The organism is Epilithonimonas sp., from assembly GCF_036780765.1.
Lineage (GTDB): Bacteria > Bacteroidota > Bacteroidia > Flavobacteriales > Weeksellaceae > Epilithonimonas.
In genome coordinates this window covers 387955-503297 of sequence record NZ_DAIQCG010000001.1, presented here as the reverse complement: position 1 = coordinate 503297, position 115343 = coordinate 387955, and the positions used below count along the sequence as shown (strand labels likewise).

110 protein-coding genes and 1 tRNA gene (2 of these 111 only partly in view) are annotated in these 115343 nt (G+C 34.7%); 48 read left to right on the top strand and 63 right to left on the bottom strand.

The features are described from left to right. Positions 1-362, top strand: partial view of a hypothetical protein gene (locus tag V7P73_RS02405; protein WP_333851168.1) — the 3' portion only. Its footprint begins 145 nt before the window's first position; only the last 362 of its 507 coding nucleotides appear in the window; its start codon lies beyond the left edge, outside the window; the stop codon is at positions 360-362. A gap of 180 nt (positions 363-542) precedes the next feature. Here the strand turns inward: V7P73_RS02405 and V7P73_RS02400 are convergent, their stop codons facing one another. Both V7P73_RS02400 and surE read right to left on the bottom strand, forming a co-directional pair. Further along, the gene (locus V7P73_RS02400) at positions 543-1112 is read right to left on the bottom strand and encodes a Crp/Fnr family transcriptional regulator (RefSeq protein WP_333851166.1); all 570 of its coding nucleotides are present in this window, start codon (positions 1110-1112) and stop codon (positions 543-545) included. Positions 1113-1119: 7 nt separating this feature from the next. Continuing rightward, the gene (gene surE, locus V7P73_RS02395; protein WP_333851164.1) at positions 1120-1884 is read right to left on the bottom strand and encodes a 5'/3'-nucleotidase SurE; all 765 of its coding nucleotides are present in this window, start codon (positions 1882-1884) and stop codon (positions 1120-1122) included. 172 nt (positions 1885-2056) lie between these two features. Here surE and V7P73_RS02390 point away from each other — a divergent pair, with 172 nt between their 5' ends. Continuing rightward, positions 2057-4177, top strand: a complete 2121-nt coding sequence (locus tag V7P73_RS02390) for a carboxy terminal-processing peptidase (protein WP_333851162.1) — start codon at positions 2057-2059, stop codon at positions 4175-4177. A gap of 53 nt (positions 4178-4230) precedes the next feature. Here the strand turns inward: V7P73_RS02390 and htpG are convergent, their stop codons facing one another. Beyond that, the gene (gene htpG, locus V7P73_RS02385) at positions 4231-6120 is read right to left on the bottom strand and encodes a molecular chaperone HtpG (protein WP_333851160.1); all 1890 of its coding nucleotides are present in this window, start codon (positions 6118-6120) and stop codon (positions 4231-4233) included. A gap of 378 nt (positions 6121-6498) precedes the next feature. Here htpG and scpA point away from each other — a divergent pair, with 378 nt between their 5' ends. Continuing rightward, the gene (gene scpA / locus V7P73_RS02380; RefSeq protein ID WP_333851158.1) at positions 6499-8622 is read left to right on the top strand and encodes a methylmalonyl-CoA mutase; all 2124 of its coding nucleotides are present in this window, start codon (positions 6499-6501) and stop codon (positions 8620-8622) included. 68 nt (positions 8623-8690) lie between these two features. Here scpA and V7P73_RS02375 read toward each other — a convergent pair whose 3' ends face one another. After that, a complete protein-coding gene (locus tag V7P73_RS02375; protein ID WP_333851156.1) occupies positions 8691-8981 on the bottom strand; it encodes a c-type cytochrome in 291 nt (96 codons plus the stop codon). 88 nt (positions 8982-9069) lie between these two features. Here V7P73_RS02375 and meaB point away from each other — a divergent pair, with 88 nt between their 5' ends. Beyond that, on the top strand, positions 9070-10056 hold the full coding sequence (gene meaB, locus V7P73_RS02370; protein WP_333851155.1) for a methylmalonyl Co-A mutase-associated GTPase MeaB: 987 nt from the start codon (positions 9070-9072) through the stop codon (positions 10054-10056). On the opposite strand, the gene V7P73_RS02365 is transcribed toward meaB, so the two are convergent. The 3 genes from V7P73_RS02365 to V7P73_RS02355 form a co-directional block, all read right to left on the bottom strand. Continuing rightward, positions 10057-10572 carry a DUF4251 domain-containing protein gene (locus V7P73_RS02365; RefSeq protein ID WP_333851154.1) on the bottom strand — a complete coding sequence of 172 codons (516 nt, stop codon included), beginning with the start codon at positions 10570-10572 and terminating at the stop codon, positions 10057-10059. A gap of 69 nt (positions 10573-10641) precedes the next feature. After that, positions 10642-11748: a glycosyltransferase gene (locus tag V7P73_RS02360; protein WP_333851152.1), complete on the bottom strand. Its 1107-nt coding sequence runs from the start codon at positions 11746-11748 to the stop codon at positions 10642-10644. A 1-nt stretch (position 11749) separates the two neighbouring features. Next, positions 11750-11965, bottom strand: coding sequence for a uroporphyrinogen decarboxylase (locus V7P73_RS02355; protein WP_074235918.1), 216 nt, complete (start codon positions 11963-11965; stop codon positions 11750-11752). Between the two features lie 172 nt (positions 11966-12137). Between V7P73_RS02355 and V7P73_RS02350 the strand changes: the two genes are divergently transcribed. Continuing rightward, on the top strand, positions 12138-14672 hold the full coding sequence (locus V7P73_RS02350; RefSeq protein WP_333851149.1) for an ATP-dependent Clp protease ATP-binding subunit: 2535 nt from the start codon (positions 12138-12140) through the stop codon (positions 14670-14672). Positions 14673-14867: 195 nt separating this feature from the next. On the opposite strand, the gene V7P73_RS02345 is transcribed toward V7P73_RS02350, so the two are convergent. Continuing rightward, on the bottom strand, positions 14868-15392 hold the full coding sequence (locus tag V7P73_RS02345; protein ID WP_333851147.1) for a hypothetical protein: 525 nt from the start codon (positions 15390-15392) through the stop codon (positions 14868-14870). A 280-nt stretch (positions 15393-15672) separates the two neighbouring features. Between V7P73_RS02345 and mnmA the strand changes: the two genes are divergently transcribed. Together mnmA and V7P73_RS02335 are read left to right on the top strand one after the other, a co-directional pair. Further along, positions 15673-16860, top strand: a complete 1188-nt coding sequence (gene mnmA, locus V7P73_RS02340) for a tRNA 2-thiouridine(34) synthase MnmA (RefSeq protein WP_333851145.1) — start codon at positions 15673-15675, stop codon at positions 16858-16860. Between the two features lie 217 nt (positions 16861-17077). Further along, positions 17078-17386: a hypothetical protein gene (locus tag V7P73_RS02335; protein ID WP_333851143.1), complete on the top strand. Its 309-nt coding sequence runs from the start codon at positions 17078-17080 to the stop codon at positions 17384-17386. Between the two features lie 53 nt (positions 17387-17439). Here V7P73_RS02335 and V7P73_RS02330 read toward each other — a convergent pair whose 3' ends face one another. Genes V7P73_RS02330 through V7P73_RS02315 form a run of 4 tightly spaced genes read right to left on the bottom strand, consistent with a single transcriptional unit; the run spans position 17440 to position 20153 of the window. Then, positions 17440-18186, bottom strand: coding sequence for a LytR/AlgR family response regulator transcription factor (locus V7P73_RS02330; protein ID WP_333851141.1), 747 nt, complete (start codon positions 18184-18186; stop codon positions 17440-17442). A gap of 40 nt (positions 18187-18226) precedes the next feature. Next, a complete protein-coding gene (locus V7P73_RS02325; protein ID WP_333851139.1) occupies positions 18227-18529 on the bottom strand; it encodes a 2TM domain-containing protein in 303 nt (100 codons plus the stop codon). Beyond that, on the bottom strand, positions 18516-18815 hold the full coding sequence (locus V7P73_RS02320; protein WP_333851137.1) for a 2TM domain-containing protein: 300 nt from the start codon (positions 18813-18815) through the stop codon (positions 18516-18518). The genes V7P73_RS02325 and V7P73_RS02320 overlap by 14 nt, the downstream gene beginning before the upstream one ends. A gap of 18 nt (positions 18816-18833) precedes the next feature. After that, on the bottom strand, positions 18834-20153 hold the full coding sequence (locus tag V7P73_RS02315) for a 2TM domain-containing protein (protein ID WP_333851135.1): 1320 nt from the start codon (positions 20151-20153) through the stop codon (positions 18834-18836). A gap of 158 nt (positions 20154-20311) precedes the next feature. Between V7P73_RS02315 and V7P73_RS02310 the strand changes: the two genes are divergently transcribed. The 3 genes from V7P73_RS02310 to menD all read left to right on the top strand — a co-directional run bounded on the left by V7P73_RS02310 (position 20312) and on the right by menD (position 23524). Then, positions 20312-20506: a hypothetical protein gene (locus V7P73_RS02310; protein ID WP_333851133.1), complete on the top strand. Its 195-nt coding sequence runs from the start codon at positions 20312-20314 to the stop codon at positions 20504-20506. Between the two features lie 250 nt (positions 20507-20756). Further along, a complete protein-coding gene (locus tag V7P73_RS02305) occupies positions 20757-21797 on the top strand; it encodes a PA0069 family radical SAM protein (RefSeq protein ID WP_333851131.1) in 1041 nt (346 codons plus the stop codon). A gap of 62 nt (positions 21798-21859) precedes the next feature. Then, positions 21860-23524, top strand: coding sequence for a 2-succinyl-5-enolpyruvyl-6-hydroxy-3-cyclohexene-1-carboxylic-acid synthase (gene menD / locus V7P73_RS02300; protein WP_333851130.1), 1665 nt, complete (start codon positions 21860-21862; stop codon positions 23522-23524). Positions 23525-23629: 105 nt separating this feature from the next. Here menD and V7P73_RS02295 read toward each other — a convergent pair whose 3' ends face one another. Then, complete coding sequence (locus tag V7P73_RS02295) at positions 23630-24256, bottom strand: aminotransferase class IV (RefSeq protein ID WP_333851128.1); 627 nt, start codon at positions 24254-24256, stop codon at positions 23630-23632. Continuing rightward, the gene (locus V7P73_RS02290) at positions 24240-25184 is read right to left on the bottom strand and encodes an aminodeoxychorismate synthase component I (RefSeq protein ID WP_333851126.1); all 945 of its coding nucleotides are present in this window, start codon (positions 25182-25184) and stop codon (positions 24240-24242) included. Before V7P73_RS02290 ends, V7P73_RS02295 begins: the two co-directional genes overlap by 17 nt. Before the next feature lie 125 nt (positions 25185-25309). Here V7P73_RS02290 and V7P73_RS02285 point away from each other — a divergent pair, with 125 nt between their 5' ends. The 4 genes from V7P73_RS02285 (at position 25310) to V7P73_RS02270 (ending at position 28204) form a co-directional block, all read left to right on the top strand. Then, entirely contained in the window at positions 25310-26017 is a 708-nt protein-coding gene (locus V7P73_RS02285) for a hypothetical protein (RefSeq protein WP_333851124.1), read from the top strand. Between the two features lie 70 nt (positions 26018-26087). After that, complete coding sequence (locus V7P73_RS02280; protein ID WP_333851122.1) at positions 26088-26831, top strand: beta-carotene 15,15'-monooxygenase; 744 nt, start codon at positions 26088-26090, stop codon at positions 26829-26831. 17 nt (positions 26832-26848) lie between these two features. Continuing rightward, positions 26849-27937: an AI-2E family transporter gene (locus tag V7P73_RS02275; RefSeq protein ID WP_333851120.1), complete on the top strand. Its 1089-nt coding sequence runs from the start codon at positions 26849-26851 to the stop codon at positions 27935-27937. A 12-nt stretch (positions 27938-27949) separates the two neighbouring features. Next, positions 27950-28204, top strand: coding sequence for a DUF3820 family protein (locus V7P73_RS02270; RefSeq protein WP_333851540.1), 255 nt, complete (start codon positions 27950-27952; stop codon positions 28202-28204). Between the two features lie 36 nt (positions 28205-28240). Here V7P73_RS02270 and uvrB read toward each other — a convergent pair whose 3' ends face one another. The 4 genes from uvrB to V7P73_RS02250 form a co-directional block, all read right to left on the bottom strand. Beyond that, positions 28241-30232: an excinuclease ABC subunit UvrB gene (uvrB, locus tag V7P73_RS02265; protein WP_333851118.1), complete on the bottom strand. Its 1992-nt coding sequence runs from the start codon at positions 30230-30232 to the stop codon at positions 28241-28243. Between the two features lie 68 nt (positions 30233-30300). Next, positions 30301-31605: a M56 family metallopeptidase gene (locus tag V7P73_RS02260; protein WP_333851116.1), complete on the bottom strand. Its 1305-nt coding sequence runs from the start codon at positions 31603-31605 to the stop codon at positions 30301-30303. A gap of 81 nt (positions 31606-31686) precedes the next feature. Further along, positions 31687-32058, bottom strand: coding sequence for a BlaI/MecI/CopY family transcriptional regulator (locus V7P73_RS02255; RefSeq protein ID WP_333851114.1), 372 nt, complete (start codon positions 32056-32058; stop codon positions 31687-31689). Between the two features lie 117 nt (positions 32059-32175). Then, the gene (locus V7P73_RS02250) at positions 32176-34611 is read right to left on the bottom strand and encodes a TonB-dependent receptor plug domain-containing protein (protein WP_333851112.1); all 2436 of its coding nucleotides are present in this window, start codon (positions 34609-34611) and stop codon (positions 32176-32178) included. 201 nt (positions 34612-34812) lie between these two features. On the opposite strand from V7P73_RS02250, the gene V7P73_RS02245 reads away from it, so the two are divergent. Then, positions 34813-36012: a PQQ-dependent sugar dehydrogenase gene (locus V7P73_RS02245; RefSeq protein WP_333851110.1), complete on the top strand. Its 1200-nt coding sequence runs from the start codon at positions 34813-34815 to the stop codon at positions 36010-36012. A 19-nt stretch (positions 36013-36031) separates the two neighbouring features. On the opposite strand, the gene tsaB is transcribed toward V7P73_RS02245, so the two are convergent. The 5 genes from tsaB to V7P73_RS02220 all read right to left on the bottom strand — a co-directional run bounded on the left by tsaB (position 36032) and on the right by V7P73_RS02220 (position 39943). Beyond that, complete coding sequence (gene tsaB, locus V7P73_RS02240; RefSeq protein ID WP_333851108.1) at positions 36032-36718, bottom strand: tRNA (adenosine(37)-N6)-threonylcarbamoyltransferase complex dimerization subunit type 1 TsaB; 687 nt, start codon at positions 36716-36718, stop codon at positions 36032-36034. A 27-nt stretch (positions 36719-36745) separates the two neighbouring features. Then, positions 36746-37177: a nuclear transport factor 2 family protein gene (locus tag V7P73_RS02235; RefSeq protein ID WP_333851106.1), complete on the bottom strand. Its 432-nt coding sequence runs from the start codon at positions 37175-37177 to the stop codon at positions 36746-36748. After that, positions 37177-37926, bottom strand: coding sequence for an SDR family NAD(P)-dependent oxidoreductase (locus tag V7P73_RS02230; protein WP_333851104.1), 750 nt, complete (start codon positions 37924-37926; stop codon positions 37177-37179). Before V7P73_RS02230 ends, V7P73_RS02235 begins: the two co-directional genes overlap by 1 nt. A 70-nt stretch (positions 37927-37996) precedes the next feature. Continuing rightward, positions 37997-38440, bottom strand: a complete 444-nt coding sequence (gene msrB, locus V7P73_RS02225; protein ID WP_333851102.1) for a peptide-methionine (R)-S-oxide reductase MsrB — start codon at positions 38438-38440, stop codon at positions 37997-37999. A gap of 144 nt (positions 38441-38584) precedes the next feature. Beyond that, positions 38585-39943: an acyl-CoA dehydrogenase family protein gene (locus V7P73_RS02220; RefSeq protein ID WP_333851100.1), complete on the bottom strand. Its 1359-nt coding sequence runs from the start codon at positions 39941-39943 to the stop codon at positions 38585-38587. Between the two features lie 304 nt (positions 39944-40247). On the opposite strand from V7P73_RS02220, the gene V7P73_RS02215 reads away from it, so the two are divergent. The 4 genes from V7P73_RS02215 (at position 40248) to V7P73_RS02200 (ending at position 44442) form a co-directional block, all read left to right on the top strand. Further along, positions 40248-41129 carry a DUF4349 domain-containing protein gene (locus tag V7P73_RS02215; RefSeq protein WP_333851099.1) on the top strand — a complete coding sequence of 294 codons (882 nt, stop codon included), beginning with the start codon at positions 40248-40250 and terminating at the stop codon, positions 41127-41129. Between the two features lie 87 nt (positions 41130-41216). Next, entirely contained in the window at positions 41217-41588 is a 372-nt protein-coding gene (locus V7P73_RS02210) for a hypothetical protein (RefSeq protein ID WP_333851098.1), read from the top strand. Between the two features lie 95 nt (positions 41589-41683). Further along, positions 41684-42076: a heavy-metal-associated domain-containing protein gene (locus tag V7P73_RS02205; protein ID WP_333851097.1), complete on the top strand. Its 393-nt coding sequence runs from the start codon at positions 41684-41686 to the stop codon at positions 42074-42076. A 20-nt stretch (positions 42077-42096) separates the two neighbouring features. Further along, positions 42097-44442 (top strand): TonB-dependent receptor domain-containing protein, encoded by a 2346-nt coding sequence (locus V7P73_RS02200; protein ID WP_442896954.1) that lies wholly within the window; start codon positions 42097-42099, stop codon positions 44440-44442. Positions 44443-44494: 52 nt separating this feature from the next. Here the strand turns inward: V7P73_RS02200 and V7P73_RS02195 are convergent, their stop codons facing one another. From V7P73_RS02195 to V7P73_RS02180, 4 genes are all read right to left on the bottom strand, one after another. Continuing rightward, positions 44495-44722: a putative signal transducing protein gene (locus tag V7P73_RS02195; protein WP_333851096.1), complete on the bottom strand. Its 228-nt coding sequence runs from the start codon at positions 44720-44722 to the stop codon at positions 44495-44497. Between the two features lie 10 nt (positions 44723-44732). Next, positions 44733-47051 carry a TonB-dependent receptor domain-containing protein gene (locus V7P73_RS02190; RefSeq protein WP_333851094.1) on the bottom strand — a complete coding sequence of 773 codons (2319 nt, stop codon included), beginning with the start codon at positions 47049-47051 and terminating at the stop codon, positions 44733-44735. A 90-nt stretch (positions 47052-47141) separates the two neighbouring features. Next, positions 47142-48149: a quinone-dependent dihydroorotate dehydrogenase gene (locus tag V7P73_RS02185; protein ID WP_333851092.1), complete on the bottom strand. Its 1008-nt coding sequence runs from the start codon at positions 48147-48149 to the stop codon at positions 47142-47144. A gap of 71 nt (positions 48150-48220) precedes the next feature. Then, positions 48221-48922 carry a pseudouridine synthase gene (locus V7P73_RS02180; protein ID WP_333851090.1) on the bottom strand — a complete coding sequence of 234 codons (702 nt, stop codon included), beginning with the start codon at positions 48920-48922 and terminating at the stop codon, positions 48221-48223. A gap of 248 nt (positions 48923-49170) precedes the next feature. Here V7P73_RS02180 and V7P73_RS02175 point away from each other — a divergent pair, with 248 nt between their 5' ends. Both V7P73_RS02175 and V7P73_RS02170 read left to right on the top strand, forming a co-directional pair. Next, a complete protein-coding gene (locus V7P73_RS02175) occupies positions 49171-50712 on the top strand; it encodes a glycine--tRNA ligase (RefSeq protein WP_333851086.1) in 1542 nt (513 codons plus the stop codon). A gap of 66 nt (positions 50713-50778) precedes the next feature. After that, positions 50779-51252 (top strand): YdeI/OmpD-associated family protein, encoded by a 474-nt coding sequence (locus tag V7P73_RS02170; RefSeq protein ID WP_333851084.1) that lies wholly within the window; start codon positions 50779-50781, stop codon positions 51250-51252. Positions 51253-51274: 22 nt separating this feature from the next. Here the strand turns inward: V7P73_RS02170 and V7P73_RS02165 are convergent, their stop codons facing one another. The 4 genes from V7P73_RS02165 to V7P73_RS02150 form a co-directional block, all read right to left on the bottom strand. Then, complete coding sequence (locus V7P73_RS02165; RefSeq protein ID WP_333851082.1) at positions 51275-51700, bottom strand: hypothetical protein; 426 nt, start codon at positions 51698-51700, stop codon at positions 51275-51277. Between the two features lie 102 nt (positions 51701-51802). Continuing rightward, a complete protein-coding gene (locus V7P73_RS02160; RefSeq protein ID WP_333851080.1) occupies positions 51803-53923 on the bottom strand; it encodes a prolyl oligopeptidase family serine peptidase in 2121 nt (706 codons plus the stop codon). Positions 53924-54122: 199 nt separating this feature from the next. Continuing rightward, positions 54123-54764 carry a hypothetical protein gene (locus tag V7P73_RS02155; RefSeq protein ID WP_333851078.1) on the bottom strand — a complete coding sequence of 214 codons (642 nt, stop codon included), beginning with the start codon at positions 54762-54764 and terminating at the stop codon, positions 54123-54125. Between the two features lie 253 nt (positions 54765-55017). Further along, positions 55018-57255, bottom strand: coding sequence for a TonB-dependent receptor (locus V7P73_RS02150; RefSeq protein WP_333851077.1), 2238 nt, complete (start codon positions 57253-57255; stop codon positions 55018-55020). A gap of 169 nt (positions 57256-57424) precedes the next feature. Here V7P73_RS02150 and V7P73_RS02145 point away from each other — a divergent pair, with 169 nt between their 5' ends. Further along, positions 57425-57925, top strand: coding sequence for a superoxide dismutase family protein (locus V7P73_RS02145; protein WP_333851075.1), 501 nt, complete (start codon positions 57425-57427; stop codon positions 57923-57925). A gap of 21 nt (positions 57926-57946) precedes the next feature. Here the strand turns inward: V7P73_RS02145 and V7P73_RS02140 are convergent, their stop codons facing one another. The 6 genes from V7P73_RS02140 to rpiB all read right to left on the bottom strand — a co-directional run bounded on the left by V7P73_RS02140 (position 57947) and on the right by rpiB (position 63782). Continuing rightward, a complete protein-coding gene (locus V7P73_RS02140; protein WP_333851073.1) occupies positions 57947-58315 on the bottom strand; it encodes a YraN family protein in 369 nt (122 codons plus the stop codon). 36 nt (positions 58316-58351) lie between these two features. Then, on the bottom strand, positions 58352-59281 hold the full coding sequence (locus tag V7P73_RS02135; protein WP_333851071.1) for a S66 peptidase family protein: 930 nt from the start codon (positions 59279-59281) through the stop codon (positions 58352-58354). Between the two features lie 375 nt (positions 59282-59656). After that, positions 59657-60334: a LysE family translocator gene (locus V7P73_RS02130; RefSeq protein WP_333851070.1), complete on the bottom strand. Its 678-nt coding sequence runs from the start codon at positions 60332-60334 to the stop codon at positions 59657-59659. 220 nt (positions 60335-60554) lie between these two features. Continuing rightward, positions 60555-62705, bottom strand: coding sequence for a ribonuclease R (rnr, locus tag V7P73_RS02125; protein ID WP_333851068.1), 2151 nt, complete (start codon positions 62703-62705; stop codon positions 60555-60557). A 4-nt stretch (positions 62706-62709) separates the two neighbouring features. Beyond that, positions 62710-63165: a hypothetical protein gene (locus V7P73_RS02120; protein ID WP_333851066.1), complete on the bottom strand. Its 456-nt coding sequence runs from the start codon at positions 63163-63165 to the stop codon at positions 62710-62712. Between the two features lie 185 nt (positions 63166-63350). Next, complete coding sequence (rpiB, locus tag V7P73_RS02115; protein ID WP_333851065.1) at positions 63351-63782, bottom strand: ribose 5-phosphate isomerase B; 432 nt, start codon at positions 63780-63782, stop codon at positions 63351-63353. 679 nt (positions 63783-64461) lie between these two features. Between rpiB and V7P73_RS02110 the strand changes: the two genes are divergently transcribed. Next, a complete protein-coding gene (locus tag V7P73_RS02110; RefSeq protein WP_333851063.1) occupies positions 64462-65652 on the top strand; it encodes a phosphoglycerate kinase in 1191 nt (396 codons plus the stop codon). Between the two features lie 218 nt (positions 65653-65870). On the opposite strand, the gene V7P73_RS02105 is transcribed toward V7P73_RS02110, so the two are convergent. From V7P73_RS02105 to V7P73_RS02080, 6 genes are all read right to left on the bottom strand, one after another. After that, on the bottom strand, positions 65871-66692 hold the full coding sequence (locus tag V7P73_RS02105; protein WP_333851062.1) for a class I SAM-dependent methyltransferase: 822 nt from the start codon (positions 66690-66692) through the stop codon (positions 65871-65873). Between the two features lie 81 nt (positions 66693-66773). Continuing rightward, a complete protein-coding gene (mnmG, locus tag V7P73_RS02100) occupies positions 66774-68636 on the bottom strand; it encodes a tRNA uridine-5-carboxymethylaminomethyl(34) synthesis enzyme MnmG (protein WP_333851060.1) in 1863 nt (620 codons plus the stop codon). Positions 68637-68805: 169 nt separating this feature from the next. Then, complete coding sequence (gene ybeY / locus V7P73_RS02095; RefSeq protein ID WP_333851059.1) at positions 68806-69222, bottom strand: rRNA maturation RNase YbeY; 417 nt, start codon at positions 69220-69222, stop codon at positions 68806-68808. A gap of 4 nt (positions 69223-69226) precedes the next feature. Beyond that, on the bottom strand, positions 69227-71383 hold the full coding sequence (locus V7P73_RS02090; RefSeq protein ID WP_333851057.1) for a patatin-like phospholipase family protein: 2157 nt from the start codon (positions 71381-71383) through the stop codon (positions 69227-69229). 3 nt (positions 71384-71386) lie between these two features. Then, positions 71387-73831, bottom strand: coding sequence for a bifunctional UDP-N-acetylmuramoyl-tripeptide:D-alanyl-D-alanine ligase/alanine racemase (locus tag V7P73_RS02085; protein ID WP_333851055.1), 2445 nt, complete (start codon positions 73829-73831; stop codon positions 71387-71389). 17 nt (positions 73832-73848) lie between these two features. Then, entirely contained in the window at positions 73849-74445 is a 597-nt protein-coding gene (locus V7P73_RS02080; protein WP_312420150.1) for a thymidine kinase, read from the bottom strand. Between the two features lie 165 nt (positions 74446-74610). On the opposite strand from V7P73_RS02080, the gene V7P73_RS02075 reads away from it, so the two are divergent. The 5 genes from V7P73_RS02075 to V7P73_RS02055 all read left to right on the top strand — a co-directional run bounded on the left by V7P73_RS02075 (position 74611) and on the right by V7P73_RS02055 (position 78449). Further along, on the top strand, positions 74611-75762 hold the full coding sequence (locus V7P73_RS02075) for a hypothetical protein (RefSeq protein ID WP_333851054.1): 1152 nt from the start codon (positions 74611-74613) through the stop codon (positions 75760-75762). 7 nt (positions 75763-75769) lie between these two features. After that, positions 75770-76348, top strand: a complete 579-nt coding sequence (locus V7P73_RS02070; protein WP_333851052.1) for a hypothetical protein — start codon at positions 75770-75772, stop codon at positions 76346-76348. Next, the gene (gene rsmI, locus V7P73_RS02065) at positions 76349-77020 is read left to right on the top strand and encodes a 16S rRNA (cytidine(1402)-2'-O)-methyltransferase (protein WP_333851050.1); all 672 of its coding nucleotides are present in this window, start codon (positions 76349-76351) and stop codon (positions 77018-77020) included. 46 nt (positions 77021-77066) lie between these two features. Further along, a complete protein-coding gene (gene fabG / locus V7P73_RS02060; RefSeq protein ID WP_333851048.1) occupies positions 77067-77810 on the top strand; it encodes a 3-oxoacyl-[acyl-carrier-protein] reductase in 744 nt (247 codons plus the stop codon). Between the two features lie 66 nt (positions 77811-77876). Continuing rightward, a complete protein-coding gene (locus V7P73_RS02055; protein ID WP_333851046.1) occupies positions 77877-78449 on the top strand; it encodes a 5'-methylthioadenosine/S-adenosylhomocysteine nucleosidase family protein in 573 nt (190 codons plus the stop codon). A 31-nt stretch (positions 78450-78480) separates the two neighbouring features. Here the strand turns inward: V7P73_RS02055 and V7P73_RS02050 are convergent, their stop codons facing one another. Together V7P73_RS02050 and V7P73_RS02045 are read right to left on the bottom strand one after the other, a co-directional pair. After that, positions 78481-79155: a DUF6843 domain-containing protein gene (locus tag V7P73_RS02050; protein ID WP_333851045.1), complete on the bottom strand. Its 675-nt coding sequence runs from the start codon at positions 79153-79155 to the stop codon at positions 78481-78483. Between the two features lie 22 nt (positions 79156-79177). Further along, positions 79178-80218: a GMP reductase gene (locus V7P73_RS02045; protein ID WP_333851043.1), complete on the bottom strand. Its 1041-nt coding sequence runs from the start codon at positions 80216-80218 to the stop codon at positions 79178-79180. Between the two features lie 335 nt (positions 80219-80553). On the opposite strand from V7P73_RS02045, the gene V7P73_RS02040 reads away from it, so the two are divergent. Further along, positions 80554-81756, top strand: coding sequence for a glycosyltransferase (locus tag V7P73_RS02040; protein WP_333851041.1), 1203 nt, complete (start codon positions 80554-80556; stop codon positions 81754-81756). Between the two features lie 68 nt (positions 81757-81824). Then, positions 81825-82124, top strand: coding sequence for a Pr6Pr family membrane protein (locus V7P73_RS13955; protein WP_442896953.1), 300 nt, complete (start codon positions 81825-81827; stop codon positions 82122-82124). 203 nt (positions 82125-82327) lie between these two features. Here V7P73_RS13955 and V7P73_RS02035 read toward each other — a convergent pair. Together V7P73_RS02035 and rseP are read right to left on the bottom strand one after the other, a co-directional pair. After that, positions 82328-82401 (bottom strand) — tRNA-Asn (locus V7P73_RS02035). A 76-nt stretch (positions 82402-82477) separates the two neighbouring features. After that, the gene (gene rseP, locus V7P73_RS02030; protein WP_333851039.1) at positions 82478-83986 is read right to left on the bottom strand and encodes an RIP metalloprotease RseP; all 1509 of its coding nucleotides are present in this window, start codon (positions 83984-83986) and stop codon (positions 82478-82480) included. Between the two features lie 273 nt (positions 83987-84259). Between rseP and V7P73_RS02025 the strand changes: the two genes are divergently transcribed. Next, the gene (locus tag V7P73_RS02025; protein ID WP_333851038.1) at positions 84260-85162 is read left to right on the top strand and encodes a pirin family protein; all 903 of its coding nucleotides are present in this window, start codon (positions 84260-84262) and stop codon (positions 85160-85162) included. 348 nt (positions 85163-85510) lie between these two features. On the opposite strand, the gene V7P73_RS02020 is transcribed toward V7P73_RS02025, so the two are convergent. The 3 genes from V7P73_RS02020 to V7P73_RS02010 all read right to left on the bottom strand — a co-directional run bounded on the left by V7P73_RS02020 (position 85511) and on the right by V7P73_RS02010 (position 88370). Further along, complete coding sequence (locus tag V7P73_RS02020) at positions 85511-85933, bottom strand: DUF6646 family protein (protein WP_333851036.1); 423 nt, start codon at positions 85931-85933, stop codon at positions 85511-85513. An 80-nt stretch (positions 85934-86013) separates the two neighbouring features. Beyond that, the gene (locus tag V7P73_RS02015) at positions 86014-87030 is read right to left on the bottom strand and encodes a cytochrome d ubiquinol oxidase subunit II (RefSeq protein WP_333851034.1); all 1017 of its coding nucleotides are present in this window, start codon (positions 87028-87030) and stop codon (positions 86014-86016) included. Then, positions 87030-88370, bottom strand: a complete 1341-nt coding sequence (locus V7P73_RS02010) for a cytochrome ubiquinol oxidase subunit I (protein ID WP_333851033.1) — start codon at positions 88368-88370, stop codon at positions 87030-87032. Before V7P73_RS02010 ends, V7P73_RS02015 begins: the two co-directional genes overlap by 1 nt. A gap of 373 nt (positions 88371-88743) precedes the next feature. Here V7P73_RS02010 and V7P73_RS02005 point away from each other — a divergent pair, with 373 nt between their 5' ends. The 9 genes from V7P73_RS02005 to V7P73_RS01965 all read left to right on the top strand — a co-directional run bounded on the left by V7P73_RS02005 (position 88744) and on the right by V7P73_RS01965 (position 97887). After that, positions 88744-89757, top strand: a complete 1014-nt coding sequence (locus tag V7P73_RS02005; RefSeq protein WP_333851031.1) for a TerC family protein — start codon at positions 88744-88746, stop codon at positions 89755-89757. Positions 89758-90014: 257 nt separating this feature from the next. Continuing rightward, entirely contained in the window at positions 90015-91658 is a 1644-nt protein-coding gene (pgi, locus tag V7P73_RS02000) for a glucose-6-phosphate isomerase (protein ID WP_333851029.1), read from the top strand. Positions 91659-91735: 77 nt separating this feature from the next. Then, positions 91736-92620, top strand: a complete 885-nt coding sequence (locus tag V7P73_RS01995) for a bifunctional 5,10-methylenetetrahydrofolate dehydrogenase/5,10-methenyltetrahydrofolate cyclohydrolase (RefSeq protein ID WP_074235990.1) — start codon at positions 91736-91738, stop codon at positions 92618-92620. Further along, positions 92613-93245 carry a 7-carboxy-7-deazaguanine synthase QueE gene (locus V7P73_RS01990; protein WP_333851027.1) on the top strand — a complete coding sequence of 211 codons (633 nt, stop codon included), beginning with the start codon at positions 92613-92615 and terminating at the stop codon, positions 93243-93245. Before V7P73_RS01995 ends, V7P73_RS01990 begins: the two co-directional genes overlap by 8 nt. A 9-nt stretch (positions 93246-93254) precedes the next feature. Further along, on the top strand, positions 93255-94625 hold the full coding sequence (locus tag V7P73_RS01985) for an exopolysaccharide biosynthesis polyprenyl glycosylphosphotransferase (protein WP_333851025.1): 1371 nt from the start codon (positions 93255-93257) through the stop codon (positions 94623-94625). Between the two features lie 30 nt (positions 94626-94655). Beyond that, positions 94656-95408, top strand: coding sequence for an MlaE family ABC transporter permease (locus tag V7P73_RS01980; protein ID WP_333851024.1), 753 nt, complete (start codon positions 94656-94658; stop codon positions 95406-95408). Further along, positions 95408-96220: an ABC transporter ATP-binding protein gene (locus tag V7P73_RS01975; RefSeq protein WP_333851023.1), complete on the top strand. Its 813-nt coding sequence runs from the start codon at positions 95408-95410 to the stop codon at positions 96218-96220. Before V7P73_RS01980 ends, V7P73_RS01975 begins: the two co-directional genes overlap by 1 nt. Further along, positions 96204-96824 (top strand): outer membrane beta-barrel protein, encoded by a 621-nt coding sequence (locus V7P73_RS01970; RefSeq protein ID WP_333851021.1) that lies wholly within the window; start codon positions 96204-96206, stop codon positions 96822-96824. The genes V7P73_RS01975 and V7P73_RS01970 overlap by 17 nt, the downstream gene beginning before the upstream one ends. A gap of 217 nt (positions 96825-97041) precedes the next feature. Further along, positions 97042-97887 carry a helix-turn-helix domain-containing protein gene (locus tag V7P73_RS01965; RefSeq protein ID WP_333851020.1) on the top strand — a complete coding sequence of 282 codons (846 nt, stop codon included), beginning with the start codon at positions 97042-97044 and terminating at the stop codon, positions 97885-97887. 2 nt (positions 97888-97889) lie between these two features. On the opposite strand, the gene V7P73_RS01960 is transcribed toward V7P73_RS01965, so the two are convergent. Genes V7P73_RS01960 through V7P73_RS01945 form a run of 4 tightly spaced genes read right to left on the bottom strand, consistent with a single transcriptional unit; the run spans position 97890 to position 100631 of the window. Next, positions 97890-98174 (bottom strand): hypothetical protein, encoded by a 285-nt coding sequence (locus V7P73_RS01960; RefSeq protein WP_333851019.1) that lies wholly within the window; start codon positions 98172-98174, stop codon positions 97890-97892. 34 nt (positions 98175-98208) lie between these two features. Then, a complete protein-coding gene (locus V7P73_RS01955) occupies positions 98209-99015 on the bottom strand; it encodes a M48 family metallopeptidase (RefSeq protein ID WP_333851018.1) in 807 nt (268 codons plus the stop codon). A 50-nt stretch (positions 99016-99065) separates the two neighbouring features. Beyond that, positions 99066-100121, bottom strand: a complete 1056-nt coding sequence (gene thiL, locus V7P73_RS01950; RefSeq protein WP_333851016.1) for a thiamine-phosphate kinase — start codon at positions 100119-100121, stop codon at positions 99066-99068. A 12-nt stretch (positions 100122-100133) separates the two neighbouring features. Further along, positions 100134-100631, bottom strand: a complete 498-nt coding sequence (locus V7P73_RS01945) for an acyl-CoA thioesterase (protein ID WP_333851014.1) — start codon at positions 100629-100631, stop codon at positions 100134-100136. 69 nt (positions 100632-100700) lie between these two features. On the opposite strand from V7P73_RS01945, the gene V7P73_RS01940 reads away from it, so the two are divergent. Together V7P73_RS01940 and V7P73_RS01935 are read left to right on the top strand one after the other, a co-directional pair. Next, positions 100701-101918 carry an NAD(P)/FAD-dependent oxidoreductase gene (locus V7P73_RS01940; protein ID WP_333851012.1) on the top strand — a complete coding sequence of 406 codons (1218 nt, stop codon included), beginning with the start codon at positions 100701-100703 and terminating at the stop codon, positions 101916-101918. 37 nt (positions 101919-101955) lie between these two features. Next, positions 101956-102288 (top strand): bacteriophage spanin2 family protein, encoded by a 333-nt coding sequence (locus tag V7P73_RS01935; RefSeq protein ID WP_333851010.1) that lies wholly within the window; start codon positions 101956-101958, stop codon positions 102286-102288. Here the strand turns inward: V7P73_RS01935 and V7P73_RS01930 are convergent. Continuing rightward, positions 102275-102655: a ribosomal maturation YjgA family protein gene (locus tag V7P73_RS01930; protein WP_333851008.1), complete on the bottom strand. Its 381-nt coding sequence runs from the start codon at positions 102653-102655 to the stop codon at positions 102275-102277. The genes V7P73_RS01935 and V7P73_RS01930 overlap by 14 nt on opposite strands. A 145-nt stretch (positions 102656-102800) precedes the next feature. Here V7P73_RS01930 and V7P73_RS01925 point away from each other — a divergent pair, with 145 nt between their 5' ends. Then, positions 102801-102980, top strand: a complete 180-nt coding sequence (locus tag V7P73_RS01925) for a hypothetical protein (RefSeq protein ID WP_333851006.1) — start codon at positions 102801-102803, stop codon at positions 102978-102980. A gap of 3 nt (positions 102981-102983) precedes the next feature. On the opposite strand, the gene mutS is transcribed toward V7P73_RS01925, so the two are convergent. Both mutS and V7P73_RS01915 read right to left on the bottom strand, forming a co-directional pair. Further along, a complete protein-coding gene (gene mutS / locus V7P73_RS01920; protein WP_333851536.1) occupies positions 102984-105539 on the bottom strand; it encodes a DNA mismatch repair protein MutS in 2556 nt (851 codons plus the stop codon). Between the two features lie 94 nt (positions 105540-105633). Continuing rightward, entirely contained in the window at positions 105634-106506 is an 873-nt protein-coding gene (locus V7P73_RS01915; protein ID WP_333851004.1) for a cupin-like domain-containing protein, read from the bottom strand. Between the two features lie 114 nt (positions 106507-106620). On the opposite strand from V7P73_RS01915, the gene V7P73_RS01910 reads away from it, so the two are divergent. The 3 genes from V7P73_RS01910 (at position 106621) to V7P73_RS01900 (ending at position 109054) form a co-directional block, all read left to right on the top strand. After that, entirely contained in the window at positions 106621-107139 is a 519-nt protein-coding gene (locus V7P73_RS01910; RefSeq protein WP_333851003.1) for a hypothetical protein, read from the top strand. Between the two features lie 171 nt (positions 107140-107310). Next, positions 107311-108720, top strand: coding sequence for an MBL fold metallo-hydrolase (locus V7P73_RS01905; protein WP_333851001.1), 1410 nt, complete (start codon positions 107311-107313; stop codon positions 108718-108720). 31 nt (positions 108721-108751) lie between these two features. Next, complete coding sequence (locus tag V7P73_RS01900) at positions 108752-109054, top strand: thioredoxin family protein (RefSeq protein ID WP_307310760.1); 303 nt, start codon at positions 108752-108754, stop codon at positions 109052-109054. Here V7P73_RS01900 and V7P73_RS01895 read toward each other — a convergent pair. Further along, on the bottom strand, positions 109047-109859 hold the full coding sequence (locus V7P73_RS01895) for a hypothetical protein (RefSeq protein ID WP_333850999.1): 813 nt from the start codon (positions 109857-109859) through the stop codon (positions 109047-109049). The genes V7P73_RS01900 and V7P73_RS01895 overlap by 8 nt on opposite strands. A gap of 22 nt (positions 109860-109881) precedes the next feature. Then, on the bottom strand, positions 109882-110643 hold the full coding sequence (locus V7P73_RS01890) for an amidohydrolase (protein WP_333850997.1): 762 nt from the start codon (positions 110641-110643) through the stop codon (positions 109882-109884). 195 nt (positions 110644-110838) lie between these two features. On the opposite strand from V7P73_RS01890, the gene V7P73_RS01885 reads away from it, so the two are divergent. Further along, a complete protein-coding gene (locus tag V7P73_RS01885; RefSeq protein ID WP_333850995.1) occupies positions 110839-111633 on the top strand; it encodes a murein L,D-transpeptidase catalytic domain family protein in 795 nt (264 codons plus the stop codon). Positions 111634-111696: 63 nt separating this feature from the next. Here V7P73_RS01885 and V7P73_RS01880 read toward each other — a convergent pair whose 3' ends face one another. Together V7P73_RS01880 and V7P73_RS01875 are read right to left on the bottom strand one after the other, a co-directional pair. Then, on the bottom strand, positions 111697-112386 hold the full coding sequence (locus V7P73_RS01880; protein WP_074236017.1) for a response regulator transcription factor: 690 nt from the start codon (positions 112384-112386) through the stop codon (positions 111697-111699). A 134-nt stretch (positions 112387-112520) separates the two neighbouring features. After that, a complete protein-coding gene (locus V7P73_RS01875; RefSeq protein WP_333850992.1) occupies positions 112521-114062 on the bottom strand; it encodes a sensor histidine kinase in 1542 nt (513 codons plus the stop codon). Positions 114063-114252: 190 nt separating this feature from the next. On the opposite strand from V7P73_RS01875, the gene V7P73_RS01870 reads away from it, so the two are divergent. Continuing rightward, positions 114253-114738, top strand: coding sequence for an SRPBCC family protein (locus V7P73_RS01870; protein WP_333850990.1), 486 nt, complete (start codon positions 114253-114255; stop codon positions 114736-114738). A gap of 55 nt (positions 114739-114793) precedes the next feature. Here the strand turns inward: V7P73_RS01870 and V7P73_RS01865 are convergent, their stop codons facing one another. Both V7P73_RS01865 and V7P73_RS01860 read right to left on the bottom strand, forming a co-directional pair. Further along, positions 114794-115138 carry a hypothetical protein gene (locus V7P73_RS01865; protein ID WP_333850988.1) on the bottom strand — a complete coding sequence of 115 codons (345 nt, stop codon included), beginning with the start codon at positions 115136-115138 and terminating at the stop codon, positions 114794-114796. Positions 115139-115140: 2 nt separating this feature from the next. Continuing rightward, positions 115141-115343: the 3' portion of a S9 family peptidase gene (locus V7P73_RS01860; protein WP_333850986.1), read on the bottom strand. The gene runs 1843 nt beyond the window's last position; the window shows 203 of its 2046 coding nt (coding positions 1844-2046); the start codon falls outside the window, past its right edge — the gene reads right to left on this strand; its stop codon occupies positions 115141-115143.

Here is a 115343-nt window from a genome sequence, read left to right as displayed (position 1 = left end):
ATCAAATAAAAGACGAATCGTGTAATCCTTCTCAGTTCAAAAGCTTGAGATATCCAGGCGGAACAGATGCTTACATCAAAGAGTTAAAAGAAAAACTTCAGCAAAATGTCAATTGGAACTCTTACTCTATCAACGGATTGTTCTTTGTAAAACTGGATGTTACGAAAGATGGTATTCTTTCTAAAGTAGAAGCAGGACCAAAAGTTGCCAATAGTGAACCTTTCCTTAGAGACTTGAAAGACGTAGCGACTAAAATGAATAAAACTTGGATTCCTGCCAAATGTAACGGAAATCCTGTAGATTCTAAAGCTATTCTGAAAATCGATTTTTCATCAATGACTTATGACAATGCTTTTAATTAATATAAAAACAGAAACCGCTAAATTAAATTAGCGGTTGTTTTTAGTTTCTACCCTGCTATCATTGCTAAAAAAAGCATTCAGATTTCTCTAAACGCCTTTCTTCCCTCATTCGGATTTTTTAATCAGAATTGATTTTAGGCAAAAGTATAGTTTATATAGTTCCAATAAAATGAACCATGGTTAACAAATACGTTTTCTGATTCTGCTAAGTGCCTGTGGCGTAATGCCCATATACGAAGCAATATGCTTCAACGGAATTTTTTGGAAAAGATCTGGTTGTTCTTTCAAAAGTGAAAGGTATCGTTCTTCTGCAGTTTCACTTAGAAAAGAAAATTCTCTGTTAAGTTTTTCTACATAGAGTGCTTCAATTGTTAATCTCCCAATTAGATTCCCGACTGTATGAATCTTGTAAAACTCCTGTAAATCATCATAATGCACCTGCCAAACAACCATATCCGTAAGCGCTTCCACATTACATCGGGAAGGTGTGCGTTGTGTAAAAGAGTCGTAAGCTGTTAGATATTGATAATTAAAAACAAATCTGATCGTCAATTCCTTATTTTCTTTTTCGAAGAAAAGTCTTGCTGCTCCCTTTTCTACAAAAGACAGATAATTTTCTACTTCTCCAGCTTTTAAGATAAGGTCTTTCTTTTTATATTCTTTCCTAATATTTTTTTTTGCAAACTGATCCCAATCCTGGTCGTTAAGGGGAATATTTTTAGACAGAAGTAATTGTTTGATAAACTCCATTCATTTTTTACTTATAGATAGAATTAAGTTCGTTCATATATTCATAAGCTGTCAAATCAAATTTCACAGGTACAATACTAATATAGCCATTAGCCAAAGCCGTTTCGTCTGCATCTTCGGACTCATCCATATTATTGAAATAACCCGTCAACCAGTAATATTTTCTTCCGTGTGGATTGGTTCTTTCGTCAAAACTTTCTTCCCATTTGGCGTTAGCTTGTTTGCAGACTTTGACGCCTTTGATTTTTTCTTTGTTTAATTTCGGAATATTAACATTCAAAACAACTCCTTTAGGCATTGGATTTCTCAGAGTTTTCAGAATAATATCTTTGATAAAAACTTCAGCTTGGTCAAAATCTGCTTCCCATTTCAAATCGGACAGAGAAAAACCAATTGCTTGCAACCCTTCTACTCCAGCTTCCACAGCCGCAGACATTGTTCCGGAATAGATAACATTAATGGAAGAATTTGCACCGTGATTGATTCCCGAAACAACCAAATCTGGTTTTCTTGGAAGAATTTTATCTAAAGCCATTTTAACACAGTCCACAGGCGTTCCAGAGCAAGAGAAATCTTTCTGAGGTCCATCAAGATTCAGTTCTTCAAAGCTAAGAGTTGAGTTGATGGTGATAGCGTGGCCTTTTCCACTTTGAGGAGAATTAGGAGCTACAACAATTACATCTCCTATTTCGTTGACTATGCTAATTAATTTTCTGATGCCCGGCGCAGTAATTCCGTCGTCATTGGTTACCAGTATCAATGGTTTACTCATAAATTTTTCTTTATTTTTTTTCGCTTTTTGCGATATTTTCATAATTCTTTCAAAAATAACCAATTTATAATACTTTAATTAAAATAAGGTGTTAAATTTGGTTTCGTTTTTGAATATCTTCGTAACATTCAAAACGAAAAAAATACTAATCCAAGTACAGATTTAAAAATATATGTTCAAAAAAATCAAGTTCAAGAAACTACTGATGTTTGCGCCATTAATGACGCTGATGTTCTGTTTCAACTCTCCTCAAAATGATGATGAAAAAATGCAAACCATTATGGTAAGCGTAAAAAACACTCTTTCTTATCTTCATTATAGTCCCAAACCAATCAATGATGCTTATTCTCAAGATGTTTATGATAAGTATTTTGAAAGCGTAGATGCTTCTAAAAGATACTTTCTGCAGTCTGATATGGATGAGTTCAAAAAGCATTACACAAAGCTGGATGATTACCTTAACCAAGGAAATCTTGTTTTCTACAAATTGACTATCGACAGACTTTATCAGCGTGTAGATGAGATTGATAAAATGACTCAGGATATACTTTCCAAACCAATTAATTTGGATGAAAATGATGAATTAATACTTGAGCCAAAGAAAAGAGTTAACCCTCTTGACGCGAAACAGCAGCGTGAAGAATGGAAAAAGTACATCAAGTACAATATCCTTCAGGAAATTGAAACGCTGAACAGCAAGGAAGAGGCTCAGAAAAAGAAGAAAGACTCTGTCGTGAACAACAAACTTCCGGATACAATAAAATATGCGCCAACAACAGCGGAACAGAAGCGTGTCAAAGCCACTTCAGAAGTAAAAGACTTGATTACGGACTCATTCAGAAGATTCAAAAAGAGAAAGAAAATGGACTGGTTCACAGTTTATATGAATGCTTATACCGAAGTTTTTGACCCACATACCAATTATTTCTCTCCGAAAAACAAAGAGGAATTTGATATGCAATTCGTTGGAAAAGTGATTGGCATAGGGGCTTTGATTCAGGAAAAGAAAGGTTATTTATATCTTGGTGAATTGACAATTGGTGCACCAGCTTGGAAATCAAAACAATTAACTGCGGGCGACAAAATCCTAAAAGTAAAATCCAAACCAAACGAAGAACCTGTGAACGTTGTCGGAATGTTGTCTGACGAGGCTGTTAGATTGATTCGTGGGGAAAAAGGAACACCCGTAACTTTGACCGTTGAGAAAAAAGACAAGACCATCAAAGAGGTAACAATGATTCGTGAGGAAGTGGCTATAGAAGACACTTTTGCAAGAAGTATTGTTGTTAATTCTAAAAATGGTAAGAAATACGGATTCATTTACCTTCCAAGTTTCAACGTCGATTTTGAAGATCCAAAAGGTAGAAATGCTTCTGACGATATCAAAGCAGAATTAATCAAACTTAAGAAAGAAAATGTAGAAGGAATCATCCTTGACCTTAGAAGCAATGGTGGAGGTTCTTTGACCGAAGTTGGCGACATTATGGGATTATTTATGAATGCTGGTCCTTATGTCCAAGTAAAAGACAGCCGAGGAAAAATCCAAGTTCTAAGTAATAAATCGAATGACCCAATCTGGACTGGTCCATTGGTAGTGATGCAAAACGAATTATCGGCTTCCGCTTCAGAAATCCTTGCGGGAGCGTTTCAAGATTATGGAAGAGCGGCTGTGATTGGTTCGCCAAGTTCTTTCGGAAAAGGAACGGTTCAGACTTTTGTGGAATTGAATAGATTCCTGAACACGAATGACGATTTTGGAGCTTTAAAACTGACGATCCAAAAATTCTATAGAGTTTCTGGAGAATCAACTCAGAGAAAAGGTGTAGAAGCTGACCTTAAAATGAAAGATTTCTTTTCTTACGCAGAAGTTGGAGAACGTTTTGACCAATTCGCTTTGCCTTGGGACAAAATCGAAACTACGTCTTATAAAAAATTGACTGGACTTAATGTTCCTCAATTACAAGCAGAATTAGATAAGCAATTACTTAATAACAACAACTACAAAATGTTACAGGAATCTGCAGAATGGAAAGAAGCGCTTGACAAAGAAGAAACAATCACTTTGAATCAAACCAAATTCAATGAACTGATGAAAACGCGTAAAGCTCAAATCGACAAGTTCAAAGGTTTGGATAAATTCAATAACGGTTTGAAATTTACCCTTCACACAGACGAAGCGGAAAGAATCAAAAAAGACGAAGCATTTGCTAAAAAAACAGAAAACTGGAGAAAAAATCTTGAAAGAGATTTCTATCTGGAAGAAACGGTAGATGTACTTTCGAAAATTAAATAACAAAAAAGGAACTCAAAATTGAGTTCCTTTTTCTTTTTCATTAATATCTAAGTTTATTTCAAACTCTCAAAACTACGCTTGATAAAATCTGTCAGCTCTTTTCCTTTCAAAAGATTCTGAGATAATTTTGCCAAATCCAAAGCTTGATTAATCATCGCTTTTTTCTCTTCAGCATTATCTTTTTTCAGTAATTCTCCTGCGAAATCAGAATTAGAATTCACCACCAAATTATACATCTCTGGGAAACCGCCCATTGCGAACATTCCGCCACCGCCAGTGGCCTGCATATCTTTCATTCTTCTGAAAAATTCTGGCTGAGTCAAAGTAAATGGCGCATCTGTAGAATCCAAATCTTCTAATTGAACAGTGAACTTCGTGTCATTGATTGATTCTTCGATTTCCTTTTTTAGAGTTTCTTTATCCGAATCATTTAGTTTAGCAATAACTGGCTCATCTTTTTTGATGAGATTATTAATGTGGTCAGCATCAACTCTCGCAAAAGAAACGTTTTCTTTAGATGCTTCCAATTTCTGGATTAGATGCGGAACAATCGGAGAATCCAACAATAGAACTTCATAACCTTTTTCTTTCGCAGACGCGATATAGCTGTGTTGTTCATCAGCATTATTAGCATATAGAATAACTGTTTTTCCATCTTTATCAGTCTGAGTTGGTTTGATTTTATCAATCAGTTCATTCCAAAGATAATAGTTGTTATCAGTGGTTGGATACAGTGCAAACTTGTCAGATTTTTCATAGAATTTATCTTCCGAAATCATTCCGTATTCAATAACGATTTTGATGTCATTCCATTTTTTATTGTAATCTTCTCGATTTTCATTAATCAAAGAAACCATTTTGTCCGCCACTTTTTTCGTGATGTAAGAAGAGATTTTCTTCACTGCACCATCAGCCTGAAGATAAGAACGAGAAACGTTCAACGGAATATCCGGCGAATCAATCACACCTCTTAGCAACATCAAGAAATCCGGAACAATTCCTTTAACCTCATCCGTTACAAATACTTGATTTTGATACAACTGGATTTTATCTTTCTCAATATTCAGGTTATTTCCTAATTTCGGAAAGAACAAAATTCCAGTCAAGTTGAATGGATAATCCACATTTAAGTGGATGTGAAACAATGGATCTTCAAACTGCATCGGATACAATTCTCTGTAGAAATTGTTGTAATCTTCATCTTTCAATTCAGATGGTGATTTTGTCCAAGCTGGATTGGTATTATTGATGATATTATCAACCTCAACTGTTTCAGCTTTCGCATCTTCGGCAGAACCTTCCGGTAAAGGCAAAGTCTCAGTTTTCGTCCCGAATTTAATCGGAATTTGATTGAACTTATTATATTTTGTCAAAAGTTCACGAATTTTAGATTCCTCCAAAAACTCCGTAGAATCTTCCGCAATATGTAGCACTATTTCCGTTCCTCTGTCAGATTTTTCCGTTTCCTCAAGTGTATATTCTGGACTTCCGTCGCAAATCCAACGAACTGCTTTTGCATCTTCTATGTAAGATTTAGTCAAGATTTCCACTTTCTCCGCCACCATAAACGCCGAATAAAATCCAAGACCAAAATGTCCGATGATTCCAGCATCTTTCGCAGAATCCTTATATTTTTCTAGGAATTCTTCAGCGCCAGAAAAAGCCACTTGATTGATATATTTTTCAACTTCCTCACCCGTCATCCCGATTCCTTGGTCTTTGATAGTCAGCGTTTTCGCGTCTTTATCAATCTTCACTTCAATCATCGGATTACCGTATTCAACTTTCGCCTCGCCAATTGTTGTCAGGTGTTTCAGCTTCGTTGTCGCATCCGTCGCGTTAGAAATCAACTCACGCAGAAAAATCTCGTGGTCGCTGTAAAGAAACTTTTTAATCAGCGGAAAAATATTCTCCACCGATACATTAATACTTCCTGTTGCCATATTTATATTATTTTTTGTTTTAAATTTCTGAAAGTCAAATCTCAAAAAAAAGACCATCCAAAAATTAATGACAAATTGTCGCTTGACAGAAACCACAAAAGTTTTCACAAGAAAAACTATAATAAAATTTGACGAAGTCAAATCTTTGTGTCTTAAGAAACAATTCAACTTTAAAATTTCAGTGCCTTTGTGTAAAAAATATTTCATTTTAATTCTTTGATGAGTTTTACGCCTTTGCGAGCCTTAAAAACATTTAGTATGACAAAAAATCTTTGCGAACTTTGCGTTTAAAACCATTAGACGAAAACTTTTGTGCCTTTTGTGGTTCACCACATTTTCAAAATTTATTACATTTACTTTCACAAGATAAAAGGAAAAATGCGCCACAAAATAAAAAACCAAAACCCTGATTTTCAAAACATTGACTTCGATTCAAATTCAGAAAATTACATTTTTGAAAAAGACGGTTTGGAACTGAAATCGAAATACACAGCAGAAGACGTCAAAAACAAAAGCATTTTGAAAGGTTCTGCAGGAATTGCACCTTTTCTTCGAGGCCCTTATTCCACGATGTACGTTCAGAAACCTTGGACCATCCGTCAATATGCAGGATTTTCAACAGCAGAAGAATCAAATGCATTTTACAGACGAAACCTTCAAGCCGGACAAAAAGGACTTTCCGTAGCTTTCGATTTGGCAACACACCGAGGTTACGATTCTGACCACGCAAGAGTCGTTGGCGATGTTGGAAAAGCAGGCGTTGCGATTGATTCTGTTGAGGATATGAAAATCCTTTTCGATCAGATTCCTTTGGACGAAATCTCAGTTTCGATGACGATGAATGGCGCAGTTTTACCGATTTTATCTTTCTATATTGTCGCTGCAGAAGAGCAAGGTGTTTCTCAGGATAAACTGTCAGGAACTATTCAGAATGATATTCTGAAAGAATTTATGGTTCGGAATACTTACATCTATCCGCCAACCCCTTCAATGAAAATCATTGCAGACATTTTCGAATATACCTCTAAAAATATCCCGAAATTCAACTCGATTTCAATTTCCGGTTATCATATGCAGGAAGCTGGCGCAACGCCGGTTTTGGAAATGGCTTATACACTTGCTGACGGTTTAGAATATGTAAGAACTGGAATAAAAGCTGGAATGAACATCGATGATTTCGCTCCGAGATTATCCTTTTTCTGGGCCATCGGAATGAATCACTTTATGGAAATCGCAAAAATGCGTGCTGCACGTTATATTTGGGCAAATCTTTTGACACAATTCAATCCTAAGAATCAAAAATCATTAACTCTCAGAACACACTCGCAGACTTCCGGCTGGAGTCTGACGGAACAAGAACCTTTCAATAATATTACAAGAACTGCTATTGAAGCGTTGTCTTCTGCATTAGGTGGAACTCAGTCTTTGCACACCAATGCTTTGGATGAAGCGATTGCTTTGCCAACAGATTATTCTGCAAAAATTGCCAGAAATACCCAAATCATTCTTCAACAAGAAAGCGGAATTTGTGATGTGGTCGATCCAATGGGCGGAAGTCACTTAGTCGAATCATTAACTCAACAAATGATTGACGAAGCGATGAAATACATCGATGAAGTAGAAAAAGAAGGAGGTATGACAAAAGCTATCGAAGCCGGAATCCCGAAAATGAGAATCGAGGAAGCCGCGGCAAGAAAACAAGCAAAAATCGATAGTGGAGAAGAGTTCATCATCGGTGTTAATTCCTTCAAATCCAATCTAAAACAAACCGACATCGACATTCTCGACATCGACAATACAGAAGTCCGTAGAAAACAAATCGAAAGATTAGACTCGATTAAATCAAATCGTAATGCAGAATCTGTCGAAGAAATTTTAAATAAAATCCGAGAAACCGCCAAAACCGGCAACGGAAATCTTCTTGAACTTTGCATAGAAGCAGCAAGAAGAAGAGTAACTTTGGGAGAAATGAGCGATGCGATGGAAGAAAGTTTCGGACGTTACAAAGCCAATATCAGAACCATATCAGGAGTTTACGCTATGAATGCAGGAAAAAACGAATATTTCGAAAAAGCAGTTTCCCTAAGTCAGAAATTTGAAGATGCGGAAGGAAGGCGACCAAGAATTATGGTGGCGAAAATGGGACAAGACGGTCACGACCGTGGTGCAAAAGTTGTTGCGACTGCTTTCGCCGATATGGGATTCGATGTTGATGTTGCGCCATTGTTCCAAACTCCGGAAGAGGTGGCGAAACAAGCTGTAGAGAATGACATTCATATTTTAGGGGTTTCCAGTTTGGCTGCGGGTCACAAAACACTCGTTCCACAAGTTGTTGAAGAACTGAAAAAATTGGGCGCAGACGACATAACAATTGTCGTTGGCGGTGTTATTCCACAACAGGACTATAAATTCTTGTATGCTAATGGCGCCGATTTTATTTTCGGTCCTGGAACCAATTTGCCAAAATGTGCTGTGGAGATTTTAGAGAAATTTTTAGCCTAAAATATTAGAAAATTAATACAAGAAAAAGGAAACCAATTAATGATTTCCTTTTGTTTTAATTGTCAATATTATTTCTTAGCATTAACCGTGACGTAAGCCAAAACCCAATTAGTTTGATCCGCATTCAGTTTTGCTTTTGGGGCCATTCTTGCGATGATTTTGCTCCACTGTTCTGCGGTGTGGTCAGAAGCTTCCGGAAGACCGTGGCATTTGCCGCAATTTTCATCAAATACGGTTTTACCTTTAGTTACATACTCTTCGCTAGTGTTGATAGAAGCTGTGGAAGTTGCAACGGTCTTTGTTGTACACGAGTAGATAATTGCGCCTACAAAACACAAGGCATATATCGTTTTTTTCATATTTTTGGATTTTATTCTTATCAAAAATAGAAAATATAAGACTCCGAAAATTACCTAAAGCCTAATTTGTAACAATTCCAAATTCCCAATGAGCAGAACAATCAGTTTACAAGATTACATCTCCGGAATCAAATCTTCTGACAAAAGGATTTTGGGAAAAGCCATTACACTTATCGAAAGCAAAAAGCCTGAACATCGAGAAATTGCGGATCAATTATTAAAAGAAATTCTACCTTTCACGGGAAAATCTGTTCGGATTGGAATTACCGGAGTTCCTGGCGCCGGAAAATCGACATTTATTGAAAGCTTTGGAAAATACGCTATTGAACAAGGAAAAAAAGTCGCTGTTTTGGCAATCGACCCAAGTTCCTCAATCAACAAAGGAAGTATTCTTGGCGATAAAACACGGATGGAAGAATTGGCAAAAGACCCAAATGCGTTTATTCGCCCAAGTCCAAGTTCTGGATTTCTTGGTGGCATTGCGAATACAACTTTCGAAAGTCTTTTGATTTGTGAAGCCGCTGGTTTTGATTATATTTTGATAGAAACCGTTGGTGTTGGGCAAAGTGAAACTTTAGTCAATGATATCACGGACGTTTTTCTTTTTCTAAAAGTCATCGGAACTGGTGACGAATTGCAAGGAATCAAGCGTGGAATAATGGAAATGGCAGATTTAATTTTCATTAATAAAGTCAATTCCGAGAATCTTTCTAAAGCTAAAATGACAAAAACCGAATTGACAAGAGCATTGCAATTCATCACTCCGAAAGAAAAAAATTGGAAAATTCCTGTGATTCTTGGCTCAGCTTTGGAAAAATCTGGATTGGACGACATTTTTAATAAAATCGAGGATTATATTTCGTTGAAAATTAAGAATGGAACTTTCCTCGAAACCAGAAAAAATCAAGCTCAAAAACGATTTGAATTTTGGGTACGAGAATATATTCTTGAGAAAGCTAAAAATGACCATCTTTTGGAAAACTCATTCCAGGAACATAAAAAAAATGCTGCAGAACTGTTGTCTAATCCAAGTTCTGAAGCCAATGATTTTGTTAAAAAATTATTTGAGAATTAATTATTTCGTTGCTGAAATAGTTCCGTCAAAGCTGATTGGTTGTCTATTATTAGACCTTACGGATAAGAATCCGCTTCCGTTTTTGAAAATCTCAAGATTAAAAATATAGTTTTCCTTCGTATCTCTTGGTGTGATAATCAACAATGTATTTCCTTTTTTAGTAGCAGATTGTTTTACCGTAAATTCTTTGGATTCGAATTTTATTCCGCCATTGTTTGCATCTCCAGGAGTCGCAGTAAAAGCTCTTCCAAAATAAGGTAGATAAACACTGAACAAATCTTTTTTTAGATTAAAACCATAACCTGGATCAAGGTTCAGAATTCGGGTTCCTGGTGATCCTGGCATCGAGTTCATCACATTCAACACATCATAATTCGTTGGAAATGCCTTCGTTGCATTGAAATCAAATTCTTTATTTTCTATAGCAGAATTCAATGTTACAGGATCAAGATATATTTGACTTCCGCAACCAATTGTCATCAGCGCAAAACTTATCATTAATATAAAAGTTCTCATATTCATTATTTTAGAAAGATTAATCATCAAAAATCGTACAATCTTTAGATGACGGAATAAACAAAAAGGTTAATGGCTGCGCTCTAATTCTTTTTTGCAATCTGAGAATATTCTGAGGATTTTACCTTCCTCATTTTCCCAGCAAAGTTCGTCCGCAGCTACATTTAGATTGTGAAGATATGCAGCTTTTCCTTTTTCCAGAACAATTTTTAATTTTTCTGCAAGATGTTCAGGAGAATGATTTTCGATAATTTCTCCAACACCAAAAGTATTCACGATATTCTTCATTTCCGGAAAATCGGATACAACAACAGGCACTCGGGATTGGATATAATCTGAGATTTTGTTGGGTAAAGAATAGTAATAACTCAGTCCATTATTTTCTTCAATACTGATACCAACATCTGCTTTTGGTGTCAATTTCCGAAGGTCATCTGGTGATAATTTCCCAAGAAATTGGACTTTATCCAAAACATTAGCCTGAATAGCAATTTGTTTAAATTCATTTTCCATTGGTCCTCCGCCTGCAATCCAAAGTTCCGCATTTTCAATCGATTGCATTGCAAGAATGGCTTTATCTATCCCTCTAGAGTAATTCAACCAGCCTTGATAAAGAATAACTTTTGTTGAATTTTCAGCTGTCCCTTTAAATTCAATTTTCCTCGGAAGATTATTAACAACAACTGGTTTATTAATTTTATATTCTTTTGCAAACCAATTAGCATAAGAGTCACTTGCTGCTATCATTTTTTTAATCTTTGGAACAAAAGTGCTTTCGATTTTTTTCCACACATTTTTTATCCAACGACCTTGGAGTGATGGCATTTCTGTGAAAATCTCGTGGCTGTCAAAAATTATTGGAATTCCTAATTTTTTAGAAAGCAGATAATTTGGCATTATCGTTTCCAAATCATTGGCTAATAAAATGGTCTTATTGTCAGCATGTTTTTTGATTTCTTTATAGAGTTTTTGCTGAAATTCTATATAGGCAAACCTCAACTTTTTGGACTTCAAATTAATCCTGAAAAAAGGATAAGGTCTTTGCATTTCGGGTGTACCCATCCAGTTATTGCCAATTAAAACAGGTTGGTAACCATTATCATAAAGTGTTTTACAGACTTTTTCTACACGCTGGTCTGTGTAAAGGTTATTAAAAACACTTACAATGACTTTCATACTAGTCTTTTTTTAAGATATAATAAATTTGGACAAAGGCAAGAATGCCATTGGGAATAATCACAGGCCAAAGCATTCCGCTAAAAATACCATAAATCACAAAGCATATACATCCTAACAAATTAATCGTTCTGATGGCAGTAATATTCTTTAACAGAAAGCCTCCAACTATAAAAGCAGAAGCCAAATATCCAACATATTCTGACCAGTTTTCCATTGATTAAATTTTAATTATCACAAACCTAATCAATTTTACAATGATAAAAAAATCAGGTCATAAAGTCCATTTTTTTCTAATGGCAATCTATTTGCAACCAAATATTTAAATTTTACAATTATTTATTGTAGGATTGATTATAAAAAACATAACTTAGTGTATAATTTTAATTATGGATTATAAATTTTCAGACGGTTTGAACCGCGTGTTCAAGCAAAGCAAAAATGAAGCAAGGCGTTTGCAGAGTGAGTTTCTGAATACTGAACATTTCCTTTTAGGAATTATCAAAACTGAAAATTCTGCGAAAGAGATTCTTGAGAGTCTTAGCGCAGATCTCACTCAGATAAAACGAAAAATAGAAACCCTAAGTGCTGTGAACAGTAACCCTTTCACTGCAAATATGGGAAGTATTTCTTTTACAAAAATGGCCGACCAAGCTGTGAAAAGGTCAGAATTAGAATGTCGTCAATATCAATCTGCAGATATCAATACTGTACATCTTTTGTTAGGAATCTTGTATAAACAGGAAGATCCAACATCCAGTATTCTTCAGGCTTACGATATCGATTATGATGCCGTTCAAAAAGCATATAGAACGATGTTGAAAAATACCGACCAATTGCCACAAAACAGCGCTTACGATGATGACGATGAGAAGGATGAGCCTTACAACCAAATGAAGAAACCTTCTGGGAATCTTGGTGCGCAGAAAAGCAAGACTCCTACTTTGGACAACTTTGGTCGTGATTTGACAGCGCTTGCAAGAGACGGAAAATTAGATCCAGTTATCGGTCGTGAAAAAGAAATTGAAAGAGTTTCTCAGATTCTATCAAGAAGAAAGAAAAACAATCCACTTTTGATTGGTGAACCTGGAGTTGGTAAATCTGCGATTGCAGAAGGTTTAGCTTTGAGGATCCAGCAGAAGAAAGTTTCCAGAGTTCTTTATGGTAAAAGAGTGATTACACTTGACCTTGCAAGTTTGGTTGCAGGAACCAAATATCGTGGACAATTTGAAGAGCGAATGAAAGCGATAATGACGGAATTGGAAAAAAACAGAGATGTCATTCTTTTCATTGATGAGTTACATACAATTGTAGGTGCTGGAAGTTCTACAGGAAGTTTAGACGCTTCTAATATGTTTAAACCTGCCTTGGCACGAGGAGAGATCCAATGCATTGGGGCTACAACTTTGGACGAATATCGACAGTACATCGAGAAAGATGGAGCTTTGGAACGTCGTTTCCAAAAAGTAATGGTTGAACCGACTTCTATTGAAGAAACGATTCAAATCCTGAATCAGATTAAAGACAAATACGAAGATCATCATAACGTTGTTTATACAGACGAGGCTATTGCGGCATGCGTTAATCTCACATCAAGATATATCACAGACCGATTCCTGCCGGATAAAGCGATTGATGCGATGGACGAGGCTGGGTCTAGAGTTTACATCAAAAATATGAAAGTTCCTACCGAAATCATCGACCACGAATCTCGTATCGAAGAAGTGAAGGAATTGAAACAAAAAGCAGTGAAAGCTCAGGATTATCTTGAGGCAAGAAAGCTGAAAGACGAAGAAGAAAGACTTCAAATCGAATTGAATCTCGCTCAAGAACAATGGGATAAAGATGTAAAAGAGAAAAAAGAAGAAGTTTCTGAAGAAAACGTTGCGGAAGTTGTTTCTATGATGAGCGGCGTTCCAGTAACAAAAGTTGGTAAAAATGAGTTGGATAAACTGGCTCAGATGGATGATAAGCTGAACGGAAAAGTTATCGGTCAAGAAGACGCTGTGAAAAAAGTAGTGAAAGCTATCCAAAGAAACAGAGCTGGATTGAAAGACCCGAACAGACCTATCGGAACGTTCATTTTCCTCGGAACAACAGGGGTTGGTAAAACCGAATTGGCCAAAGTAATGGCTCGTGAATTATTTGATTCCGATGAAGCTTTGGTAAGAATCGATATGAGTGAGTATATGGAGAAATTTGCGGTTTCCAGATTAGTTGGAGCGCCTCCAGGATACGTTGGTTATGAAGAAGGCGGACAATTAACAGAAGCTGTTAGAAGAAAACCTTACGCAGTTGTACTTTTAGACGAGATTGAAAAAGCACATCCAGATGTTTTCAATATCTTATTGCAAATCCTGGACGAAGGTTTTGTAACCGATTCACTTGGAAGAAAAATTGATTTCAGAAATACAATTATCATTCTGACTTCAAATATTGGAACAAGAGATATCAAAGATTTCGGTGATGGCGTTGGATTCGGGACTAATGCGAAGAAAACCAATTCTGATGCAAGAGCTAGGTCAACTATCGAAAGTGCTTTGAAAAAAGCATTCGCACCAGAATTCCTTAACAGAATTGATGACATTGTTATCTTCAACTCTCTTGAGCAAAAAGATATCAAGAAAATCATCGACCTCGAGCTTGGAAAACTTTACAGCAGACTTGAAAAATTAGGCTATAAAGTTGAATTGACTGAGGAAGCCAAAGATTTCATCTCAGAAAAAGGTTGGGACAAAGATTTTGGAGCAAGACCACTTAAACGTGCTATCCAAAAATACATCGAAGACCTTTTAGCAGAAATGCTTGTGAATAAGCAATTCAGTGAAGGAGAAACCGTGATTCTGAAAGTCAATGAAGCTAAAGACGGACTGGAAGGCGAGACGCAGAAAGCGAAAGGCACAAAAGAAAGTATCAAAGAATAAATTAAAATAAGTTGACCACCTGAACATTTTAGGTGGTCATTTTTTTATGCTATCATTAATGCTGAATCCATAATCCATAGACTACCAATTAAAAAACTTAGTTGGCATTACGAAAGAAGACTTCATTTACTACTGCAGATGCTCTTATTCCAGATTAAACACAGAATAATGAAAATAAGGGAGCGTTTTATTTTTTTATAATCCCACTACAAAACCGACACTAGGCACGAATCCGCTGCTGAAAATACTTTTATTCTCTTTCCAAAGCACATTGTACATAACACCAAATTGTGCAAAAGCATTATTTCCTAAACTCTGTATGTAACCACCACCAAGATAAAGAGCAGTTTCATCTGTACGGAATTTATAATTATTATATTTCTCCGTTGAGTTAATGAAATATTGCTGAAGATTAGCACCAACGAAAAACGATCGAACAAAATAATAATTCGCGAAAGGACCAACACCAAACATTGTTGATTTGTAATAATCCGAAGTTTGCCAAGAGACGTTTCCGATAATTCCACCTTCTAATTGGTCTGTGATTTTATAACCAACTCTCGGTGAAACCTGAAAATTGAAATAAGAATTACTCCCAAATCCTACACCTAAACCACCTCCAAAAGTCCAACGATTATTTTGAGTTCCAGAACTCATTGCAATTTGAGGGAATGACCAAAAGCTAATCAGCATCAAGAATAAAGTGAAATTTTTTTTCATAATATTTGAGTTTTAATGTTATCAATTGAATTTGGAAAACCGAATCTCTTGCAACCCGACTTGAACGAAGCTCATTTTTTGCGACTGGAAAAGCGATGGCAAAAAAAATAGCGGGAGTGGAAGGCGGAATAGTTGCCCAAGTAAAAATTAATTATAACTTATTTCACAATATCGATTTTCTCAATGTCTAAAATTATGGTTTTTTGGCGAATATTTTAATCGTATTTTTGCAGCATCAAACTAAGAACTCCCGTCAAGAGTTTCGTAAAATTGAAATTAAATGAAAATAGTAGTTGGCCTTTCCGGAGGCGTAGATTCTAGCGTGACCGCTTATCTTTTGCAACAGCAAGGTCACGAGGTTATCGGACTTTTTATGCGCAACTGGAATGATGCGTCGGTAACTTTGGAGGACGAGTGTCCTTGGATAGAAGACAGTAATGATGCGCTTCTCGTCGCACAAAAATTAGGAATTCCGTTTCAGGTGATTGATATGAGTGAACTCTACAAAGAAAGAATTGTAGATTATATGTTCGATGAGTATCAGAAAGGAAGAACACCAAATCCAGATGTACTTTGTAACCGCGAAGTAAAATTCGATGTGTTTATGAAAACGGCTTTATCGCTTGGTGCTGATAAAGTTGCGACTGGCCATTATGCGCGAGTTCATTCGACAGTTGATGAAAAAGGGAAAGAAGTTTTTCATCTTTTGGCTGGAAAAGATAACAACAAAGACCAAAGTTATTTCCTTTGTCAGTTGAGTCAAGATCAGTTATCAAAAGCCTTATTTCCAATTGGAGAATTAACAAAACCTGAAGTTCGTGAAATTGCAAAAGAACAAGGGTTGGTAACGGCAGATAAGAAAGATTCGCAAGGCCTTTGTTTCATTGGGAAAGTGAGTTTACCGACATTTCTTCAGCAACAGTTGGTTCCGAAAGAAGGTGAAATTGTAGAAATCTTTAATGATTTTGCTGAATATCATAAACCTCAACCCAGCTTCAATTCAAAACAGGAAGAATTGGAATATATATCGGCGAAAATCAATTATAAAAAAGAAGATGGAAAAGTGATTGGCAAGCATCAAGGTGCGCAATTTTTTACCATCGGACAAAGTAAAGGTTTAGGAATCGGTGGACATAAAGAGAGTTGTTTTATCATCTCCAGAGAAATGGAAAACAATATTATTTTTGTTGGTGAAGGAAGAAATTTCCCTGGTCTTTTCAGAAAAGCTTTGAAAATTGATAATTCTGAAGTTCATTGGGTTCGTGAGGATTTGAAATTGAAAAACGGAGAATCTATGGATGTTATGGCAAGAATCCGCTATCGACAAACTTTGGAAAAAGCAACGATTTATCAATTCGAAGAAGGCTTTTTTATGGAATTTGAAAACCCACAATCGGCAATTGCTGAAGGACAATTTGCTGCTTGGTATATCGATGATGAATTGATTGGAAGTGGGGTTATCAGCTAGATTAAAAACGTGTTTAAATATAAAACCATTCAAAATTTTGAATGGTTTTTTTATTCGAATTTCTCAAATAAAAGCGTTCATCTATACATTTGATTTCTTCGTCGGTAAATAACACTCATTCTTCTATAAGTCCCTAGAAATGGCGCTTTCAGGCATCAATATTGAATCTAAATAAACAAGAACGCTAATTAATATTAACATTAAAATTTTAGAAATTATGAAAAAGTTAGTTTTAGCAGCAAGTTTATTTATCGCATTCGCTGCTAGTGCACAAAAAAGAGAAAACGGAATGAGAAACGTAAAAGTTGAAACTCATCAATATCAAAAAGATTTTGCGGGAATCCGTTTAACTCCAGCTCAGCAAAAGAAAATTGATAACCTTTCAAGAGAAAGACTGAGCCAGAGAGAATATGACGCCAGAATCAGAAAAATATTGAACAAGCAACAATATGAGAATTATATGGCTTATCAGCACAAAGACTGGAAAAAAGACAGAGATGTTGCAATGAATGGTCCAAGAAGATAAACACAATCAATCATATTTTTCACAAGCTCCCGAATTATTTTGGGAGTTTTGTTTTAATTTCCAGCCAGCCAATCTTTAAAATCCTTCACTCTTTCTCTGCTTACCGAGATTTCTTCATTGGGTTGGAAGTCCAAATCGACTTTGTAATTCGGAGATGTGTGGATGTTTTTGATGTAATCTGAACTGATGATGAATTGTCTATTTACGCGGAAAAATTTCGTGTCGTCCAAAACATTTTCCAATTCGTCTAATGTGAAATCTGTTGGGAAATTTCGTTCTTTGGTTTGGAGGTAAACGATTTTGTTTTCGCTGTAGAAACAACTTATTTCATTAATCGAAACGACTTTCAAATTATACCCGATTTTGACTAAAATTCTAGAAAGTGTCGATTTCTCTTTCCGAATGATTTGTCTGATTTCCTGCGAATTAACCAACCCTTCTTCTGGTAAAAACGATTTGAATTTTTCAATGGCTTTAGCCAAATCTTCTTCTTCAATCGGTTTCAGAAGATAATCAATGCTATTAAGCTTGAAAGCCTTCAAAGTATATTGATCAAAAGCCGTCGTATAAATGATAAAAGCTTTGGTTGAGACTTTATCAAAAATATCAAACGATAATCCGTCGCCTAAAACAATATCCGAAAAAATCAGTTGTGGATGTTCATTTTCCTGAAACCAATCCACTGCTTCTTCCACAGAATGAAGACTCGCAACTAACTCTAAATCAGAAAATAAGCCTAATAATTTTTCAAGCCTTCTGACTGCTGGTTTTTCGTCTTCGATGATTATCGTTCTTATCATTTTTAGTTAGCTTTTTATTAATTCGAAATTATGGAAAATATTATTTTTCTTTATTCATTAATTCTCTAATTTTTCTCTCTTCCCAGTTTCTTCCCAAAACAAATTGCGGAATAAAAACACTCATTCCGTGAGCTACCAGACCAATTCCCCAAAAAAACAAAGTGATGAAATTCTTATATTGAAAATAACTTTCACCAGGTTTCAAATCCTGAATATTGATAAATACAATAAACAGATTGACAAGAATATAAATCGTTAAATGTGAATAAAAACCTTTGAGTTTTTTTACTCTTTTCTTAGCTTCAAGATATTTGATATCGTCTTGTTTATTAATAATTTCCATTGTTTTGTTTTTTTATTTCTTTGTTAATCATATCACTTTCCCAGTCGGAATTGAAGAAAAATAATTTGGCTCCTTTGACGGCCAGAATCAATCCCCAAATGATGAAAATCCAAGAAACCTGCATCTCTCCAAGATTTTGTGGAAAACCATTTTTGAAGAATTTAATTCCATAAACAACTGCAAACACAATTGCAAAAACTAAGATTCCCGAATAGAATTTTTTTATTTTCCGAACTCTTTCCACTGCCATTACGTAACGTGGATTTTCTTTATTTATATTTTCCATTGTGCGTGATTTTTAAAATTATTTCTGATTATTCATTATTTCACGAATCTTCTTCTCTTCCCAGTTTTTACCTATTGCGAAAACATTCATCCCGTGAGCTGCCAATCCAATTCCCCAGCCTAACATTGGCCAATAAAACCATCTCTGTTCAGGAGAAGTCAATAGATTGATGATAACCAAAAAAGGAATAACGATGCAGTAAGAAATCAAATTTCCGTAGAATCCTTTCAATTCTTTTACTCTTTTTACGGCTTTCTCGTAAGCTAGATTTTCTGTGGTTTCTGATGTATAAGTGGTCATTTCTTGAGATTTTTTTTCTGTTAATATTGGAATTTTTACTTTAAAATTGTGTTCTGATTTTTCTATAAAAACGTTTTCTTTGGTAAGCAAAGCATAACGTTGGACGATATTTGCCAAACCGATTCCGGCACTTTCCGTCAGTTGTTCCCGGACTTGAAGATTGTTCTCGATGCAAAGAAATCTTCCTTCTGTAAAGATTCTGATATTCAAAGGTTTGTTGGATGTTGCAAAATTATGTTTGATGCAATTTTCTAACAATAATTGTAATGAAAGTGGAACTACCAGTTTTTGTAAATCATCATTATTAACATTAAAAGTGAAATTTACACTGTCTTCAAATCTGGTTTTCAGAAGGTTGCAATAGATTTTAGCAAATTCTATCTCATCCTCCACTTTTACCATTTCTTTGTCTTTCTGTTCCAAAACGTAACGGTAAATCTTTGACATCGATGTTGTGAATTTCTGTGCCTGTTCTGGATTTTCATCAATCAAAGCTGTTAAAACATTCAGAGAATTAAAAAGAAAATGTGGGTCTAATTGATTCTTCAAAGATTCGAATTGAGCATTGGCAGATCTTGCTATTAACTTTTGCTCTACAACTTCTTTCTTGGTATTCTTTTTCAGTTCCTCCATAAAACCTTTGGCGTGAAGGAATGCCGAAATCATCAATGCAAAATTGACCATAAACCAATTGGTAAAATTATACTTTCCAGAAAAAAACTGTTCTGTAGTTGCCACTTTTTGGATGATAACATAGTTCAAATAATTACAAGCATAAACGACTACGAAATTGACAATAATGGTAGCGATGATTCCAAGAATTGTTCTCAGCCTCGTTTGGTCTGCCCAAGACAGTTTTTTATTAAGAAAATCATTCAAATAACCATTGCTCAAGCCTAATCCGAATGCATAAATCGCCGAAATAAGCAAGTTATAACCAAAGCTTTCCAAGGTTTTTTCATCTGAAAAAAAAGTGAAGAAAAAAATGGCTGAGCCAAGTGTGATCCACGAGATTGTTATTAATGGTTTCTTATTCATTTTTTAATTTGTTGGTTCAAAATTATTTCAATATCAGAAGTTAAGCAATTAATATTGACCGAACTGTAGAAAAAACCGACCGAATTGTAAAAATTGCCATTTTGTAGAAACCAAAAAGGGAACGCTATTTGCTTTTGAGAACGGAAATTAATATTGGTATGAAGAGAAATATCGAAATAATATTTGCAGGATTATTTGGTACAGCCGCGGTCCTGAGTGCAATTGCAGTAAGGAAATATTTAAAAAACAAAATTTATAACAGTGATTATTCTGACCATCATTTGCTTTTTGGTTCGCCAAAAAAATATTATGCTTCTCCAAATGATGGTATAGAACTGGACGCATTCCTTTAAACACACACTATTTAATTATACAAAATTTCCGGTTCTTTATGAGCCGGATTTTTTTGTGGAAAACTTTCCAGAATTTTAAGATATTTTTCATTTTCCAAGTGATAATTTTGAAACAACAATTCCAATCATTTTATCGCAAAGGCGGAAAGTTTATTTCGTTATTAACTTGTGTAAGACGCAAAACTTTGCGATTTAAAATAGATTTATTAATCACTTTTCTTTGTTCCTTTGCGTTAGTTTTCATCAATTTATGTCAGATTTAATTCCAAAAGGTCAAGGGGCACAACGTAATGTCATCAACCGCTTCGACAGATATACTTTCGAACCGGAAGACTATGAATTGGACAAAATCAAGACTCAGGTTACCGAAGTTTTTCCGAAGACAATTATCAATGTTGTGAAAAGTCCAGATCTGGCAATGGATTATTCGATGAATCCATATCAAGGTTGCGAACACGGCTGTTCTTACTGTTTTGCAAGACCGACTCACGAATTTTGGGGTTATAGCGCCGGAATCGATTTTGAAAGAAAATTGATGGTTAAGAAAAATGCACCGGAACTCTTGGAAAAAACTTTTCAGAAGAAATCTTACGTTCCAAAACCGATAATGCTTTCTGGAAATACCGATTGTTATCAACCCATTGAAAGACAATTTGAAATCACCAGAAAATTGCTACAAGTTTGTTTGGATTACAGACATCCTGTTTCTATCATTACCAAAAACGCTTTGATACTGAGAGACTTGGATATTCTTGAAAAAATGGCAGAGAAAAATCTGATTTTTGTCAATATGAGTATCCCAACTTTGAATGAAGATTTGAGAAGAGTAATGGAACCAAGAACTTCCACCGCAAAAAACAAATTGAAAGCGATTGAAGTTTTATCCGAGATAAATATTCCTGTGAATGTGATGATTGCGCCAGTAATTCCGGCTTTGACAAGTGACGAAAGTTTATCAATTATGAAATCTGTTTCCGAAGCTGGCGCAAGAAGCTGTGGTTATACTTTGGTTAGGCTGAATGATACTGTTGAACCTGTTTTTGTCCAATGGCTGGAAGCGCATTTCCCCGACAGAAAAGATAAAGTTCTGAATCTAATCCGCTCAATGCGAGGCGGAAATCTTGGTGAGAAACGATTTTACGAAAGGTATAAAGGTGAAGGAAACATTGCAGAAATGATTCATAAAACCTTTGAAATCGGAAAGAAGAAATTTTTTAATAATCAGGAAAGAGCAGTTTTGACAACTGAGCATTTTACAGGAAGCAGAACGCAACAATTGCGATTGTTTTAGAAAGAATTCAATTGCTTTTGATTAAATTTGCAAACTGATTTATTTCTCAGTAATTTTCCCAAATGAAGCAATATTCCGCAAAACGCAGCATCCAAATTCTCGCACATATTCTTGAACAATACGGCATCGATAAAATCATCATTTCTCCAGGTTCCAGAAACGCACCTTTGGCAATTCATTTTTCTGAGATTGATGCGTTCCAATGTTACAGTATTGTGGATGAAAGAGCGGCTGCATTTGTAGGTTTGGGAATTTCAAAATCGATTAAAAAACCTGTAGCGATTACTTGTACAAGTGGTTCTGCAGCTACCAATTATTATCCGGCTATTGTGGAAGCATTTTATCAGAATGTGCCGCTTTTGGTTCTGACAGCAGACAGACCGGTGGATTTTGTGGATTTATTCGACGGACAAACCATTCGTCAGAAAAATATTTTCCAGCAGCATTCTTACGGCGATTTCGAATTGTTGGAAGATGAAAAAGATGGCGCTGATGAATATAATTTCGAAACCATCAAAAAAGCGGTTGAGCTGTGCATCGAAAAAAGCGGTCCTGTTCACATCAATATTCCTTTGACAGAACCTCTTTACAATTTGTTGGAAGAATTGCCTGTAATGCCTGCGGTTGAGAAAACTATTCAGAAAAAGAATTACGAATTACCTTCCAATCTTGTTGCAGATTGGCATACTTCCAAAAGAATTATGATTTTGGCTGGAACATTGCCTCCCAATCCGGAATTGGAAGCTCAACTCTCACAATTGGTTAAAAATCACACGGTTGTTGTTTTAACAGAAATGAATTCCAATCTTCAGCACGATAAATTTTTCGCTCATATCGACCGATATATCACCGATTTTTCTGAGGAAGATTATCATACTTATGCACCAGATTTATTGATTACAATCGGACAAAATGTGGTTTCCAAAAGGGTGAAACAATTCCTGAGAAAAGCAAAACCAAAACAGCATTGGCATATCGATGAATATTGGCAGCCAGATACTTATTATGTTTTGAGTCAGAAGATTGAAACAAAACCAGAAGTTTTCTTTTCCAAATTATTGAAATCTATCAATCTGGAACCAAGAGCTTATTTCAATCTTTGGGATGTTCTAAAAGATAAAAAAGACGCCAAGCACGAAGAATATCTTAACAAAGCACCTTTTTCGGATTTCTATCTTTTCAATCAATTATCGAATCAAATTCCGGAAAATTACCGAGTACATTTTTCCAATTCTTCGGCAATTCGATATGCACAATTATTTGAATATCAAAAATATGACGTGTATTGCAACCGTGGAACCAGCGGAATCGACGGTTGTACTTCTACCGCAATGGGATTTGCAATGATGGAAGATGAACCCACGATTTTGATTACCGGCGATTTGTCGTTTTTCTATGACATCAACGGACTTTGGAATCAGTATATTCCACCTTACACGAGAATTGTGATTTTCAATAATGGTGAGGGAAACATTTTCAAAATCATTCCTGGACCAAGTGGAACCAACGCTTTGGACGAGTTCATTGCAACCCAACATCACAGAAACGCGGAATTGTTAGCAAAGAATTTCGGATTCGATTATACACGAGTTGAAGACGAGATTTCTCTTGACCGCATTTTACCTAACTTTTTCAAACCAAATGCTAAACCGAAAATCTTGGAAGTAATGACTTCGGAATGTAATAATGCGGATATTTTGAAACAGTATTTTGAAGCGTTAAAGTAATTTATTCAATCTGTTCTCGCAGATTAAGATAATTGTGCAGATTTTTTTAGTTTAAAATCAGCGTTATTTGCAGAATCAGCGATAGTCCAAAAAACTTTGATAAACTTAAAACTCCAAATCCGATTCTTCTTTCGGCAAATTGATAATTTTTTCAATTGGATAAATGAACATATCATCGAAGTCATTCAAAGCATTGATAAGCTGAAAATGTGAGAATTCTTTGATATTATCTAAAGTGATTTCTATTTCTTTGATTTCTTTTGATTGTAAAAGATTCTGTCTCATTACACCATTCAGAAGATGGCTTTTCGGCGTAAACCAAATTTTATCTTTCAAGAACAAAAGATTGGAATATGAAGTGTCTGTAATATGATTATTTTTCACAATAATGACTTCGTCGGCGTAACTTTTATCTTTCAATTTTTGTAGTTGAGTTCTATCAGCAGACTTAAAAATATAATCGATTTCATTATCAATAACCAATTCAAAATCATCTAATTCTGAAATTGCATAAGGGATAATTAGCGTCTTGAAATTATTCTCTAAATCATATTCGATTCGGAATTTGTAAAGTCCATCTTCATCGTGTTCTAGATTGAGAAATAAACTATAAATATCAATTTTACACTCTTTTCCAAAGTGTGAAAAAGTGTCGTTCATTCTTTTTTGATGAAGTTCTTTCAGGAAAATTTTTTGATCTTCAACTTTGATGCTTTCAATAAATCGGGACATAGATTTTGTTTTTCATTTCTTCGTATTCGCTGACAAGGTCACTTTGATGGGTAATTCCACCTCCGCTTTTGAAAAACAGCCTTTCGTTCTCTTTTTCAATAAAACGTATCATCACGCAGGAATCCAGATTTTTACCGTCAAAATAACCTGCAATTCCTGTATAAAACCCTCTCTCATATTGTTCGGCTTTCAAAATGATTTCCAAAGTTTTTGGTTTTGGAGCACCTAAAATAGAACCTGCAGGCAACAATTTTTGAAGAATTGTCCCGATTTTATTTTGATATTCTGGTTTGATTTCTCCCTCGATTTCGGAACTCATCGCCAAGAGATTTTTCTGCTTGGTTTTGATATAATCGATTCTTTGAAATTCTTTAACCTGAACGTTATCCGCAACCATACTCAAATCGTTTCTCAATAAATCCACTACCGTGTAGTGTTCCGCTTTTTCTTTCGGGTCATTTTTAAGAATATTTTCTGCATCCTCGATTTCTGCATCGATTGTTCCTTTCATCGGATGTGTAAAAATCTTGTTATCAACAATTTCTACAAAAGTTTCCGGTGAGAAAAATACGAATTCATCTTTAAACAGAACTTTATATTTTGCCTTTGAAAATTTGAAAATATCTTCTAAACTTAAGCTGGTTTCAATTTCAGTTTTAGTAGTATAATTCGTTAAATAAGAATTTCCTTTTCTTAGATTTTCCTGAACTATTTCGAATCCTTTTTGATATTTTTCTAAGGTTTCAGGAAATGATTTCCATTCAAAATTTGTAATATCTTCGTGTTGATAATTGATGTTTGTAATATTCGGGAAATCAATCAAAAAAGTATTATTTTGAATTTCAATTTCAGTAAAAATTTTGACTTCATCCATCAAGAAATTAATCAAGAAAAAAAAAGGTTCTTTTCTCTCAGACAACTCGTCCATTTTCTGAAACTCGGGATTCTCAAACATAAAAACAAAAATATAAAAAAGATGGTAGAGAAAAGATAAAAGACTTAAAATGTGGTTTATCAATTCCAATCCTTTATTTTTGCAAAAAAGTTTGAGAAATGACGACACAAAAACCAGAAATCGGAATAATATTAACAGAGGCTTACCAATATTGGATGAGAACACTGCCATTTCAGTTTTTGTTCAGTGCAATTTACTTTGCGATTTTTATGTTCGCTGCGATGTATGCGTTCCGATATTATGGACTTTTTGAAGAAGTTCAGAAATTTCAAAACTTATTTTACACAGACACTCAAGCATTTTTGAAAAAGTATGAAGCGCTAATGCAGACACAAAATGCGCTCTCTTTTGCAATGGTCGTTTTGGTTATTAAGGCTGTTATTTTTCCATTGAATATTGGATTTTTTAAAATCTACAGAAAATTAGACTTGGGAGAAACTCCGAAAATGAATGACCTTTTTGTAGGATTTCGAGGACATTACTTTTTCGTTTTTGCCATTTATTCATTGTTTTGGAGTGTTATCAATACTTACTTGTCTGTTTTTACATTGATTTGGATTCCGATGATGTTGCTTATCCCAGCTTTGATTTTCTTTAGACATAGTAATTTCTTTGAAGCATTCAAGATTAATATTCAGACTTTTCAGAAGAATATTATTTTGATTTTGATAGCAAGTTTTGTCTCAATACTTTTTTCCTATTCGGGAATTTTGGCTTTCGGTTTTGGACTATTTTTGACATTTCCGTTTTGGAATGCGATGATTTATGTTCTTTACAAATACTTAATTGCTGATTTTCAGGAATAATTATTATTGATTTTATTCGATTCAAGAATTTTTTATGTAGATTTGATAATCAACTACAAAATAAACTTTTATGGACAATTTCAGTGAATTTGACACCAGAGCTGTTTCGCCAATTAAAGAAACCGGTGCAATAATCTCTCACGCTTTTGAGAATTATAAAACAATTATTCTTTATTCTATTGTAACTTTGATTGGGGTTGCAATCGTATCATCTATCGTATCATCTATTTTGCAAAGCCTTGTTGGGTATGATTCTTTGGAGGCTCAGGAAATAATTAATGATTCTTTAAGAAATGGTGATTATTCTGCGATATCTCACATTCCTGGATTTCGGGCGACAATGGGACTTTCATTCTTTGTAGGAGTTTTATTCTATCCTATTTACACAGGCATTTTAAACGTTTTGAATAAAGCTAATTATAAGCAAAAAATTGAATTCTCTGACTTATTTATCGGATATAAACAAAATACTGGTAACATTATTTTGTTTTTAGTAATTGCCAATATTGCGATTTCTATTTTGTTTGTTATGTGTATTTTACCTGCTATTTTTATCGCTCCATTTTTCTTTTTGGGTCTTCCAATTGTATTTTTTGAGAATAAAAGCGTGGGTGATACTCTTAGCAAATCCTTCGAATTGACTAAAGAAAACTACGGTGTTCTTTTGGGCGCTTCTTTTTTAGGCATTCTAATTTCGTTTTGTGGCGTATTTCTTTGTGGGGTTGGCATTATTTTTACTGGATTTTTCTTTATAGCAGTTATGTATTCTGCATATTGCGCTATTTGTGGCGCACCAAGACAATTAACACCATAAAAATTTTAAAATAAACTATGTCAGATTCTGGTAAACCAATAGATTCTGTTATTATTAAACAGATTGCATTAATTCTTGTTATATGTGTTTTAGTTGGGTTAATTTGCTGGAATCTGGCATTATTTATTCCTTCTTTTTTAGGAGCAGTTACGCTTTACATTATTTGTAGAAAATTCAATTTTTATTTGATTGAGGAAAAAAACTGGAAACCCTGGCTTGCATCAACAGTTCTGATGTTAGGCTCTCTTGTTATTCTGATTTTACCCGTTTATTTTACAGTTGACCAATTGGTTTCCAAAATGGGAAATGCGCAGGTTTATATGCAGAAATTCAATATATTCCTGGAGAAGATTCATCAATTTGTTTATCAGAAAGTGGGATTTGATATCCTCAGCAAAGATAATATTACTAAAGTCACCAATTTTGCAGGAACATTTTCTACAAAAGCTTTGAGCACGACTTTCAATACTTTTACAGTAGTTGTTTCGATGTATTTTATCTTGTATTTTATGTTTGTAAAAGCCAGACTTTTTGAAAGAATTGTTGCCAAAGCAATGCCTTTCAAGAGAACAAATACGCAAATGCTGGGAGATAAATTTGTAAAGTTAGTAATGGCAAACGCGATTGGAATTCCTGTGGTTGCTCTTGGACAAGGTATTGTCGCTTTGATTGGTTATTATATTTTTGGTGCTCCAAGTCCGATGCTTTTATTTGCCTTAACGGCTCTTGCATCTATGTTGCCGGTTGTCGGCGCTGCGATTGTTTATCTTCCTGTAGGGATATTTATGATTGCTGAAGGACAAACAGGTGCGGGTGTTGGGGTTTTAATCTATGGTCTTGTGGTAGTCGGTTTAACCGATAATCTTCTGCGATTTACATTATTGAAGAAATTAGAAGACATCCATCCTTTAATCACCGTTTTTGGAATTATTATGGGTATGAACATTTTTGGGTTTATGGGACTTATTTTTGGTCCAATTCTAATGTCAATTACTGTTATGCTAATCCAAGTTTACAGGGATGAATTTTCGGAAGAAGACACACCTCCGCCCTTGAAATTTCCTAATCAAGATGATGATATAGATGTGACTAAGATTATAATTTAAATGGAAGAAGAAATAAACCCTGAAATCCTTGTAGAAATTTGTACTGTGAAGATGCCTTTCGGCAAGTATCAAAATACAATCCTAGCAGAACTGCCTGTTTCTTATCTAGAATGGTTTATCAGAAACGGAGGTTTCCCAAAAGGAAAATTGGGAATGCAACTCTCAACAATTTATGAGATCAAACTGAATGGTTTGATGGATCTATTAATTCCAATCCGTGGAAAAGTGGATTATCAAAAACCTAAGACTACGACTTACAGGTTTTAAATAAAAAATGTTGGAAACTGATTCCAACATTTTTATTTATGCTTTCAGAGCAGCAATCTCATCTCTTAATTTCGCAGCTTTTATAAAATCAAGATTTTTCGCTGCAGCTTCCATTTCTTTTTGTTTAGCTTCTACAATCTTCTCGATGTCATCGCTTCCATAACTGGCTTTGGTTTCCGCAACTTCCTGTAATATTTGTTTTTGAGTATATTTTTCATCTGGGAAATCTTTGCTTCTTCCCACAAGGTTTTCACTGATTTTTTTATTCAAAGCTTGTGGAACTTTGCCGTTGTCAGCGTTATATTTCATCTGCTTTTCACGACGATAATTGGTTTCATCTATCGTAGCCTGCATAGATTTCGTCATCTTATCAGCGTACATTATGGCTCGTCCATTCAGGTTTCTCGCAGCTCTACCAACCGTTTGAATCATCGACCTTCTGGAACGCAACATTCCTTCCTTATCAGCATCCAGAATCGCAACTAAGGAAACTTCTGGTAAATCCAATCCTTCTCGCAAAAGATTGACACCAACCAAAACATCGAACAATCCTAGACGCAAATCCTGCATAATCTGAATCCTTTCCAAAGTCTCCACATCAGAATGAATATATCTTGTTCGGATTCCAACTTTTGTAAAATATTTGGTCAGTTCTTCCGCCATTTTTTTGGTTAAAGTCGTCACAAGAACTCTTTCGTCCAGCTCTACTCTTTTGTGGATTTCTTCAATTAAATCATCAATCTGATTCATTGTTGGACGAACTTCGATAACTGGATCCAGAAGTCCTGTTGGACGAATAATTTGCTCAATATAAGTTCCGCCGGATTTTTCCAATTCATAATCTGCAGGCGTTGCCGAAACATAAATCACCTGATTCTGCATATCCTCAAACTCATTGAACTTCAATGGTCGATTATCCATCGCAGCAGGCAAACGGAATCCGTGTTCTACCAAAACTTCTTTTCTACTTCGGTCACCTCCATACATCGCGTGAACCTGAGGAATGGTAACATGACTTTCGTCTATCACCATCAGATAATCTTTCGGAAAATAATCGAGTAGACAGAAAGGTCTTGATCCGGGCAAACGTCCGTCCATATAACGAGAATAATTCTCAATCCCTGAACAATAGCCCAATTCACGAATCATTTCTAAATCGAGTTCGGTACGCTCTTCCAAACGTTTGGCTTCCAATGGTTTTTCAATTTCCTGGAAAAAATCAACCTGTTTTACTAAATCATCCTGGATCTGGCGAATCGCACTTTGCATCGTTTCAGGTGTTGTTACAAAAAGGTTGGCCGGATAAATATTAATCAAATCAAAATTCGAAATTACATTTCCGGAAACTGGGTCAAAACTTTGAATTTTCTCTACATCATCTCCAAAAAACTGAATCCGAATCGCTGTATCGGCATACGCTGGATAAATGTCAATCACATCACCTTTTACACGAAAAGTTCCTCGTTGAAAATCGTTAAGCGCTCTAGAATACAATGCACTAACTAGCTGATGAAGTAATCTTGTTCGGGATAATTTTTCGTTTTTTTCGATTGTAATGAGTGACTTATTAAATTCACTTGGATTTCCTACACCATAAATACACGAAACCGAAGCCACAATCAAAACATCTCGTCGTCCGGAAAGTAAACTTGCAATCGCAGAAAGTCTTAGCTTTTCAACTTCTTCGTTGATACTCAAATCTTTTTCGATATAAGTATTGGTTGATGCAATGAAAGCTTCTGGCTGATAATAGTCGTAATAACTTACAAAATATTCAACCGCATTATCAGGAAAAAACTCTTTGAATTCCATAAAAAGCTGAGCCGCCAAAGTCTTGTTATGCGCCATAACAATAGTTGGTCGCTGAACATTAGCAACAACATTGGCAACGGTAAAGGTTTTTCCGGAACCTGTAACTCCGAGAAGAGTTTGATATTTTTCGCCAATATTGATACCTTCTACCAATTTCTCAATCGCTTGAGGCTGGTCTCCAGTGGGTTGATATTCTGATTGAAGTTTGAAATCCATTTAACAAAAATACGAAATAAAAAAACGTTTCGGAATGCGAAACGCTTGATGTTAATGATAAAGAAATTCTATTGGAAATTCATCGTGATTGGAAGTTTGAAAACAGTTGCGGCTTCTTTTCCTTCTTCTGTTGCAGGTTTCCATAATTTATTAGCTGTCGCTATAGTTATCGCTTTTATAGCTTCATCATTAAACTTTCTATTTTCTCCCTCTGCCTTTATATCAGTTGTTTTTCCATTCTCATCGATGGTAATGTAAAGATTGGATGTAATAGTTCCTTTTCCTTCTAAAGCTGATGAATCAAAAGCTTCAGCAATTCCTTTTCTCAAACCATTTAGACCTTCCGGAAACTGTGCTGCTGTAATATTACTGGCAGGCGGTGGCGGAGGTGGAATTGGTAATTCGTTTTCCTTAAGTTTTCTCACCTTCACTTTTTTATTAGAAGGAATTGTATCCATTATGACTTTTTCAGCATAATCATATCCTCTTGGTTCCCTCTTTTTTTTCAATTCTGCTTTATACATTACCATCATTTTTCTTTGAGATTCTGTATAATCTTTTTCTTTTGTAAGAACAGCTACAGCATTTTTTTCTTTGTTGTTCTGAGCATAAACTTTTTGAACAAACAAAAGACTCAACCCTGCAAAGGCAGAAACTGCGACTATTTTTTTTGTTTTTTCGAATTTTGACTTTTTAATTGTCATCATAATAAATCGTTTTTTGGTGTTATTGTAATTGAATTGGTGTGTCAGGTTTAAATTTTGTGTTTGGAGAATCTCGGAAAGAATCAAAGTCTGATAATCTTTCACATTATTTTTTTGTTGAATAATACTTTCATCCGCCAAAAATTCGTGGTTATCTGTTATTGCTTTTTTGTAAAAATATAAAGCCGGATTGAACCAAGAAATGATTCTCAAAATCTCAAGAAAAATGATATCCAAAGAATGTTTCTGAACAATATGTGTTTTCTCGTGTTGGAAAATTCTGTTATCTATTTGTTGATTTTGGAAGTAACTTTTGTTCAGATAGATTTTGTTCCAAAAACTGAACGGAGGCAGATTTTTCTCAACTAATTTCACTTTCTGATTTTGATAATTAATCTCTTTTCCTTTCAGATTAATAATTTTTCTAATTGAAATTATAATTCTGATAATCAAACCAATTGATATTAAAATATAAATCGGAACAATCAAATTCATCCAATCAAAATCAGAAACTTGATTTGTTGTCTGCATCAATTGTTGAGTTTGGATTTCGTCAAAAATCAATTCATTCTTCTGTTCTGAAATCGCGGGTAAATTAATTTTCACAAACGGAATCACGTAAGAAAAAACCAAGGCAAACAAAAGATAAAATCTATTGAAACGGAACATTTTTTCTCTTTGCAAAAACAAATAATAAATCCCTATCAGCAATGATGAACAAAGGATTATTTTGAAAATAATGGTTAACATTTAGTCTGTTATTTCTTTGTCAATAATGTCTCGTAGTTCTTTCAATTGCTTCTGAGACAATTTTGCATTCGATGTGAAAAACGATGCAAACTGGCTTACAGAGTTATTAAAAAAACGGTCAATCATGGAAGACATTTCGCCTTGGAAATAATCTTCTTTCTTTACTTTTGGAAAATATTCTCTTGAGTTTCCATAAAGTTTGTATCCTACCAAATCTTTATTCTGCATTCTTTTCAACAACGTTGCAATGGTTGTTGACGCAGGTTTTGGTTCAGCATATTCTTCCAAAATATCTTTCATAAAAACCTTTTCTTTTTTCCAAAGGATTTCCATTAAGATAATTTCAGTTTCTGTTAGTTTTTGTTCGTTCATTTCTACAATACTATATTTTGTTCTACAAATGTAGAATTAAAATTTGAATGAACAAATTTTTCCAATAAAAAAGGATTCAAAAATTTGAATCCTTTTAATAGAAGTAGTTAGTTATGTTTAGAATTTATAGGTAACTCTTGTGAAAATCTGTCTACCTGCAAACCCCATCTGCACAGGATCGAAGATTCCGCCGGACTCTGTATTACCATCGGAAACTGCTCCGTATTGTAATGTAGGATATCTGTTGAAAATATTTTTTCCTCCAACAATCCAAGAGAAATTTTTTGTGAAATCATAACCTAGAGAAAAATCTGTGGTCACTCTTGGTGTATAAGTTTGATAATCATCCGGCCCATTATAACCTACTAAAGTCAATTTATCAAATCTTACCAATTGTAGATTAGCATTGAATTTTTGGATTTTATAATTTAGATTTAGATTAATCTTTGTTTTAGGAGCAGAAGCCAAAATAAAAGCCCTTTCTCTGGCACTCAAATAAACATCTTCTTTACCTACAAGTTTACCGCTGGTATGAACATCTGTAATCTCCATTTCATTATAATTCCCAGCAAGTGTAGCTGTCAATTTTCCAGATCCTAAACCTGTGTTATAAGAGAGAATCAAATCAACTCCTTTTGTTTTGGTATCTACAGCATTAGTAAAAAACTGTGACTGATCAATATGATTGGTTGTTAAAATTGATCCAATGGCATCATCTGATTGATCAAATGTTCCAGTCAACACAATCCTGTCTTTTACTTTAATATAATAACCATCTATAGTTGCGGTAAATTTTCCACTATTGAATGTAAAACCGGCACTTCCGTTTGTAGATGTTTCTTGTTTCAACTCCGGGATCCCAACTTCTTTTGCAAGTGCACTGTCATTAGATGCTAACTGAACGGTCACAAGACTACCTCCTTGAAAATTAGTAAACTGTAAACTGTAATATTTTTGAACCAATGATGGCGCTCGGAAACCTGTAGATATTGATCCTCTGAATGCAAATTGCGGCGTTATCGCATATCTTGTTGCAAATTTTCCATTGATTGTACTTCCAAAATCATTATAATTTTCAAATCTTCCAGCTGCACTTATCATCCAACTTTTTGTAATATCAAGCTCTGTATCTATATAAGCGGCAAAATTATTTCTACTTTTTCCAACTTGTTGAGAATAACCTGGAAAACCTTGAGATCCGCCAGGTCTCACATCTCCAGACAATGGATTAACAACCAATAAATCAGGGTTTGTCTCAGTCGTTACCAAATTTCCATTCACATCATACATTGCATAAGAAGCCTCTTCTCCTTTTATGATATTGAATTTTTCATACCGGAACTCTGTTCCCATAGCAAGATTGAATCCTTCCAAAAAATCAAAAGATTTGCTAGCGCTTATTCCCGTTGTATTTTGTAAAAGCGAATGTCCGCCTGCATCAAAGCTTGTTGGGGAATTAACTCCCAACGTAGCATTGATTGTATTATCAATTTGGTATATAAATCTATTATTTCCAAAAGCATTATAAAAATCAAGATCCCAATTTCCAAGTTTAAACGTCAGACCATTATCAAAAGTAAAATCGGATATTTTTGTATTCTGAACAGGATTGAAACCATTTGGATAGATTTCCGGGATATTACCGTCAGCATCTGCAGACCTTGTCCAGGCGTATGCATGTGTATTACGATAAGAAAAACCTGGCTGGGAATAGAATTTCAAATTATCAGAAAGAGGAACTTCTACATTACCAAAGAAAAAGATATTATTGGATTTGGCATCTCCAAAACGCTGTCTCGGCGCATCAAACTTATCCGGATTTGCATTCCTTATTGCATAATCTTTATTAATGATTTCAAAAGTAAAATTTCCAAAGCCTCCGTTATTTCCTATTTTGGTTCCAAGATTTCCACTGAAATCAAACGTATTTCCATCCAATTTTTTATCCGAAACCACATCATTATTTCCTGGACTTTTGAAAAGATTAGCACCGTAAAAAGCACTTCCTTCAAATCCATGATTCCTATCATTCAAAACAACATTAATGACACCTGCAATGGCATCTGACCCATATTGTGCAGAAGCTCCATCTCTTAAAATTTCTACCCTTTTTATTGCCGCAACAGGAATCGTATTCATATCATATCCCGAATTACCTCTTCCTCTGGTTCCGAAAAGATTAACCAAAGAAGATTGATGGTATCTTTTTCCATTCAACAAAAGTAAAGTCTGATCAGGACCCAAACCTCTCAAAGTCGCTGGATCTACAGCATCAGCCCCGTCTGAGCCAGACTGTTTATTAGAATTAAAAGATGGCGCAGCAAACTGTAAAAGCTGATTAACATCTACCTGACCTGTAGATTGACTGACTTGTTTCAGATCGATCACATCAACAGGAACAGGTGTATTTGTAACTGTTCTATTTTTATTCCGAGTTCCAATAATAGTAACTTCATCAACAGCCATTTCTTCTGAAATACTGTCTTTTGTCTGAGCAAGATAAAGTGAACTTGCACCCAAAAAGAACACAACGCTTATTTTTTTGATTTTCATATTATTTAGGGATTTACAATCAAAAATATAATTTTTATATTAATTAAATGCAAAAAACAACAGTGTTTTATAAAATAAATAACAAATAACACAATTCAACCTATTAAAAACATAGACTATTTAAAATAAAAATAAATTTTCCTTATTTATTTGAGGATTTTACTGGCATTATTTTTCCATTCCAAACAGAAAATAAATATTATGTTAAAATCCACACTTCCATTTCTACTTTCATTAGTCGTAACATTTTTCTCGTGCCAGGGCAAAGGAAAACCCAGCAAAGTCTCTGCAAAAGAGGAAAAAGCTAATACCGATTACAAACCTGCATTTGCAGGACAAACCAGAATAACACCTGTAAAAACTACAACACCTTACAATGTTGAAATTTTGAATACTTCTCTTGGTAAACCTTGGGGAATTATCAATTTGCCTGACGGAAGATTTTTAATTACTGAAAAAACTGGATTTATGAATGTCGTTTCTGCAGATGGAAAACAAGTCTCGAAAATCGATGGCTTTCCAAAAGTAGATGCCAAAGGACAAGGCGGAATGTTAGACGTTGCCTTGGATCCAGATTTTAAAACGAATAACATAATCTATTTCAGTTTTTCTGAACCTTATGAGGGCGGAAATCACACCGCTGTTGGAAAAGGTAAATTATCTTCTGATTTTAAAACAATTTCTGACGTTAAAGTAATTTTCCGCGCAACTCCAACTTATGATGGCGATAAACATTATGGAAGTCGTTTGGTTTTTGACAACGATGGAAATCTTTTTGTGAGCACAGGAGAACGCTCTGACAAACAAACCAGAGTTTATGCTCAGAAAACGGATAATTATCTAGGCAAAATCCTTAAAATCACCAAAGACGGAAAACCAGCGCCAGGAAATCCATTCCTAGGAAAAGAGGGTTATAAACCTGAGATTTTCGCCTACGGAATCCGTAGTCCGCAAGGTTTGGCTTTGGATGAAAAGGGGCAGCTTTGGGATATCGAAATGGGACCAAGAGGCGGAGACGAAATCAACCTGATACAAGCTGGAAAAAATTATGGTTGGGGCGATGTCACTTATGGAATTGAATATTCTGGAGAAAAAATCAATAATGGAACAACGCAGAAAGCTGGAACAGAACAGCCCGTATATTATTGGGATCCCGTGGTTTCTCCAAGTGGTGTCACATTCTACACCGGAAATATCGAGGAGTGGAAAAACAATCTTTTCATCGGATGTTTAAGTGGCGAACATATCAACAGAATTGTCATCAAAGACAATAAAGTGGTTGGTGAAGAACGATTATTATTGGACCAAAAAGAAAGATTCCGAGATGTTTTGAATGGATTGGACGGCAATCTCTATGGAATTACCGATAGCGGAAAACTCTATAAAATTTCTAAAAAATAAACACAAAATCCTGATTAACTCAGGATTTTTTTATGCGATCCGCTTTCTTGATTCCTTGAAAATCTTTCAGATAAAAAGGTTCGAAATAAGCGACATTTTCAAAATCTTTCTGATTGAATTTCTCAACAGATTTTTTAATCAAACCTTTTGCTGATGGATAAATATCAAATTTGAATTCTGCATTCGGAAGATTGAGAATTTCCTGCGCTTTTTTTGCACCGTCTCCAATGAAGAGAACTTTCTTATCAATCAATTCTGAAAAAGAAGTTTCATCAAGAATTTTAGCTTCAGTTTCAGCAATCATTTCGCCGGATTTTCCGTCGAAAAAAGCAGTGTACACCTCCATTCTTCTGGCATCAATCAAAGGAATGATTAATTCAAAACCTTGATTGATAAATTCCTCAACCATAGAATCCAAAGAATTAATAGCAATCAAAGGCAATTTCAAACCATAACAAAAACCTTTGGCAGAAGCCGCTCCAATTCTAAGACCTGTGTAAGATCCAGGACCTTTTCCCAAAGAAACTGCATCCAAATCTTTCAAAGAAATTTCTGCACCTTCCAAAGCCCATTCTACAAAGCTGTGAAGACTTTCGGATTGTTTGTAATTATCAGAAACTTCTTCGCAAAGGCAAAGCAGATTTTCGCCATCAGAAATGGCAACAGAACAGTTTTTGGACGAGGTTTCTATGTGGAGGATTTTCATTCTGCAAATGTAAGGATTAAGGAAGAATTATTTCAAACCCACACTTTGCCGGCTCCACAACTTCCAGATTCCTTTTTGTCGAATCCAGAATTCGAGGACAGACAATTTCATTTCGAATATTTCGTTTTTGTAAAGTCCTTTGACAGCAATGATTCTTCTGACATTTGCGAATTTATCTTTGATTTTAAAATCCTTTAAATCCGTATGTTTTACAGATTGATATTTTACTTTTCCGGATTCGAAATCTTTTTTGAAATCATCTTTATTCTGAATCCAGCCGTTGGAATGTCCAAAAGAAACGTCATCAGAAAACAATTCCAAAATCTTAGAATCATTATTCTCCATCAAAGAATCCAATTTTGAAACCTGAATCAATAATGCTTTTTCTTTCTTGGAATAAGTCTGAGAAAATCCGAAGACAAAAAGAACTAGAAATATAAAACTTAAAGTCGATTTCATTATTTCCTGTATATCGTTCTCGGTTCGGCTTGAGCTTTCGGATAAATCGTCATATCAGAAACCGAAACTCTTTCCGGAACATTGATACAGTAAGCAATTGCATCCGCAATATCTTCCGCAACCAAAGGCTCATAACCAGCATAGACATTCGCAGCTCTCTCATCATCACCTTTGAATCTCACTTTGGAAAAATCCGTTTCCACAGCTCCTGGTTGGATATTCGTCACACGAATTCCAAATTCTGTCAACTCAATTCTCATTCCTTCCGAAATCACATCAACAGCTTTTTTGGAAGCACAATAAACGACTCCATTAGCATAGGTCTGTCTCGCTGCAACGGAACTGATATTAATAATTTGTCCGTTTCTTTTTTCTTTCATTAGTTTGATAATCGGCTGAGAAACATACAGTAAACCTTTCACGTTTCCATCCATCATTGCGTTCCAATCATCAATGTTTCCCTCAGAAATTGGGTCTAGTCCGTGAGCGTTTCCGGCGTTGTTAATCAATACATCGATGTTTTTCCAATTTTCAGGAAGTGAATTAATTGCAGAAAAAACTTCATCAGAATTTCTAACATCAAAACTTAAACTAAAAATCTCGGTTTCTTTTGATAATTCGGTTCTAAGTTCATCCAAAACGTTTTGATTTCTTCCGCAAAGAATCAATCTGTTTTTTTGTTGTGCTAATAAAATCGCAGTCGCTTTTCCGATTCCGGAAGTGGCTCCGGTGATGAATATTGTTTTCAATTTTAAATTAGATTTAGTGATACAAAATTAAGTCATAAAAAAGAAAAATCCCGAATTATTCGGGATTGATTTATTTATTATCTCGTTGAAAATCCAGACTAACCGAATTCATACAATATCGAGTTCCTGTTGGTGGCGGTCCATCATTGAAAACGTGTCCTAAATGAGATTCGCATCGTTTACAAAGAACCTCGATCCGTTCCATTCCGTGAGATGAGTCTCGCTTGTAAATCACACCGTCTTTGTCTGCTTCAAAGAAACTTGGCCATCCGCAAGTGCTTGCAAATTTGGAACTTGAACGGAATAAATGGTTTCCGCAAACTGCGCAATAATATTCTCCAACTTCATCAAATTCATTATATTTTCCTGTGAAGGGATATTCTGTATTAGCTTCTCTAGCAATGGCATAAACTTCTGGCGGAAGAATTTTTTTCCATTCTTCGTTAGAAACGTTCAATTTTGTTTTGTCTGTTCTTGAGTAATAAGGATTGTTGGCGTGTGTGTTATCTTCCATTTTCGTATGTTGTTGGGGTTTGGTTAAATCAACTTTTTTCTGCGCACATTGTTGCTAAAATAAGCTCATTAATATTAGAAAAAATATTTTTTTCATTATTGTAAATTTACGAAATCCATTGATAAATTTCATTATCATAAGTTATCAAACAAACGCACTCATTCCCGTAATCGACCGACCAACAATCAAAGAGTTGATTTCCTTGGTTCCTTCATAAGAATAGATCGCTTCTGCATCGGCAACGAAGCGGGCAACATCGTGTTCCAAAAGAATTCCGTTTCCTCCCATTACTTCTCTTGCCTGAGCCACAACATCACGTGTTCTTAAACTGCAGAATACTTTTGCTAGCGATGCGTGTTCGTCTTTCAAAATACCGGCATCCTGCATTTCTGACAATCTGAAAACTAAGGTCTGCATTGCGGTTAAATTAGATAACATTTCTACCAAATGCCCTTGAACTAATTGGAAAGAAGCAATCGGTTTCCCGAATTGTTTACGTTTTCTGGTATAATCCAAAGCGCTTTCATAAGCTCCTCTTGCACATCCTGTCGCCATCCAAGCAACACCGGCTCTTGTCATTTGAAGCACTTTTGCGGTATCTTTGAAACTGTTGGCGTGTTCCATTTTCTGAGAATCTGCCACGAAACAATCTTTCATTGTAATCAATCCGTTTTGGACAATTCTAAGTGCCATCTTTCCTTTGATTTTTTCAACCGAAAAACCTTCTGTTCCTTTTTCAACAATAAAACCTTTGACCTGATTATCATCTAAATCTCTTGCCCAAATAATAATGACATCCGCAAAAGTGGCGTTTCCAATCCATTTTTTTTGTCCGTTCAGAATCCAGCCGCCTTCTGTTTTTTTGCAGGTTGTGGTTAATCCTCCTGCTGCTCCCGAACCAACTTCCGGCTCAGTCAATCCAAATGCACCAATCAAATCGAATTGTTGCATTGCTGGAAGGTATTTTTGTTTTTGTTCCTCGGAACCGCACATATAAATGGAACCCATTGACAATCCGGATTGCACACCGAAAAATGTTGCCAATGACGCATCAACTCTAGCAATTTCCATTGCGATGACGCCTTCCATCAGGAAAGGTAAATTCGGGCAACCGTAGCCTTCGTAAGTGACACCGCAGAGATTCAGTTTTTTGAATTTTGGGATGAGTTCATGTGGGAAATCGTCTGTGAGCCAATATCTGTTGACCAAAGGTTTTGCTTCTTTCTCCATAAACTCTCGGACTTTCAACTGAATTGCTCTTTGTTCTTCAGTCAGTTTCATATGCAGTTCATAAAAGTCGCCGTTGATAGGTGGCAATTCTTTTTTCTTGCCTGAAGAATCGAGCATTTTTGTTAAACCTTTGATTTGATTTTCGTCCAATTTTGAGAATTGGTCCATCAGTTTTGGAAGGTCGACTTTTTGAGAAATTTTGGAGATTTGATCTATATCAATGTGTTTTAGGAGATTGAAAATTCCTTTTATTTTGGAGACAGTACTATTCATACGTTTCTATTTTCTTGTAGAATGCAAAGAATATTCCTAAAACAATTTTACAAATGTTGATTCAGCATCTTTTTCTCTGAAAATTAGTTTTACAAAAAATTCAAAATCAGATAGTTAAAACATTAACTCTCTTTACAAATAGTTTCGGATTGATTTGCAAAATAGCTTTCATCTTAATTATCAATTTTGGAATAGGCAGTTTCGATTGATTGTCTAAGCGGAATTTGGAATGCCGAAACCCGTAGCCCGACTTGAGCGGAAATAGCTGCCCAAATAAAAATATTAATCTCTAAAATAATCTATTATGAAAACTAAATTTTTATCAATCAGTTTACTTGCTTTGACTTTGTTTGCTTGTAAGAAAAGCGAAATGGTAGAATCTGCTTATGCATCTGCAGATTATGTTGTTGACAGCACGTCCGTTTCGGACAGTATTTCTATGGCTGCGACTCAAAATGTAAAAGACCGACAATTTGTGAGAACTGCGGAAGTGGATATGGAAGTGAAGGATGTTTATGACGCGACAATCTCGATTGAGAAGCAGTTGCAGACCATCGGTGGATTTGTGACCGAGAGCAAAATGGAAGCGCAGACTTTGTCGGAAAATACTTACAATACGTCGGATGAATCGGCGATTTTGATTAGAAAATTCCAGAATCATAACAGGATGCAGGTAAGAGTTCCGACTCAGAAATTGGGTGAGTTTTTGACTTTCATTAATGACAAAAAAGTGTTTCTTAATTCCAGAATTATTTCTGCGGAAGATGTTTCTGCCGGAATCCGATTGGCAAAAATGGAATCTGAAAGACAAGCGAAAACAAAAGCCAATATTTCTCAACTGAAAGCAGGAAAAGATAAAGTTAATCTTGATGACAAGAATATGTCGGACGCGAATATTCAGAAATATTCTGATGAGATTCTTGCTGATAATCTGAAGTTCTCAACAGTTGATATTTTCATCCAAGAACCGAAAACGAGTGTTGCGAAAATCCCAATCATCAACACCAAAAACATTGATAACGAGTACAAATACAATTTCTTCTATGATGTAAAAAATGCTTTTGTGGAAGGATTTTATTTGATTCAGCTGATTTGTGTTTTTCTGATTTCTATCTGGCCGATTGTTTTGATTGGAGGTTTGGTATTTTTCTTTTTGAGAAGAAGAAAAACTGCTGTAAAATCATAATTTTTTCATTCCGTAGGAATCTAGCCGTTGAGATTCCTACGGAATGACAAATTGTATGTAATTTTTATTTCCTAATTTTGCAAAACGATGCTGAGAAAGTTTCAATTGATATTAATGATTTTCTGTTTGGGAATTTTTGTGTTTCCAAAGCAGAATTTTAATGCTCAAGTTGCTCAGAGTTCTTGTTGTGAAGCTCAAAAAGACAATTCTGACTGTTGCAAAAAGGATGAGAAAAAATCAGATTCTTGCCATCACGATTCCAAAAAAGAAAAAGACTGCAAAGACAATTGCACGACTTGCAAAACCTGCAGTTCGGGATTTGTTTTTTCTGTCGTTCTGAATAATTTCGACAACAAACTGAAAACGTTGGTTTTCGAAATCAACAATCCATTTTCTTATTATTCTCAATCACCTTTAGCAAGGTCTTTCAATATCTGGCAACCGCCTAAATTGGGTTAATTTTTTTTATTTAAATGTCTTCGAGAGTCTCAGACTGACAATTCGGTTTGCGATTTCACAAAGACATTATTATCAAACAATTAAAATTAATCAAAATGAATACAATCATAAAATCAGGAATTTTATTCCTTTCCATATTTCTATTTTCAAATTTTTCTGCTCAAACCAAATCTTTCAAAGCTAAAGTAGAAGGCAACTGCGGAATGTGCAAAGAACGCATCGAAACTGCTGTTAAAGCTGATAAAAATGTAAAATCAGCTGACTGGAGTATGAGCAAAAAAGTCTTGACTGTGAGTTATGACGCTTCCAAAACTGACAAAAAAGCAATCTTGAAAAGTGTTGCAGAAGTTGGTCACGACAACGAAATGTTCCGTGCATCGGACAAAGTCTATGACGAATTGGATTCTTGTTGCCAGTACGACCGTCCCGACAACAGCAAAAAATTAGCAAAAAATGCTGATAAAAAACAAGTCTGCAAGCTTAAGTAATTAATTTAAAATTTTTGACGATGAATTATTTAAGTAGAAAACTTATGTTTTCTGTCCTGCTCGTTTGTTCAATATTTTCATTCGCGCAAACCATTACAGAACAGTTTTTGGTAAAAGGAAATTGCAATATGTGCAAAGCCAGAATAGAAAAAGCAGCCATGAAAGCCGGCGCACAAACAGCCAACTGGACTGCAGATAATCAAACTTTGACAATGACGCTTGACGAATCGAAAGTGAAATGTGATGACATCCTGAAACAAATCGCTGAAGTTGGTCACGACAACGAGAAATATAAAGCGCCGGAAGATGCTTACAAAAATCTGCCTACATGTTGTTTATATACAAGAGGTTCTGATTTTGAAAAACCGAATGACACGCTTGAACATCACTCAGATTCTGATAAAAAAACCAATCAGATTGAAGGTGTAAAACTGACTAGAGAAAAAGAAGCGACAGCTATCAGCAAAAAAGAAGCGGGATTGGTTTTCAATATCAGTTCCAAAGAATTGTTGAAAGCGGCTTGCTGTAATCTTTCCGAAAGTTTTGAAACCAACGCAACTGTGGATGTTTCATTCAGTAATGCGGTTACGGGAACTAAGCAATTGAAAATGCTGGGATTGGACCAAAAATATACACTTTTGACCAAGGAACAATTGCCGGAAATCCGTGGATTGGCTTCACCTTATGGATTGAATTTCATTCCCGGAAAATGGATTGGCGGAATCCAACTAACAAAAGGTGGAAGTACGGTCGTTAACGGTTACGAAAGTATCACGGGGCAAATTAATACAGAACTTTTGAAAACACACGATGACGATAAAAAATCGGAAACAGAAATCAATTTGTTTTCTGATAACAACGGACGTGTTGAAGCGAATGTAACTCATACTTCTCCAATTTCTGACAAATGGACCCAAAGTGTTTTGCTCCACGGAAACGGAACTTTTGGCGATACAGATATGAACGATGACGGTTTTCTTGACAGACCAAAAGGCAGTCAACTGAATGTAGCTTATTTGTTGAATTACAATGATTTGGAGAACTCTGGTTTTGCTTCGCATTTCGGAATTAATTATTTGAAAGACGAAAGAACAGCAGGACAAATTGGATTTAACAAAAGAATTCCGCAGAAAGACCAATCGCTTTATGGTGTTGGAATTGATATTTCTAGATTTCAGTTATGGAATAAAACAGGTTATGTTTTCAAAGGCAAACCCTATCAAAGTTTGGGTTGGATGAATCAATTGACTTATCATCAGCAAGATAGTTTTTTCGGATTGAGAAATTATTTTGGGAAAGAAACGTCTTATTATTCTAATTTGATTTTCGAAAGTATCATCGGAAATACAAACAACAAATATAAAGTCGGTGTGAGTTTTTTGTATGACAAATACGATGAAGATTATCTTTTGGACAATTACAAAAGAACCGAAACCGTTCCCGGATTGTTTGCAGAATATACTTTGACAGGCGAAAAATTCACTTTAGTAACAGGCGCTCGTGTTGATTTTCACAATCTTGCAGGAACACAGTTTACGCCGAGAATGAATTTCAAATATGATTTAACTCCAAAAACGATTTTCAGAATTTCGGCTGGAAGAGGTTTCCGAACTGCGAATATCTTTGCAGAAAGTCAGTCTTATTTTGCATCGAATCGTCAAATCCAAATCATCAATAATGGTGGTGAAATCTACGGTTTGAAGCCTGAAATCGCTTGGAATTATGGAGTAAGTTTGCAACAGGAATTCAAATTGTTTGGAAGAAAATCAACCATTTTAGCCGATTTTTTCAGAACAGATTTCCAAAATCAAGTTGTGACAGATTTGGATGAATCTGCACAGAAAATTTTGTTCTATAATCTTGAAGGAAAATCGTTTGCGAATAGTTTCCAAACGCAATGGGATTTTCAGCCTGTGAAAAATCTGGAATTCAGAGTAGCTTACAAATATTATGATGTGGCTTTGGATTATTTGAGCGGACTGAAAAAAGTACCTTTTATGGCGAAACATCGTGGATTCGCAAACCTAGCTTATTCAACCAATAAAACTGAAAAAGGCAGATTTTGGAGCTTTGACACAACATTAAATTTAGTTGGAAAACAAAGACTTCCAAACACAAAATCGAATCCCGCAGAATTTCAGTTAGGCGATTATTCACCAAGTTATGCGACTTTGAATGCTCAAATTTCAAGAAATTTTTCTGAGAAAATCAGAGTTTATTTGGGTGGAGAAAACTTAACCGGTTATCAGCAGAAAGTTGCGATTCTTGACTCAGCTAATCCATTCGGAAATTACTTTGATGGAGGAATGGTTTACGCGCCGATTATGAAACAGAATTTCTATGTTGGTGTGGATTTTAAGTTTTAAAGATTTAAAACATTTATTAAAAAAACCTCATCAATTGATGAGGTTTTTGCTTTTACTGATTGTCTTTATTATAAAATTCGGTCATCAATTCATTCGCTTTTTCGAAGTCATTTTCTGAGACTTTCAGCTGAACGCCACCGCTTGTATTGTTGAACAAATTGTAAGTATTGGCTAAAATATTTCCGAAAACAAAAGTTTCAATGTTATTGGTTTCCAGGAAGACTTTGAGCATTTCGGCTTCGATTTCTGTGTTGAAAATCTTGAGTGTAATTAATTCCATAATTCATTGATTATAACCTGTTCGACGTTTCGTTGACAGCATTTTCCTTGTAATTGGATTTTTTCAATTTTCCAAAGTTATATTTTGCTGCAAAAGATATCGTTGGCGTATTTCCAAAAAAGGTGCCAGTTGAATTCATTCTGTTATAAGTCATTTTCTGGATATAATTCATTTGGTTGAAAACATCATTGTAGCGAACAGTAAAATCAAAATCGGAAATAGAAGATGTCATCCCAAGATTGACGAGACACATCGCATTGTTTTCATACAAACCTTCCACACGTTTTGTGATGTAAGAACCATCCAGCAGGATTGATAGATATTTCCAAACATTGACCGTATTATTGGTCGAAAAATAAACATAAGGTGTAGATTTTTTAAGCACAGCTAAAGAATCTTCTACTTTATCATAATTGACTGAAAGACTGTTTTGAGAAGTCCATTTTTTTCCTTGAAAAAGAGAATCAATGCCTAAAGAAACGCCCATTTCCTTATCGAAATTAACAGGTTGAAACTTCGAAATATTTCTTTCTTCATCATAAACCAAAGTGTAACCCAAAGGATTTTTGCTGTTGTAAGCAGATGCGTTCAAAGATATTTTTTTCAGATTTGTGGTAAATGTAATCGTGTTGGTGTAGGTTGGAACCAAATCCGGATTACCTTGATATTCAACATACGGACTTCCGTATAAACCGCCTGACGCCAGATTTCCATAACTTGGACGAGAAATACTTTTTCTGAAATTCAGAGTATAATCGTAATTGTCATTTTGCTTGAAACTGATTTCTGCATTAGGAAACCAATCGAGATAATCTCTTTTGATTTTAGTGGCATTCTCAATAACATCAAAACCTTCCGCATTGGTTGTTTCCGCTCTCAAACCTGCATTGATATTCCATTTATTTGCATTAATAGCGAGGTTCGTATAACCTGCAACATTAGATTCTTTAAATTTATATTGATAATATTCAGGAGTTTGATTATTCTGATAAGTCGTTTTATTATTCGTGTTGGTTTCTGCTTTTGTATAGCTTCCACCCAATTCTAAACTGTAATTGTCACTCAGCTTTTTCTCGATATCAACTCTTCCTGAATAAACATTTCCAGAATAAAACTGATGACGAAATTGATTGAACTCATAACCAGAATTATTGGTATCATTGAAAAAACTATAATCCACATTATCACTCTCTCTTTTGAACTGAAATCCGGTCAAAATCTCAGCATCCCAATCCGTTATTTTCTTTTTATAATTAAAGATAGAATTGATGGTCGCACGTTTTCTATCTTGTTGATTCAGGGTTTTAACAAGAGTAGAATTTCCATTTTCGGAATAAAAAGTATTGGTATTATTATCGCCTTTGTCAGGTCTGAAATTGCTATTAACAGACAAAGTCAAATAATCGCCGTCATCGTTCAGCTCCTGATACAAACTCGCTCCAAAAATAGTTTGCGGACGTTTTGTGATTGATTTGATAACGTAATCAGAATTAATATTTTTACTCGGAACTTGATAATCAAAGCCGTTACTTTCCCAATGATTGATTTGGTTATAAGAAGCATTCAGTTTCCACTCGGTTTTATTTTTTTTTTGCTGGAAATTTGCTGACAGATAATTACTAAAGCGTTTCTGAAAAGTTGCCGTTTCCGAAATACTCAATTGCGTACCATCTTTTCTGCTCTTTTTAAGATTGACTTTGATAACCGCTTTCCCTTCCGATTCATATTTAACAGACGGATTTCTGATAACTTCCACCGATTTGATGTCATCCACCGAAATTGCAGATAATGTCGCAAAATCCACTCTCTGATTATCAACATAAAGCAAAGGTGTCCCTTTTCCGACAAACGATAAACCTTCGCCGTTCGCATCCATCATTACAAAAGGTAATTTTGATAATAATTCTGAGGAAGTCGGTAATTTATTAAGTGTTGAATTGGCAACATCCAAAGTAATATTTCCATTTTCTACCTTGAAAGTCTTTTTCTTAGCCGTGATTGTCACCTCATCAATCTTTTGACTTTTCGGTTCAAAAGCAATTGAAAGCTCCAGATTTTTTTCCAGATAAAATGGTTTTTCATTCTGAATCGTTTCATCAGATGACAACTGAAGATGATAATTGCCTGATTTCAATTGGTCAAATTCAAACTTCGAATCCTGAGCAATTGTAGTTTTAAGTATTTGATTATCATTATCCAAAAGATAAACTACAATAGGATAAGTATTTTTTTCTTTGTCAGAATTAATGATTTTTCCATTAATCTTAAGATTTTGTTGAGCGGAAAAAGTCGTTGAGATGAGGATTAAAAACAATAAAATGTTCTTCATTGCTAATTAGTTTTTAAATGTTTACTTAATTATTTAAAACAATCATCAGCTTTGTTTTATTACATCATTTTTTGAAAAACAATGAGATAATTATTTTCCTTGCAAAATCGCTCTGTTGATTTCATTAATCAATTCCGGACCTTCATAGATGAATCCTGTATAAAGTTGAACCAGACTGGCGCCAGCTTCCAGTTTTTCCAAAGCATCCTGCGCTGTATGAATCCCCCCAACGCCGATGATTGGGAATGCTTTTGCACTTTTTTCGGACAAAAATCTGATAACTTCAGTCGAACGTTTTGTCAAAGGTTTTCCTGATAATCCACCAGTTTCAGTTTTATTTTGTGACGTTAAATTTTCTCTTGATAAAGTTGTGTTGGTTGCTATTACACCAGCAATTTTTGTTTCATTAATGATATCAATAATATCCAAAAGCTGTTCATCTGTTAAATCCGGAGCGATTTTCAGAAGAATTGGTTTTTGTTTTGGCTTTTCAAGATTGAGGTTTTGAAGCGTTGATAATAATTCTGTCAAAGGTTTTTTATCCTGAAGTTCACGTAGATTTGGCGTGTTTGGTGAGCTGACATTCACAACGAAATAATCAACGTAAGGAAATAATTTCTCGAAGCAGATTTTGTAATCGTTTACCGCTTCTTCGTTTGGAGTGACTTTATTCTTTCCTATATTTCCACCAATCAGAACGTTTTTGTTTTTTTTCAGACGTTCAATTGCTTCATCAACACCACCATTATTAAAACCCATTCTGTTGATAATTGCAGAATCTTCTTTCAGTCGGAATAATCTTTTTTTATCGTTTCCGGGCTGAGGTTTTGGTGTCAAGGTTCCGATTTCTATGAATCCGAATCCAAGGTCGGACAACTCATTAAACAATTTTGCATCTTTGTCAAAACCGGCTGCTAATCCAACCGGATTTTGGAATTTCAATCCGAAAACTTCACGTTCAAGACGTTTATCTTCAATTGGTTTTGGTAAAATTAATTTGGCTATAAATCCGAAATTCTTCAGAACAGAAAATGTAAAATGATGAACTTCTTCGGGGTCGAATTTGAAAAGAATCGGACGAATTAAGCTTTTGTACATCGGAGAAAAGTTTTACAAATTTACGTTTTTGTGAGGATAATTCTTTCAATTTGTAAGGATTTCTCAATAAACTAAATAAATTCTTCGAGATTAAAATTCAAAATTTTCCCTATTTCTAAAAAACCAGGATTCACATTCAAGCTTGCGTTGAGGGAAATATTTTGATTGGTAATGGGATGTTTAAAACTAAGTTGATAAGAATGCAAAGGCATTGCAGTAATATTAAAACTATTCAGCCACAACTTATTCTGTTTATTGCAGCCGTGTTTTCTGCAACCTAAAATGGGATGTAAAATATGTTTGAAATGTTTTCTCAGCTGATGAAATCTCCCTGTTTCAGGAATTGCTTCTACCAAAGAATAACGAGAGGTTGGATGTTTTAGAAATGGTAAATCAATTTCGGAAATCATCAATCGTTTATAGTATGTAATTGCATTCTGAACGATCTCATTTTCATTGGTTAAGTCGTAATCGATTGTTTCTTCCTCTTTTGTCCAACCGCGCAGAATCGCCAGATATTTCTTCTCAACTTCGCGATTCATAAACTGGTCACTTGCTAGTTTAAGTGTTTCTTTATCGAAAGCGAATAACAAAACGCCAGAAGTTTTTCGGTCAAGACGATGAACAAGATGAACCTTTTTTCCAATTTGATTCGTCAGTTTATCTACCGCATATTCGTCTGCTGGGCCGGCATATTTTGACTTATGAACCAAAAGTCCGCTTGGTTTGTTGATGGCAATAAGGTAGTCGTCTTGATAAAGAATTTCTAACATTTTGCAAAAATAGAGATTTTCTGTAGAAGCGGATATTAGGTAAGACAGGGATTTTAAGGAACGGACAAATGTAACTAGCCCTGATAGTAGTGGAAATCCCACAGCAAGCGATGGGAAAGCTTGGCGCGAGGAATTGCAACGGATAGCAGGTTCCCGGCTCCTAAAAATGAATCTGTTAAAAACTTCTGACTTCCATCTTACAACTTCCTACATTTTCCTTATTTTTGCACTTCAATTCAACATAAATTATGGCAAAGCAAGAAGATGTTTTCAAAAAAGTGGTTTCCCACGCTAAAGAATATGGTTTTATTTTTCCTTCCAGCGAAATCTATGACGGACTTTCGGCAATCTACGATTACGGACAGAACGGCGCAGAACTGAAAAATAATATCAAACAATACTGGTGGAAAGCAATGGTTCAGCTGAACGAAAATATCGTTGGGATTGATTCTGCCATTTTTATGCACCCAACCATTTGGAAAGCTTCCGGACACGTGGATGCGTTTAACGACCCGTTGATTGACAACAAAGATTCTAAAAAACGTTTTCGTGCGGATGTTTTGGTGGAAGATTACTGCGCCAAAATCGAAGACAAGGAAAATAAAGAAATAGAAAAAGCGGCTAAGAGATTTGGTGACGCTTTCAATAAAGCTGAATTTGTAGCGACCAATCCAAGAGTTTTGGAATACAGAGCAAAAAGAGAGGCTATCCTTTCTAGGTTAGCTAAATCTCTTGAAAAAGAAGACCTTGCGGATGTAAAAGCTTTGATTGAGGAATTGGAAATTGCTGATCCGGATACTGGTTCTAAAAACTGGACGGAAGTGAGACAATTTAACCTGATGTTTGGGACTAAGTTAGGTGCTTCTGCAGATTCTGCAACAGACCTTTACTTAAGACCCGAAACGGCTCAGGGTATTTTTGTGAATTACCTGAATGTTCAGAAAACTTCTCGTCATAAATTACCTTTCGGGATTGCTCAGATTGGTAAAGCATTTAGAAATGAGATTGTTGCGAGACAATTTATTTTCAGAATGAGAGAATTTGAACAAATGGAAATGCAATATTTTGTTCCACCTGGAACTGAGTTGGAATTCTATGAAAACTGGAAAAAAACACGTCTTAACTGGCATTTGGCACTTGGTTTAGGTGAAGATAATTACCGTTTCCACGACCACGAAAAATTAGCGCATTATGCGAATGCTGCTGCTGATATCGAGTTTAATTTCCCATTCGGATTCAAAGAATTGGAAGGAATCCACAGTAGAACAGACTTTGACCTTTCGGCTCACGAAAAATTCTCTGGTAGAAAAATCCAGTATTTTGATCCGGAAAGAAATGAGAATTATGTGCCTTATGTTGTAGAAACTTCGGTTGGTTTGGATAGATTGTTCTTAGCAATTTTCTCAACTTGTCTTAAGGAGGAAGTTTTGGAAGACGGTTCAGAAAGAACAGTTTTGAGCTTACCACCAGCTTTAGCACCAATAAAAGCAGCAATTCTTCCATTGGTTAAAAAAGATGGTTTACCAGAATTTGCAGAGAAAATTTTCAATGATTTGAAATTTGATTTCAATGTTTATTACGAAGAAAAAGATGCGATTGGAAAACGTTACAGAAGACAAGACGCAATCGGAACGCCTTTCTGCATCACAGTTGACCACGATTCTTTGAATGACAATACTGTAACCTTAAGATACAGAGATACAATGGAGCAGGAAAGAGTTCCGGTTTCTGAACTGAGAAGAATTATTGATGAGAAAGTGAATTTCAGAACTTTGCTTTCGAAGATTTAAGAAAATAATATTTTTTATATATTGAAAATCCCGACATTTGAGTTCGGGATTTTTTAATTTAAAACTATGAGTCAACGAATCACCTTTTCCGCAGAAATCCAACAACACCAAGACATCAACGCTGCTTTTGTCAATTTTCCATTTGATATCGTTGAATTATTCGGGAAGAAAGGACAAGTTAAAGTCAAAGTTTTGCTTGATGATAAAGTAGAATACAGAAGCAGTCTTGCAAATATGGGCGGCGGCTGTCACAGATTAGGATTAACCCAAGCCATCAGAAAAGATTTGGGAAAGACATTTGGAGATATTGTTGAAGTTAAACTTTGGGAAGACAAAGAAGAACGGATTGTTATTGTTCCCGATGATGTTCAGGAATTACTTAATCAAAACGAAAAAGCAAAAGAATTTTACGATAAAATGTCTTACACACACAAAAAAGAATATATCCGCTGGATAGAAGAAGCTAAAAAAGAAGAAACCCGCGAACGCCGGAAAATCAAAATGATAGAAATGCTTCTTGAAGGTAAAAAAGGGATTTAAAAATTTTAAATCCCTTCCCTTTTTATTTGATTTTTACTAAGTGTATCACTTGATTATCCTGAGAAATCAGAAGCGAATCGCCCTTGGTTTCTGCCGTAATTGTATTTCTTTCATAGAATTCTCCTTCTGCAGTTTTCTTTTTGAAATCTAAAACAAACTTGTTATTATTAGCTTCCAGAGTAATGGTTTTTGATTTCCCATTATCAAAAAAAGTAGCTTTGGCTCTACTTCCATCATCAGCTTTATAAGGAACAGAATATTCTTGAACTTTCTTGCCATCCACAGTTTTATCCATAGAAGTGGTTGTAACGCTATCGATTTTCCCATTCTCATCCGTAACTGTTGTTTCTGTGGAATAAGATTCGGAAGTCATTTTAGTATCGTTTTTTTTGCAGGAAACTAATGCTAGAGCAACTACAAATCCAGAAATTAAAGTGATTTTTTTCATAGTTATAAAGATTTTAAACGAGTGATTGTTTTGTATCAAATTGTTGTCCAAAAACAAAAAATCCCGAAACTAATTTCGGGATTTTTTGATATTAATATGAATTTATTTTTTCAAGGATTTGATTCCCATTTCGAATAATGCAAAACTCAACAAATCAGCATTTTCGCCAATCACCTGTTCTGTAGAACGGCCTGCGCCGTGACCTGCATTTTTCTCGATTCTTAACAAAATTGGATTGTTACAAGCTTGTTTCTCCTGCAACTCTGCTCCGAATTTGAAAGAATGTGCCGGCACTACTCTATCATCGTGGTCACTTGTGATAATCATTGTCGATGGATAGCAAGTTCCTGATTTTACGTTGTGAACCGGAGAATAAGACTTCAAATATTCAAACATTTCTTTGTTGTCTTCTGCTGTTCCATAATCGTAAGACCAACCAGCACCAGCCGTGAATTTGTTATATCTCAACATATCCAAAACGCCAACACCTGGGAAAGCTACTTTTGCCAAATCTGGTCTGATGGTCATTGTTGCACCAACCAAAAGGCCACCATTGGAACGGCCAGAAAGCGCCATAAATTCCTTCGATGTATAACCTTTCGACTGTAAGTATTCGCCAGCAGCGATGAAGTCATCAAACACATTCTTCTTTTGTTGCTTAGTTCCTGCATCGTGCCATTTCTTTCCATATTCTCCACCGCCACGGATGTTTGGAACTGCGTAGATCCCGCCATTTTCCATCCAAATGGCATTCACAACAGAGAAACTTGGCTGAAGGCTGATGTTGAAACCACCATAAGAGTAAAGGATTGTTGGATTTTTTCCATCCAGCTTTGTTCCTTTTTTGTAGTTGATCATCATTGGAACTTTAGTTCCGTCTTTTGAAGTATAGAAAACCTGCTCAGAAACGTAATCTTCTGGATTGAATTTCACATTCGGTTTCTGATAGACTTCAGATTTTCCAGAGTCCACGTTGTATTTATAAATCGTTCCCGGAGTAATATAATTAGTGAAAGAATAATAGATGTCTTTCTCTTTTTCCTTACCGCCAAAACCTGAAACCGTTCCTTTTCCTGGCAATGCAATTTCTCTAATCAACTCTCCTGTTTTATCAAATTGCTTCACAAGACTAATCGCATCTTTCATATATTTTCCGAAAAAATAACCGCCACCTACAGAAATACTCAACACATTTTCGGTTTGTGGAATAACATCTTTCCAGTTTTCTGGACTTGGATTTTTGATGCTCACTTTTACCAATCGCATATTTGGAGCATCTTTATCCGTAAAAATAAACAAGTCATCACCTTGCGTATCTACAATATCAGCATTAATGTCAAAACCTTTGTTAATTTGAACAAAATCGCCTCCGTTTTTCAAATCTTTGATGAACAATTCGTTACCATTGGTTGCATTGGCTCCGGAAATAATCAAAAATCTTTGATCTTCGGAAACGCTTGCAGAAAGATATCTTCTCGGTGTTTTTTCGCCTCCGAAAATCAATTGGTCTTCAGATTGTTTTGTGCCTAATTTGTGAAAATAAACTTTGTGTTTATCTGTCATTCCGGACAAAACTGTTCCTTCTTTCGGTTTGTCATAACTGGAATAATAGAAACCTTCATCACCTTTCCAAGCAATTCCACTGAATTTCACATCAACAATCGTTTCATCAATTTGTTTCTTAGTAATTGCATCGATGATGATGATCTTGTTCCAATCGCTTCCACCTTCCGAAATCGAATAAGCGGCAAGATTTCCTTTTTTGTTGAATGACAAATTGGAAAGAGATGTGGTTCCTTTCTCAGAAAATGTATTCGGATCAAGAAAAACCTCGATGTTTTTTGTTTTAAGTCCAGTTCTGTAAATCACAGATTGCGCCTGCAAACCATTGTTTTTGGAATAATAAGTATAATCGCCTTCTTTGAACGGAGCAGAGATTTTTTCATAGTTCCAGATATTTCTTAATTGATCTTTAATTGTCTCTCTGAAAGGGATTTTCGAAAGATAATTCTGGCTGTAAGCAACCTCTTCATCCACCCATTTTTTAGTCGCTTCAGAATCATTTTCCAGATCACGATAAACATCTGCCACTTGAGTTCCGAAATAGTTATCGACTTGAGTTCCTTTTACGGCTTTGGGATAATTTGATTTTGACATAGTTTGAGCTTGGGCACCAACATAAAAAACAACGGCTGCTGTTGCAAAGATTGATTTTATTTTCATTTTTAATTTTTGAATGTTTCCAAAAATACAAAAAAATAAAGCTTCTGAAGTTGTTGAAAGTGCGTTTCTAAAGGAAATAAAAGTTATTTGGTTTCCCCACATTTAATTTAAAACAAATGACAATTGATTTTCTTATTTAATCCAATAAAAGATCCCTCGCCAAAGACGAAGGAATCTTATAAATATGAATGTTTTTATTTTATTTCTGGCTTAAGAAATATTCAGCTTCGGCTTTTCCCCATTTTGGATCCAGAGAAGATTTTGATGTGTAAGTACCAAACTGCTCAATTGCTTTTTTGAACAATTCTGTACCTTTTACTTTGCTTCCTCCAAATTGTTCCGGAGTGAAATAAGCATCTTCTGCTTGCAAAACTGTTATTCTTGGATTGTTTGGATCTAATTCCTGTGCTTTAGTCAATGCCTGCTGCGCAATTGGAGCTTCTGTCATATATCTGGACATTGGGTCTGCCATCATTCTGAGCCCGCTAGTCATTTTTTTCAGGATAAAAAGTTCTGCATTGTTTGGACTCAAAGCTTCTGCTTTAGCAATATACTTTTCAGCTTCTGCTGCAACTGGGTCTAACTCAGTTGTTTTTTCAGATCTCATCAAAACTCTTCCTTTTTGAATCGTTGCAAATGCAGCATAATAATACGGTAACCATTGTGTGTTTTCCTTGGTTCCGATTCTATCAAAATCATTAGCCAAAGCCGTGAATTCGTCCGGTGTTTTGTGGTCTTCTACTTTAGCAATTTTCTCAGTCATTGCTTTTTCAAAAGCGGTTTGAGCAAATGTTGTAAATCCTATTAAAGAAAGGCTGATTGTTAAGATTAATTTTTTCATTTGGATATTTTTTAATTGTTATTTTAAATTTCTGATTCAAAGATAGAATGAGTTTAGTTTTATTTAAATTTTATTTTTCTGAACTGTAATTTTTGATGACCGAATCGTAATTCAAAAATCGTTATTATATAGAATTGCGTCTGTTCGAGTGAAATTCTGAAAGAATTTTGTATCGAGAACCAATTAAACAGACAAAGTTCTCGATACATTTTTCTCCACTTTGTTACGAAAAACACTCGAACTGACGAGAGCATTACAAGTTATTATTAATAGCATCATTTGTTTTATCAACACCAAAACTTACAAAAACGCCTACAAAAACAAAAGTATTAACCGGCGGTCTTACGGCAGTTCTATTATTTCCATCTGCAGAATAATTATAACCGTAAACATTTTTATTTCCCAAAATATTATTGATACTCAAAACAAATACAGTAAATGATTTCGAATCTTTCTTTCCAACGCTCGGAACATAATTAACACTGAAATTCAATCCGCTGTAATCTTTCAGTTTTCCTTGATGACGAACCATATTCTCTCCATTTTCTGAAACCAAGTCATAATAAGGTCGTCCTTTGGAATAAGTATAAGATAGATTAAAACCTGTTTTCCAGTCCATCACAAACTTCTTAGCAACAGCATTGAAAGTATGTTTTGATGCAAAATTCGGAGCTAAACTAAAAGGATAGTTTAAGAAGTCTTTTTTGGAATCCAAGTAAGAATATGTCAGCCAATAATCGATGTCTTTGAAAGTTTTTTTATCTCTCCAGAATAATTCAATTCCTTTAGCAAAACCTTTTCCAGCGTTACTATTAGCAATTTGATAATATTGACTTTGATTACCGGTCATCAAACTATCTTGTATGACAGAAGTTGTCTTAATAAGGCTTTTATATTCTTTATAAAACGCTTCAAACCTCAAGCTTCTTCCATCAGAATTCTTCTGAACTTGAAAGATATAATGATCCGCTCTTTGGAAGTCAAAATTATTGCTGTAAAGATATTTGCTTTCTGGATTTTGATAAAAGATTCCATAAGCGAAAGATGTAGTCCAGTCTTTTGAAATCCTGTAAGCTAAAGCGGCTCTTGGAGAGAAATTCCATTTGTCGAGATAAGAAGAATGTTCTGTTCTTGCACCTATTTTTGCAGTAAGATTATTAGTAAAAATCAAATCTGTTTCGGCAAAACCAGAAGAAATCAAATCTTTATAATTGCGTTCAAAAGTTCCGTATTTCATTGTTTCATCAGCATTATTTAATTCAAAACCGGCACGAATAATACTTGCTCTGTTGATTTTTCTTTCAACAACTGCTTTTGCATTGATATAATTTGATTTGTTGTTTATTGGCGTATTAGATAGTTCAGCATTATCTTTAAAAGTCGCAAAATTCAAATCGCTGGAATTATAAGTATAAGAAGTTCCGATGTTCAAGAGATATTTCCCGAATTTCTCTTTGTAAGACAAGTTGTGATACATATTCTGCCCTTTCAAATTAACCATATTTCTATCCGAATCTTCTTCCAGACTTTCTGAACCAACTGCCATTTTATTCTCATCCACACTTCCGTAATATTTGATAAAACCACCTTTTTTAGTTTTAATTCTAAAGTTTCCATCAAATCCATAACCTTGAGGATATTTATCAAAATCTGTATTGAAATTGAATAATTTTCCCATCAATCCAAGATTCGAATAACTACCAGCGACACCCCAGGAAGCGGTTTTTTCTTGATTAAGCTTCTGATAATTAGCACTAAGGAAAATCGGAGAAACCCCAAAATCAAAAGAAGTTTGTTCAGGTAAATCCACACTTTCCAAAACCAAAACAGAAGACAAAGCCTGCCCATAAATCGCAGAGTATCCACCACTTGAAAACACATTTCCTTTAAATAATGACGTATTAAAACGATCTCTACCAGCAATCCCTGGAACTGAATTTGTGAAATAATTATTGACCAGATTGCCGTCCATAAAGATTTTTGTTTCAGCGCCAGTTCCACCTCTTACAAACAAGCCTTCGCTCTCTCCCACTTTCTGAACACCTGGCAAATAACCTAAAGCCGACGAAATCTGCCCATTGGCGCCAGCTGTCGTGTAAACATCCAAAGGTGTCAATAACGCTGTTGCACGTTTTTTATCACTGGCTTCTATACTTCCCGCAGTAATTACAACCGCATTGATTTCACTGATTTGCTCCTTAAGATTGGCATTCATAGAAATATCTTTTCCTTCAATTTTTACAGGAAGTTCTACTTCGTCATAATTTTGACCTGAAAAAACCAAGGTTTTATCTCCCGTTTCTGTGGTTGTGAAAGAATAATTTCCATTGGCATCTGTTGTCGCTCCGTCATAAGTATCTTTCAACGTTACATTGATGTCTTTCAGTGCCTTGTTCTTATAAGTCACTTTTCCGGAAATGGTAATTTGTGACCAAATACTGATGCTTACCAACAGTAACAATAGACCAATAATTTTACTTTGAGTTTTCATATCTCTTAATTTTGATTCAAAGATATTGTGGTAAAAAATCATCAGAAATTTTAAATGACCGAATGGTAGAAATTGCTAACCGAACCGTAAATGTTTCACGTAAAACAATTATTTATAACATTGGCTTTAAATTTGTTATATCGAAAAAATAACAATTAATTTTAAAACTATGAAAAATTTGTTACTAATTGGAATAGCTGGTTTGACACTTGCTTCCTGCAAAACGGTTTCAAAACAATACATCGTTCGTCCAAAATCCCATACTTTAACACAGGGAACTGCAAACTTTACTCAGAAGAAAGGTAAAGTTAAAATGGATTTGAGCATTTTCAAATTAACACCAGGACTTCACGCAGTTCATATCCACGAATTTGGAAACTGCAGTGCAACTGATGCATCTTCTGCCGGCGGCCATTGGAATCCTTCTAAAGATGACCACGGAAAATGGGAATCCGATCATTTTCATATGGGTGATATTGGTAATCTGGATGCAGACAAAGACGGACAGGCACGTTTGACATTTACAACGGATAAATGGTGTATTGGATGTGATGATCCAATGAAAAATATTATTGGAAAAGCTATTGTGATCCACGCGGGCGTAGATGATTTTCACACACAACCCACTGGAAATGCTGGTGGAAGAGTTGGATGTGTTGAAATCAAATAGAATCAGAAAATAAATCTATCATTATATTTCAAAACTTTGGAAAGCATCAATAATATGATGGATTTCCAAAGTTTTTTGTTGGTTTGGAAGGACTGAAATAATATCAAACCGCACTTCTTTATTTATATTATTTTCTTCGATAAAATAGTTGGCAGCTGATATTAACAACTTGATTTTCTTTTTATTAACAGCTTCCTGAGGTTCCAGAAAAGCATCTGTATTTCTGGCTTTGACTTCTATGATGATGATTTGATTCTCTTTCTCAGCGATGATATCAATTTCCGCTTTTAAATAACGGAAATTGCGGGCTAGAATCTTATATTCGGCTTTTACTAAAAAATCCACCGCAAGATCTTCAGCAATCTTTCCAAATTCGTTGTGGTCTGCCATAGAAGTTATAATTGATAAATGTTAGTTGATAAATAATTAAAACGTAATTTTTACATCATTGCCAACTTTCATAGTAACATTGGAGCCTATAATTAAAGGTCTATTATCAAAAATATGTCCATTTGGAAAGCCAAAAACAGTTGGAAAATCATATTTAGAAACTCTGTCTGCAATCAATTGATAGGTGAACGAATCGAAAGATTCTTCATTTTCTTTGTTATCGGTTTCGCTTCCCATATTGGTCATTCCGCCAACGATTAATCCTTTGATTTTTTTGAAAACACCTGCAAGTTCTAAGCTCATAATCATTCTATCCAAAGCATAGAAATTTTCTCCGATATCTTCTATGAATAAAATTTTATCTGTAAAATCAAAGGAATATTGAGTTCCTAAAAGGGCATAAACTAAAGCTAGATTTCCGCCTACCAAAATTCCGGAAGCCTCTCCTACTCTATTATTTGGATTGGAATCGATTTTATAGTTGAGTTTTTTGCCTTTCAGAATATCGAAAATCAATTCGTAGCTTTCTTCTGTAACTCCAAAACTGGAGGTTTTAATCGTTTGTCCGTGGATAGAAGCAAAGCCTTTTTTCAGCAAATAACTCTGTATCACTGTATTGTCAGAATATCCGATGTACCATTTTGGATTTTTTTTGAATTCTTTCAAATTTAAATGCTGAACCAAATGCTGACAACCATAACCTCCTCTCGAAGCCCAGACTGCAGAAATCTCTGGGTCGTTTAAAGCCCAATTGATATCGTTTATTCTCTGTTTTTCTGTTCCGGCGTATGAATAGCCATTTTGGTATTTAGTGTAAAGATTTTCGCCTAAAATAGGCTCATACCCTTTGGACTTGATTAATTTCAAAGTTTTGTCCAATTGCGGAATCTCAACAGAACCAGCTGGAGAAATAATGGCTATTTTATCTCCTTTTTTTAAAGACTGAGCGAAAGTTGTGTTTTGCATTTGTGTCGGTTTTTGATGATGGATTTGAACGCAAAGGTCGCAAAGATTTTTCTTACTTTATTGAAAATATTTTTAAAGTTCACAAATCAAAGATTCATCGATTCCTTTAAAATAATAAAAATTTGAGATAAAGACGCTTTGCTCAGCGAAGGAATATAATTATAATATTTAGTTTGTCATTCCTTAGAAATCTCAGCGATCTAGATTGACTTCGTCGAACCACTTCGTTAGGTTTCCTACGGAATAACAAAATCTGTTTTTGTGTTGAATCTGCAGCCCGACTTATCTCCAATTTTTTATTTATTTTTTATTTGAATCGATAAACCACTTCGTTAGGTTTGGGAGCGGAAGGCGGATTAAGTTGCCCAAAAATAATTACTTAATCTTTGGCTGCTGTTTTTCTGCTTTTTCTAATTTTTCGTCAAACTTATTGAATTTTTTGAAGCTTTGTAAGAATATAAAAATACTGAAAATCATGAGAATACAGCCAACTGCTTTTCTGATTTTATTTGCAACTTTTTGATTTAGTCTATCGTGGAATTGCTTTGCTAAAAGGATTTTGGAAAGGTCTATAAGAAGATAAGTTCCAATCACAATCCCAATGTAAAGAACAAAATCCTGAACTTTTGGATAGGCATTTCGAACAGAAACGACTGTTACCAGCCAAAAAAGAACAACTCCGATGTTCAGTAAATTGAGTAAAAATCCGTTCAGAAAAGTTTTAACATAATTTTGGTCAATGAGTTTTTCTTCCCCTTCGATGTGCATTTTGGTTCTGGAAAGCAACATATAAATGGCGTAAATGAGAATCAAAAATGCGGAAATCCGATAAAATCCAGGATGTTTGTCTATCAAACTGACCAAGTCTGCGCTGGCATAATAACTGATCAGAATACAAAGAAGATCGGCCGAAACTACGCCAATATCCAAGGCAATGGCGTGTCTAGGACCTCGGGAAAAACTGGTTTCTATCAATAGGAAAAATATGGGTCCGATGAAGACCAGACTGAGCATTATTCCTAATCCGACAGCGTATAAAATGAGTTCTAACATTCTTAGTTTTTTGTGAAAAATCAAAATGTATCTTGTGAAAGACGAAGACAAAAATACATTTTAGTTTTTAATTAATGTTTATTAGACAATTTAAAACTGGAAGTTTTTCAACCACATAGCCACATAGTTTTAACTTATTGAAAAATAAAAAAGCTAGAATAGTTATGAAAATATTCTAGCTTTAATAACATAATTTCTATGTGTCTATGTGGTTAATTTCCTACTCCACAATTTTAAAATCAAGCTGTTTTGCAATCAAATTAGCTTTAACTACTTTTATTTTTACTTCGTCTCCAAGCTGATAAGTATTACCAGTTCTTGAACCTACAATGGCGTAATTTTTCGCATCTAAAGAATAAGAATCATCCACCAAATCACGAAGTTTTATCATTCCTTCTGCTCCATTTTCAGGGATTTCTACCCAGAACCCATATTCTGCAACGCCGGAAATAACACCTGAGAAAACTTCTCCAACGTGGTCTTCCATAAATTTGACCTGCATAAACTTGATGCTTTCTCTTTCCGCTTCAGAAGCCAATCGCTCCATTGCTGAACAATGTTTTGCTTGTTCTTCAACAACTTCTTTGTTAGGCGATTTTCCGCCGTCTAAATAATGCTGAAGCAATCTATGCGCAATCAAATCCGGATAACGTCGAATTGGCGATGTAAAGTGCGAATAATATTCGAAGCCAAGTCCGTAATGTCCAATCGGGTCGGTAGAATAAACAGCCTTGCTCATACTTCTCATCGCCAATGTTTCAATCATATTTTCTTCGCCTTTTCCTTTGACATCGCTCAATAATTTATTCAAAGATTCAGCGACTTTTTGAGTGTTTGCCAAATCCATTTTATAACCGAAACTTCCTACAAAATCTCGTAAAGCAGTCAGTTTTGCTGGGTCTGGGTCATCGTGAATTCTGTAAATGAAAGTGTTTCCGGTTGGCTCATTTCTTTTGTTTAATGAAATGAATTCTGAAACTTTTTTATTCGCCAAAAGCATAAACTCTTCAATCAAATGGTTGGAATCTTTGCTGACTTTGAAATAAACGCCAATCGGTTTGTTATTTTCATCCAGATTGAATCTCACCTCGCTCCTATCAAACGTTATTGCACCATTTCTGATACGTTCTGCTCTCATTATTTTGGCTAATTTATCCAGCTGAAGAATTTCCTCAACCAAATCGCCTTCCCCAGTTTCGATTCTTTCCTGCGCTTCTTCGTAAGCAAATCTTCTATCGGAATGAATCACTGTTCTACCAAACCATTGTTTATGGATTTTCGCCTCTTCATCCAGTTCAAAAACTGCTGAGAAAGTGAATTTATCTTCATTTGGACGCAGTGAACAAACATCATTACTCAAAACCTCAGGAAGCATTGGCACTACTCTATCAACCAGATAAACCGAAGTTGCTCTTGCATAAGCTTCATCGTCCAAAATAGTTCCCGGTTTCACATAATGAGAAACGTCTGCAATGTGAACTCCGATTTCCCAAAGTCCATTTTCTAATTTTCTAATAGACAAAGCATCATCAAAATCCTTCGCATCTTTCGGGTCAATCGTAAATGTCAGAATATCACGCATATCCCAACGTTTCGCCACTTCATCAGTATTGATACTTCTGTCGATTTGGTCTGCATCGTGTTCTACTTCTGGTGAGAAATTGTAAGGCAAACCATATTCAGCCAAAATAGAATGAATCTCGGTTTCGTGGTCGCCCGGAGCACCAAGAACAGTTGTGATTTCGCCTTCCGGATTTTTGCTTCCTGGTTTCCATTCCAACATTTTTACGATGACTTTGTCTCCATCTTCTGCTCCATTAAAATGATTTTTGGAAATGAAAATATCAGTATTCAATTTCTTCTTATCCAAAACCACAAAACCGAAATCTTTGTCCGAAATCTTCTGAAAAGTTCCTACAAAAACCTCTTTTGCTCTTTCCAGAACTTCAACTACAGAACCTTCTAGCTTTTTACCTTTGAAATTGTAAGTTACAATAAGAACTTTATCGCCTTGCAAAGCATCTTTTACATTTTTTTGATGTACGAAAATATCATCATTGATTCCTTCAACTTTTACATAAGCATTTCCAGATTGATTGAAATCTATTACACCTGTCAAAGTACCTTCTATATTGAGGTTAACAATATATTTTCCTTTCTCAGTTTCTTTGATTTTCTGAGTCGCCAAAAGCCTGTGAAGTGCCTGAATCACAAGCTCTCTTTGTCTTGGATTCTTATAATCTATTCCTTCCGCAATCTGTTTGTAATTGTAGATTTTGGAAGTTTTTTTGCTCATAAAACGAAGAATTGTTCTCCCTAAATCGAGAAGTTTCTGTTCGTTTTTATGACTTATATTTTTTTTGTTTTTCATTTATTTAATTTTCTGAGTTAATCAGATTTTCAATTTCAATTTTATCAAATTCAAATTTGTATTCTTTGGGCATTTCTGTGATTTTTTCTTCATTAGGATTCGGCTTATATGGATTTCCAATATAATGAATAACTCCTGTTCTCACATATTCTTTTTTATTCCAATTTGTAATATAAAATTTGGCAGAAATAAGAGTTGCTATATCACTTTCGCCCGTTGAAGTATATAAATGCATTACTTGATTCTCTTTTTTTTCAATCAGAATAGGAGTCTTTTTTTTCAAATGTATAGTAATAGTTTCATAACCTCCGTTCCAACTGGTTTTTCTATTGGATTCTTTCTTTATTATCTTTCTATTCTTTATTTCTTTTTCAATTTTATTAATAATATTCACTTGTTTCTGCGCCTGAAAACACAAAAAAGAGAAAAACATTAGAAAGAAGATATATTTTTTATTCATTTTAAAACTTACTGAGATTAGCAGTAATTAATCATCAATAAAGATAAAATAAAATAGGGGAGTTTTGGAAACCTTGTATTAATTTTTGGGTTTCTGAGAAAGAACTTTCTCTGTGAAATGCTTTGCAAAGATATAACTTTAAAAATAAAGCCTGAAGTTGTGTCACTTCAGGCCTTTTATTGGGTTTAGCAAAAAGCTATTTTATCAACTCTGTTTTGGTGTCTTCCACCTTCAAAATCTGTATTCAAAAACTTATCTACAATCTCGAAAGCTAATTCCTTTGAAATAAATCTCGCCGGAATCGAAATCATATTTGCATCATTATGTTGTCTTGCTAATGTTGCAATTTCTGGCATCCAACACAATGCGCAACGGATTTTCTGATGTTTATTAGCAGTGATTTGAACACCATTTCCGCTTCCGCAAATCAAGATTCCTAATTCGTTTTCTCCATTTTCTACAGACGTTGCTGCAGGATGTACAAAATCTGGGTAATCTACAGAATCAGTAGAGTAGGTTCCATAATCTTTGATTTCAACCTTTCCTTCTAAGTATTTTTTTATCAGTTCTTTATACTCAAAACCTGCGTGGTCCGCGGCTATTGCTATCTTTTTCATTTTAAATTTCCATTTTTACTTTTAACAATATAAAATTACTACATATTTTGTAATTGTTGGTATGATATTTTAATACAATTAATAATAATATTCAATAATAAGTATTTATATATCAACATAATATTTATTATAATATATATTAAACAAACAATTTTTGATATTATTAATTATAAGATAATATATTGTTAGAAATTGTTAGAAAACCTGTGGATAACTTTTGCCAAGTATTTCTTTTTTCAAATACTTATTTTCATTAATGAAAACCGCTTCCAAATTTTAAAACCAATTTTTTGAAAAAGTTTTCTGTCACAATTATTTCAATTATCCCCAGAAAGGTTTTGAATATTCTGATTAAAATATATTTATAAACATTTGTTGATAACAGTCATATTACTTTGATAATCAATAGTTAATTAATGTTAAAAACATATTCATTAATCCACATTTCTTGTGATGAAATAATAACTTTTTATTTTTCCGCATAATCCCACACTACAACAATAGACTACAATATTTATTTTTAAAAAAAAGAAAAAGAAGATGCTTATGATTGTAAAATAAGTTTGTGGATTTCTTTTGAGAAGAAAATTTTTAAAAGGAGAGAATAAGTTTTAAATTTGTGAAACAAAGAGAGGTGAATTATTCTCATGTCTCGTTAAAAATCTAAAATTATAATTTAATGAAAACAATAAAAGATTTCGATTTTAAAAACAAGAAAGCTTTAGTAAGAGTTGATTTCAACGTGCCTCAAGATGAAAATCTTAATGTAACGGATAATACAAGGATTACGGCTGTAAAACCAACTGTAGATAAGATTTTGGCTGATGGCGGTTCTGTTATATTAATGACACATCTTGGAAGACCAAAAGGAGAAGTGAATGATAAATATTCTCTTAAACACGTTTTAAGCGAGGTTTCTAAAGTTCTTGGCCAAGAAGTTAAGTTTGTTGAAGAATCGATAGGAGAGAAGGCAGAACAAGCTGCTAATGCTTTGCAACCAGGAGAAATCTTATTATTGGAAAATCTACGTTTTCATAATGAAGAAGAAAAAGGTGATGAGTCTTTTGCTGAACAACTTTCAAAATTAGGTGATGCTTATGTTAATGATGCGTTTGGAACTGCACACAGAGCACACGCTTCTACAGCTGTAATTGCTCAATTCTTTCCTTCTACTAAATTTTTCGGTTTACTAATGGAAAAAGAATTAGTAGCTATTGATAAAGTTCTAAAATCTGGTGAAAAGCCTATAACTGCGATACTTGGAGGTTCTAAAGTTTCTACAAAAATTACGATTATAGAAAATATTCTTCCTGCAGTTGACAATTTAATTATTGGAGGAGGAATGTCTTTCACATTCATCAAAGCGCTTGGTGGAAAGATTGGACAATCTATTGTTGAAGACGATAAATTGAATCTTGCTCTTGATATTTTAGCTAAAGCAAAAGAAAATAATGTAGAAGTTTATCTTCCAACAGATGTTGTTATTGCTGATGATTTCAATAATGAAGCTGAAAGAAAAGTGGCTGACATTAGAGAAATTCCTGAAGATTGGCAAGGTTTGGATGCAGGTCCAAGGTCAAGAGAAATTTTCAATGATGTTTTATTAAATTCTAAAACAATTCTTTGGAATGGTCCAATCGGAGTTTTTGAAATGTCAAATTTTGCTGCTGGAACTATAGCTTTAGGTGAAAGTATTGCAGAAGCTACAAAATTAGGTGCTTTCTCATTAGTTGGAGGAGGAGACAGTGTTGCTTTTGTAAAACAATTCGGTTATTCTGATAAAGTAAGTTATGTTTCAACTGGAGGAGGAGCAATGTTAGAAAGTTTGGAAGGATTAGAACTTCCAGGAGTTGCTGCTATTAGCAATTAAAAATTTATTTTCTATAAATAATAAAAACCGACAAATTTTTGTCGGTTTTTTATTTTCCTTATACTTGACAAAGTTTCAAATAAAATTTTTAAGCGATTCTCAGTGGCTTTAATTCAAAATAGAAATTTCAAGTTATTTTCTAATTTTTGTAATTACTAACAATTTTTAAACAAAATAGCCGAAAATTGACCTTCAGAAATATGTCAAAAATCGATTTTCTATTTTTTTTCGATAATGTATATCAAACTTGAAAATTCGTTAGAAAAAAGTGCTTTTACGTTAGAAATCGTTCCGTGAAAGATTGCTTTTAGCCAAAAAAGTGGTGATTTCTTATATTTCTCACTCAACATCGAGATATAAAATGAATCGAGTAGGAGAGGTTTGATTTTTCTTAATTTCCAATCCGGATTTTTAGAAATTAAATTTTCCATTCCATTTTTTGAAAAATGATAGATGTGTCTTGGCACATCATAAGCCGCCCAAAATTCTTTATAATGTTTCGCATCATAAGAAGTTGGATTTGGAACAGCAATAATTAACAAACCTTTTTCATTTAATTTCTGATGAAAAATATCCAACATCTCGCTTTGATTTTCTATATGTTCGAAAACATGCCAAAGTGTAATTGCATCAAGACTTCCATTTTCTATTGAGTTAATATCATCAATAATTTTAGCTTTTTGAGTTTTATTAATGGCAGCATTTCTAGCATCTGAATTTGGTTCGAATCCAAAAGTTTGGAAATCATTTTCAATATATTTCACAAACTCTCCAGCGCCGCAGCCATAATCTAAAACCTTCGAATTTTTTTTAATTCTATCCACAAGAATATTTTTCTTGTATTGAAGATTAAAAGACTGCAGAAATTTATAAAGCTTTTCTTTCAAACTTCCAGAATCCTGATGATGCGAAATATAATCTTCACTCTCATAATATCTTGAAATATTAGAAGGAATAGGAGAGGTTTTGTAAACACCTTTTGTTTCAGTTTCTACAATTTCAAATTCTTCTTGTGTAAGAAAATGGTCTTTAATTTTCATAAATTAATTCAAAGTTTTAAACAAAAAGAACAATGAAAAATAACATTATTCTTTGGAATGTTTCACGTGGAACATTTATATTTATCTACCTAAATAAATCAGGAGAACATTAATATCTGCTGGAGAAACACCACTGATTCTACCTGCTTGAGCGATAGTTTTAGGTTTTACTTTACCCATTTTTTGTTTAGCTTCAGCAGAAAGAGAAGTAATTTTTGAATAATCAAAATCTTCAGGAATTCTGATAGTTTCTAATCTATTCAATTTTGCAACATTTTCCTTTTCTTTCTCGATGTAACCTTTGTATTTGATGTTGATTTCAGCTTGTTCTCTTACTTCATCTACATATGTAGAAGCAATTTCTTTTATAGCTTCAACAGCTTCTAATTTCTCCAAAGTCATATTTGGTCTTGTTAGAATCTGCGCTGCTCTATAAGCTTGGTCAACAGGAGAGGATTCTATAGTTTCTAATATCGGATTGATGATTCCAGGTTTGAGCGAAGTTTCTCTTAAAAATGCTTCTAATTCATCACTTTTAGTAATCTTTTCCTCAACTTTTCTTAGTCTGTTTTCTTTAGCTAAACCAAGATTATAAGCTTTTTCAGTCAATCTGATATCAGCATTATCCTGTCTAAGAAGTAGTCTATATTCAGCTCTTGAAGTGAACATTCTATAAGGTTCTTCGGTTCCTTTTGTTATTAAATCATCAATTAAAACGCCTATATAAGCTTCATCTCTGTTCAAAATAAATTCTCCTTTATCGTGAACTTTATTATGCGCGTTGATTCCAGCAATTAGACCTTGTCCTGCAGCTTCTTCATAACCTGTTGTTCCATTGATTTGACCAGCAAAATAAAGGTTTTCAACCAGTTTTGTTTCTAAGGTGTGGTTCAGTTGGGTAGGAGGGAAGTAATCATATTCTATCGCATAGCCGGGACGGAAAACTTTCACATTCTCGAAACCTGGAATATGTTTCATTGCTTTTATTTGAACATCTTCTGGAAGAGAAGAACTGAATCCATTAACATAGATTTCTACAGTTTTCCAACCTTCTGGCTCCACAAATAATTGATGTCTGTTTCTTTCTGCAAAACGATTGATTTTATCTTCAATACTTGGACAATATCTTGGACCTAAACTCTGAATAGTTCCATTAAACATCGGACTTCTATCAAATCCTTCACGCAGAATATCGTGTACAGTTTCGTTGGTATAAACGATATGACAGCTTAATTGTTTAGTTAACTTAGGCATATCTAAATAACTGAATTTCTGAGGATTTTCATCACCTTTTTGTTCTTCCATTTTAGAATAATTTAGACTTCTTCCATCCACACGTGGAGGAGTTCCTGTCTTCATTCTACCAGCTTCAAAGCCTAAAGAAACCAATTGTTCTGTAATTCCGAACGCTCTTGGTTCTCCCATTCTTCCACCGCCTAACTGTTTATCGCCAACGTGAATTAATCCATTAAGGAAAGTTCCGTTGGTTAAAACTACAGATTTAGCTTTGATTTCAATTCCGAGTGAGGTTACAACACCAGCAACCTTATTATTTTCGATAATTAATTGTTTTACCATATCTTGGAAAAAGTCAAGATTTGGTGTATTTTCCAACGCTAAACGCCATTCTTCTGCAAACATCATTCGATCGTTCTGGGTTCTTGGAGACCACATTGCAGGACCTTTGGAGAGATTCAGCATTTTGAATTGGATTGCAGATTTGTCGGCAACAATACCGGAATAACCACCCATTGCATCTATTTCTCTTACAATTTGCCCTTTTGCAATTCCTCCCATTGCAGGATTACAGCTCATTTGTCCAATGGTTTGCATGTTCATTGTGACAAGGAGCGTTTTGGAGCCTAGATTGGCAGCAGCAGCAGCAGCCTCGCAACCTGCATGACCAGCTCCAACTACTATTACGTCATATATTTCGTTAATCATTATAATATATTAATGATGATTGATGATTGAAAATGTTCCACGTGAAACATTCTCAAAAGTTTACTTTTAAAATACTATGGAAATTAGCCCCGATTGTAGTGTAAATCCTTTTTCTTTTCTTTGATATAAGGAAAAGAAAAAGATTGCAACGGAAAGCGGGATTAAGTTCCTAAAAATTTTTAAATTGATTGATATAAAAATCTTCTTTTGCTCGCATTTGGATTTGTTCTTCTTCTGTTTTATCCTTGTATCCACAAAGATGAAGAATCCCGTGAGCCAAAACGCGATTCAATTCTGATTCAAAGTTTTGGGATAGGGTAGAAGCGTTGTCCAAAATGCGCGGCAAAGATACGAAAATATCTCCCGAAATGGTTTTTCCCTTCACATAGTCAAATGTGATGATGTCTGTGTAATAGTCGTGGTCAAGATAATCTTGATTGACTTTGAGAATATAATCGTCATCGCAAAAGATATAATTGATTTCGCCAGGTTTTTTGTTTTCTGAAATAATGAGGTTTTCCAACCATTCTGATGTGTTTGGATGGATGTCTTGAGAATCGATATTTTCGAAAAAATAGTTTATCATTTTGTTAAAACCAATGTCCTAGAATGACACTGAAAATGCCTTTATGTTTGTTAAGTGATTTACTAACGTTGAGTTTGATTTGCCCAAATGGAGATTTGTAGCCTGCCGTTAGACCAATTGAACTGTAATTGAGTTTGACGGCTTCATCAAATTTGATAGAGCTGAACATATTTGCAAAACTGAAATTTCCTATTAAAAAATAGTTTTTATTGATTCTCAATTGCAAATCATTGGAAGCCATGAAAATGTTGTTGTCGTTCAAAGACGCGAATTGGTAACCTCCAAATTGTTTATAATTGGCTATTGGTTGTTCGAAAATTCCTCCAACTCGATATTGATAAAAAGAAGGAAGATTGTCACCAATGGTTATTCCTCCGTACACATTTAATCGATATGTGAACATTTTTGAAATGTAAAAGTTCATTTTAATGTCCGCTTTTATATTAATAGGTTTTTTCTCTAATTCTGAGTTAAAAAGATCTATGATTTTTCCTTCCGCGTTAAAATAGAAACCTTTTGTAGGAAAATCTCTGTCATTTTGGGTATCACTTTTCAAAAAGACGTATGGATTGAGATATTTCTCAATATTTTTATCTGTTCCATTTCTTTCACTTTCAAAATAGTCGTGGCTCAAACCTCCTCCTATTGCAAATTTATCTTTCCAAACGGACTGAATAAATACCTCATTCCTAAACCAATCCCAAGTTTCGGTAGTATTATTATTAAAATTCTTGAGGTCGAAAGTCATTCCTGAGGAATATAGTCCAAATCCCGGTATGTAACCATTATCAATAAAGTAATTGAAATAATATCTTGGATTATCTCCAATTACGACATCTAATGACAAGTTAGAATTTCTAAATAATAATCTTTTTGCAGAATAGTTAAGTAATAATCCGGTCTTGAAAACTTCGTCATAATGAAGTCCAAATTTAAAGAAATGGCGAGATTCATCTTCCGTTACATATAATTTTAAATAACTGCTGTTATTTTCCTGAACAATATCGTAATTAATGAACTTATAATTGTTGGTTGCATACAATTTATCAATCATCTTATTCACACTTCCGTAAGTCTGCATAGAAGGTAATTTAAGCCCCATTTTTCCACGAATATAGTTGGACTTATAAATCCTTCCATTTTCTACAACAAGACTGTCAATTTTGTAAACGCTGGAGTAAATAGGATTGATAGAAACTCTTATTCTCTCAAAATTTCGTTTCGGTAGTTTGTCTAGAATATCAACATATTTTTGAGCTTCCACATAACCGCTGTCAAGAATTTTTCTTTTATCATCATAACTTGTAGCGGTCATTCCGGTAAGGTCTGGTTTGATGTTGATATCTGTGTACTTATACTGGTTAAGCGTTTCTTTTTTGATATTGATATCAATGATTTGATTTAAAATCGAAATGATGTTAGTCAAATTCTCTCGTTTTGCCAAAGGCTGATTGAGATCAACACCAATGACTATATCAATGCCTTTATCTTTTAATGGTTTTGAAGGAAAATTAACGGTCATTGCGCCATCAACATAAATGCTGTCACCAACTTTTACAGGATCCAAAAGAGAAGGGAAAGCTGAACTCGCCATAATAGATGAAACTAAATCTCCTTTCTCAAAAATTTTCATTTGACCACTTTCTATATTAGTTCCAATACACATAAAAGGAATAGGAAGCTTAGAAAAATCATCAATATTAGAAACATTTCTTAGCAATTCTTTTAGCAGGTAAACATTTCTTTGACCGGTACTAATTGAAGAAGGAAGGGTAATTTTTCCATTTTTTAGAGGAACTGTAAACAGATATTTATCAACACTTTTATTGAAGAAACTAGCTTCTCGTCGGCTTTTGGGATCGGTAATTAATGAATAGAAATCAGTATCCATTACAATTTTCTCAATATCTTTTCCTGTATAACCCGAAGCGTAAAGTCCACCAACAATCGCTCCCATACTAGTTCCTGAAATATAATCGATTTTAACGCCCAGAGAATCTAAAACTTTCAGAACACCAACGTGCGTAAATCCTTTGGCACCACCTCCAGAAAGTGATAACCCTATTTTTGGATTTTTGGGAATAACAAGATTTTCTTTTACCTGAGAATAACTCATCAGATAAGTTAGAAAAGTAACCAGATAAAAGAGCTTCTTAATCATTTGCTAATTTTTTATATAGATTCTTTTGACTCTTGGAGAGATCGAAGTTAATACTTCGTAAGTAATTGTACTACAATATTTTGAAAATTCTTCAAGCGTAGGATTTGAATTAAAAATGGTTACAGAATCGCCTTCCTTTGCAACAACATTATCCACATCAATCATCATCATATCCATGCAAATGCTTCCGACAATTGGGCAGAGTTTATTATTAACGCCTATATTTCCGACTTTGTTTCCAATCAAGCGCGGAATTCCGTCTGCATAACCAACTGGGATTGTTGCAATTTTTGTATCGTGTTCAGCTCTGAATCTTCTGCTATAACCAACAGATTCTCCCGTTTTGACTTCCGAAATTTGAGAAATTACAGTTTTAAAACTAACCGAATGCTGAAGTTGTTTTCTAATTTCAGGATTCGAAGTTTCTCCAATCATTCCAATACCAATTCTTACCATATCGTATTGATGATCAGTAAAATTGGTAATTCCAGAAGAATTAAGAATGTGTCTTATTGGTTGATACCCCAATTTGTAAATCAAATAACTTGAATTTTTCTCAAAAGTTTTTAATTGATTCAAAGTGAATTCTTTTTCTTCCGGCATATCAGAAGATGATAAATGACTGAAAATACTCTGAACTTTTACATTCATTGTGTTTAATTTTTCAGTTAATTCATCTAATTCGAAATCCTTAAAACCAAGACGATGCATTCCTGTTTCCAGCTTGATATGAATCGGATACTTCTGCTGATTTCCTGATTTTATCAATTGTTCATTAAATAATTCTAAAACCCGCAGACTATAAATCTCAGGCTCCAGATTATATTCGATAACACTGTCATAACTGTGTTGTTCAGGGTTCATTACAATAATTGGTGTTGTAATTCCCTTTTTTCTCAATTCAACACCTTCATCAGCAAATGCAACTCCAAGATAATCAATATGGTGATGTTGAAGAAATTCTGAAATCTCATAACTTCCTAATCCATAAGCATTTGCTTTTACCATTGCCATCATTTTGGTTTCTGGTTTTAATAATGATTTGTGGAAATTAATATTATGAAGAATAGCATTAAGATTGATTTCTAAAACTGTATCGTGTTTTCTGAGTTCAAGAATTTCTTTGATTTTTTCAATCTCGAATTTTCGTGCACCTTTCAGAAGAATAACCTGATTTTCTAAATCGTTAATCACCTTACTTTCAATAAATTGATTCGTATTATTAAAAGTAAAAGTTTCAGAATTAAATAGTTTATAAAACGAACTAATTTCCTCGCCAATCAAGAAAACTTTATCGAATTTTTGTTCGTTAACCAATTCAGAAACCTCAGAATATAATTCTTCCGAATTCTCGTGTGAATCCAAAATTTCCGTTAGAATCAAAGATTTTTTCGGTTTGTTATATTCGCCAATAAATTGAAAAGCAATTTTCAAAGAATCCAAATCCAGATTATAAGAATCATTGATAATCAGATTATTTCTAATTCCTTCAATACTTTCCAGACGCATTTCTATCGCTTTTAGAGCATCAATTTTTTCTTTGATTTGAAAGTTAGAAAGTTTTAATTCTTTTAAAATTCCAATTAAAGCCAAAACATTGGTTAAGGTTGCTTCGTCTCTTTGATTGATTGGAAGCGAGAATTCTTCCTCAAAATATTTGATTTTAATATCCTGATTTCGGTCATTAACATCAGAAATTATCTTGATATTATTGTTATTCTTTACTCCATAAGATATTAATTTTTTACTTGAATATGATTGATTGATTAATTTGTTTGTCAATTCGTTATCAGAATTAAAAAATATAATTTCCGAATGTTTGAATAGCTTTAATTTCTCTTTAATTAATTCTTCTTCAGAACTGAAATTTGCTGAATGAGCTGTTCCAATATGCGTCAATAATCCAATCTTTGGGTGGAAAACATTTTCCTGTTTATCCATTTCGTCTGGCTTGGAAATTCCAACTTCGAAGATTCCTAATTCGTGCTTTTTATCGATTTGTAATAATGAAAGAGGTAAACCGATTTGAGAATTAAAACTTTTCGGGCTTTTAACTGTAACAAATTCATTCGAAAGACATTGATAAAGCCATTCTTTCAGAATCGTTTTTCCATTACTTCCTGTAATCCCAATCGAATTGATGTCAGAATGTTCAAAATGATATTTTGCAAGCGTTTGTAAAAACTCAACAGAATTTTCTGTAATGATTTGATTGACAGTGGGATTATCAATTTTATGTTCTGTGATAATGGTGTCAATTCCTTTTTCTATAACAGTGTCGATATATTTCTGTCCAGAATTCTTTTTGGTATTGATAGCAAGAAATGCAGTATTTTTTGTAGAATAAATAGTGCGGCTGTCAAAAGCAATGTTTCTGATTTTGATTTCGCTGCTTCCTATGATTTCAGAATTGGTAATTTGTGCAATTTCTTTAGCTGTGTAATTCATTGAATACTAAAACTATACTAATTATTTTCTTTATCTTTATTAAGAACTTCCTCCACAAAAATTCTTCTGCTCACAGCATCGTAAGCTTCTGTTTCTCCAAGTTCAACTAATTCCTTTCCTGCCGAAGTTCGCATAGAATAGTTGGCAAGATTTCCTGTTCTTCTACAAATTGCGTGAACTTTGGTCACGTATTCTGCAGTTGCCATTAGGTTTGGCATTGGACCAAACGGACGACCAAGAAAATCCATATCCAAACCTGCAATCACAACCCGAATTCCGTTATTTGCTAATTGATTGGCAACATCAACAATGCTTTCATCAAAAAACTGCGCTTCATCTATCGCCACCACATCACAATTAGAACCCAACAAAAGAATCTCGGAAGGGCTTTCTACAGCTGTACTTCGGATTTTGGTCTGGTTATGGGAAACTACATCTTCCTCAGAATAGCGTGTATCGATTCTTGGTTTGAAAATCTCCACATTCTGGCCAGCCATTTCCGCACGACGGAGTCTTCTGATGAGTTCCTCAGTCTTTCCGGAGAACATAGAACCGCAGATAACTTCCATCCAACCGCTTTGTTTGGAATGATTAATTGTATTTTCTAAAAACATTATTAATTTAGCAAAAAATTGTTTTAAAATTATAAAAGAAAAACTTGACGAAACCTTTTTGGGAACAAAATTGTTCTTAAATTTATATTCATCAAATTTAAGTAAAAATTAATAAGATATATTATGCAAAATTGGCGGGAATCATACGAGAAAATTTTCGGAGAGATGAAGAATCTTTTGTCAGAATTATCAAAATCTGATACTTATGAAGAGATTTTGGCGAAAGAAAATGAAATTAATCAACTTTATCAAAAGTTTTCTTTTCTTAAAATTTCTCAAAATTTTGAGTTGTCGTCAACCGAAATTAAACCTTTGCAATCAATTGAAAATCAGATAATAAATACTAATTCAGATTTGTTATCAGTTGAAGAATTTGAGGATGAAAATAAGGTTGCAGAAATTATTGTAGAAGAAACTGAAACACTAGATATTTTTGCAAATGTTCCGGAAGTGGAAGAGGTTCATTCTTTTGCTGAGATTGATTCTCAAGAGGATTTAGTTGAAGAAATTGTTTCAGAGAATACAACTGAAGAGATTCAACAAGCGGAAGAAATAATCGAAGAAGAATTCGAAACTCCAAATGAAGAATTGGTTGAATCAATTTCAGAAACTGAAGTTGTAAATGAAATCGAGAATGAAAATCAGTCTGAAGAGATAATTGAAACTGAGGAAGAAAATCTTTTAGAAAAACCAGCTGAAAAACTGGAACCAATGCAGGACAGCCAGTTTTCTTTCGCGATGACAAAAGAAGAGCCAGTTGCAGAAGAAACTTCGAATGATGATTATGAAGCAAGATTGGCAGAGAAAGAGGCTAAACTGAAAGAACTTGAGGAAAACAGAAGAAAAATTGTAGAGTTTTCTAAAGAAAATACACAACCTAAAGACAAATCTCAAGAGGTTTACGAATCTCAAAGTCAAGAAGAACATCACGATAAAAAATTCAAATTGGCTAACATCAAAGGTTTGAAAGTAGCAAAATCTTTGTTTGATGATGACCATTTGGAAGAAATTGAAAAACCTGCGCCAGTTCAAAATTCGGGAAGTCTTCTAAAAAATAATGTTCCGACAGATTATATGGAAGCGCCGAGACCAAAACCAGAATTCAAGCTGGATTTGAATGACAGAATTGCGTTTTCTCAACATCTTTTTGACGGAAGCCAAAGTGAACTTAATCAAGTTGTTTCTGTTCTGAATTCTTTCAATTCTTTGGAAAAAGCTCAGGAATTTTTGAGTGATATCTACTACGAAAGAGATTGGAAAAAAGTTGATAATTATGCGCAGAGATTGTGGACTTTGGTAGAAAATAGGTTTTTGTAAAATCTAGATGAAAAAAGACATTAGCATTTTTGGAAAACAGATTAAGTTGAATAACATTGTATTTTATGTTATTTTCTTTGGTGTTTTTTCAATTTATAGTTTTGTTGAAAGACCATACATAAAAGAAATATATCTTAATAATGATATAAAAAATTTTGAGGATAATTATTTTTGGAAAATCTATCTTGTTTTATGGTTTCTTTTGATAATTTTTGGATTTTACAAAGTAGAAAAGACCAAGGAAAAAATTGCAGAATTAGGAATGACTTTCCTTTTTTTTCTAGTTTTTGGCTATATTTTGCTTAATAATTTTATTACAACAAATACATTATTTTTAAATCAATTAGAATCTACAAGAAAAAAAATATCTGTTTATCAAGTTTTTAATTATGATAAGGACAATATTTCTCTGAGTGGAATAAGTGATAAAGAATATATTTCTGAAATTCTTGAAGATGAGATTTTAAATAAAATAGAAAAAAATAGAGCTAGAAATCAATTAAAACCCTTGAATCAAATCAAACACGGAGATACTGTAAATGTTATTTTTGACAAAGGATTGTTTGGTTTCAAATATTTAAATTAAATGAGCGGTATTCTTTATTTTGTTCCAACACCCGTTGGAAATCTGGAAGATATGACTTTCCGAGCTGTGAAAGTTCTGAAAGAAGTGGATTATATTTTGTGTGAAGATACCCGAACTTCTGGCGTTCTTCTTAAACATTACGAAATATCTAAACCGCTGAAATCGTATCATTTACATAACGAACATCAGGCGACAGAAAAAGTTGTTCAGGATTTGGAAAATGGTCAGAATATTGCCATTATTACAGATGCTGGAACACCAGGAATTTCTGACCCAGGTTATCTTTTGGCGAAAGCTTGTGCAGACAAAAATTTGGAAATGATTTGTTTGCCAGGCGCAACCGCTTTTGTTCCAGCTTTGGTAGTTTCAGGTCTGCCGAATCACGATTTTTATTTTGCGGGATTTCTTCCTCAGAAAAAAGGAAGACAAACCAAACTCAAACAATTAGCTGAAGAAAAGAAAACAATCGTTCTTTACGAAAGCCCACATAAAATCAATACAACACTTGAGCAAATCAAAGAATTCTTTGGAGAAGAAACTAAAGTGAGTCTTAGCAGAGAAATTTCCAAAAAATTCGAAGAGACTAAACGAGGGACAATCAATGAGTTAATTGAATTCTCAAAAAGCAAAACTTTAAAAGGCGAGATTGTTCTGATTGTGAATAATTCTTAAAGTATTATTTTTGCCATAATAAAATTAGAAAACATTATAAAAATATATGGGATTACTACAAGGTAAAGTTGCTATCATCACTGGCGCAACGCGTGGAATCGGGAGAGGAATTGCAGAAATTTTTGCCAAAGAAGGTGCAAAAATCGCATTCACTTATGCTGGTTCTGTTGAAAAAGCTAAAGAATTGGAATCAGAATTAAGCAAAATAACAGAAATCAAAGGCTATCAATCAGACGCTTCGGATTATGACGCTGCTCAAAAATTAGTTGAGGATGTTTTGGTAGAATTCGGAACCATTGATATTTTGGTAAATAATGCGGGAATCACAAGAGATAATTTGATGTTGAGAATGTCAAAAGAAGATTGGGATACGATTATCAAAGTTAATTTGGATTCGGTTTTCAACTTGACGAAAGCGGTTATCAAACCAATGATGAAAGCAAAATCCGGCTCTATCATCAATATGACTTCGGTTGTTGGAGTGAAAGGAAATGCAGGACAAGCGAATTATGCCGCTTCTAAAGCCGGAGCAATTGGATTTACTAAATCTATCGCTTTGGAATTAGGTTCCAGAAACATCCGTTGCAACGCCATCGCACCTGGTTTCATCGAAACTGAAATGACGGCTGCTTTGGACGAAAAAACAGTTCAAGGCTGGAGAGATGGAATCCCAATGAAAAGAGGTGGACAACCTGCAGACGTTGCTAATGCGTGCGTTTTCTTTGCAAGTGAATTATCTTCTTACGTAACAGGTCAGGTGCTGAATGTTGACGGAGGAATGTTGACTTAATTATAACAATATCAAATATTTATAAAGCTTTTTGTTTTCTACACAGAAAGCTTTTTTATAAAAATTATGACAATCAACGGAAAGAATTACAACAATATTTTATTGGTTTTTGCTTTGGAATCTGAAGCAGAAAACGAGTTCGAAAATTATAATAAAGTCTTTGTAGGAATTGGAAAAGTTAAAGCGACTTACAATCTTACAAAAGCTATTCAGAAAGTGAATCCGGATTTGATTATCAATCTTGGAACGGCTGGAAGTACAACTTTTGACAGAGGAAGTGTTGTGAATTGCAGTCGATTTATTCAGAGAGATATGGATGTCAGAGCGTTGGGTTTCCAGAAGTTTGAAACACCACTTTCCGGAGAACCATTTCTTCTGGAATATGGAGTGAATATTAAAAATCTCCCGAATGGAATCTGCGGTTCTGGCGACCAATTCGAAATGGAACATATCAATCCGGAATACAATGTCATCGATATGGAAGCTTTTGCACTAGCGAAAGTTGCAGAATATGAGAAAATAGATTTTCTCTGTCTGAAATATATTTCTGACGGTGCAGACGGAAATGCGGCCGATGACTGGACAAAAGAGGTTAGAAAAGCTTCAACTGCGCTAAGAAGAGAACTAGATAATCTTTGATAAAAAACCAGCCGAATTTGGCTGGTTTTTGTTATTTATTTCTGCAATTATCAACGACAGTAAAGGTTAATGAGTCAAACTTTTGTTCCATTTTATAATCCAAGCCTTCCGTTTTTTTATTATTGACATAGAAGTCAGAATATTTTATTGCATCAACATCCTTATCTGATGATACACCAATTTTAACTTCTTTATTACTCATTGTTCCAGAACCTAGAATTGAAACATTAGGAAATCTAAAATTTTCTTTATTGATATTTGCTTGAGGAATTTCGATTTTAATGCCTTTTTCGTCAACATAATAATATTGATGATTAATTCTTCCGTTAAATTTTTCTGAAAGAATTAAAATTCCATTTTTAGAAAACTCAAAAATTTCTTTTCCATCTTCTTTTCTTATCTTTTGTCCACATTTTTCTTCATAAACAATTCTTAATTTCCCAATATAATTTTTAGGAATAAGAAATATTTTTGGACTTGTGTAATTGTAAGCCTTTAAAAATAAAATAGTACACGGAAGATATAAAACTATTGGAGCTACAATACTTATTATTTTAAATTTATTTTTAGCCTCAGAAATTAAAATAAAAAGACAGCCAAGGATAAATATAAATCCAAGATAAACAACTAGGTAAAAGCTTATTACACAAGCAATATAGCTTATGATAATTAAACTTAAACCAATATTGAATTTTGTGAAAATCAAAATTTAAATAATTCTAAAGAAATTACCCATTAAAAACTTGATTTTCCTGCTCTTGAACGCGGATAAAAGTTGTTCTTTTAGACAATTCTTTCAATTTAGATGCGCCAACATAAGTACACGTCGAACGAACACCGCCCAAAATATCTTTCACCGTATCAGCAACTGAACCTTTGTAAGGCACTTTAACAGTTTTTCCTTCAGAAGCACGATATTCTGCAACACCTCCGGAATGTTTATCCATCGCAGTTTGAGAACTCATTCCGTAGAATAGCCGGAAAGTTTTTCCATTTTCTGTGATGAGTTCGCCACCACTTTCGTCGTGTCCAGCAAACATTCCGCCGAGCATTACGAAGTCTGAACCGCCGCCAAAAGCTTTTGCCACGTCGCCAGGAACTTTACAACCACCGTCGCCGATGATTTGGCCGCCTAAACCGTGAGCTGCATCAGCACATTCTATAATTGCGGAAAGCTGAGGATAACCAACGCCCGTTTTTACACGCGTCGTACAAACCGAACCAGGACCAATTCCAACTTTGATGATATCAGCGCCAGCCAAAATCAATTCTTCTACCATTTCGCCAGTTACGACATTGCCAGCCATAATGATTTTATCAGGGAAGTTTTGACGTGCTTTTTTCACAAACTCTACAAAATGTTCAGAATAACCATTGGCAACATCGATACACAAAAACTGAATTTTTGGATTGGCATCCAAGATTGTTTTGATTTTTTCTTCATCGGCTTTTCCGGTTCCTGTACTCAAGGCAATGTATTGGTAAAAGTCATCGTCTTTATCTTTCAGAAAATCTGACCATTCCTGTACGGAATAATGCTTGTGAACAGCAGTGATGATTTTGTCTTTGGATAAAGCTTCCGCCATTTCGAAAGTTCCGACTGTGTCCATATTGGCAGCAATCAGAGGAACGCCGCTCCATTTTTTTTGAGTATGAAGAAAAGTGAATTCTCTCTCTATTGTCACTTCGCTGCGGGATTTGAGTGTAGAACGCTTCGGACGAAACATCACATCTTTGAACCCTAACTTGATTTCGTTTTCTATTCGCATATATCAAAATTAGCATTTATTTTTTTGAAAAGAATAAGATTTGGAATTGCTTTTTCAAGAAAAATATCCAATTATTTTTAGGGCAGCCCAATCCGGCTGAAGTTTACCCTGAGCGAAGTCGAAGGGCTTCCAATTGTCACTCTGAGGTTCTCGAAGAGTCCGCTCAAGTCGGGCTGCGTGCAATTCGACTTTTCAATCATTCTTAAAGTCTTCGACTCCGCTCAGACTGACATTGCGTAAACAATGTGAATAGTATTAGAATTGTCACACTGAGCGGAGTCGGAGTGTCATCAGTTTAATAAAATAATCAATAAAGAATCTCTATTTTTGTTATTGTGAAACATCTTGTCATTATTGGTCTCGTTATTCCGGAGCCGGCTTCTACTGCAGCGGGTCACAGAATGATGCAACTTATCCAACTTTTCTCAGAAGCAGATTATAAAATCACGTTTTTGACGGCTTCCAACAACATCGAATTTTCAGAAAAAATCGAAATCCAGAAAATCGAAATCAACAGCGAAAGTTTTGATGAAAAAATAAAAGAACTCAATCCTGATATTGTGCTTTTTGACCGTTATGTGACTGAAGAACAATTTGGTTGGCGCGTTTCTGAGAATTGTCCCACAGCAATCAAAATTATTGATACAGAAGATTTACATTTTCTGAGAGAAGCGAGGCGGAAAGCTTTTGTTGAGAAAAAGGAAGTTAATAATGAAGATTTTATAAATGATATTTTCAAGAGAGAAATTGCGTCGATTTTGCGCTGTGATTTGTCTTTGATTATTTCTGAATTTGAATATCAACTACTGACAGAGAAGTTTAAAATCAATCCTGATATTCTGTTTTATATTCCGTTTTTGACTGAAAAGATTGAGAAGAATAAAACTGCTTTCAAAGAAAGACGACATTTTGTTAGCATCGGAAATTTCCTTCACGAACCGAATTGGCAAACGGTTTTGAAGTTGAAATCGATTTGGAAAAATATTAGAAAACAACTTCCTGATGCTGAACTTCATATTTATGGAGCTTATGCTGGAGAAAAAGTTTTCCAATTGCATAATGAGAAAGAAGGTTTTTTGGTGAAAGGAAGAGCTGACAATGTTGAATCTCTTTTTAATCAATACAAAATTTTGCTGGCTCCAATTCCTTTTGGCGCTGGTTTGAAAGGAAAACTTTGGGAAAGTATGCAGTTGGGTTTGCCTAACGTCACTTCATCAATGGGAGCAGAAGCAATGCACAAAGATTTGCCTTGGAATGGTTTTATCGAAGATTCTGATGAAGAATTTGCAGAAAAAGCAATTGAATTATATGAAAACGAATCTGTTTGGAATCAAGCCAATGAAAATGCTTTTGAGATTCTGAATCAAATTTTTGATAAAGAATTGTATGTCAATCAGTTTTGGAAAATCATTTCTAAAATTGAGATTAATCTTGAAAAGCATCGGACAGAAAATTATCTTGGAAAAATCCTGCTGCATCATCAATTGAACTCGACAAAATATATGAGTCGGTGGATTGAGGAGAAAAATAAAAAATAACGAATCGATTATCAAACAAAGATTAGCATTATTTCTTGCGATTTTAGGTTGGATGTCGGTTTTATCTGATGTGGAAACCAGTTGTTTCTAAGCTAGAATCTACAATTCGGTTTTTCAGCTATTTCATGATTTTGACTAATTCGATTTTAGCTATTTATATCATAATTGTAGGCTTAGTTTATCAGATTCTTTTGAGAAATACTTGGAGCCCAACTGGACTTCAAATAATAGTTGGTGAGCTCTTAGATTCCATCAATCCGGGATTAGCGATTATTTATTGGTTTTTGTACGAGGATAATAAGCTTAATTATAATCAAATTCCGAAAATGTCTATTTGTTTTATATTCTTATTCGAGGCTATTATTTAGGCTTTTATCCTTATCCAGTTGTTGATGTATAAAATTAGGATTGAATCAAGTATTGGTCTTTAATCGTTGTGTTTGTTTTATTCTGCGTCCTTTTTGTTTGGATCAAAAAACCGAAATCTAAAGAGAGTGAATAAATATTAGAATTTTAAAGAATACAAAAGCTCATAAAAACAAAAAACCACTAGACTAATCTAGTGGTTTTGCTCCTCTTGCTGGGCTCGAACCAGCGACCCTCTGATTAACAGTCAGATGCTCTAACCAACTGAGCTAAAGAGGAATGTTTCCATTTGCTTTAAGCGTGTGCAAATATAGAAACTTTTTTTATACTTCCAAAACTTTTTAGAGAAGTTTTTTTAATTTTTTTGACTAAAAAATTGCGCTACGACCTTAACTATATCATTTCCAAATATTAACGCCATAAGGCCTAATAAGAAAATTACACCTACCATTTGCGCATTTTCCAAAATTTTCTGTGGAACTGGTTTTCTTGTGATGATTTCCCACAATGTAAACAAGACGTGACCTCCATCTAATCCCGGAATTGGAATCAAATTAAGGAAAGCCAACCAAACAGAGAACATTGCTGTAAAGCCCCAGAAAAACTCCCAATCGATTGAAAGGCTTCCATCTTTGCTTTTTTCAACGTGCATATTGTTTACGATGGCGATAGGGCCTCCAACCTTTTTATAACCCTGAGTTTTGGTATTGAAAATAATTTTGAACTGCTTAATCTGCATTGTCAAAACATCAATTGTTCTTGTAAAACCTCTTGGGATTGCTTGTAAGAAAGTATAGCTCTTCGTTGTCTCACTTTTGTTCAGATAACTTTGAGCTAATTGGAAGTTTGGACCAAATCCTAATTTTCCTTCAGGAGTGCTTTTAGCTTTGATTGTAAGCGGTTGATCATTTCGGATAATATCTAAACTGATTTCTCCGCCTTTATTTGTTTTTAAAGCATCGGTAACTTGATCGTAGAATTCCGTTTTCTGTCCGTTGATGCCAACAATTTTGTCTCCTTTTTTCAAACCAGCTTGGATTGCCGGCATATTAGGAGTCAAAATATCAACCACCGCAGGAAAACGATTCATAAAATAAAGCTTCGCTTCATTCGCATGAAGAACTTCGGCAACACCATCTTCATTGATGGGGAAGGTTAGTTCCTTTCCATCCCTCAAAACCGTTACGTTGTTTGCGAAAAGCATATTGATACTGGATGTTTCCATTCTTTCAGCTGGTTTACCATCTATTTTTAGGATTTTATCACCTGTTTTTAGTCCCATTTTCTGTCCAGCATCAGAAACCGCAATTCCATTTTCGAATTTGGAATTATCATGAAACGTTTCGCCAGTAAAAAAAGAAAGACAAGAATAAATAAACCACGCCAGAAAGAAATTAACCGTCACACCTCCCAGCATAATGATTAGTCGCTGCCAAGCTGGTTTTGCACGGAACTCCCACGGCTGCGCCGGTTTCTTCAGTTGCTCGGTGTCCATACTTTCGTCCACCATTCCCGCAATTTTCACATAGCCGCCCATTGGCAACCAGCCGATGCCGTATTTCACACCTTCGTGTCTTCTCCAGTCGTCTTCCGGAAGTGCGGAAGTGTCAATCGGTTGAGTTACCTTTTTCCCGTTGATTTCCAACTCCACTTCAGTAGGCTGGTTTTTCGAAAAGAATTTATATTGCCATTTTCCATTGATTTTCTTCATGGCGAAGATGGAAAAATAAGGATCGAAGAATAAAAAGAATTTGTCTACTTTGGTTTTAAACCATTTCGCTGGCAAGAAATGCCCGATTTCGTGTAATGTTACAAGGATAGAAATGCTCAGGATAAACTGAAATATCTTTAATGCTAATTCCATTAATATGTTTTAAAATTATAGTTGTCAAAGGTAATCATTTAGTCAGAAACTATACCAATGTAAAAATCAGCCTTTTCTCTGCCAAAATAGCACTTGGTGGTGATGATAATTTGGGCAGCTATTTCCGCCCTCCGCTATTATCTTTTTGCTCGGCATAGCCTCTCGCAAAAAGGATAACCGCTCAGGTCGGGCTGCGGGCGATTCAGCGGAAAATCAAAAGTGTAAATATTAGATAGAAATCCTTAATTTTAAATCAAATTTAAAAATGAAATAATGTCAAACATCGAGATGATAATCGAAGAACGTGCTGCCGATATTGGTAACTTTTTGGTTGGTAGGTTGTTGCCGTTTTCTCAAAAGAGAAGCGTTGGGCCATTTGTATTTATCGATCATATGGGACCGGCTGCGCTCAAAGATTATGAAAATATGGATGTTCCGCCGCATCCGCATATTGGACTTTCTACTTTGACATTTTTGTTTGAAGGAAGCATTGTGCACAGAGATTCCATCGGAACAGAAATCGAAATCAAAGAAGGCGCAGTGAACTGGATGACCGCAGGAAAAGGCGTTGCACATTCTGAAAGAACACCGGAATATCTCAGAACAACAGATAAAAACCTCCACGGATTACAGATTTGGGTGGCGCTTCCAAAAGAATTGGAAACAATGGAACCAGAATTTTTCCATATCAACAAAGAAGATATCCCAAGTTGGATAGATAGCGGAATCAATTATAAATTAATCGCTGGCGAAATCCTTGGGCGAAAATCTCCGGTTCCTACCTATTCGCCGCTGTATTTCTTGGAAGTTAAAAATACACTTCAGGAAGACAGAGAAATTGTTCTCGGGGATTATCTTTTTGGAGAATCTTCTCTTTACATCTTAGAAGGAAACATAGAAAGTGAAGGCAATCTTTACAACCCGAAACATATCCTGATTGCGAAAGATTCCAAACTTTGTCATTTTGTTTTGAAACCAAATTCCACGGTTTATATTTTCGGGGGTGAACCTTTTCCGGAACCGAGATACATCTATTGGAACTTTGTAGCTAGTTCGCTAGAAATGATTGAAGACGCCAAAACCAGGTGGCAAAACCACGAGTTTCCAAAAGTAATTAATGACGATGGCTACGTTCCGCTTCCACCACAGAATAAGAATATTAAATTAAAAGAATAGATAACAAAAAGCATCTCGACATTTCGGAATGCTTTCTTTTTTCTTGATTAAATTAAAAATTATATTTCCGATGTAATAAAAGATTTTCTTTAGTTGTTACATTAATAGCTAAAGAAACAATTATAAAATGAAAAAACTACATTTAATCATTACTCTGCTTTTATCAATAAGCCATACGATTTGGCATTAGAAAGTTACAAGAAAGCAATCAGCTTTAGTGAAACCAATGGTAATGCTGAATGATAGTAAAAATCAGAAAATTGAGAAGTAAAAATTTTCAAATTAATAAAAACAAAAAAGCATTCCGTAATTTCTGGAATGCTTTTTTTTATTGCGTTGTGATTGAGTTTAAAAAGAATAAGAAACTCCGAAACTTCCATTGTTTCCAGCTTCTATAAATGCGCCCCAGTTTTCTGTGAAAAAATATCTTGCACCAAGATAAACGCCCAAACCGAAGTTTCTGCCAGCCACACCAACGTTCACGCCTGGATAAACATCAATTTCTGATGGCAGAGCCAAAGCTTCTTGCAAATGGAATCCGATACGTCCAAAAATAAATGGATTGTCTTCATCCTCATTAAAATAAACATTCGCACCTCCACCAACCGAGATGAGGTTAGAAAGTCCATAATCATAACTTGCAGTAGGTCCGGTTCCAAATCCCCAAACATTGATTCCGGCTTGTGCTTTTTGGTCGCCAGCACCTTTCCATGCTTGTGCATAAGACAAAACGCCAGAAAGTAAACCGATTGTCAATAGCAATTTCTTCATAATTTATCGATTGAATTTAAAATGGTTTTCCATATCAAAAATAAAACCACTATTTAAAAAACGACCGTTGGTTTATTTTATTATTCCGAATCTTTACTGCTCTGATTCCCGAAAGACATCAACAGATAAAACAAAAATGGCAGAATGAAAATACTTCCCAAAAGAAGAGCCCAACCCAACGCTTCGATAGTTTTTGGCGCTGCACTTTCATCAAATAAAGAAAGATGACTGCCGTTGGCAAAAAGAATGATGTTCGGATTGTGTTGATAAGTGGCAGCCACCAAAATCATAATGATTTGAAATCCTCCATAAACTCTAACCAGTAAAAACTGACCTTTTTTGATAGCCTCATTGGTAAACAGCAAACTGATGGTTGCTAATGTGATGGCGATAATTCCTAAAGCTTTGGAGAAAATCCATTTTAATAATGGGATGTCAGAATAATGAGCGCTTACAAAAACTAAAACGCCTGTTACGACTACATAAATAGCTGTTTCTCTTGCCTTTTTTTTCATAATTGGCAAAGCATCACTGAATCTTGCTTCGTGAAGAGAGAATAATGAAGCCAGATAAGCACAAAGCGAAATAGTGAAAAAACCTACACAAACTCCAAAAGGATTCAACCAACTGAAAATGTAAAGGCTCAGAAAATCTTTTGCTTCAGTATCTATTGAGCCAGAAATGGTAGCTGCTGCAATGATTCCTAAAAAGAAAGGGGTAAACAAACTTGAATAAAAGAAAATCTGGGCGTATAATTTTTGCCAATTATCCTCAACCGCATCATAATTTCTGAATGTAAAAGCCGTTCCTCTTGCGATAATCCCAATCAGCATCAGAACCAAAGGAATGTGAAGATAAGTGGAAACGGTTGTATAAATGGTTGGAAATCCAACAAATAAAATTACCACAGCGATAATCAGCCACATATGATTCGCTTCCCAGATTGGTGCGATAGATTTGGACATTATCTTTTTTGTTTTGTCACGATAAGATTTTTTGGAAAACAATTCGATAATCCCAGCACCGAAATCTGCGCCACCAGTAATCACATACAAACAAATTGAAACCCAGAGAAATGCAATAACTACGTAAATCATTATTTCTTGTTTTTAGGATTATAATTAGGATCAGTCGGGTCGTATAATTTCGGAACCATCTTGAGTTGTCTTAATAACAAGAAAATGATAATCAATGATAACGAAATGAAAATCAATGTAAAAAAGTAGAATGAATATTGGATTCCCGGCATCGGTGTCACTGCATCAATCGTTTTCATAATTCCGTAAATAATCCAAGGTTGTCTGCCAACTTCTGTCACTGTCCAACCCGCTTCTAATGCGATATAACCGAATGGAATTGCTGCAACGAACATTTTCAAATACCAGCTTTTGGTCAACCATTCTTTTTTCCAAAAAGTGGCGATGAGGTAAATGAAACCAATTAACATCATCACACTTCCAAAAAATATCATAATTTGAAAAGCATAATGAACGACTGCTACCGGTGGCCAATGGTCTTTTGGGAAATCTTTCAGACCTTTCACTTCGGCATCAAAATCGCCCCAAGCGAGAAAACTTAATACTTTCGGAACTTTTATAGCGTATTTGATTTGTTCATTTTCCTCATCCGGAATCCCGCCAATTACAAAACTCGCACCTTTTTCAGTTTCGAAATGGGCTTCCATTGCGGCCAGTTTTATAGGTTGTCTTACAGCAACAGATTTTGCTGCGACATCACCACTGATAGGAGCGAGCAAAGCGCCAATAATCGCAAATCCTGCCGAAATTCTGAATGCTTTTGTATGGAAATTAACATTTCGTTTTTTCAAAATCATCAATGCGTGAATCCCAGCTACTGCAAATCCGGTTGCAGCAAACGCAGCTACCGTCATATGAAATGCCTGTGGAAACCAAGCCTCGTTGAACATTGCTTTTATAGGATCAATATTCAGATATTCTCCATTAATATAATCGAAACCTGCCGGACTGTTCATCCATGCATTCGCAGCAACAACCAAAATACCTGAAGCTAAACCGCTGACGCCGACTACGACTCCGCAAAACCAATGAAACCATTTGTTGAATTTTTCCCAACCATAAAGAAAAAATCCAATGGCAATCGCTTCTATGAAAAAGGCTGTTCCTTCCAAGGAAAACGGCATTCCGAATATCGGACCCGCGTGTTCCATAAATTTAGGCCACAACAATCCAAGTTCAAAAGACAACATCGTTCCGGAAACAGCGCCAGTTGCGAAAAGGATTGCCACACCTTTGCTCCACGCTTTGGTCAGTCCTTTGTAGACTTCGTCTTTGGTTGTTAAATATTTGTAATGTGAAAAAGCCATTAGAAAAGGCATTACCATCCCTACACAAGAAAAAATGATGTGGAAGCCTAAGGACATTGCCATTTGAGATCTGGCGGCTAGAAAATCATCCATAATCTATATTTTGCTTTTGTAAAGTTAGGCTTAATTCCAGAGTTTCATTTACGATTTGTCAAGACAATTGTCATAATTTTAAGATTATCGTTTGGAAGTTAAGTTTGGTGATAAAAAATTTTGCATTTACATAATATTAGCAGTTGTATATCCCTTGTATATCCTTTCTTCTATAGTTGTATAACCGTTCTATATCCGTTGTATATCCTTTGTTCGATGCTCGTTCGATCAGAGACCGTCTAATATCAAGAATAAGATAAAGAATTGCATTACTAAAAATCGTAGATTTGATCCCGTTTATTGCTGTCTCAGAAATATTGCTAAAGATGACACAGATATAAATGTATTTAAGTTCTAAAAAAAAATAAAAGATATGGAGAAGAGTGTTATAGATTTGCACCCTAGTCTTGTAGCAGGATTTGCTGTAGTAGTCATTATTATGCTTTTACTGGATCTTGGAGTTTTCAACAAAAAAGCACACGAGGTGTCTTCCAAAGAAGCGACCATCTGGAGCGTTATCTGGATTTCGTTATCAATGGTTTTTTCAGGTGTTGTGTATTGGGTTTTCAATCAAGATGCAGGTGGACACGCTTTAGCAATAGAAAAATTTACCCAGTTTCAAGCCGCTTATTGGATAGAAAAAGCTTTGTCGGTTGATAATCTTTTTGTATTCATTCTTGTATTTGGATTTTTCAAAGTTCCCAGACATTTGCATCATAAAGTGTTATTTTGGGGAATTATAGGAGCATTAATCTCCAGAGCGATTTTTATTTTCGCAGGCGTTGAATTGATTGATTTAACTTATTTGCCTGAAATGGATGTTTTTGGACATCCTGTTAGAATCAATGTTGTTATGACGCTTTTCGGAATATTCCTAATTTATGCAGGAATCAAATCCTGGGGTGGAGGGCACAGTGATGCGGAAGAAGATTATAGCCAATCTGCAGGCGCAAGATTGATTAAAAGTTTCTGGAAAGTTTCTGATAATTACGATGGCGACAAGTTTTTCACTGTAAAAAACGGAATAAAAATGGCAACGCCTTTATTAGTTGTAGTTGCAGTCATTGAGTTCACGGATGTATTATTTGCAGTAGATTCTATTCCGGCAATCTTTGCAATTTCAAAAGATCCATTTATTCTTTATACGTCTAACATTTTTGCGATTTTAGGGTTAAGATCTTTATATTTCTTATTATCCAATTTCATCCATATGTTCAGCAAATTACCTTATGGACTAGCAGTAATTCTAAGTTTCATTGGAGTAAAAATGTTGATTTCTCCTTGGTATCATATTCCGTCTCCGGTTTCATTAGGAATTGTTGCTGGAGTTTTGATTTTATCAGTGTTGATTTCAGTAATGTTTCCAGAAAAAGAAGAAGCAAAATAAAAAATTCAAAAAGCTAGGATTAGCTTCTATATAAACAACGAGAGTGGTATTAGTATATCACTCTCGTTTGTTTTTTGACCTAATTATTTGTCAAAATCAATAAGTCAAAATTTAGAAATTTTCATCATCCTTTTATTGAAGAATAATTGTCATATTATGTTAAAAACAATTTAAAATCAAGTGGCTAATTTTTCGTAAATTTGCTGGTCTTATAAGAATTTCTTGTAAGCTTGATTTTAAATTTAAAACCTTAAAGAATGTTACCAAAAATAAATCCTATCCAGACAACTGCTTGGAAAGCTTTAGATCAACAATTTGCTAATAACGATTTTGAGTTGAGAACTTTGTTCCAGTATAACCCGAATCGTTTTCAGGAATTTTCATTAGAAACAGACAATTATCTTTTTGATTATTCTAAGAATTTGGTTGATGCTAAAACCTTGGATTTATTACTTCAATTGGCTGAAGAAACTCAGTTGAAAGAAGCGATTGGGAAAATGTTTTCTGGTGACAAAATCAACGAAACCGAGGGTAGAGCAGTTCTACACACAGCTTTGAGAGATTTTTCTGATAAAGAAATTTTGGTTGATGGTGAGAATATCAAACCGGCAATCAAGAAAGTTTTGGAGCATATGAAAGCTTTTTCAGAATCCGTCATTTCTGGTTCTCACAAAGGTTTTACAGGTAAAGAAATCACAGATGTTGTGAATGTAGGAATCGGAGGTTCTGACCTTGGACCAGTGATGGTTTGTTCCGCTTTGAAACATTTCAAAACTAAACTGAATGTTCATTTCGTTTCCAACGTAGACGGAAACCATATGGCTGAAGTTGTGAAAGATCTTGATCCAGAAACAACTTTGTTCATTGTGGCTTCAAAAACATTTACGACTCAGGAAACAATGACCAATGCGAATTCTGCAAAAGAATGGTTCCTGAAATCTGGTGCTAAAAACGAAGATGTTGCCAAACACTTCGTTGCATTATCAACAAACATCGAAGCTGTTAAAAAATTCGGAATTGCGGAAGAAAATATCTTCGAATTCTGGGATTGGGTTGGTGGTCGTTACTCGTTGTGGAGTGCGATTGGACTGAGCATCGTTTTGTCTGTTGGTTATGAGAATTTTGAACAATTATTGAAAGGTGCAAACGAAACAGATATTCATTTTCAAACAAAGGATTTAAAAGAGAATGTTCCTGTTTTGATGGGCGTTTTAGGAATTTGGTACCGTAATTTTTACGCAGCTGGAACTTATGCGATTTTGCCTTATTCTCAATATCTTGACCGTTTTTCAGCATATCTTCAGCAAGGTGATATGGAAAGTAACGGGAAATCAGTAGACAGAAACGGTGAGTTTGTAACTTATGAAACCGGACCAATCATCTGGGGAGAACCTGGAACCAATGGGCAACACGCATTTTATCAATTGATACACCAAGGAACAGAATTGATTCCTGCAGATTTCATCGCCTATGCAAAATCTCCGAATGAAGTGTGCGAACATCAGGATATCCTTTTAGCAAACTATTTTGCGCAGACCGAAGCTTTAGCTTTTGGTAAAACAGAAGATGAGGTTTTTGCTGAATTAAAATCATCCGGCAAATCTGAGGAAGAAACAGAATTTCTATTGCCTTACAAAGTTTTCGCAGGCAATACACCAACGAACTCTTTCTTGTTCAAGGAATTGAATCCATTCACATTAGGACAATTAATTGCTTTGTATGAACACAAAATTTTCGTTCAAGGTGTGATTTGGAATGTTTTCAGTTTTGACCAGTTTGGTGTAGAATTAGGAAAAGTTTTGGCAGGGAAAATCCTTCCAGAATTAGATGCCGAAGGTCAAGTTGAAACACACGACAGCTCTACCAACGGATTAATCAATTTCTATAAATCAAACCGATAAAAAAAATAAAAATGAAATGTTGGGAAAGGAACATTTCATTTTTTTCAAATAAATCTAAAAAGTAAAAAGAAAGAAAAATGGCACAAATTCTAGATGGACTGAAGGTCTCAAAAGAAGTAAAGGCTGAAATTAAGCAAGAGGTAGAAAAAATCCTTGCCAACAACAGAAGAGCACCACATTTGGTTGCGATTTTGGTTGGTAACAATGGTGCGAGCAAAGCTTATGTGAACAGCAAAGTGAAAGATTGTGAGGAAGTTGGATTCAGTTCTTCATTGATTAAATTTCCAAGTACAGTTTCAGAGTCGGAATTATTGGAAAAGATTGATGAGTTGAACAAATCAAAAGCTGTAGACGGGTTCATCGTTCAGTTGCCTTTGCCAAAACAGATAGATCAGGAAAAGATTATTATGGCGATTGACCCAAGAAAAGATGTAGATGGTTTCCATCCGGAGAATTTCGGGAAAATGGCTTTGGAAATGGATACTTTCTTGCCAGCAACGCCATTTGGAATATTGACATTATTGGAACGGTATAACATCGAAACCAAAGGTAAGAATTGTGTGATTATTGGAAGAAGTAGAATTGTTGGGAAACCAATGAGTATCTTGATGGGAAGAAAAGATTTCCCAGGAAACTCTACTGTGACGTTAACACACTCTTACACAGAACATATAGAAGAATATACAAAACAAGCCGACATTGTAATAACTGCTTTGGGCGATCCAAATTTCTTGAAGAAAGAAATGATCAAAGAAGGTGCGGTTATCGTAGATGTTGGGATTACTAGAGTAGATGATAACTCTGAAAAAGGGTATCATCTCGCAGGTGATGTGGATTTTGACAGTTGCGCAGAAAAAGCAAGTTGGATTACGCCAGTTCCAGGAGGAGTGGGACCAATGACGCGCGCAATGCTGATGAAAAATACCATCATTGCCTATAAAACGTCAGTTTATAATGACTAAGGAAGAAGAAGATATTTTATTAAAAGAAGGTAAAATGCTCCCGGTGATGGAGCATTTTTACACTATTCAGGGAGAAGGATTTCATGCTGGGAAAGCAGCCTATTTCATTCGTTTGGGCGGATGCGATGTGGGTTGCCATTGGTGTGATGTGAAAGAGAGTTGGGATCCAAAACTTCATCCGTTGATGAATACGGAAGAAATTGCAGAAACGGCAGCCAAATATTGTAAGACGATTGTTCTGACAGGAGGAGAACCTCTGATGTGGAATCTTGAAATCTTAACTTCGAAGCTAAAAGAGTTGGGCTGTACTATTCACATTGAAACTTCCGGCGCTTATCCAATGAGTGGGCATCTGGATTGGATAACATTATCGCCTAAGAAAACAGGACTTCCTTTAGCTGATATTTATAAAGAAGCAAGTGAGTTGAAGATGATTATTTTCAATCAAAATGATTTTAAATTCGCTCAGGAACAAGGTGAAAAAGTGAATGATAACTGTGAGCTTTATCTGCAAAGTGAATGGAGCAAACGTGATGTTATGTATCCAAAAATCACAGATTTCATACTAGAAAATCCAAAATGGAGATCTTCTATCCAAACGCATAAGTATCTGAATATTCCTTAAATTTGATTTATGCAGAGACTTCGATATTCCCGATATTTCAAGATATTTGTGATTTTATTAGATATGATTCTGATATCATCAGTATTTATAATTTACTATTGGAGGAATTTCGAGGTCAAATATGATTCAGATACACTAGAGCAGAATATTTTATCAATTTTGTTGTTATGCTTTTTCTGGCTACTGTTGAGTGGAAGAACAAGACTTTATCATATTCCTAGAAACGTAACATACACGATTTATCTGGAAAGGATTTTTATTCACGTTTTTTTCTTTTTTATTGGTGTTGTGATGCTTGGGAAAGTCAGTCAGAACGATTTCCTCAAAACAGAACGATTTTATTTGGCTGGGATTTTACTGCTTGTAGTAATACCCATTAAAAGCTTTATCTATTTTCTTTTGAAATATATGAGAAGTAAAGGTATTAATCATAGAAACGTAATGTTTATAGAAGAGGGAACTTCTTCTAATGTCTTGAGAGATATCATTAATGAACGAAAAGATTATGGGTACAAGATCTATGACTATCCGCAAGGAAATTATGATTTGTTTAAGATGGTAGAATTTTGGAAAAATAATGGGATTCATACCATTTTTTTACCATCAGAACATTGTCTTGAAAAGCAATTTGAAAATGATCTTTTCCGCAAGGCAGAACTTAATAAAGTGAAAATCTCATTGGTTCCTAATATTATTCAGAATCAGTTTTTTGAGTATGAGTTCAATTATATAGAAACAGTTCCGGTATTATCTCAGGCAAAATATCCATTAGACTTTTTCACAAATGCTAGTGTTAAAAGGCTTTTTGATATTTTATTTTCTTTGATTGTTTTGATTGGAATTTGCTCTTGGCTTTTCCCAATAATCATCGTATTGATAAAAATGGACGGCTCAAAAGGATCAGCATTTTTTATCCAAAAAAGATACGGTTATCACGATGAGGTTTTTAATTGTTTTAAGTTCAGAACCATGAGATCTGAAAATAATACAAATCAAAGTACAACTGCTGTAGATGATAAAAGGATCACCAAAGTTGGAAAATTATTAAGGAAAACCAGCTTGGATGAGATGCCGCAATTCATTAATGTTTTGATAGGTGATATGACTGTTGTAGGTCCTAGGCCTCATATGCTTTTGGTGGATGATTTTTACAAACCCAAAATAAGCAGATATAGTCTCAGAAGTATGGTAAAACCAGGGATTACGGGACTGGCACAAGTCAGTGGTTTTAGAGGTGATGAAGGCGATATGAATCTTGGAATGAAAAAAAGAATTCTTGCTGACTCATTTTATGTGAGAAACTGGAGTTTTAGCATGGATATTGTAATCATTCTCAAAACAATCTTCTTGTTAATTGTTGGAGATAAAAATGCACGCTGATATTAATCAGAAAAGAACTAATTTTGTCGTATGTTAAAACGATTTTTTGAATCTATTGGAGAATATTTCATGCTGCTGGGAAAGGCTATGAGCAAACCGCAGAAAAGAAATGTTTATATTAAACTTTTGGCGAGAGAATTTTATGATCTTGGGGTTAATTCCTTCGGATTGGTATTATTTACTTCTTTCTTTGTAGGTGCAGTTGTAGCTATTCAAATGTTCAACAACTTCGATGCTTCATCATTCCCTATTCCTAATAGTTTCGTGGGGTATGCAACCAAAGTCGTTTTGATTTTGGAGTTCTCACCAACCATTATTTCGGTAATTCTTGCCGGAAAAGTTGGTTCTTATATCGCATCCAGTATTGGAACAATGCGTGTAACAGAACAAATTGATGCACTGGATATTATGGGTGTTAACTCACCGAATTTCTTGATTTTACCTAAAATTGTAGCCAGTGTGGTTTTCAACCCGATTTTGATTGCGATTAGTATTGTAGTAGGGATTTATGGAGGATATATCGCTGGAGTTGCAACCGGAAGCTGGACCAAAGCAGATTATATTACAGGAATCCAAATGTATATGCCGTCTTATTTTATATGGTATGCCTTTTTAAAAACAGCTGTTTTTGGATTTCTTATTGCAACTATTCCCGCCTATTTCGGGTATTTTGTGAAAGGTGGATCTTTGGAAGTAGGACGTGCAAGCACACAAGCTGTCGTTTGGACGATGATTGCCGTGATTATCATGAATTTATTATTAACCCAAATGTTCCTTAGCTAATGATAGAAGTAAAAGAATTAAGAAAAAGCTTTGATGAAGTTGAGGTTTTAAAAGGCATCACCACATCATTTGATACAGGAAAAGTAAATCTAATCATTGGACAAAGTGGGTCTGGTAAAACGGTATTTTTAAAGTCCCTTTTGAATGTTTACGAACCATCTAGCGGAGCTATTTTGTTTGATGGAAGAGATATTATGAAAATGTCCCGAGAAGAGAAGCAGGGTTTGCGTTCAGAGATTGGAACTGTATTTCAAGGAAGTGCACTTTTCGATTCTATGACAGTGGAAGAGAATATCAGTTTTCCATTAGATATGTTCACTAATCTAACTTACCGTGAGAAAAAGAGAAAAGTTCTGGAAGTAATTGGCAGAGTTAATTTGGATAAGGCCAACAAAAAATATCCATCCGAAATCTCTGGTGGGATGCAGAAAAGAGTAGCGATTGCCAGAGCAATTGTGAACAATCCTAAGTACCTTTTTTGTGATGAGCCCAATTCCGGATTAGATCCTTACACTTCTAATGTAATAGACGATCTGCTTTTAGAAATTACGAAAGAATATAACACCACAACCATCATCAATACACATGATATGAACTCTGTGATGACAATTGGTGAGAAAATCCTTTATCTGCGATTAGGAATCAAAGAATGGGAAGGTAATAAAGATATATTAGCAACAGCAAAAAATAAAAATCTGATAGATTTCGTTTATTCTTCTGAGCTCTTTAAACAGCTTAGAGAGTTTATGCTAGAAAATAATCAAACAAGTTTAATTAACGATAAACCAGAAGACAATGAAAAAAATAATTAGCACGATCGGTGTATTAGCAAGTGTATTTGCTTATTCGCAAGTAACATTTGGATTGAGAGCCAATGCGCTTTTCAACACATCTTCAGCGAAATGGAAAGATATTGAAAGTACAGCTACAAGTGCGTGGGAAAGCAAAGGAGATAATAATGCAGGTTTTAACGTTGGATTGGCTGCAAAAATTGGATCTCCGGTTGGAGGATGGTTTGTAATGCCGGAAATCTATTACACGACTTTCAAAAATACTTTAACAGTTGAAGACGTAACAATAGAAGCAAAAAGCAACCGTATCGATGTTCCTGTATTATTAGGACATAATTTTCTACTTGGAAAATTAGCTGCTTTTGTAGGTCCTGTTGCATCATATAATTTGTCTTCTGATAAAAACTTCAACGATTTTAAAGTTAATGCAAAGAACGAGTTTACTGTAGGTTACCAATTTGGAACTCAGGCAACACTTTCAAAATTTGTTGTTAATGCAAGATATGAAGGCGCTTTCTCCAAAGATTCAAGAAAAGTTATAGATAATGTTACTGGAGATGAGGTAGTGCGTTATGATAACCGCCCAAGTATGTTTATTGTAGGTATTGGTTATAATTTCAACTAATCAAGCGATTAAATAAAATGAGAAGGCTGGAAAGTTAATTTCCAGCCTTCTTCATATATAGACCTTAAAAATTCACAAATTCAATTCTTTGTGAGAAATTGATTTTGTTATACAAAAATATAAGCTTTTATTCAACAAATGTTTAACATAATAAATGAAAAATTGAACAATATTAATATGTTTTGTTTATTTTTGTTTCATAATAACATTAACTGGAATGAAAGTTATTCTCGAACATATTTCTCCGGATGAAAATAGCTCTTTTAGAGTACTGCATATTAAAGATGTTCCAATTTCCGAATTAAATTGGCAATATCACTATCATTCTGAGATCGAGATAGTTTGCGTTTTACATGGGAAAGGGACAAGACACGTAGGTTATCACAAAAGCCACTTTGAAGATGGTGCTTTGGCTTTGATTGGTTCTAATATTCCGCATTCTGGATTTGGATTAAATGCAACAGATCCACACGAAGAAATCGTAATTCTGTTCAAAGAAGAGATATTATCGTTACCGGAAGGCGAGCCGGATGCTAACGCTATTAAGAAATTATTGGAAATTTCCAGATATGGTGTTCTATTTTCTTCTGAAGTAAAAAAACAACTCATTCCTAAACTAAAACAATTAGCTGAATCAGAAGGTTATACCAAATATCTACTGCTTCTCGAGATTCTTTTCGATCTTTCTAAAACCGAAGATTTTGAGTTGATGAATACAGAAGTGATGCCTTACACCATCGTTTCCAGAAACCGAACAAGATTGGAAGCTGTTTTTACCTACGTGGAAAATGGTTATCAGAATGAGATTGATATTATGCAGGCTGCAGATTTGGCAAATCTTACAAAACCAGCATTCTGTAATTTCTTTAAAAAAGCAACATCATTAACGTTTGTAGAATTTGTCAACCGATATAGAATTGATAAAGCTTGTATTCTTTTATCCCAAGAAAAAAGCATAGCAGAAAGTTGCTATGCTACTGGTTTTAATAATATTACTTACTTTAATAAGACCTTTAAGAAATATACCAAGACAACGCCTGGACAATTTATCAGAAATCTTTGATTCTAAAGGTTTCCGTTATTAATATTTTCACTTTTTTGTCTTTCCAATTCTGCTTTTTCTTTTTGTAAAAGCTTGAATTCTTGTTGGATTTTGGCTTGTTTTACTGCATTGCCTTTGCTCACATATCCGATTAACCCGCCGAAAATTAAACCAATTCCCACTCCAAAGAGAATTCCCATAAGGGTAATTGGTTCAAAAAGCCTCATTACGGTGAAATTATCATTAAAATAAAACAAAACAAAGGCTATTAAAATTAGGACAATACCTGTTAATGTTAAACTTTTCATAGTTTTAAATTTTATCTAAATTAACTAACAAAGTTTACAATTTTCCTCCGGCAGCTTTATAATATTCAAGTGCTTTTGGCATATCTGCATTTAGGTCGGCAATTCTGTTTTGTGGGTTCGGGTGAGTAGATAAAAATTCCGGTTGTCTGCTACCAGTAGAAGAAGCTTCCATTCTTTGCCAGAAAGCCGTCGCAGTTCTTGGATCATAACCGGCCATTGCCATTAGTTGCAATCCCATTTCGTCTGCTTCAGACTCTTGTTTTCTTCCATAAGCCAACAATCCAACTTGTGCTCCAATTGGATAAACTTTTTCAAAAACACCTGCCCATTGACTATTAGACATTGTGCCACCTAAAAGACTACCGCCATATTGAGCCAACATCGCCTGAGAAATTCTTTCGTTTCCGTGTCCTGCCAAAGCGTGAGAAACTTCGTGTCCCATTACAACAGCAACACCGTTATCATCTTTACAAATAGGCATAATCCCTGTATAAAAAGCGACTTTTCCGCCAGGCATACACCACGCATTCAGTTGGCTGTCTTGGATTAAATTAAATTCCCAATTATAACCAGTTAAAGCAGACTCACGACCGATTTGTTTATAATAAGCGTAAGCCGCATTTTTAATTCTGGCACCAACATTTTTGATTCGGTTGGCGTCTGCAGTTCCAGTAACAACTTTGGAACTAGATAATGTGGTTTTATATTCTGCAGCTGCAGCGGTTGCAATCTCAGAATTATTTGCAATTTGGATAGAAGATCTACCAGTAATTGGGTTAGTGACACAAGCAGTAATTCCTAATGCCGCAATTACAAAAGCTGAAGTTTTTAAAATTTTCATCGTTCTTTTTATTTATATGGTTGTGTTTTACAAGTTTTATTCCAAAAGATTTACTCCTTATTTAGAAAGGCATCCCAGCCTTGTGCAGTTAATGGAATCAGTTGGTTTGAGCCTCTTGCTACCAAGAAATTGCCTTGAGATTCTTCAGTTGCGTGACCGATAATGGTGAAGTCTGGATGATTCTTAATTTTATCAAAATCTGAAGAAGAAATGGTGAATAATAATTCATAATCTTCGCCTCCGTTAAGAGCAGCCATTGCCGGATTAAGATTCAATTCGTCAGCTGTATGGATTGTAGATTCGTCCATCGGTAATTTCTCTTCATAGACATTGAAACCGACTTTAGATTGATCAGAAAGATGCAAAATCTCAGAAGCCAAACCATCCGAAACATCAATCATAGCCGTTGGCAAAATATCTAACTCTTCCAATTTTTTCTTGATATCGGTTCTTGCTTCTGGCTTTAGTTGTCTTTCAAGGATGTAATCATAACCTTCCATTTCTGGTTGCATATTGGGGTTTGCCAAATAAACAGAATGTTCTCTTTCCAAAATTTGAAGTCCAAGATATGCACCACCAAGATCTCCGGTTACCACCAAAAGATCATTTGGTTTTGCACCATTTCTTTTAACGATTTTATCTTCGTTTTCAAGACCAATTGCTGTAATGCTAATTACCAAACCTGTGTTGGAACTTGTTGTGTCTCCGCCAATTAAGTCTACTTTGTATCTATTGCAAGCCAAAGCAATTCCTGCATATATTTCTTCCAAAGCTTCAACCGGAAAACGATTGGAAACAGCAACTGAAACCAAAATTTGAGTTGGTGTTGCATTCATCGCAGCAATATCGCTGAGGTTGACAACCACTGCTTTATAACCCAAATGTTTTAAAGGAACGTAACCTAGGTTGAAATGAACACCTTCCGCCAACATATCCGTTGAAACAACTACTTTTTGATTTTCAGAATCAATGACAGCAGCATCGTCTCCAATGGAAATCTTGGTTGAGTTCTGAACAACTGGAAAGTTTTCGGTTAAATGTTTTATCAATCCAAATTCTCCCAACTTGGAAATAGGCGTTAATTCTTGCGATTTATCTTCTAGCATAATTTTTTCTAATTAATTTTCAAAAATAGATGCATCAATATTCTCTGGTCGGAAAGGCAATGTTTTCAAATAATCTTTTGTGATCGTTTGCACATTTTCAGATTTGTACTCGTTCATCACTTCCATAATATCATCTGGTGGCGTTGTCGTTTTTCTGAGCATCATATCAATCCAAACGCCAGTTGCTTCCGCTGTTGCACAGTGTGTTCCGTCTGGCAGATAAAACTTGTGAACGAATTGATAAATGGATCCGTCTTCTGACAAAGCTGCAACTTCCAAACCTACATAAACCGTCTGATCTGCATAGATTTCTTTGAAGAAAGAATAGCGCTCGTGTAACATCACCGGACCTACGCCCCAACGGTTCAACTGAGTCAATCCGATTTTATTTTTATTAAGGAAAGCCATTCTCGTTTGTGAGCAATAGTCCACATAGGTTGAGTTTCCTAGATGACGATTCGCATCAATATCACTCCATCTCACTTCAAATTTATGGTAATAAACAGACATTTTTTTCAATTTTAATATTCTTCAAATTTAACTATTTGAGGTGGATATTAAAAATGTAATTTTGCAGCAATGAATTCTCTGAAAAAAAAAATAATAATTGTTGGTGGAGGTGCTGCTGGATTCTTTACGGCTGCAAACCTAGACGAAAACAAATATTATGTCACAATTCTCGAGCAAAATTCTGATGTTTTGCAAAAAGTGAAAATCTCTGGCGGCGGAAGATGCAACGTGACACACGCTTGTTTTGATCCGAGAGAGTTGACGCAATTTTACCCAAGAGGCAATCGTGAATTGCTAAGTGTCTTTACCAAATTCCAACCAGGCGACACAATGGATTGGTTCGAATCCAGAAATGTTCCGCTGAAAATCGAAAAAGATAACAGAATTTTTCCTGAGTCCGATTCTTCCCAAAGTATTATGAATGCTTTGATTAATGAAGTTCGAAATAAAAACTTTGAAGTCAAAAATCAAGTTTCGGTTACAGAAATTGTCAAGGAAAATGAAACTTATACTGTCAAAACAAAACAAGGCGATTTTGTAGCCGATATTGTAATTTATACAACAGGTAGTTCACCAAAATCTTTAAAAATTGTTGAGAATCTTGGACATAAAATTGTGGAACCGGTTCCATCGTTATTCACCTTCAATATCAAAAATGATTTGTTGAAAGATTTGCCAGGAACCAGTTTTGAAAATGCAGAAATCAGAATCCCGAGTTTGAAAACAGAAGAATCCGGACCATTACTGATTACACATTGGGGACTTTCCGGACCTGCGGTGTTGAAAATTTCGGCTTGGGAAGCCAGAACTCTGGCTAAGTTGAAATATCAGTTTGAGATTGAAGTTAATTTCATTTCGAAGCCCATTTCTGATGCGGAAGAAGAATTGAAAGAATTCAAAAATCAAAATCCGAAAAGATCCATTGGACAATCGAAAATATTTGATGTGACCAATCGTTTTTGGAACAAGATTCTGGAAATCAATCAAATCAATCCTGAAAAGCAAATTGCCAATCTTTCTGGTAAAGAAATGAACATGATTCTTGAAAATCTTTGTAAGAAAAAATTATTGGTTACCGGCAAGTCAACTTTCAAAGATGAATTCGTGACGGCTGGAGGTGTTGATCTTAGAGAAATTGATTTTAAAAATATGGCCTCCAAACTCTTACCAAATTTTTATATTTGCGGAGAAGTTCTTAATATTGATGCAATTACAGGAGGCTTTAATTTTCAAGCCTGCTGGAGTGAAGCTTGGTTAATTTCTCAAAAACTTAATACGAATTCGTGAAAATTTAGCTAAATTTGACAAAATTTTTTTATCCATAATGAAATATCCTAAAATTATTTTCAAATTATTTGCCTTATCATTGTTCGCTTTGATGATTTCTTGTCAAACAAGAGTGGTGAGTCCTAGCAAACCAATGTACGATAATACATTAGAACTTTACAAAAAATACTCTATCCAAACAAAAGATGCCAAGACTCAGAAAATCGAAGTTTTGAAAGTGGACGCTAACAAAATCTACGGTAAAAACAAAGCTGGAGAGATGGTCGAAATTGAAAGAAGCGAAGTGCGTGAAATCAAAAAGCCGGATATTTTATCTTCCGTAATTATTGGTGCTGCTGCTATTGCTGCTGTAATATTTATTCCGATTTAATGTTTGTGATTAAAAATAAAATCACACATCCTGCAAAGTAGCAAAGGATATCCAACCAGCTGAATGAGTTGCCAAGCATAATCATCACAATACGATTATCTTTGAAACCCATTAATTCTCCGAAGTGAAAATATTGGGAAAACTCCATCAGGCAAGAAAAAATGAAAATCCCAACAATCAATTTTGTGGAATTGAAATCGAAAAATGCTTTGATAAAATAATACATCAACATTACAACAAACACATCGCCTAGATAAGCTCTTACAAAGAAGACGTCTTTAAGTTTTGTTGCAATCAGAACCTCTACTATAAAAATGAAAATAGCAATCAGTAAGCTTTTGTAATCGAATTTAAAATTAATTTTCACAGCAATATTTTTAACTAAAACAAAAAATCGAGGTAATTATTATCTCGATTTTTTTTATTAAAAGAGTTACTCTGACAATGAATTTTAATGGAGGACAATTTCGGTTTGATTTTTGAAATGGAAACCCTAACCAAATCTTATTGTTATGAAAAAGTTATTATTAATCAGCTCAATAGCAGTTTTAACAGCAAGTTGTATTCCTGACAAAGATAAGCGCGAACAAAGAAAACAAGACCACAGCGCAGAACATATGAGAAACAAAGGTGTAGATTCTGCAGCGGTTTCTTCGCAGAAAAACGTGGATACAATTTCGAATAAGAAATAAATCTTATCTACCAATCATCTTTTTAATCGAGTTCAGTTTCATCAAAGCTTCAATTGGTGTCAAAGTATTAATGTCGATTTTAGTCAACTCTTCGCGGATATTTTCAAGTACCGGGTCATCCAACTGGAAAAATGAAAGCTGAAGATTTTCTTCGGTCACACGTTTTATTTTCTCTCCAGAATCTTGAGTTGTTCTTGTAGATTCCAAAGTTTTAAGAATTTCATTCGCGCGATTCACAACTTTGGAAGGCATTCCTGCCAATTTCGCCACGTGAATACCAAAACTGTGTTCACTTCCTCCGGAAATCAGTTTTCTGAGGAAAATAATATTGCCTTTCGCTTCCTGGATGGAAACGTGGAAATTTTTGATTCTCTCAAAGTTGACCGACATTTCGTTCAGCTCGTGATAATGAGTTGCAAACAAGGTTTTCGGTTGTGTAGGATGTTGATGTAGATATTCTGCAATGGCCCAAGCAATGGAAACGCCATCGTAAGTAGAAGTTCCACGCCCGATTTCGTCCAGCAAAATCAAACTTCTGTCCGAGATATTATTAAGAATATTCGCAGCTTCATTCATTTCCACCATAAAAGTAGATTCGCCGGCAGACAAATTATCCGTTGCGCCAACTCTCGTAAAAATCTTGTCCAAAGTTCCAATCTCTGCATGTTTGGCTGGAACAAAACTTCCGATTTGAGCCAACAAAGAAATAATCGCGGTCTGTCTCAGGATTGCTGATTTACCGGCCATATTCGGTCCGGTTACCATTATGATTTGTTGAGAATCTTTGTCTAAGAAAACATCATTCGGGATGTAAGATTCGCCTAACGGTAAAGACTTTTCGATGATTGGATGTCGACCTTCCTGAATATCAATCGAGAAAGAATCATTCAGAATAGGTTTTGTGTAATTGTCTTCAACAGACAAATCTGACAAACCAACAGCACAATCCAATTCGCCAATTAGTTTCGAATTTTCTTGTAACTGGTCAATATAAATGAGAACATTTTCACAGATATTTCTGTAAAGTTCTAATTCTAATTTTCCAATTTTTTCTTCAGCGCCAAGAATTTGATTTTCATATTCTTTCAGCTCTTCGGTGATGTAACGTTCTGCATTTACCAAAGTCTGTTTACGAATCCAATCTTCCGGAACTTTGTCTTTATGCGTATTTCTAACTTCGATATAATAACCGAAAACGCCATTGAAATCGATTTTCAAACTCGTGATTCCAGTTCTTTCGATTTCACGCTGGCACATTTCGTCCAAGAATCCTCGACCTTTACTTTGAAGATTTCTCAAATGGTCTAATTCTTCCGAAATTCCTTCTCTGATAACATTTCCTTTGTTGATGTTGACAGGAAGTTCATCATTCAGATGGTCATTAATTAAAATAATCAATTCTTCAAGATTGATGAATGGGTCAATCCAAGCCAGGACATCAGGAAAATTAAGAAGATTTTTTCTGATTTCATTAATGTTGATGATGCTTTGACGGAGATAACCTAATTCTTTCGGTGAAATCTTTTCAGCAGCTAATTTTCCGATTAATCTATCCAAATCTGAGATGCCTTTCAGCAAATCTTTGATGTCATATTTCAAAGAATCTTCTTTATTTAGGAATTCAATCAGACTTAATCTTCTGTTGATGTCACTAATGTTTTTTAAAGGAAGGATCAATCGTCGTCTCAACAATCTTCCGCCCATGGGCGTGCTGGTTTTGTCGATAATATCAAGAAGGGATTTTCCTTGATGATTAGCCGAATAAACAATTTCAAGATTTCTCAATGTGAAATTATCCATCATTAGATAATCATCCTGCGGAATTACTTGAATTCTTGTAATATGTTGCAACAACGCGTGATGAGTATCTTCTACCAAATAAGCAAAAATTGCCCCAGCAGCTGTAATTCCCAACTTAGAATCCTCGATTCCAAAACCTTTCAAAGATTGGGTTTTGAAATGTGACGTCAATTTTCCGTAAGCGTAAGGATATTTGAACGCCCAGTCTTCCAGCTTGAAAACATTTTTATTTTTCAGCTGATTTGGAATCTCAGAGGTTCTTTGATAGATAATCTCGCTTGGGTCAAATGTATGAACAATGTGAAGCAATTTTTCTAGATTTCCTTCACTCACGAGAAATTCTCCGGTAGAAACATCCACCAATGCCATTCCATATTTTTCTTTTTCTTTGTGAAGAGAAAGCAGAAAATTATTTTTCTTGGAAGTCAGAACCTGATCATTGAATGTAACTCCTGGCGTCACCAATTCTGTAACCCCACGTTTTACAATTCCTTTGACGGTTTTCGGGTCTTCCAATTGGTCGCAAATCGCAACACGCATTCCGGCTCTAACCAATTTTGGAAGATAAGAATCTACAGAATGATGAGGAAATCCAGCCAATTCTATATGACCTTCGCCATTGGCTCTTTTGGTCAAAACAATCCCAAGAATTTGCGACGTTTTTATAGCATCTTGTCCAAAAGTTTCGTAGAAATCTCCTACTCGGAACAATAGCAATGCATCAGGATATTTCGCCTTAATTGTATTGTATTGCGTCATTAACGGAGTTTCTTTCTTTGCCAATTTTCTGAATTTTAGAAGCGCTAAAATACGAAATTAATAACCAGAAAAAAGAAGGATGTTCTGCAGGAAATTATTTTTTCTTTAATTTTTCCAGAGCTTTTGAGCTTTTTCTGTAAGCCCATTCTTCTTTATACTTTACCCATTTTGCTTTGAAAATTTTTCGCATCAACTTATCCGTATATCGCATCACAAAAACGTGATAGAGCATACTGAAAAATTTTGAAGGACGATTAGGCAATGCTCTGATAGACAAAGAAAATCCGGGTTCCAGATACCGATTATAATGCCAAAAAGCACCCGGAATAAACAAAGCGTCGCCGTGTTCCATCAGGATTTCGGTTCCCGTCGCGTACTTCAAAGCAGGATATTTCTCGTAATCTGGGTTGTCGTAATCAATTTCTTCTATCGTGTGAACGGACAAAGGGACTTTATAAAGCATTTCGTTCTGCTTCTGGTCAAACAATAAAATTCTTTTTTTACCACCAAAATGCACGTGGAAAAAATCGCCCAAATCTACATCGTAATGCATCAAAACGTGTGCTTTACTTCCTCCGAAAAATAGAGTAGGAAGCCTTTTGAAGAACTTCATCCCTAAATCAGGATAAGTGAAATCTTTCAGTAATTCCGGTAATCTATCCGTAATGATGTAAAAAAAGATTCTGAGGTCAGAAGGTTTACTTTTGATAATATCAATATAATCCTTCATCTTCATATTAGTTGCCGGCGTATCAGAACTTTTGTTAGCATCCGCAGGTTTGTTGTCATAGATTGGGACAATTTGGTCTCCGGCTTTTTCTCGGATATAATCCAGATTCCATTTTTCGTAAGCGCCCCATTGTTTTGCAAAACCTTTTATCAAAAGCGGTCTGTGAGGTTTGAAATATTTGTTTTGAAAATCTTCTTTATCAATGTGTTCTACAACGTCAACAGGATTCAGAATCATATTAATTGTTTTGGTTCAATAAAAATAATAAAAATGTTCTTTTCAAAAATTAATAAAAATAAGATTCATCAAAAGAAAATTAGGAATAATCCGTTTAATTCTTAAATTTAGCTAATGAAAAAATATCTCTACCTCTTTTTTATATCATTCTCCCTCACGAACTGTTATACTTACAAAGTCAGCACAGAAGCGGATGAAGCTACACAAGACAAAACTGAGCCCAAAAGAAAATCTGAGCCAAAGGAAAAATCTAATGTGCAACAGCTTGCCGCGAGTTCAATGGCTCTTGACGGTCAAGTCAATCCAGCGGTCAATTCTAAAGGGCATCGAAGCGCAAAAATCAATAAAGATAAAATGCCAAAACCGACTAGTGTTACAGAAAAATTGGAGGTAGGAAAGTTTTTTAGAATCGATGTAGCAGACAAAAGCTACAAAATACAGGTTGACAAATGGGAAAGCGACACATTGGTAGCACACGTAATCCACAAACCGAAAAAGATTCTGAAATTCCATAAAAACCAAATCAATCAATCTACCATTGCTGAAAGACGTTTTTCTCAGCCCGTCGCAGACATCATCACAGTTGCAGCTTATGCAGGCATTGGCGTTGGAATTTGGGCATTGGTTCGATAAGGCTTTGAAAACCGATTGAAAAATCAAGCATTTGTTTAATTTTAAATCGGAATCATAAATAATATCATTTAAAAATTATTTATAGTTAATCCAAATAACCTCATATTTGTATCTGTAATAAGTTCAAATTATTTAAACTCTAAGTTTTTGAATATAATCTATTGATTCACAATGAAAATCGAACAAATATATACTGGATGTCTTGCTCAAGGCGCTTACTACATCACTTCTGGAAACGAAGCTGCTATTATTGATCCGTTAAGAGAAGTGAAACCCTATCTAGAGCGTTTGGAGAAAGACAAAGTAAAACTGAAGTATATTTTTGAAACACATTTTCACGCTGATTTTGTTTCAGGACATTTGGATTTGTCTAAAAAAACCGATGCTCCAATTGTTTTCGGACCGACGGCAAAACCTGATTTTAAAGCGATTATTGCTGAGGATAATCAGTTTTTTGAAATTGGAAAAGTCAAGATAAAAGTTCTTCACACACCGGGACATACTTTGGAAAGCTCTACTTTTCTTTTGATTGATGAAGATGGAAAAGAAACAGCCATTTTCTCTGGAGACACTTTATTCTTGGGTGATGTTGGAAGACCGGATTTGGCTCAGAAAGCAGGTGAGATCACGGAAAAAGATTTGGCCGGAATGCTTTACGAAAGTCTTCAAAACAAGATTTTACCTTTGGATGATTCAATTACAGTTTATCCGGCTCACGGTGCGGGTTCTGCTTGTGGTAAAAATATGCAGAAAGAAACGGTGGATACTTTGGGAAATCAGAAAAGAACCAATTATGCACTTAATCAACCCAACAAAGAATCTTTCATTAATGAAGTTCTTGATGGCTTAACTGCGCCTCCAAAATATTTCGGGATGAATGTGGCAATGAACAAAGGTGGCTACGAAAGCTTTGATCAAGTTCTGAAAAAAGGAAAGAATCCTTTGTCTGTAGAAGAATTCGAATTGGCGGCGGAAGAAACCGGAGCTTTGATTTTGGATACAAGAAGTGCTGCGGTTTTTCATAAAGGCTTTGTTCCGAATTCTATCAATATTGGAATCAAAGGCGATTTTGCGCCTTGGGTTGGAGCAATGATTGTAGATGTTCAGCAACCGATTCTTTTGGTTTCTGACGAAGGAACGGAAGAAGAAGTAATAACGAGATTGAGCAGAGTAGGATTTGATAATGTTTTAGGGTTTTTGGATGGAAGTTTCGAAGCTTGGAAAAATTCTGGAAAAGAGACCGACGAAATCAGAAGAGTTTCTGTAGAAGAATTTGCTAGTGAATATTCTGAAAGTGTGAAAGTTGTTGATGTGAGAAAAGAATCAGAATACGAAGCAGAACATATCAACGAAGCTTATAGTAAACCTTTGGCTTATATTAATGATTGGGTTAATTCTTTAGATAATTCTGAACATTTTTATATCCATTGTGCCGGAGGTTACAGAAGTATGATTGCGGCAAGTATTTTGCAGTCAAGAGGTTATCGAAATTTCACTGAGGTTGACGGCGGATTCAATGCGATTAAGAAAACAGAGAAATTTCCTTTAAGCAATTTTGTTTGCCAAACAAAAACTTTGTAAATCTAAAGTCTAATCTCTAATTTATAATAAAATGTCACAAAAATTTCAAGAACTCATACAATCCGAACGTCCTGTTCTCGTTGATTTTTTTGCCACTTGGTGTCAGCCGTGCAAAGTTCAGTCTTCAGTTTTGAATTCTGTAAAAGAGCAGGTTGGCGAAAAAGCAAGAATTGTTAAAATTGATGTGGACCAATTTCCGTCAATCGCTGCGGATAATGGTGTTCGTGGCGTACCTACTTTAGCGATTTTCAAAAATGGAGAATTGCTTTGGAAAGAAAGTGGTGTTCACGATGTGAATTCTTTGGTTGGGTTGCTGGAACAGTATTCTAATTGATGATTATTTTTCCATCGGAATCATAATTAAAAGTCCAAGTTTGTTCTATATTTGAAGTAATTTGACCAATTTCGTTATACTTAATCTCAGTATATTTTCTGTAATTATTTTTAGATATAGCTCGATAAAAATATTCGTCCAATAAATAAAATCTCTTAAACGGATTTAAAGAATTATCATAGTCTCCAAATGTTCTAATGATTTTTATTCCTTTATTTACGCCGTCTCTCTGTTCAAAGTATTCTGATTTTGTCAGATTACCTTTTGAGTCATAATAGAATTTTTCTAAATAAGTTTCTATGTAATCATCAGGTGGATAATAAGGCATATTTGGTAGCGTTGTGTTAATCTCAATAAGTTGATTATTCGAATATTTAAAAGATTGCTTCTTATCTTGATAATGATTATAGATAAACGGAATTTCCTTTTGAATTATTTGGCTATTGTTATTCAAAAAATAGTATTTTGTCTCTTTTTGAGGATTAAATTCATCTGAAGATGAAAAATTTTCAACGGTAACTTTATTATTATTGTAAACCAAAGATGTGAATAATTTATCTGTGAAAAAGTCATTAAAACCCGTACCTCCACTTAGTTGCAAAAAGCCTCCGTTTTTTTTAATTAAGCGATTATTATTATCATATTCGAAATAGAAATTATTGTCAGAGTTATATCCATTTGAAAGCCCTACGTTTAGTTTCGTAACCAAAGGATATTCTTCTTCGGAAATTGTTGTTGATTCATCGTCTCTAGAACAAGAAAACAAAATAAAACTTATAAAGAATAATGCAAATATATTTTTCATTGGTTAAAGTTTTTTTGCAAAATTAAGGAATAATCTCAAACTCATCTCTCTCATTCAAAAAGGGAAACTTATTTCTAAATTCTTTCAATTCATCTAATTCCCAATCAGTTGAGATGAGGTTATTTTGTCTTTCGGAGATTTCTTTTCCATCTGGAAAATAAACTAATGAACTTTCTTCATATTCAAGATTATAACCATCAACTCCGATTCGATTTAATCCAAAAAGAAAAGCTTGATTTTCGATTGAACGAGCTTTTAAAAGAGATTTCCAAGCTTCAACTCTGGATTTTGGCCAGTTAGCAACGTATAAAACTGCATCATAATCATTCTTATTTCTTGAGAAAACCGGAAAACGCAAATCAAAACAAACCTGTAAAAGAATTTTAAATCCTTTATAATCAATGATTTTTCGCTCTGTTCCGGCAGTGTAAATTTTATCTTCTCCCGAATAAGAAAACAAATGTCTTTTGTCGTAATATTCATAATTTCCATCTGGAAAAACAAAATAAAATCGGTTATAGAATTTTCCATTTTCTTCTACAGAAACACTTCCTGCAACTGCCGAATTTTTGCTTTTAGCAAAGGATTTCATCCAAGTCATAGATTCCAAATTTCTGTCTGCCACTTCATCGGCTTCCATACAAAATCCGGTTGAAAACATCTCTGGCAAAAGAAATAAATCCGCTTCTGTTGTAGCAAATTCATTTTCAATTTGTTTGAAATTTTCTTTTTTATTTTTCCAAGCAATATCGAGATTCAATCCTGCGATTTTGAGTGTTGACATACTTCAAAAAGTTTACTGCAATTTATCATTTTAAATTTCTTAATCATAATAAAGTCTTAATAAAAATCGTTCAAAATGGATTGTTTTGCGTTAAAGTCTCCTAAAAATTAGTTAAAAAAATTTGATTGCAACAATCTGAAAATGATTTATATATAATTTTGCACCACTAAAATTGAAAACCTAATATTATAATTAATGAAGAGATTCCCATTATTGTTATGCTTAGTTTATTTGGTAACCACTTCTTTTTATCCTTCGAGTTCTGAAGATTTTTCTCAGCCCAAGATAAGTATTAAAGAAATTAAACTGAGTCCAAAAAAGAATTTCTCACCACAAAATCCAGCAGAAGAACTCTACAAAGAACTTCAGTTTACGGATGAAACATTGAATTTTGAAGTCTTCGAAAAAGCATTTTTGGGATTCCAAAATTTAAAAAGCTCCGGAAAATTGGAACCGTCGGCTAAGTTGCTTTCGGTTTGTGATTTTAGTTTGTCTTCTAACAGGAAACGACTTTGGGTCATAGATTTGGGTGAGAAAAAGGTGTTGTTCAACACATGGGTAGCACACGGAAAAGGAACCGGCGAAGAGTTTGCCACCAACTTTTCCAACACAGAAGATTCGCACCAGTCGAGTATGGGTTTCTATGTTACGGAACAGACCTATAACGGTGATAATGGCTATTCTATGAGATTATTCGGGATGGACAAAGGCTATAATGATTCTGCTTTGGAAAGATGTATTGTGATGCACGGCGCCAAATATGTAAGCGAAGATTTTATCAAATCTGAAAAAAGATTGGGAAGAAGTTGGGGTTGTCCAGCGGTTCCTATGAGTTTGGCAAAACCGATTATCAATACCATAAAAAACCGAACTTGTTTGTTCATATATTTTCCAGACCAGAATTATCTGGCAAGTTCTCAATGGTTGAAAAATGTTGAAAAAACGGATTCGATCCTTGATTCTCCAAATGAAAATATGGCAACGAATTAAGAATTGTATTTCTAGAAAATATTAAAAAACCCATTCAGAATTCTGAATGGGTTTTGCTTTTTATTAAGGATTCTTTACTAACAATCTAAATCCTTCTCCGTGAACGTTGATGATTTCCAAACCTTCATCATCTTTCAGAAGTTTTCTCAATTTTGCAATGTAAACATCCATACTTCTTGCTGTGAAATAATTCTCTTTTTTCCAGATTTTTCTCAATGCCAAATCTCTAGGCATAAAGTCGTTTCTGTGAATACATAGCAATTTCAAAAGTTCATTTTCTTTTGGAGAAAGTTTGTATTCGTTTTCGCCAACTCTTAGTTGTCTCAGCATGGAATCGAAGAAAATATTACTGATTTTGAATTGCTCCTGGTCTTCATTTTCCAAAACTGCACTTCTTTGCAGAATAGCTTTGATTTTGTAAAGAAGTAATTCTGTATCAAATGGTTTTGTGATATAATCGTCTGCTCCAATTTGGTAACCTTTTAAGATATCTTCACGCATATTTCTTGCCGTCAAGAAAATAATTGGTGTGTTTTTATCAATTTTCTTTACATCTTCTGCCAAAGAAAACCCATCTTTTTTCGGCATCATTACATCGAAAATGCAGATGTCAAATTCTTTTTCTGTAAACTCTTTCAGTCCCATTTCTCCGTCAGTTGCCAAAGTAACCTCGAAGTTGTTGATTGTCAAATAATCCTTAAGAACTGCGCCAAAACTTTGGTCGTCTTCTACTAATAATATTCTGTTGCTCATAGCTTTTTGATTTAATAATTAATTTGAAGAATTTATATTCTTCATTTTAGTAATATTTTGATTTGTTGTTTAAAATTTGATTTCGATTTTTTCCTTTACATTTTAGTTCTCCTTCATTCAAATCAGTTAATTGTTTATACTATTGGAAGTTTTATCGTAAACGTGCTTCCTTTTCCTTTGTGAGAATCTACGTGGATTTGACCTTTGTGATTTTCGATAATTTTTTTCACATAAGACAATCCCAATCCTTGTCCTTTTACATTATGAACGTTTCCTGTTTCTTCTCGGAAGAATTTTTCAAATATTTTAGCTTTGTTTGTGGATTCCATACCCATTCCTTTGTCGGAAATTTCTATGACGTACCAATTGCCTTCGTTCCTTGTCTTTACCTTTATATCAGGCGTTTCAGGAGAGTATTTGTTGGCGTTGTCTAATAAATTGATTAATGCATTTGAAATGTGAAATTCATCAATCAGAAAATTATATTTAGTCGCCGTGAATTCCGTAGTTAAGCTTCCATTTCGTTCGTTTACAATCAGTCGGAAAGATTCTGCAATACTTTTTATCAATTCTCGTACGTTGGTTTCTTTGAGATGAAGAGGCATTTCGTTTCGTTCCAATTTGGACATATTTAGAACGGTTTCTACTTGCTTTTTCATTCTTAGATTTTCTTGCTTTATCAATCCAGAATAGTATTTGACTTTGTCTGGGTCCGTCGCAATTTTATCATTCGCTAAAGAATCTGTTGCAACTGAGATTGTCGCCAACGGTGTTTTGAACTCGTGAGACATATTATTGATGAAATCCGTTTTGATTTCTGCAATTTTTTTCTGCCTCATCATATAATTAATAGAGATGATATAAATCCCCAAAATCGTTAATAAGGATATGAAAGTTCCCAATAACATTGGCAAATTGTGCTTTACCAAAGAGTAATCTTTTCTCGGGAAAACAAGGGCTAAAGTATAAAGTGTTCTGTCTTTGCTGTCTGTAAAAAGTGGATAAGTATAATTCGTTTTATCTTTTTGGTCTAGGTAAATATTATTCGCTACCGTAGTCAATTGATTGGTTTTATTGATAACCCCAAATCCAAATTTGGTATCAATCCCTTTCAATCTCAATTCTTTACTAATTACAGAATCAATGGTTTTGCTATCGACTCTTTTTTCGATGGGAAGATTGGTTGCACTCAATCTTGCAAACTCTTTCATCTGATAAGAATTATTGTCGATATCGCGACTGATGTTTGTTGTCAAAGGTTCAGGCGAATTTCTTTTCAGTTTTAACTGCCCTTCGTCTTTATAAAGTTTTGTTGTGAATAAAGTGTCTCCTTTTGCAGAAACTGGAATGTTTTGTTTCTCAACAATAGTCGTTTGAAAAAGTATATTTGAACGATTGGCAGAATCGGTACTTTGCTGGATGTAAGTTTTAGTGGGCTGATTGGAAGACGCTAAAACCTCTTTGCCCAAATTATTATATTCCTTATTATAAATCTTATCAACTTCAATTTGGTTAACTTTCTGAGTCGATGTTTCTAAAGCAGAGTAAACTTTGTTAGAAAAATCCTGCTCCAGCGAAGTATATAATTCTTTAATCCAATATAACTGCAATGAAACGAAAACTACCAAAGAAATCGTCATAAATACAGATATTATAGGAATAAACTTGTTGTTCATAAATTTTTTTAAGTTTGAAAAGTTAAAATTACTCTTTTTAAGAATATCTCAATAAAAAAAACGCCTTACAATTATTAAATTTTTCTTAAAACGAGAATATTTAACATTTTATTGTGAATAATCAAAAATTTTGCCATATGAAAACTTTGGTGTGATTTTTTAATATTAATTTTATAAAAAAGAAATCGTTATGAACTCAGAAATTGTTTTTAATAAGGATTCTGACACCGGAGTTTATGTAATGAAGGTTTATAAAGCTGATGTTTCCACACTTTGGGATTACTTCACAAAGTCAGAATTGATTGACCAATGGTGGGCGCCAAAACCTTGGCAATGTGAAACCGAAAAAATGGATTTCCGCGAAAATGGTATTTGGTTGTACGCAATGAAAGGTCCGGATGGAGAAAAAGAATTTGCCTTAGCCAGTTATGGCGAAATAATGCCTCACAGAAGTATTGCTTGGACAGATGCTTTTGCAGATGAAAAAGGGAAAGTCAAAACAGATTTGCCACAAACGGCTTGGCTAATTGGTTTCACAGGAATCGATGAAGGCACAAGAATGACATTCAATCTGCATTTCAATTCCCAAGAAGAACTGAATCAGCTTGTTGAAATGGGATTTGAGGAAAGTTTCATAATGGGACTGAATCAGTTGGAGAATTTGTTAAATCAATGATTTGATAATTTGTTGATTAGGATATTAATCTTAGAATCAACAAATTACCTAATTATCATATCAACTCAATCTCCTCATCTATAAAATATTGGATAATCGCTTTTTTCATTAATAGCGATTGTTCATTGGGTTTCAATTCCGGGAGGTCATCTAACTTTTCGAATTGTGGCCAACCGTCTTCATAATGCGTGAATTTGTAATATCCAAAAGGTTCCAATAACCTGCAAACAGCGATGTGAACCAAATTGACTTTATCATCTTTAGTGAATTTCTGTTGTCCGCTTCCCAATTCCTGAACACCAATAATGAATAGAAGCGTTTCTATTGGAGGGTTTTTCTCAGTTTGAAAGTTAACTTCAAAAAAGTGTTCTATTTTTTTCCAGATTTCGGATTCTGTCATAATTAATTTTTTAAACCTTCAATTTTAAACAAAAACGCATATTCCAAAGCAATTTCTTTCAAACTTTCGAATCTTCCGCTTGCTCCACCGTGGCCGGAACTCATATCAGTTTTGAAAATCAAAATATTATTGTCGGTTTTCAAATCTCTCAATTTCGCCGTCCATTTTGCAGGCTCCCAATACTGAACTTGGGAATCGTGGAAAC

Bases quoted from the DNA above. Each gene is read 5' to 3' on its own strand.
- V7P73_RS02400 (WP_333851166.1), bottom strand. From the start codon at position 1,112: ATGGAGTTTATCAAACAATTACTTCTGTCTAAAAATATTCCCCTTAAC.
- surE (WP_333851164.1), bottom strand. From the start codon at position 1,884: ATGAGTAAACCATTGATACTGGTAACCAATGACGACGGAATTACTGCG.
- V7P73_RS02390 (WP_333851162.1), top strand. From the start codon at position 2,057: ATGTTCAAAAAAATCAAGTTCAAGAAACTACTGATGTTTGCGCCATTA.
- htpG (WP_333851160.1), bottom strand. From the start codon at position 6,120: ATGGCAACAGGAAGTATTAATGTATCGGTGGAGAATATTTTTCCGCTG.
- scpA (WP_333851158.1), top strand. From the start codon at position 6,499: ATGCGCCACAAAATAAAAAACCAAAACCCTGATTTTCAAAACATTGAC.
- V7P73_RS02375 (WP_333851156.1), bottom strand. From the start codon at position 8,981: ATGAAAAAAACGATATATGCCTTGTGTTTTGTAGGCGCAATTATCTAC.
- meaB (WP_333851155.1), top strand. From the start codon at position 9,070: ATGAGCAGAACAATCAGTTTACAAGATTACATCTCCGGAATCAAATCT.
- V7P73_RS02365 (WP_333851154.1), bottom strand. From the start codon at position 10,572: ATGAGAACTTTTATATTAATGATAAGTTTTGCGCTGATGACAATTGGT.
- V7P73_RS02360 (WP_333851152.1), bottom strand. From the start codon at position 11,748: ATGAAAGTCATTGTAAGTGTTTTTAATAACCTTTACACAGACCAGCGT.
- V7P73_RS02355 (WP_074235918.1), bottom strand. From the start codon at position 11,965: ATGGAAAACTGGTCAGAATATGTTGGATATTTGGCTTCTGCTTTTATA.
- V7P73_RS02350 (WP_333851149.1), top strand. From the start codon at position 12,138: ATGGATTATAAATTTTCAGACGGTTTGAACCGCGTGTTCAAGCAAAGC.
- V7P73_RS02345 (WP_333851147.1), bottom strand. From the start codon at position 15,392: ATGAAAAAAAATTTCACTTTATTCTTGATGCTGATTAGCTTTTGGTCA.
- mnmA (WP_333851145.1), top strand. From the start codon at position 15,673: ATGAAAATAGTAGTTGGCCTTTCCGGAGGCGTAGATTCTAGCGTGACC.
- V7P73_RS02335 (WP_333851143.1), top strand. From the start codon at position 17,078: ATGAAAAAGTTAGTTTTAGCAGCAAGTTTATTTATCGCATTCGCTGCT.
- V7P73_RS02330 (WP_333851141.1), bottom strand. From the start codon at position 18,186: ATGATAAGAACGATAATCATCGAAGACGAAAAACCAGCAGTCAGAAGG.
- V7P73_RS02325 (WP_333851139.1), bottom strand. From the start codon at position 18,529: ATGGAAATTATTAATAAACAAGACGATATCAAATATCTTGAAGCTAAG.
- V7P73_RS02320 (WP_333851137.1), bottom strand. From the start codon at position 18,815: ATGGAAAATATAAATAAAGAAAATCCACGTTACGTAATGGCAGTGGAA.
- V7P73_RS02315 (WP_333851135.1), bottom strand. From the start codon at position 20,153: ATGAATAAGAAACCATTAATAACAATCTCGTGGATCACACTTGGCTCA.
- V7P73_RS02310 (WP_333851133.1), top strand. From the start codon at position 20,312: ATGAAGAGAAATATCGAAATAATATTTGCAGGATTATTTGGTACAGCC.
- V7P73_RS02305 (WP_333851131.1), top strand. From the start codon at position 20,757: ATGTCAGATTTAATTCCAAAAGGTCAAGGGGCACAACGTAATGTCATC.
- menD (WP_333851130.1), top strand. From the start codon at position 21,860: ATGAAGCAATATTCCGCAAAACGCAGCATCCAAATTCTCGCACATATT.
- V7P73_RS02295 (WP_333851128.1), bottom strand. From the start codon at position 24,256: ATGTCCCGATTTATTGAAAGCATCAAAGTTGAAGATCAAAAAATTTTC.
- V7P73_RS02290 (WP_333851126.1), bottom strand. From the start codon at position 25,184: ATGGACGAGTTGTCTGAGAGAAAAGAACCTTTTTTTTTCTTGATTAAT.
- V7P73_RS02285 (WP_333851124.1), top strand. From the start codon at position 25,310: ATGACGACACAAAAACCAGAAATCGGAATAATATTAACAGAGGCTTAC.
- V7P73_RS02280 (WP_333851122.1), top strand. From the start codon at position 26,088: ATGGACAATTTCAGTGAATTTGACACCAGAGCTGTTTCGCCAATTAAA.
- V7P73_RS02275 (WP_333851120.1), top strand. From the start codon at position 26,849: ATGTCAGATTCTGGTAAACCAATAGATTCTGTTATTATTAAACAGATT.
- uvrB (WP_333851118.1), bottom strand. From the start codon at position 30,232: ATGGATTTCAAACTTCAATCAGAATATCAACCCACTGGAGACCAGCCT.
- V7P73_RS02260 (WP_333851116.1), bottom strand. From the start codon at position 31,605: ATGTTCCGTTTCAATAGATTTTATCTTTTGTTTGCCTTGGTTTTTTCT.
- V7P73_RS02255 (WP_333851114.1), bottom strand. From the start codon at position 32,058: ATGAACGAACAAAAACTAACAGAAACTGAAATTATCTTAATGGAAATC.
- V7P73_RS02250 (WP_333851112.1), bottom strand. From the start codon at position 34,611: ATGAAAATCAAAAAAATAAGCGTTGTGTTCTTTTTGGGTGCAAGTTCA.
- V7P73_RS02245 (WP_333851110.1), top strand. From the start codon at position 34,813: ATGTTAAAATCCACACTTCCATTTCTACTTTCATTAGTCGTAACATTT.
- tsaB (WP_333851108.1), bottom strand. From the start codon at position 36,718: ATGAAAATCCTCCACATAGAAACCTCGTCCAAAAACTGTTCTGTTGCC.
- V7P73_RS02235 (WP_333851106.1), bottom strand. From the start codon at position 37,177: ATGAAATCGACTTTAAGTTTTATATTTCTAGTTCTTTTTGTCTTCGGA.
- msrB (WP_333851102.1), bottom strand. From the start codon at position 38,440: ATGGAAGATAACACACACGCCAACAATCCTTATTACTCAAGAACAGAC.
- V7P73_RS02220 (WP_333851100.1), bottom strand. From the start codon at position 39,943: ATGAATAGTACTGTCTCCAAAATAAAAGGAATTTTCAATCTCCTAAAA.
- V7P73_RS02215 (WP_333851099.1), top strand. From the start codon at position 40,248: ATGAAAACTAAATTTTTATCAATCAGTTTACTTGCTTTGACTTTGTTT.
- V7P73_RS02210 (WP_333851098.1), top strand. From the start codon at position 41,217: ATGCTGAGAAAGTTTCAATTGATATTAATGATTTTCTGTTTGGGAATT.
- V7P73_RS02205 (WP_333851097.1), top strand. From the start codon at position 41,684: ATGAATACAATCATAAAATCAGGAATTTTATTCCTTTCCATATTTCTA.
- V7P73_RS02200 (WP_442896954.1), top strand. From the start codon at position 42,097: ATGAATTATTTAAGTAGAAAACTTATGTTTTCTGTCCTGCTCGTTTGT.
- V7P73_RS02195 (WP_333851096.1), bottom strand. From the start codon at position 44,722: ATGGAATTAATTACACTCAAGATTTTCAACACAGAAATCGAAGCCGAA.
- V7P73_RS02190 (WP_333851094.1), bottom strand. From the start codon at position 47,051: ATGAAGAACATTTTATTGTTTTTAATCCTCATCTCAACGACTTTTTCC.
- V7P73_RS02185 (WP_333851092.1), bottom strand. From the start codon at position 48,149: ATGTACAAAAGCTTAATTCGTCCGATTCTTTTCAAATTCGACCCCGAA.
- V7P73_RS02180 (WP_333851090.1), bottom strand. From the start codon at position 48,922: ATGTTAGAAATTCTTTATCAAGACGACTACCTTATTGCCATCAACAAA.
- V7P73_RS02175 (WP_333851086.1), top strand. From the start codon at position 49,171: ATGGCAAAGCAAGAAGATGTTTTCAAAAAAGTGGTTTCCCACGCTAAA.
- V7P73_RS02170 (WP_333851084.1), top strand. From the start codon at position 50,779: ATGAGTCAACGAATCACCTTTTCCGCAGAAATCCAACAACACCAAGAC.
- V7P73_RS02165 (WP_333851082.1), bottom strand. From the start codon at position 51,700: ATGAAAAAAATCACTTTAATTTCTGGATTTGTAGTTGCTCTAGCATTA.
- V7P73_RS02160 (WP_333851080.1), bottom strand. From the start codon at position 53,923: ATGAAAATAAAATCAATCTTTGCAACAGCAGCCGTTGTTTTTTATGTT.
- V7P73_RS02155 (WP_333851078.1), bottom strand. From the start codon at position 54,764: ATGAAAAAATTAATCTTAACAATCAGCCTTTCTTTAATAGGATTTACA.
- V7P73_RS02150 (WP_333851077.1), bottom strand. From the start codon at position 57,255: ATGAAAACTCAAAGTAAAATTATTGGTCTATTGTTACTGTTGGTAAGC.
- V7P73_RS02145 (WP_333851075.1), top strand. From the start codon at position 57,425: ATGAAAAATTTGTTACTAATTGGAATAGCTGGTTTGACACTTGCTTCC.
- V7P73_RS02140 (WP_333851073.1), bottom strand. From the start codon at position 58,315: ATGGCAGACCACAACGAATTTGGAAAGATTGCTGAAGATCTTGCGGTG.
- V7P73_RS02135 (WP_333851071.1), bottom strand. From the start codon at position 59,281: ATGCAAAACACAACTTTCGCTCAGTCTTTAAAAAAAGGAGATAAAATA.
- V7P73_RS02130 (WP_333851070.1), bottom strand. From the start codon at position 60,334: ATGTTAGAACTCATTTTATACGCTGTCGGATTAGGAATAATGCTCAGT.
- rnr (WP_333851068.1), bottom strand. From the start codon at position 62,705: ATGAAAAACAAAAAAAATATAAGTCATAAAAACGAACAGAAACTTCTC.
- V7P73_RS02120 (WP_333851066.1), bottom strand. From the start codon at position 63,165: ATGAATAAAAAATATATCTTCTTTCTAATGTTTTTCTCTTTTTTGTGT.
- rpiB (WP_333851065.1), bottom strand. From the start codon at position 63,782: ATGAAAAAGATAGCAATAGCCGCGGACCACGCAGGTTTTGAGTATAAA.
- V7P73_RS02110 (WP_333851063.1), top strand. From the start codon at position 64,462: ATGAAAACAATAAAAGATTTCGATTTTAAAAACAAGAAAGCTTTAGTA.
- V7P73_RS02105 (WP_333851062.1), bottom strand. From the start codon at position 66,692: ATGAAAATTAAAGACCATTTTCTTACACAAGAAGAATTTGAAATTGTA.
- mnmG (WP_333851060.1), bottom strand. From the start codon at position 68,636: ATGATTAACGAAATATATGACGTAATAGTAGTTGGAGCTGGTCATGCA.
- ybeY (WP_333851059.1), bottom strand. From the start codon at position 69,222: ATGATAAACTATTTTTTCGAAAATATCGATTCTCAAGACATCCATCCA.
- V7P73_RS02090 (WP_333851057.1), bottom strand. From the start codon at position 71,383: ATGATTAAGAAGCTCTTTTATCTGGTTACTTTTCTAACTTATCTGATG.
- V7P73_RS02085 (WP_333851055.1), bottom strand. From the start codon at position 73,831: ATGAATTACACAGCTAAAGAAATTGCACAAATTACCAATTCTGAAATC.
- V7P73_RS02080 (WP_312420150.1), bottom strand. From the start codon at position 74,445: ATGTTTTTAGAAAATACAATTAATCATTCCAAACAAAGCGGTTGGATG.
- V7P73_RS02075 (WP_333851054.1), top strand. From the start codon at position 74,611: ATGAAGAATCTTTTGTCAGAATTATCAAAATCTGATACTTATGAAGAG.
- V7P73_RS02070 (WP_333851052.1), top strand. From the start codon at position 75,770: ATGAAAAAAGACATTAGCATTTTTGGAAAACAGATTAAGTTGAATAAC.
- rsmI (WP_333851050.1), top strand. From the start codon at position 76,349: ATGAGCGGTATTCTTTATTTTGTTCCAACACCCGTTGGAAATCTGGAA.
- fabG (WP_333851048.1), top strand. From the start codon at position 77,067: ATGGGATTACTACAAGGTAAAGTTGCTATCATCACTGGCGCAACGCGT.
- V7P73_RS02055 (WP_333851046.1), top strand. From the start codon at position 77,877: ATGACAATCAACGGAAAGAATTACAACAATATTTTATTGGTTTTTGCT.
- V7P73_RS02045 (WP_333851043.1), bottom strand. From the start codon at position 80,218: ATGCGAATAGAAAACGAAATCAAGTTAGGGTTCAAAGATGTGATGTTT.
- V7P73_RS13955 (WP_442896953.1), top strand. From the start codon at position 81,825: ATGTGGAAACCAGTTGTTTCTAAGCTAGAATCTACAATTCGGTTTTTC.
- rseP (WP_333851039.1), bottom strand. From the start codon at position 83,986: ATGGAATTAGCATTAAAGATATTTCAGTTTATCCTGAGCATTTCTATC.
- V7P73_RS02025 (WP_333851038.1), top strand. From the start codon at position 84,260: ATGTCAAACATCGAGATGATAATCGAAGAACGTGCTGCCGATATTGGT.
- V7P73_RS02020 (WP_333851036.1), bottom strand. From the start codon at position 85,933: ATGAAGAAATTGCTATTGACAATCGGTTTACTTTCTGGCGTTTTGTCT.
- V7P73_RS02015 (WP_333851034.1), bottom strand. From the start codon at position 87,030: ATGATTTACGTAGTTATTGCATTTCTCTGGGTTTCAATTTGTTTGTAT.
- V7P73_RS02010 (WP_333851033.1), bottom strand. From the start codon at position 88,370: ATGGATGATTTTCTAGCCGCCAGATCTCAAATGGCAATGTCCTTAGGC.
- V7P73_RS02005 (WP_333851031.1), top strand. From the start codon at position 88,744: ATGGAGAAGAGTGTTATAGATTTGCACCCTAGTCTTGTAGCAGGATTT.
- pgi (WP_333851029.1), top strand. From the start codon at position 90,015: ATGTTACCAAAAATAAATCCTATCCAGACAACTGCTTGGAAAGCTTTA.
- V7P73_RS01995 (WP_074235990.1), top strand. From the start codon at position 91,736: ATGGCACAAATTCTAGATGGACTGAAGGTCTCAAAAGAAGTAAAGGCT.
- V7P73_RS01990 (WP_333851027.1), top strand. From the start codon at position 92,613: ATGACTAAGGAAGAAGAAGATATTTTATTAAAAGAAGGTAAAATGCTC.
- V7P73_RS01985 (WP_333851025.1), top strand. From the start codon at position 93,255: ATGCAGAGACTTCGATATTCCCGATATTTCAAGATATTTGTGATTTTA.
- V7P73_RS01980 (WP_333851024.1), top strand. From the start codon at position 94,656: ATGTTAAAACGATTTTTTGAATCTATTGGAGAATATTTCATGCTGCTG.
- V7P73_RS01975 (WP_333851023.1), top strand. From the start codon at position 95,408: ATGATAGAAGTAAAAGAATTAAGAAAAAGCTTTGATGAAGTTGAGGTT.
- V7P73_RS01970 (WP_333851021.1), top strand. From the start codon at position 96,204: ATGAAAAAAATAATTAGCACGATCGGTGTATTAGCAAGTGTATTTGCT.
- V7P73_RS01965 (WP_333851020.1), top strand. From the start codon at position 97,042: ATGAAAGTTATTCTCGAACATATTTCTCCGGATGAAAATAGCTCTTTT.
- V7P73_RS01960 (WP_333851019.1), bottom strand. From the start codon at position 98,174: ATGAAAAGTTTAACATTAACAGGTATTGTCCTAATTTTAATAGCCTTT.
- V7P73_RS01955 (WP_333851018.1), bottom strand. From the start codon at position 99,015: ATGAAAATTTTAAAAACTTCAGCTTTTGTAATTGCGGCATTAGGAATT.
- thiL (WP_333851016.1), bottom strand. From the start codon at position 100,121: ATGCTAGAAGATAAATCGCAAGAATTAACGCCTATTTCCAAGTTGGGA.
- V7P73_RS01945 (WP_333851014.1), bottom strand. From the start codon at position 100,631: ATGTCTGTTTATTACCATAAATTTGAAGTGAGATGGAGTGATATTGAT.
- V7P73_RS01940 (WP_333851012.1), top strand. From the start codon at position 100,701: ATGAATTCTCTGAAAAAAAAAATAATAATTGTTGGTGGAGGTGCTGCT.
- V7P73_RS01935 (WP_333851010.1), top strand. From the start codon at position 101,956: ATGAAATATCCTAAAATTATTTTCAAATTATTTGCCTTATCATTGTTC.
- V7P73_RS01925 (WP_333851006.1), top strand. From the start codon at position 102,801: ATGAAAAAGTTATTATTAATCAGCTCAATAGCAGTTTTAACAGCAAGT.
- mutS (WP_333851536.1), bottom strand. From the start codon at position 105,539: ATGACGCAATACAATACAATTAAGGCGAAATATCCTGATGCATTGCTA.
- V7P73_RS01915 (WP_333851004.1), bottom strand. From the start codon at position 106,506: ATGATTCTGAATCCTGTTGACGTTGTAGAACACATTGATAAAGAAGAT.
- V7P73_RS01910 (WP_333851003.1), top strand. From the start codon at position 106,621: ATGAAAAAATATCTCTACCTCTTTTTTATATCATTCTCCCTCACGAAC.
- V7P73_RS01905 (WP_333851001.1), top strand. From the start codon at position 107,311: ATGAAAATCGAACAAATATATACTGGATGTCTTGCTCAAGGCGCTTAC.
- V7P73_RS01900 (WP_307310760.1), top strand. From the start codon at position 108,752: ATGTCACAAAAATTTCAAGAACTCATACAATCCGAACGTCCTGTTCTC.
- V7P73_RS01895 (WP_333850999.1), bottom strand. From the start codon at position 109,859: ATGAAAAATATATTTGCATTATTCTTTATAAGTTTTATTTTGTTTTCT.
- V7P73_RS01890 (WP_333850997.1), bottom strand. From the start codon at position 110,643: ATGTCAACACTCAAAATCGCAGGATTGAATCTCGATATTGCTTGGAAA.
- V7P73_RS01885 (WP_333850995.1), top strand. From the start codon at position 110,839: ATGAAGAGATTCCCATTATTGTTATGCTTAGTTTATTTGGTAACCACT.
- V7P73_RS01880 (WP_074236017.1), bottom strand. From the start codon at position 112,386: ATGAGCAACAGAATATTATTAGTAGAAGACGACCAAAGTTTTGGCGCA.
- V7P73_RS01875 (WP_333850992.1), bottom strand. From the start codon at position 114,062: ATGAACAACAAGTTTATTCCTATAATATCTGTATTTATGACGATTTCT.
- V7P73_RS01870 (WP_333850990.1), top strand. From the start codon at position 114,253: ATGAACTCAGAAATTGTTTTTAATAAGGATTCTGACACCGGAGTTTAT.
- V7P73_RS01865 (WP_333850988.1), bottom strand. From the start codon at position 115,138: ATGACAGAATCCGAAATCTGGAAAAAAATAGAACACTTTTTTGAAGTT.